The organism is Pseudomonas sp. zfem005 (assembly GCF_032621735.1).
GTDB classification, from domain to species: Bacteria; Pseudomonadota; Gammaproteobacteria; order Pseudomonadales; family Pseudomonadaceae; genus Metapseudomonas; species Metapseudomonas solani.
On the sequence record NZ_JAVYJE010000006.1, the window covers coordinates 1 to 115,343 of the forward strand.

The following is a 115,343-nucleotide window of genomic DNA, read 5'->3' on the forward strand; positions in this document are numbered from 1 at the left end:
ATCGGCATTGAAGTAGTTGGTGACGGTGATGCGATCAGTGCTGCCAACCAGGCTGAGGATCAGGTTGGTGCCGGAGCGGGTAGCCCGTCAGTGTGTCGTTGCCGGCGGTATTGAGCAGGGCCAGTTCCTTGACCTGGGCGACGTCCCACACGCTGCCATCGATGAAGCGGATTTCCTCCAGCTTATAGCTGCTGGTGCCATCGGCATTGAAGTAGTTGGTGACGGTGATGCGATCAGTGCTGCCAACCAGGCTGAGGATCAGGTTGGTGCCGGAGCGGGTAGCGACGATGTCACTGGCCGTGATGCCGGCGCCGAACTCGATGGCATCGACCTTGCCGGTGCTGGCGTCGTTGTTGTTGAGGCTGTCCTGGCCCCAGCCACGCGCGAAACGGTAGGTATCGCTACCGCCTTCGCCGCTCAGGAGGTCGTTGCCAGTGCCGCCGTCGAGAACATCATTGCCGTCGCCACCATAGAGCGAGTCATTGCCTGCTCCCGCCAGCAGCAGGTCATTTCCGCTGTTGCCGTACAGGCGATCATTGCCGTCGCCGCCATCCAGGAAATCGGCACCGTCGTTACCGGTCAGGGTGTCGTTGCCGGCTTCGCCAAACAGGAAGTCGGAGCCGGAGCCTCCTACCAGGTTGCTATTGGCGATGGTGTCGAAGACCACATTGCTGGCCGCGCCCAGTTGCGCTTTCAGCGCCTCGACCTGGGCTGCATCCAACTGGCGGACCCAGTCGCCGGCAATGGCGATTTCATTGGCCGCCCAGCCCGCAGTACCTGCAATGGCCGAGCCGAACTCGAGCACGTCGACAATCGCCTTCACCGGGGAGTGGGCGTGGGTCTGGGCGAACTTGTCGAGGGCTGCAGTGAAGTCCAGGGTCAGCGTGTCCTGGGTCAGTACCAGGGATACGGCGTCCAGATAGGGCTTCAGACGGGTCTGCAGCAGCAGGCCGTTGTAGACCGAATCCAGCAGGGCCTGGTAGGCCGCACGGATGTGTTTCTCCTGGTTCGGGCCGAAGGAGAAGTCCTCCTCCGTAAGGTAGAAGGTCGAACCAAACGCCAGCGAGCCCCCGGCACTGCCGGATCGCGATTGCACCCCCGCGACGTACGAGAGGTTGATCTTTCCATCCTTGTCGTCATCGGTAACAGGCTTGAAGTCGAAGAAGTACTGGCCGTTGAACACCTCCAACACACGCACCATCTCCAGCAGCTCTTTCTTGCGGAGCTGGTCGGCGGTGGGCGAGGTGTCCTGGCCGGTACCTACGGGAATGCCGTTGGTCCCGCCGCTGACGTTCGAGCCACCGCCGCTGGAACCTGCCGCAAAGCCTTTCTTCTTCACTTCCCAGGAGTAGTCGAACTCGATCTTGTAGGTCTTGCCTTCGGCCAGGTCCGAGATGCGTTCATCGAAGGTGCGGAAGCTGGCGCTATCGGCCCAGGCCCGGACCAGTTGATCCAGCAGCACCTGCTGGCCCACCCGGGTATCGGCCTGGGAGTAGGTGGCAAGCGCGTTGCTCAGGGAGTTGCTGCTGGCCGCAGCCTCACGCAGATCGCGTACGGCACCTGCGCCGCGCATATCGGCCACCCCTGCCAGGTTGGCCGGAATCTCGATCGAGTCGGCGAACTCGCGATAGAAGGGGTTGTTCTCGAAATAGACATCACCCGACACGCCGTTGCCACCGCCATGGGCAGCATCCCATTTGAAGGTGCCGAAACCGTCGATATGGTTGTCGTTGCCCAGGGCCTGCTTCTTGCCATCCGAGCCGGTGGCGATGCTTTCGATGCCCAAGTCCTGCAAGGTGAACAGCTCGCCAGACTGGCTGATACCGTCACCGTTCAAGTCGCGCCAGACGCGCAGATCACCCCATACCGCGTCGTTGGCATCCAGCTTGCCGTCCGCATTGCCGTCCACGGCCTGCATCGCGGCGAAGCCATCCTTGGCCTTGGTGCCATCGGCCAGCAGGGTGTTCTCGCCGAACAGCTCATGGCCATTGTCGATGGAGCCGTTGTGGTTGCGATCCAGCACGAGCAAGCCGTCGTCCGGCTTTACCCAGCCGGAGCCGTGCTTGTTGCCATCGCCATCATGGTCGAACAGCGTCTGGCCCTCGGCGCCATAGGTTTCGATACCGTCGCCGTCCAGGTCCAGAATCATGGGGGAGGCGGTTTTCAGGGCTGAGTCAAAGTTGGTGTTGACCTCCTTGTCCATCTGCTCGATTTCAAACGCGCTCCTGTTCTTCCACCACCAGACGGGCCCGACGGCATCCTGCGGGATGTCATCGGCCACACCGGCCTTGTTGAAGAATTTCAGCAGCAGCTTGGCGGGTTTGGAGGCTGCCCCGCCACCTGCGGCTTCCAGCCCTTCGTCCAGGGCCTCCAGCGCATCGTGCGCCTCACCGGTACTCATGCCGACGGTATTGCCGTTGACCACCTCATCCTTGGTGTTGATCTCGATGCGACGGCCCTGGTCGTTCTCGACCACAACGACGTCACCATCCCTTCCTACGTATCGCCACATTGCCTCGTCTCCTTGACTAGAAATATCCAACCCACCAGTGGCTCGAATGAGCCGCTGGTCATTTCCAAAACACTCATCCTGATGGGGGCGAGGCGACAGTCATCCGCACAGCTCGGCAAGCCGCGTGATCCATGGAACGTTGAAGTTTCTACCGAGCGGAACAGAACACCCCTGGTACCCCGGGGCTCCACACAGCGGACAGGAGCGCCAATGGGCGCTCCTGTCGTTATCGCTGATGCAGGTCAGGCCCAGTTCGCGGCGATCACTACCTCCAGCTGCGCCTTCTGCTCTGGCGTCAGGTGGGAGCTGCCGCCCGCAGGCGGTGCGAAGGCCGCCATGGCGTTGACCAGGTTCTGGACCTGGCTGTCGAGCAGGGTCTTGCCGTCACCGGACTTGATGGTCTCGATGTGGTTCGAAGTGCTCGAGTACCAGTTATTGATGGTGACCTTGTCGGTGGAATCGCGCAGTGTCAGCTCCAGGTTGCTGCCGTTGCGTTGGAGCCAGATGTCGTTGGCGGAAATGTCCTGGCCGAAGAGAAGGGTGTCGTTGCCATCTGCATCGGCTACCAGGTCCTGGCCATCGCCTTTGGCAAACAAGTAGGTGTCATTACCGTAGCCGCCATTGAGGCTGTCGTTGCCTTCTCCTCCATCGAGAATGTCGTCACCGGCAGCGCCGTTCAGTACGTCGTTGCCTGCCAKGCCYTTGAAGTGCRCGGCATCGTTGCCATAGGGCGCGAAGCCATCGTTACCGGCTGTGCCCGCAACCCCGAGTTCCATTTCCAGGCTGCTGATGGTGCGGCTGCTGCCATCGGCGAACTCGACCTTTTCAACCCGGAGGTACGGATTGCTGTACCAGCCGGCGAGCGTGATGCTGTCGGTGGCGCTGTAGTGCAGGATGAGGTTTCTGCCTTCGCGGCTCATGCGCATGCCGGCGACATCGATACCTTCGCCGAAGCGAATGATGTCGGTGTAGAGATAGTTGTCGGCGGTGTTTACATAGGTCTCGGCCAGKGTGTCCTGGCCATCACCGAGGCTGAAGACRTAGGTGTCACCGCCGTCATGACCGTCGAGGGTGTCGTTGCCCTTGCCGCCGATGAGTACGTCATCGCCGTAGCCGCCGAAGATGGAGTCGTTGCCCGCGCCACCGAGCAGGGTGTCATTACCGGCGCCCCCATTGATGCTGTCGTTGTCGTCACCGCCATCGAGGATGTCGTCACCGGCRGCRCCGTTCAGTRYGTCGTTGCCTGCCATGCCYTTGAAGTGCATGGGATCGTTGCCATAGATCCCGAAGCCGTCGTCACCGGGTGTGCCAGTGACCCCAAGCTCCATTTCCAGGCTGTTGATGGTGCGGCTGCTGCCATCGGCGAACTCGACCTTCTCGATCCGCAYATACGGATTGGTGTACCAGTTRGTRAGCGTGATGCTGTCGGAGGCGCTGTAGTGCAGGGTGAGGTCCCTGCCTTCGCGGCTCATGCGCATGCCGGCGACATCGATACCTTCGTTGAAGCGAATGACGTCGGTGTAGAGATAGTTGTCGCTGCCGTTTGCAAAGGTCTCGGCCAGGGTGTCGTGACCATCACCGAGGCTGAAGGCATAGGTATCACTGCCGTCAAAGCCGTTGAGGGTGTCATTACCCTTGCCGCCGATGATGGTGTCATCGCCGTAGCCGCCGAGGATGGAATCGTTGCCACCCAGCCCAAGTATGTAGTCGTTGCTTAGCGTACCGATCAGCGCGTCATTGGAAACACTACCCAGCTGAGTGTGCTGAGCGTTGACGTGGGATAGTTGATTACGAAGTCTATTGAGTTCTTCAGCGGACAACTGCTCTGCTAATGCAGGAATGAAAGACGCTTTAAGTAAGTCTGTCGATTTCTTGTCTGTCCAGATTCGGGAGAAATCCAATGCATCGCTAATGGCTATGAATGGACTGTCATTCGCCGTAGCTGCGAACAGTGCGTGCATCCGATCGTAGTCAAGCTCGAACCCAGTGGTCGTGAGTTTGAGGTCAATCGTATCTACATATGGTTTCAAACGAGTCTGCAGGACCAGGCCGTCATAGATGGACTGCTTGAGGCTCTCATAGGCCTGGTTAAGCAAGCTGGCCTGGCCAGCGTTGAAGCCTAGGTGGTTCTCATCAATTACAACACTGGGTTGGGCCGTGCTGTAGGTGCTATTACTGCTGGCGGTACCTACACCAAGCGACAGCGTCAGACTATCGGTGCCTGAGCCAACCTTGCCAAACTTGAGGATGTTCTGCGCATTGAACACTTCGAGCGCTTTCACACGCTCAAGAAGCTTCTGGGTGCTCTGCTGTGCTTTGGTCGGTTGAGCACCGTTGGCCTCCCAGGAGTACTGGAAACGCACATCGGTGGTGCCGTCATCCAGCGCGTCGATGCGTTCATCGAAGGTCTTGTAGTCGGCGCTCTTGGCCCATTCGGCGATCAGTTGATCCAGCAGGCCCATCTGTTCTTCGCGGGTCTGCGCCTGGGAATAGGTAGCCAGCAGAGTCTTGAGTTCGGCATTGAGCATCGAGGCTTCGCGCAGGTCACGGACCGCACCGGAACCTTTCATGTCCGGCAGGGCCTTGGCCGTGTCGTCCAGCGCAATGTGGTCGGTGAATTCGCGATAGAAGGGGTTGCTGACCAGGTCCAGGTTGGCGGCCAGGCTCTGGTTGGCGTTGACGGTGCCTTCACTGCCATCGCCACGAACGAAGCTGCCGACGGCGCTGATCAGGTTGCCGTTGGAGTTGTGGTTGCTCGCCGTCGAATCCAGGTTGATGGCGACGATGTTGTGTTCGACCAGGGTCTTGAGCTCGCCTGCCTGGGCGATGCCGTCCTGGTTGGCGTCCTGCCAGATCTTCACATTGGCGAATTGGGCATCCTGGGCATCGAAGACGCCATCGCCGTTGCTGTCGAAGTCCTTGAGCGCATCGAAGCCATTGCTGGCTTTCTGGCCGTTGGCCTTGACGGTGTCGACGCCGAACAGCTCGCCGCCATTGTCGATCTTGCCATTGCCATTGCGGTCCAGCACGAGGAAGCCATCATCACCCTTGACCCAGCCGGTACCGGTCTTCAGGCCATCGCCATCGAAGTCGAAGGTGATGCCTGCATTGGCGCCGACGGTTTCGATGCCGTCGCCGTCTAGGTCGAGACTGAGGGGATCACGGCGTTCGACGAAGGCGTTGGCTTCATTGAAGTGTTGGTTGGTGGCCACACTAATTTGTGAGCCTGCATCGGTGCCATTGATGGCTGCATCAATTTGAGCCTGCCTATTCTTCAGGGCAGAGAAAGCGTTTCCTGCTAGACCACTTGAGACAAAACCATCTTCTTCAGGATCGAACATGTCAGCTGGATCCCAGTAGAAATCTTCCAGCTCGCCCTTAAATTCGATGAGACCGCCAAGGAAGCTGATAGATGCTTCGCCGGAGAATTTGAAGGCGCGATTGCCATCTTCATCAATACCTGTGCTCACGGTTAACTCACTGGAATACTCAGTTCCCCCAATGACTTTTCCAGATAGGCCAATAAACATGGAGTCGTAAACGATATTATTGTTTGCGTCTATCGTTCCCTTGTTTCCGAAATGAAGCGTTGCCAGTCCGCCACGAATCGGAACGTTAACCTGTTCGGTGTATTTGCCTGTCGCGGGATCGTAGCTGATGCCGAATATGCCAATATCGCCGCTGATCTTTGCTATTCCATTAGCGTCAACTTCAATTGTTGCGCTGTGATTATTGCCTTCGGCTGTTACGGATAGCGTGCCGTCGCCATTGTTTTCGATATTCAAATTACCTGACATTTTGAATTCCTTTTAATGCTCTGATAGTTCTGCAGCTTGTTATGGCGCGCGATTGTTTTGTGAGGGGGCGTAATGATCACCGCTCCCCCAAACTCTCATTCTGGTATTCCTTCAACGGACTCAGGAAATAATCGATCACCTTTCTCTTGTCCGTCTTCACCTCCGCCCGCACGGCCATGCCGGGGGAGAGTTCGATGCGGTTGTCGCCGACCTGGATGCTGTTTTCCTTGAGCAGGATGCGGGTGCTGTAGACCAGGCCGCGTTTTTCGTCGTCGATGGCGTCGTTGGAGATGCTTTGCACGGTGCCGTGCACCACGCCGTATTTGGTGAAGGTGAAGGTCTCGACCTTGATCTCCACTTCCTGGCCGGGGTGGACGAAGCCGATGTCCTTGTTTTCCAGCATCGCTTCCACTTCCACTGGCTGGTCGCTAGGGACGATGACCATCAGTGGCTGGGCTTCGGTGACCACGCCGCCGTTGGTGTGGATGGCCAGTTGCTGCACGGTGCCGTCCACCGGGGCGGTGAGGCGCATCAGGCGGTCGCGCTGTTCGGCCTTCTTCAGCTCCTGGGCGAGGGAGGCGGCGCGTTGTTCGGATTCGTGCTGCAGGTCGAGCATGGCGCGGCGGGTCTGGGCCAGTACGGTGTTGCGCTGGCGTTCGGCGGCGCTGCGGGCGGCGGTGAGTTCGATGACGCGGGCCTGCTGGATGGCCAGTTCACGCTCCTGGTCGAGGCGTGCCTGCTCCTTCTCCAGGTAGGCGTGCTTGGCCACGTAGGCCTTGTCCAGCAGGCGCTTGTAGTCGGCGGAGAGCTGGCGGGTGATGGGCAGGGATTCCTCCAGCTTGGCCACCCAGGCCTTGGCCGCCTGGATTTCGGCGACGCGCTGGTCGATCTCCGAGTCGGCCTGGTCGAGGGTGCTGCGCAGTTCCAGGTATTGGCCCTGCAACCAGCGTTGGGCGGCCAGTTGTTGCTCGGGGCTGGCCTCGGGGATCAGCGCGGCGAGGGAGGTGGGTTCGCCGCCGTCCTGGATGGCGTCGAGCAGGGCGCGGGCGCGGGCGCTGTCCACCTGGGCGGCGAGCAGGTCGCTCTTCAGGCGGTCGACGTCGGCGCCGGTGATCTGCGCGTCGAGGTCCACCAGCAGGTCGCCGGCCTTGACCTTCTGCCCGTCGTAGACGTGGATCGCCTTGACCACCGCCACCTCGCTGGGCTGGATGATCTTGGTCTTGCCGCTGGGCACGATCTTGCCGGTGGCGGTGGCCACCACGTCGATCTCGCCGACGCAGGCCCAGATCAGCGCGAGCACGGCGAAGGCCATGATCGCCCCCTGGATATAGCGCGGCGCCGGGTGCGGCGGCTGCTCCTGCAGGGCCAGGGCGGCGGGGAGGAATTGCACCTCATGGCTCAGGCGCTGCGGGGCGTCCATGGCCTTGCGGTGGCGCCAGGCGTGACGCCAGGCACTGCGGTAGCGGTTGATCAGTTCGCGTTTTGCGCTCATGGCCTGGGCATCCGTGCGTGGGGGGCGAGGCTCGCCCCGGCCCTCTCCCGGCGGGGGAGGGCGTGGTTCGGTTCGGTCCGGGTTGGCATGCGTCTCAGCCCTGTTGCAGGCGGTGCAGACGCGAGTAGTGGCCGGCTTGGTGGGTCAGCAGTTCGGCATGGGTGCCTTGCTCGACGATCTGCCCGCGGTCCATCACCACGATGCGGTTGGCATCGCGTACGGCGGAGAGGCGGTGGGCGATGATGATCACCGTGCGGCCTCGGCAGATGTCCTTCATGTTCTGCTGGATGATGCGTTCGGACTCGTAGTCCAGCGCGCTGGTGGCCTCGTCGAAGATGAGGATGCGCGGGTTGCCGATCAGCGCCCGGGCGATGGCCACGCGCTGGCGTTGGCCGCCGGAGAGCGAGGCGCCGTGCTCGCCTACCACCGTGTCGTAGCCCTCGGGCAGTTCGAGGATGAACTCGTGGGCGCCGGCCAGCTTGGCCGCCTGCATCACCACCTCGATGGGTGCGCCCGGGTCGGTGAGGGCGATGTTCTCGCGGATGCTGCGGGCGAACAGCATGTTGTCCTGCAGCACCACGCCTATCTGCCGGCGCAGCGAGGACACATCCGCCAGCGCCAGGTCCATGCCGTCCACCAGCACCCGGCCGCGCTCGGGCGTGTAGAGGCGTTGCAGCAGGCGGGTGAGGGTGCTCTTACCGGAGCCGGAGCGCCCGACCACGCCGATCACCTCGCCGGCCTGGATGCTCAGGCTCACCCCGCGCAGCACCTCGGAGCCGTCCGGGCGGTAGCGGAAGTGCACCTGGTCGAACTCGACGTTGCCGCGGATCGGCGGCAGGGCGCTGCGTGCTGCCTGGGACAGCTCGGTGCGGGTGTTGAGGATGTCCCCCAGGCGCTGCACCGAGACGCCGGTCTGCTGGAAGTTGGTCCACAGCTGGGCCAGGCGCATGATCGGCTGCGACACGCGCCCGGCGAGCATGTTGAAGGCGATCAGCTGGCCGACGCTGAGGTCGCCGTCGATCACCAGCCGCGCGCCCAGCCACAGGGTCGCCACGGTCACCAGCTTGCCCACCAGCCCCACGCCCTCGTTGGCGATGGTCGACAGGGTCTGGGTCTTGAAGCTCGCCGCCACGTAGCCGGCCAGCTGGTTGTCCCACTTGCGGTTGATCTGCGGTTCCACCGCCATCGCCTTGAGGGTGTCGATGCCATTGACGGTTTCCACCAGGAAGGCCTGGTTCTCCGCGCCCCGGGCGAAGCTCTCGTTGATGCGGGCGCGCAGCACCGGGGTGATGATCAGCGAAATGAAGAAGTACAGCGGCAGCGACAGCAGCACCACCAGCGTCAGCCAGCCGCTGTAGAAGAACATCACGGCGATGAACACCACCGAGAACAGCACGTCCAGCACCAGGGTGATGGCGTTGCCGGTGAGGAAGCTGCGGATGTTCTCCAGCTCGCGCACCCGTGCCACCGAGTCGCCCACCCGGCGCGCCTGGAAGTAGGCCAGCGGCAGGGTCACCAGGTGACGGAACAGCCGGGAGCCCAGCTCCACGTCTATGCGGCTGGCGGTGTGGGCGAACACGTAGCTGCGCAGGCCCGACAGAGCCGTCTCGAACAGCATGATGCCGAGCAAGCCGATGGCGATCACATCCAGGGTCGACAGGCCGCGGTGCACCAGCACCTTGTCCATCACCACCTGGAAGAACAGCGGCGTCAGCAGCGCGAAGATCTGCAGCACGAAGGACACCAGCAGCACTTCGCCCAGCAGCTTGCGGTATTTGACGATGGCGGGGATGAACCAGGTGAAGTCGAACTTCGCCAGCTCGCCGGCCAGGGAGGCCTCGGAGCGGATCAGGATCAGCTCGCCGCCCCAGCGCTCGGCCAGGGCCTCGAACTCCAGCACTTCCGGGCGCTGGGCGCGCGGGTCGTGGATCAGCGCCTTGCCGTCGTCCAGCCGCGCGATGATGAAGAAGCCACCCTCGCGGTCACAGGCGATCGCCGGCAGCGGCGTGCGTTCCAGGCGGGCGATGGTGCTGCGGGCGGGGCGTGCCTTGAGGCCGAGCTTCTTGGCGGCGAGCAGCAGCTCGGCCTTGCCGAATGGGCGGCCGTCTTCGGCGAATTCGTGGGCGAGTTGTTCGGGGGAAGCGGCGACGTTATGGAAACGCGCGAGCATGACCAGGCACGCGAGGCCCGCGTCGAGCCCTTGCCCTGGCTCGTTAGGGGTGCTGTCCTGCATCAGGATTCCGTCCTTGGTGGTGGCATAGCGCCATTCAATGCGCGCGTCATTCTGCCAATACCCGCTCAGGCCGCAAAGCCGGCAGTTGATGAGCGGTTCTCATTCCTGATGGCGAAAGTGCGCAAGGCCCGGTTTTGACCGGTCGGATGGGTTCGCCGGGCGATCTTCCCGGGCGAAACGGGCACAACTAGCTACATTTTCCTCAAGCAGCCGCAGCGCTGCGCATTACGGGTCAGCGGTCGCCAGGGAATCGACGACGCGTTGGCCGCCCGTTTCCGGGTCTCGCGCATTCAATTCAGGGAAGGCCGATGAACGCCACCGCCAGCATCGACGAACGCAGTTTCCGCCGTATCCTCGCCCGCAACGTGGCCCTGCCGATTGGTGTCGGCGTGCTCGGCGCCACGCTATTCATCGCCCTGATCGGCTACCTGCTCTACGTGCTCAGCTGGGTCGAGCACACCGATGTCGTCATGGGCAAGGCCAACGAGGGCTTCCGTTACACGCTGGACCGCGAGTCCAGCCTGCGCGGCTTCCTGATCGCCGGGGAGGACGTGTTCCTCGACCCCTTCGAGGACGCCGGGCCGCGCCTGGATTCGCGCATGGCGGAGCTGACCGAGCTGGTCAAGGACAACCCCATCCAGGTGGAGAAGATCCGTCGCATCGAGTCGATGCAGGAACAATGGGCCCGCTTCGCCAACCAGATGATCGAGCAGCGCCGTGCCGGCCAGGACATCACCGCCGCCGTCCGCGAGAAGCGTGGCAAGCAACTGGTGGATGGCATCCGCCAGACCTTTGCCGAGTTCATAGCCGCCGAGCAGCAACTGCGTCATGACCGCAACGAGCGGGCCAGCAACACGGCGATCTTCACCATCGCGGCCTACCTGCTGTTCAGCCTGTCTTTCAGCGGCTTGCTGGCGTACTTCGGGCGGCGCGAGCTGCTGGGCCTTTCCAGTACCTACGGCGCGACGCTGGAACGGCAGATCGCCGATAACCAGAAGCTGCAGCAGCAGGCCTGGCTGCGCGAAGGGCAGTCGCGCCTGGCGGAGTGCATCATCGGCCAGCAATCGTCCACCAGCATCGGTCGCGCGGTGCTGGATTTCCTCGCTCAGTACCTCGGCATGGTGGTGGGGGCGCTCTATGTGCGCCAGGAGGATGGCGAGCTGCGCCGCGTGGCGGATTACGGCTTTTCCCCCGAGGAACAGGCCCGCGACCAGGCCTTCGCCGATGGCGCGGGGATGGTCGGGCAGGTGGCGGTCGAGCGCCGTACCCGGGTGCTGGAGGGACTCGCGCCGAGCTACCTCAAGGTCAACTCCGGGTTGGGCAGTGACGAGCCGGTTTCAGTGCTGCTCGCGCCCACCGCCACCGAGGGCAGCGTCAACGGCATCGTCGAGCTGGGCTTCCTGCGGGCGCTGGATGAGCGTGACCAGGCCTTCCTCGATGCCATAGGCGGCAGCCTAGGCGCCTCCCTCGAGGCGGCGCGCTACCGCCAGCGCCTGCACGACATCCTCACCGAGACCCAGCAGCTCAACGAAGAGCTGCAGGTGCAGCAGGAGGAGCTGCGCACCGCCAACGAAGAGCTGGAAGACCAGTCGCGGGTGATCCGCGAATCCCAGGCCAGCCTGGAGACCCAGCAGGCGGAGCTGGAACAGACCAATGAGCAGCTCAACGAGAAGACCCTGCGCCTGCAGGAGCAGCGCGACACCCTGGACGAGCGCAACCACGCCCTCGACCAGGCGCGCAAGGAGCTGCAGCGGCGTGCCGACGAGCTGGAGCGGGCCAGCCGCTACAAGTCCGAATTCCTCGCCAACATGTCCCACGAGCTGCGCACGCCGCTGAACAGTTCGTTGATCCTCTCCAAGCTGCTGTCGGAGAACCGCAAGGGCAACCTCGACGAGCAGCAGGTGAAATACGCCCAGCTGATCTACTCCTCCGGCAATGACCTGCTGCGCCTGATCAACGACATCCTCGACATCGCCAAGGTCGAGGCCGGGCGCCTGGAAATCCGTCCCGAGCAGACCGAGCTGGCGCGCCTGGTGGAGGGCCTGGAGAACCTCTTCCGGCCGCAGGCGGCGGAGAAGTCGCTGGTCTTCGAGGTGCAGGTGGAAGCCGCCGCGCCCAGGCAGTTCTTCAGCGACAGCCAGCGGGTGGAGCAGATCCTCAAGAACCTGCTCTCCAACGCCTTCAAGTTCACCCAGGAGGGCAGCGTGCGCCTGCGTGTGCGGCCCGCCGACAATGGCATCGCCTTCGATGTCGCCGACACCGGCATCGGCATCAGCGAGGAACAGCGCGGCTTCATCTTCGAGGCCTTCCGCCAGGCCGACGGCACCACCAACCGGCGCTTCGGCGGCACCGGCCTGGGCCTGTCCATCTCGCGCAACCTGGCAGAGATGCTCGGCGGCACCATCGAAGTCAGCAGCGAGCCGGGGCAGGGCAGCCTGTTCACCCTCTGGCTGCCGGAAAACTACCTGGCCAAGGAAACCGCGCCAGTTCCCGCCCAGCCCGAACCCCTGCCCGAGCCGCCGCGCCTGGGCGACGAGAAGCCGGAGGCGCCGAGCTTCCCCGACGACCGCGAGCTGCCCCACCGGGGCGGGCGCTGCGTGCTGGTGATCGAGGACGAACCCAAGTTCGCGCAGATCCTCTACGACCTGGCCCACGAGCTCGGCTACCGCTGCCTGGTGGCCCACAGCGCCAGCGAGGGCCTGCGCCTGGCCGGCGAGCACGGGCCGGATGCGGTGCTCCTCGACATGCGCCTGCCGGACGACTCCGGCCTCTCGGTGCTGCAACGGCTCAAGGAGAGCTCGCGCACCCGGCACATCCCGGTGCACATCGTCTCCACCGACGACCGCACCGAGCCGGCGCTGCACCTGGGCGCCATCGGCTACGCGCAGAAGCCCACCACCCGCGAGCTGCTGGTGGACGTCTTCTCGCGCCTGGAGGCCAAGCTCACGCAGAAGGTCAAGCGCGTGCTGGTGGTCGAAGGGGATGCTTCCCAGCGCGACAGCATCGCCCGCCTGGTGGGTGACGAGGACATCCAGGTGGTCACCGCCGAGCGCGGCCAGGAAGCCCTGGAGCAACTGCGCGAGACCCAGTTCGATTGCATGATCATCGACCTCAAGCTGCCCGACATGCACGGCAACGAGCTGCTCAAGCGCATGGCCACCGAAGACCTCGGCGCCTTCCCGCCGGTGATCGTCTACACCTCGCGCAACCTCACCCGCGACGAGGAGGAGGACCTGCTCAAGCACTCGCGCTCGATCATCATCAAGGGCGCGCGCTCGCCCGAACGGCTGCTGGACGAGGTCACGCTGTTCCTGCACAAGGTCGAGTCGTCCCTCTCCAGCGACCGCCAGCGCATGCTGCAGACCGCGCGCAACCGCGACAAGGTGTTCGAGAAGCGCAAGGTGCTGGTGGTGGACGACGACGTGCGCAACATCTTCGCCCTGATCAGCGCGCTGGACGAGAAGGGCGCCCAGGTGGTGACCGCGCGCAACGGCCAGGAGGCCATCGAGAAGCTGGACGAAAACCCCGACATCGACCTGGTGCTGATGGACGTGATGATGCCGGTGATGGACGGCTTCGAAGCCACCCGGCGCATCCGCGAGGAGCCGCGCTGGGCCAAGTTGCCGATCATCGCCGTCACCGCCAAGGCGATGAAGGACGACCAGGAGCAATGCATGCGCGCCGGCGCCAGCGACTACCTGGCCAAGCCCATCGACCTGGAGCGCCTGTTCTCGCTGATTCGCGTGTGGCTGCCGAAGCTAGAGCGTTTCTGAAGCAGGGCGCGGCGAGGGTCGCCGCGCCGCTATTCAGTTGCGCAGTTCACGGAGCTCGCTTGTCAGGGTGTCCAGGCGCAGCAGGCGCCCGGTGCAGTCGAACAGCCGCCAGTCGTGCTCCAGGGAGCGGCTCTGCAGGGGCGTATCGGACGGCCAGTCCAGCTCCGCGCAGGTCTTCAGGGTGCGCGGGTTGACCAGCCGCCAGTGCGTCATCTCCGTATCCGTCGCTGTGCCGAGGAGCAGCCAGCCGTCGGCCAGCGTGATGAGCGTCTTGTCGACCTGGTCCGCGCTGACGTCCGGCAGGGCGATCTCGCGGCTGCCGCCGTGGGTGTGTATCAGCAGGCTCTGCTCGCCCGCCTCGTTGCCGCGGAACCAGATTTCCAGCAACCCGCCGTCCGGGTTGGGGACGTAGAACCCTCCTTCATGGCGGGACGGCAGCACCTCGTAGCGATGGGTCAGGCGCCGCGTCGGCAGCGCGTAGCGCCAGAGCTCGGTGCCGCCGCGGCCATCCTCCACCAGCCATTGCTCGAAGCCGGCGCAACCCTGGAAGGCGAGCAATTGCCCCGGCAGGTCGCTGACGTGCCAGACCACGGCGAAGGCCCGGTCGACATCCACCACGCGCACGCTGCGGCTGTTGCCGATGGTCCAGGAGGTGCCGTCGAATTCATGGGCGTGGAAGTCCATCGCCAGCACGCCGAGGTCGGTGGCCTTGCGGCTGACCAGGTCGAGCTTGGTGATGCGCCAGACCTGGTCGCGCCGGGCCAGCGCCAGGGCCGCGCGGCGGTTGCGGGCGAGGACGATGCGGTGGCCGGGCTCGGCGAAGCGGAACAGCGTTCGGCCCAGGTCGTCGAGCACCGCCAGACCGGCTTCACCCAGGGCCACCAGGGTGCGTCCCTCGGCCAGGGGCGCGGCGTCGAGGATGGCCCGTTGGCCGGCCGGCGGGGCCTGCCACTGCAGCGGCGGGTTCTGCTGCAGTAATGGCGAGGCGTCCTGTTCCGGCAGTCCCTTGGGCGGCAGATCGGCTTGCAGCAGCTTGTCCTGGCTGAGGGTGAGCAGGCTCTGCAGGTCGCGCCGCGACAGGTTGACCCGGCTCCGGGCGTGGTCTTCCAACAGGGGCGGCAGTACCAGCCGCGTCAGTCGTTGCAGCTGTTCGTTGCTGCGGGCGCGGGGCACGGTGCCGACCCGGTTCAGCGCCTGGGCCAGGGCCAGGCGCTCGCCGGCCAGCGTCGGGTCGTCACGCAGCGACTTCAGCCGTGCCGCGTAGGCATCCAGGGTGTCGGGCAGCAGCACGGCGCGCTTCACCAGCGCCTCGGCACTGAGGCCGCCGCCGGCTTCCTCGGCACACAGCAGCCACTGGGCGGCCAGCGCCTGCTTGTCCGGCAGCGGCCAGATGACGTCCACGGCTTCCAGCCAGTCGCCCCGGGCCACCAGCATCTCGGCCCAGTCCTGGCGCAGGCGCTGCGCGGCCTGGGGCCACTTCTTCTCCAGCATCTCCACGGCATTGGCGAAGGCGTTGTCGCGGCGCGCCACCTGCAGCGCGGTGCGCCAGTCGCCGGCCAGGCAGTGCAGGCGCACGATGCTGTCGGCCGGCATGTCCCAGGCCAGCGCCAGGTCGGCGGCCTGGCGGAAGCGCAGGTGGCGCTCCAGGTAGTCCAGGGCTTCCTGGCGAGCCTTGAGCAGCTCGGCGAGGATGAACACCGCCTCGTCGATGCGCCCCTCGCGGTCGAGCTTCTCGAAGTGCTGGCGATAGAGCGTGCGCAGGTGCGCTTCGAGGTCCTCGCCCAGGGAGATGGCGGTGCCCGGGCCCGTGCGCTTGCCGAGGTCGAGATCGTCACGCCGCGTCGGCGTGCCGAAGGCCTGGCCCAGGTTGCCCTGCTCGCCGCCCAGGGGCAGCGCGTGGCGCAGGGCTTCGGCGATGTCGCCTTCCTCGAACATCTTCAGCATGCGCCGCATGTAGGCACTCTGGCGGCGGTTGAGCAGCTCGCTGAACTTCGAGGTGATGGCCAGGGAGGTGACGAAGCGCCGCCAGGCGCTCGGCCCGCGTGGAGCCTGGGTGGCGCGGGACTTGATGGGCGGGGCGGCAGGGGCCTTGGCCGGTACCTGCGCCGCCGCTTGAGCAGGCGCCGAGGGCTGGGCGGTCCAGCCTTGCGGGTCGCCCTTGAAGAAGCGTCGCAGCGCGGCGAAGAACAGCATCGCGATAAGCACCGCAAGGGTGACCAGGATGACGATCAGGATGGTGTCCGAACCGTCGCTTGGTGCTTCCACCACCGGTGCCGCGTTGAGGGTGGGCGGCGGGAGGTTCGTTGGTTGCCTCATCGCATCGCGGATGAAGTTGCCCACCATCATGATGGCGAACAACGACAGCCAGAAGGCCCAGCTGGCGCTGATCCCCGACTTGCCGGAGGCGGCGCGTGAGGGGGCCTTGCGCGGGGTAGGTCGGCTGGCGGTGCCTTGGCCGGCGGCGGCCTGTTGCTGCAGCAGCGACTTGAGGAAGGCGTCGCGCTCCGGGCTTGGCGGCTTGACCTTGCCATCGAGGATGGCGTGGATGTCCTTGATTGGCGGCAGCACCTCCAGCATCGGCGGCGGCAGGATGGCACGGCAATCGTAGGTGTCCAGCAGCGGGTAGCCGTCGAGGGCGATATGCTCTTCCAGGGCCAGGCGCCGGGCATCGACCAGGCGCAGCGCCTGCACCCGGCCGCCACGCACCAGCCAGAGATCGGCTGCCGGCAGCGTTGCGCGCTCTTCGGCGGTCAGTTCCGCAGAGCACAGGCCTCCATTCTTCAGCGCCAGCAGCGGCCAGCCGACCAGGCCGTCGCAGTCCATGGGGCGGGCGCTGGCGAAACGCAGCAGGTCGCCGTCGGCGAAGCGCCAGGCGCTGGCGTCGGCGTGCCAGTGGTGCAGCAGCAACGCCGTGCGTTCCTCGGCGCCCAGCCAGTCGGCCGGCAGCCAGAGCCCGGCCACCTTGTGGCGGCCCTTGAGCAGCGGCTGGCGAACCTGCGCATCCGGCGCGTTCATGGCTGGGCTCCTTGCTCATCGGCCAGGGTGCATTGGGCGCGCAGGCGCACCACTCGGTGCTGGCTGCAATACACCACCAGCTCGCGGGCGTGGGTAAGGATTGCTACCAGGCCGCTGGCGGGGCATACGCTGAGGCGGGCGATGGGATCGGGGGAATCGAAGAACCTGCAATGGGTGCTGCCGTCGTACAGGCTCAGGCCCTTGCGGTCGCTGCTCATCAGCAACAGCGACAGGGCCTGGGTTTCGCGATCGGCTACCAGGCCTTGGGCGCTCCAGCCGCCGGGCACATCGAGTGTCCAGTCCTCCGCGCCTTCGCCCTGAAGCCCCTTGGGGCGGCAGAGCCGCCATTGTTCATGGGGAGTGGCATCCATCAGCAGGGCACAGGCGGGCAGGGAGTACGAATTGGCGACGCGGGCGATGAAGGCCTTGCAGGTGCCGCCGGCCTCACCGATGCGCAGGCGAACATTGGTCCGGTGGCTCGACAGCATTTCCTGCAGGACGACGCTCTGGTCGCGCTTGTACAGGTAGTAGAGCCGGCCGTCCTCGAAGCTGGCCATGGCCAGCACATCGGAGTCCAGCCGATGCAGGGGCGGCGGTTCGTGGCTCGCGGCCTGCTTGTCGCGGTTCCAGTACAGCAGGTGCCCGGCGGCATCCAGCAGGTACAGGCGCTGGCCGTTGTGATTGCTGTTCACCAGGGCCAGCGGCAGCAGGTTGGCGGTGCCCGGTGGGGCTTTGAGCTCTTCCAGAGGCGGACGCTTGATGGCGCCGAAGCCCTGCAACTGCCAGAAACGCAAGTAGGCGCCGGTGTCCACGATGGCGCCGAGGCTCTTGCCCTGGAAGGCCATGGCCAGCGGCTGGTTGCCGGCGGGCCAGTTCTGCCGGCGCACCTTGGTGACGATGTTCTTTTTGCCGTGGGGCGGTGGCAGCTTGAACACCAGCGCGCCCTTTTGGTCGAGTAGCGTCAGCGCCACCATCTGCCCGGAACGGGCGATCACCGGCGGCAGGGTCAGGGCCACTCGCGGGGCGTGCAGCACCCCAGGTTGGGCGAGTGCCTGTGGCCCGGGCAGGGTCATCAGGCCGAACTGCCCGCTCAGCAGGCGCTTGCCGATGGCCGGGGGGGGCAGCGGCAGGTCGAGGCTGCGACGGCTGCGGGCCTGTTGCAGGGTGACCTCCAGCGCCTTGCCATCGAGGTGGGTGGTGATCTGCAGCCCGTGGCTGATGCCCGCGTCTTCGGCCGTACCGCCGATCAGCCAGCGCTCGTCCGGCTCCGTCGGCAGCGCGTCGACCATGGCCTGCCAGGTTTGCCAGTGGGCGGGTTCGGCAGCCGTCCAGCTGCGTGCCTCGAGCACCCGGTTGAGGTCGGCGGGGCCTTGCAGGCCCTCATGCCAGGCCGGGCGTTGGAGGATGCCCCAGCGCAGCTCGCCGTCGGCTTCCCGCGCGCGGCGGGCGAGGAGGATCAGCATCGCCAGGTGGGCCAGGCGCGGTGAGCCCAGTTGCCGGGGGCCGGCGTCGAACAGGGCGACGATCAGCCGACTGCTGTGCCGTGCGCGCTGCTGGGGAGCGAGGAACAGGTGCTCGCCGCCGGCCGCGCGGCGGAGGAACTCATCGGGGATCTCGTCGGCCAGCAGCCACTCGCTAGAGAGCAGCCGCTCATAGGGGCCGCGTCGTTGCAGGTCACCCAGACCATCGGGTTCGGGCGGGCCGTTGGGTGTGCGCTCGCGGAAGGGGCCAACCAGGGCTTGCAGGCGGCCGAGCATCGCGGCGAGTTGTTCGGCGAGTTCCGGGGCCACGCCTTCCAGCAGGGGGTGCCAGGGCTTCAGGGCGTCGGGCAATTGCATGGTCAGCGTTCCTGCCAGTGGTCGAGGATGCGCGCCAGGTGGCCCTCGGAGAGCGGCAGCTGGCGGTCCAGCGGCACCGCCCTGGCCGGCGTGGGCCAGAGCAGCAGGGGAGCGCGGCCGTGGCGCCGGGTGAGGGCGCGGGCGAGTAGGTCCAGCGGCGCATCGGGGCTCAGCCGGGTCGGCAACCAGAGTTCGGGGGCCAGCTCGCACGGGGCGGCGTAGTCGATGCCGTCCACCCAGGGCAGGGCCGCGGGCTCGCCGATCACCACCAGCAGGTCATCGCTGGCGGTGGCGTGCAGGCTCGCCAGCTGTTCGTCGGGCAGGGCTGACAGGCGCGCATGCAGGCGCCTGGCGGCTTCGCCCCAGGCCACGGCGGCACGGGGTTCCAGGGCCTGGGCGCGGGGTTGCCAGCGCCAGGCCTGCTTCAGGGGGCTCATGCGGGTGTGGCGAGGCGGGCGACCAGGCGCTCACGCAGCTCGGCCAGCATCGGCGGCAGGGCGTCGGCGAGGAAGTTGGCGTCGATCTCCCGCAGCACCGCTTCCACGCTCGCGCCCTGGGCGTCGTCCAGGCAGGCGCGGGCTTCTTCGGCCAGGCGGCTGACCCGCGACAGCGGTTGCAGGGTGGCTTCTTCCACGGCGTTGAACAGGTTGTCGTTGCTGGCATGGGCGAACAGCTCGCGCAGCACCTCGCGGCCGTGCTGTTGCGTCTCCTGGGTCGGCAGCACATAGAGCAGCGGCCAGAGGTCGGCCTCGGTGGCGTGCAGGCGCCCGCCGAGCAGCGCGGCGGCGGCGATCAGGCGCTGGGACTTGACGATGCGCCGGTCCGAGAGCTGCACGCCGGCCTGGCGCAGGCGGCGGATGGCATCGGCCAGGGCCGGGCGCGCGGCGTCCAGGTTCACCGTTTTCATGGCGCGACCGAGGGTGTCGAGGTAGCCCAGGTTGTGCTGCCCGACGATGGGCGTCTGCTCGGCCTGCCAGCCGCCGGCGAGCATGGCTTCGAGCTGGTGGTCCGGCACCGCTTCGACGAACAGGTGCAGCAGGAAGCGGTCGCCGAAGGCGGCCAGGGCCTCGTCCTCGGGCAGGCCGTTGGCGGCGCCGACGCAGACCCGCAGCGGGCAGTCGAGCTGGGTGTGGCCACGGCGGAAGCGGCGCTCGTTGAGCACGCCGAGCAGGGTGTTGAGGATGGCGGTGGAGCCGAGGAACACCTCGTCGAGGAAGGCGATGTCGGCTTCCGGCAGCATGCCGCTGACGTCGGTTTCCACGGTGCCTTCGCGCAGCTTGCGCAGGTCCACCGGGCCGAACAGTTCCGACGGTTCGGTGAAGCGCCCCAGCAGGTATTCGAAATAGCGCCCGCCCATGGCCTGGGCGACGCGGCGCACCACGGCGCTCTTGGCGGTGCCGGGGGGGCCGACCACCAGCAGGTGCTCCTGGGCCACGGCGGCAAGGACGATGAGTTCGGCGAGCTGGTTGCGGCCGATAAGGCCGGTGGTGGCGGTGCGGATGGCGTCCCTGATGTGCCGGGCGGCCTCGTGGATATCGTTCAAGACTGCTTCTTCCCTGTGAGCGAGGTGCGGATTTTCCGGGAAAAGCAGGCGCTGTCAAAGCGCTATTACGGCAGTTCGTCGGCTGGCGCACATCCCGGCCCGGCTCCGTGTGGAGCCGGGCCGGGCGGCTCAGTCGATGGTGGGAGAGGCCAGGCGCACGCCGCGCGGCGGCTTGGCCAGGTAGCTCCACAGGGCATTGGCGATGGCGTTGTGGTTGAGGCCGTCGCCGAACAGCTGCTGGCCGATGCACAGGCCGAGCTGGCGGTAGCTCTCGAACTGGGCCTCGTCGAAGAACTGGTCGGCGGTGCTCTGGTTGGGGAACACCGGGTTGGCGCGGGCGTAGTTGAACACGTCCACCGGCAGCGACTCGATCAGCCGCGGCTTGAGCAGGAGGATGCGGCTGGTGAGGGTGCGCGGTGCCTCGGCATCGTCGCGCTCGCCGCTGCTGAAGACGTTGAGCAGCATGGCGCAACGACGATCGCCGGCGGCCGGTGGCTGGCGGAAGCCATCGAGGCTGGAGAACACCTGGGACAGCAGCGGGTGGTCGAGCACGTCGCTGTCTTCCTCGATCTCCAGGGCGTGGTCGATGCGCGACAGGCGGATGAGGTTGGCCAGGTCGTCGAAGCGGTAGTCCGGGTCGCAGCCGCAGTCGCACATGACGATCAGCTCGATGTCCCGCTGCGGGCGCACCAGCTCGTAGGTGGCGGTGTTCTCGAAGTGCCCGCCGTCGGTGAGGTAGAGCTTGTCGCGACGATGGCCGTGGAAGTGCGCGGTGAGTTCGTAGAACAGGTAGGTCTGCGCCGGCAGCCAGCGCGACAGGCGCTCGGAGTTTTTCGACGGGCCGGCCTGGCGTGGCGGGAAGTTGCTCTGCCACCAGGTGCCCAGGCGCACGTTGGCCAGGCCCAGGGCCAGGGAAGTGCCGAGGCTGGTGGCTCGGCCCAGGCCGGTGCTGAAGGCGGCGCCGGAGGTGGCCACCCACTGGCCGAGGGACAGCGGCTGGTTGATCTCGCCCTTGCCGCTGGGCGGGATGCGCACCTTGCGTTCGCCATCGAGGATGAAGCTCACCGCTTCGGCGTCCGGGTTGCCCGGGGCGTACCAGTAGGGCGCCACGCACAGCGGCTTGCCCTTGCGGTCGCGCTGCACCAGTTGCTCGGAGGGGTCCACGGTGAGGTTCATGGTGACGTTGATCAGGTGCAGCGGGCCGGCGGTGCGGGTGCGGTAGTAGGCGTCCAGGGCGATGTCGTCGCGGGACAGGGTCTGCGCCACGCTCATGCGCTTGCGGCTCTGCCGGCTGGGCACGTCGAAGCGCTGGCCGTTGGAGGCGCCGAGGTAGGCACGGGTCAGGCGCGCGGCGTAGAAGGCCTGCAGGGTGGAGAGGTTGATGAAGCCGATGAACCGTCCGGAGACCCAGGCCAGCAGGGCGGCGACCACCGCCAGGCCGATGAGGCGCTGCAGGGCGAAGGGCGGCATGGCGTCCGGGCCGGGCACCTGGCCGTTCCAGGCCACCCACTGCACCAGCAGGCCCCAGACCAGGGCGATGCACACCAGCATGACGGTGCCGGCGACCAGCGCGATGACATCCAGCGGCAGCTTGCTCAGCCAGCTGGGCAGCGGCTTGTCGTCGGAGGAGCGGGCCAGGTGGCGGGCGATCCAGGCCAGCGCCGGCAGCAGCGCGGCGGGGGCGGAGGCTTGCCAGTAGCCCTGGGCGAGCACCAGGTAGAGCTCCTGGGCCAGCTGGTGGAGCAGCGCCAGGGCCAGCAGGGCGGCGGTGAAGGTGATGGACTGACTCAGGGCGCGGGTCACCCGCAGGCGGTAGTTGCGCACGTTGTCGGCGTCGAGGCCGGCGTCATCGGGGGTCTGCTTGTGGTCCTGGGTGAACACCAGCGCGGCGCACCAGAGCAGCCCCAGCACGGTGACGATGATCACCAGCCACAGCAGGATCTCCACCGGGTTGGTGGTGTCGGGCGTCTCCCTCTGCAGGTAGATGGCCAGGCCGCCCATGACGATGATGATCACCACGGCGCACAGGGTTGCCCAGTTGGCCAGGGCTGGGGGTTCGTCCTGGCTCTTGCGCGAGTAGATCAGCCAGTAGGCGAGCATCAGCGGCGCCACGCTGAGCAGCGTCACCACGCCGGGCACCAGCAGCAGGCTGCCGCAGAAGGGGCTGCCTGGCCAGAAGTGGCAGACGGCGCCCTGGGTGAGGGCGATCAGGGCCAGCACCAGCAGCATCGGCATGCCGATCACGTACTGCACCGAAAGCCAGTTGCGCCAGGTCATCGCCAGGGCGTAGATCAGGTCGCCGGCGCCGGTGGGGGTCAGGTAGCGGCCGTTCTCCCGCAGCCAGGCGGTGGGGCCGTCACCCACCGGGGCGGCCTGGTAGTTATCGGAGGAATGGATGCGCCCCGGCGGCTGGTAGCGCATCACCCGGTAGGCGTCGAGGGCGGCCTGGCGGGCCTTTTCCTGCTCGTCGCCATTGACCGGGCGCAGGCGCTCGGGCTGGAACAGGCTGGAGAAGAACGAGCCCATGTAGCCGCCGCCGCTGACGGTAGAGAGGTAGTCGAAGCGGGGCAGCAGGCGGGCGCGGGGATCGTCTTCGCTGTTCTTCGGCTGGCGGTTGGCGCCGGGGTCGACGGGCGCGCGGGCCAGGGCCTGGAGCACGCCGAAGCAGAAGGTGGCGCTGCGGATGCCGCCGCCGGAGAGGGCGACGGCCCAAGGGCGGCGCGGCGACTCGTTGTCGGTGTCGAGGCCGAGGGCCTTGCGGCGCCAGGTGATCCGGTCCTGTTCCGCCTTGTACTGGTCTTCCATCCGCCGCTCCCTGGTCGCTGTTGGTCTTCGCTGAAGTCCGCCTAGTAAAGCAGGAGTCGGGCCGATTGCCATTACGGCAAGCGGGCGGCAGGGGCCTGCCGCCTCCGGCAAGCCCTGGCCTCGCCGGAGGCGCGTAGTCGGCTGCAAGCCGCGCCCGGCGTGGGTTTTCAAGCGGTTGAAGGCAAAGGTTTTTGTCGCCGGGTGCCGGTGTGGCGGGGCAGGGCTGGCACGGCCATTGCTCCCCAGGCCCTGTGCTTGAAATTCCGTATGGCAGCACACGCCGGCTTGGTGCAGTTGCAAGCCCCAGCCCTCCAACCCCGGCAGCGGTCCGCCGGGCAAGGCCAAAAGGAAACCCCATGAAGATCAACGCAGGAGTGAACGACTGGTATTCCTACATCAGGCAGTCCAACGCTATGAAAGACCCCTCGATCTCCGCCCTCGACAAGTCCGTCCAGGTCCAGGAGGAGAACGCTTCCCGCTACCAGGACAGGGTGTCCATTTCCGAGGAGGCCAAGAGCCTCCTCAACCAGGTCGATGGAGGTGACCCTAGCCTCGCCGACGATCCGTTGAACGGGGTGGCGCCTGGGGCGACCTACAGCCCCGCCAGCCTGCAATCGCCTGCCACCGCCAGCGAGCTGGGAGCCCAGGCTGCCGCTCGCGATGGGGTGGCCGCCGACTCATCGGGCCCGCCCTGGCGCGTCCTCTCCACCGGGCAGTCCCTGACCGCCACCAGTCCGGCCGAGGCTGAGGCGCGTATCGACGAGGTCACCCGCCAACGCGTCGCCCTCTATCAGAAGGCCATGGAGGCCGGTGCCAGTGACGAGGAGATCGGGCGGCAGATGGCGGCCTTCAACGCGGCGTTGCCGGATGACTACAAGGCCCTTGCCGGCAAGACCGAAGACCCCGCCGCTGCGCTGCGGGTGATGACCGAAGGCGCGGGGCTGGCGGTCAGCCAGGACCCCGACGCGCGGCTGAGGTCGCTGGGCATGCAGGTGGGCTGATGTTCAGTGGGTTCCCGCGCTCGCGGGGGCCCACTGAAAAGCCCCGCAGGTTTACTTCCCCTACGGCTTGCTTGTGCACGCCGCGCCCTGTGGCTGGCGCGACAGGTGCAGGGCGATCAGCAGCGCCAGGCTGAGCATCAGGCCGACGAACAGGCCGATGCCGTTCCAGCCGGCGCGGTTCCAGAACAACCCGCCGACCGTGCCGGCGATCCCCGAGCCCGCGTAGTAGAAGGTCTGGTACAGCGAAGCCGCCTGCCCCTTGGCCTGCACGGCGCGGCGCCCGACCCAGCTGCTGGCCACCGAGTGGGCGCCGAAGAAGCCGAAGGTGAACAGCAGCATGCCCAGCAGGATCAGCGGCAGCGGCGTGAGCAGGGTCAGGCCGAAGCCGGCGAGCATCAGCAGGATCACCGCCCAGAGCACCTTCTGCCGGCCGACGCGGTCCGCCAGGGAGCCGACCATCGCCGAGCTGTAGGTGCCCGAGAGGTAGACGATGGAGAGCATGCCCACCGCCGCCTGGCTGAGGTGGTAGGGCGCATCCAGCAGGTGGAAGCCGATGTAGTTGAAGACGGTCACCAGGCTGCCCATGAGCAGGAAGGCTTCGAGGAACAGCAGCGGCAGGCGTGCATCGCGAAAATGCAGGGCGAAGCCGCCGAAGAGGTTTTTCGCGGTGATGGGCCGCGCCTGGAAGTGCCGCGACTCAGGCAGCACGCGCCAGAACACCAGCCCGGCGATCAGGGCCAGGGCGCCGATGCAGGCGAGGGTCCAGTGCCAGGACACGTAGTCGACCATCACCCCGGCCACCAGCCGCCCGCTCATGCCGCCGATGGCGTTGCCACCGATGTACAGGCCGACAGCGAGGCCGGTGTGGCGCGGGTCGATCTCCTCGCTCAGGTAGGTCATGGCCACGGCGGTCAGCCCGCTCAGCGACAGGCCCACCAGCACGCGCATGAGCAGCACCATTTCCCAGCTCTGCATGGCCGCGCTGGCCAGGGTGAAGAGCCCGGCGCAGAGCAGCGAGACCCCCATCACCCGCTTGCGCCCGAGGGCGTCGGAGAGCGAGCCGGTCACCAGCAGGCCGCAGGCCAGGGCCAGGGTGGAAACGGAGAGGATCATGCTGCTCTGCGCCGCGCTGATGGCGAAGGCCTGGGCCAGCACCGGCATCATCGGCTGCACGCAGTAGAGCAGGGCGAAGGTGGCGAAGCCGCCGCAGAACAGGGCGAGGCTGGTGCGCAGGAAGGCGGGGGTGCCTTTTTCGATATGGCTGGGCAGGGCGCTGTCCTGGGCGGACGGATTCATCATGGACCTCGGCAAGGCTTCATCAGGGCCCCGGCGCCTGTCGTGCAGGCGTGCGCCGTCGCACCCGCTGATCGGGGGTGGAGTGGCTGCTTCGTTCGGGATATGGGCAAAGCCTATCGGCGGGGAGTGATACTTTCCAATATATTGTTCGGCATCTTTGATAGGCAGGACATATCATTCCCGCCATGGAACTCCGTCATCTCCGTTACTTCATCGCCGTTGCCGAAGAGCTGCATTTCGGCCGCGCCGCCGAGCTGCTGGGCATCTCCCAGCCACCCTTGAGCCAGCAGATCCAGGCGCTGGAGGAGGAGCTGGGTGCGCGCCTGTTCGAACGCACCAACCGCCGCGTGGCGCTGACCGAGGCGGGGCGGCTGTTTCTCGTCGAGGCGCGCCAGGTGCTGGCCCAGGTGGGGCAGGCGACCGAGGTGGCGCGCCGGGCCCAGCGCGGCGAGCTGGGTGAGCTGAAGGTCGGCTTCACGTCGTCGGCGCCTTTCACCTCGGTCATACCCGAAGCCATCTTCCGCTTCCGTCGCGCCTACCCGGACGTGCAGCTGGAGGTGCACGAGATGGTCAGCCGCGACGTGGCCGAGGCGCTGCTCAACGGGCGCATCCAGGTGGGGCTGATCCGCCCGCTGCCGCTGCCCGAGTCCCTGGTGGCGGTGGAGCTGTTCCGCGAGCCGCTGGTGGCGGTGCTGCACGCCGACCATCCCCTGGCGACGGACCCGGCTCTGGACGCCGGGCTGTACCTGCAGGCCCTGGCCGCCGAGCCTTTCGTGTACTTCCCGCGCACTGCCGGTACCGGGCTCTACGACCAACTGATCGCCCTGACCCACGAGATGGGCTTCAGCCCGCGCATCACCCAGGAATCCCACAGCGCGCTGACCATCATCGGCCTGGTGGCGGCGGGGCTCGGCGTCTCGGTGCTGCCGGCGTCCTTCACGCGCATGCAGTTCGACGGCGTGGTCTACCGCCGCCTGCTCGAGCCCGTGGCGACCACGGCGGTCTGGCTGGTGCGCCGCAGCGACGAGCGTTCGCCGTTGTCACGTTCCTTCATCCAGATGCTGACGCAATGAGATTGGCTCTGTGTGCGTTAGCTGTTGTGGTTTTAATACAGGCGCTCAAGCACGGTGCTTTCAGGGCACCAAAGGATTTCTGCCACCGCCACCGCATGGGTTTCGCTTCGCTCTACGCCATCCTACGAAAGCCGCCGTTACGTGCACGTTGGGTTGGTGCGCACATCAATGTGTGGATTTGAGCGAAGAAAGTTGGAGCAGCCGCCAACCAGGCCATGGATGGCCCATCGCGCCGGCCCCCAGAGCGGCGATGGAGTGAGGGAACCCTGGCGAAGCCGGGGCCGGATGATGGGGCAAGCGTTTTTGGTTCCTTTTTTGGCGACTGAAAAAAGGGACTCGCCCGGGTGGGCGAAACCAGAAGCACCAACAAAACTCGGCAATCAGCTGGGCTCAAATCTTCTAGCAACACTTAAAGAGCGGTGGGCTGAAGCCCACCCTACGCCCACCCTACGCCCACCCGACCCTGCAAGGTGCTCGCCGGTGAGGATTACATGAGACGAAGCTCCGCCCGCTGGATGAAAAAAGCGTCATCCACCCTACCCAGCTACCACCATCGTTCTGGCGTGAGCGGTTTTCGCCGGGCATGAAAAAGGCCGCTTCACGGAGCGGCCTCTTGTAATCGCCTGTCGGGTCAGTCGACCAGGGCCAGGGTGCCCTTCATCATCGAGACGTGGCCGGGGAACGAGCAGAAGAACTCGTAGCTCTCGCCAGCGGCCAGCTTGGCAACGTCGATGGTGGTGGTCGCGGTCTCGCCGCCACCGATCAGCTTGGTGTGAGCGATGATGCGGGCGTCGTCGGCCTTGAGGTAGTCCTTGTCGACACCGGCGGTCATGCCTTCGGTGGCGATGGCCTGGGCATCAGCGGTCTTGCTCAGGACCCAGTTGTGGCCCATCACGTTCTTCGGCAGCTTGCCGACGTGCTTGAGGTTCACGGTGAAGGTCTTGCAGCTTTTGCTGACCTTGATTTCCTTCGTGTTGAAGGTCATCTGATCAGTGCCTTCCACGTCCACCGAACATTCAGCAGCCAGCAGAGGTGCACTGGCCAGGGCCAGCACGGATGCAACGACGAGCTTGCGAATCATTGGAGTCTCCTTGGCAGGTAGGGCCGGATCAGCCCAGATGGGAGACTGCCTGAGTCGGCGCCGAGTTCCCATAACCTGCGTCAACAAACCGCAGGAATTCCATGCCCGGCGCAAGGTCTATCACGGCCATCGAGACAATCTAAGAGCGCCGGTTCCAGGCGGCGCGGAAAATGGCCGCACCCCAACCGAGGAGCGTCACCATGAACTTCCTGCAAAGCCTGCTCGCCGCCTACGCCGCCGGTGCCAGCGGCAACTGCGACGACTGATCGCCCCACCGCGCCCACTACCGTTCGGAAGCTGCGTCCACGCGCCGCTTCCGGGACGCCGCCCGAGCCGCTAATCTTGCCGACTTTTTTCGGGAGTCGACCATGACCTTGCGCTCCGTGTGCGTATTCTGCGGTGCCAGCCCCGGCGCCAACCCCATCTACCAACGTGCCGCCAGCGACCTCGGTCGTACCCTGGCCGAGCGCGGCCTGACCCTGGTCTATGGCGGCGGTGCCGTCGGCCTGATGGGCACCGTGGCCGATGCCGCCCTGGCAGCCGGTGGCGAGGTGATCGGCATCATTCCGCAGAGCCTCAAGGAAGCCGAGATCGGCCACACGGGCCTGACCCGCCTGGAAGTGGTGGACGGCATGCACGCGCGCAAGGCCCGCATGGCCGAGCTGGCCGACGCCTTCATCGCCCTGCCCGGCGGCCTGGGCACCCTGGAAGAACTCTTCGAGATCTGGACCTGGGGCCAGCTCGGCTACCACAGCAAGCCCCTGGGCCTGCTGGAAGTGAACAGCTTCTACGGCAAGCTCACCGAGTTCCTCGACCACCTGGTGGAAGAGCGCTTCGTGCGCGACCAGCACCGCGGCATGCTGCAGGTCGGCGGCACCCCGGAAAGCCTGCTGGAACGCCTGGAAGCCTGGCGCCCCACCGTGGCGCCGAAGTGGGTCGACCGCAAAACCCACTGACCCCTCTGGACAGCCCGGACGGCCTTGCCCCAGCATGCCGCCTGGGCTGACCCGGCCCGCCGAACGGACGTGGCCCGCCCCATGAAGAAGCTCTTCATCACCCTGCTTGTGGGCCTTGCGCTCTATGGCGTGCAACAGCGCCATCCCGGCCTGCTCCAGGGCCTCACCGGCGCCCCCGCCGCCACGGCATCCAGCACCAGCGCCCAGCTGCGCCAGGCCTATGAGGATCGCCGCAGCGACCTGCAGGTCGAAGGCCGCGCCGTGGTCACCCGCGTGCTGCGCGACGACCTCAAGGGCAGCCGCCACCAACGCTTCCTGATGCGCACCGACGACGGCCTGAGCCTGCTGGTGGCGCACAACATCGACCTGGCGCCACGGGTCGAGGGCCTGCGCGAGGGCGACACGATCGAGTTCGCCGGCGAATACGAATGGAACGACAAGGGCGGGGTGATCCACTGGACCCACCACGACCCGCGCGGCCGCCACCCGGGCGGCTGGCTGAAGCACAACGGCAGGACCTACCAATAGGGAGCGGGTGATGAGCGAGGAAGAGGCACGCATCAAGGTCTACTACAACAGCGCCTGCCCCGTGTGCCGGGCGGGCATCGAGGGGCAGAAGGACAAGTCCACCGCCTGTGAGATCGAGTGGGCCGACGTGCATGCCGACAACCAGGCAGTGGAGGAAATCGGCGAGACGCTGGAGTACGTCCGCGAGCGCCTGCACCTGGTGGACGAGCAGGGCGTGAAACGCATGGGCGTGGACGCCTTCATCGTGCTCTGGCGCCACTCCCCCAGGGAGCGCTGGAAGGCCCGCCTGCTGTCCCTGCCGCTGATCCACGGGCTGGCGCAACTGGGCTACAAGGCCTTCGCCCGCCTGCTCTATCTCTGGAACCGCTCGAAGCGGCATTGGTGAACATGAAGCACCTCGAACACCTCGAACAGATCGACGACCACGACCGCCAGCGCCTGGTGGAGGTCTGGGAGGCCGCCGTGCGCGCCACCCACCACTTTCTCGTCGAGGACGACATCCAGTTCTTCAAACCCCTGGTGCGCGACGCCTACCTGGACTCGGTGAAGCTGGCCTGCAGCCGCGACGCCGACGGGCGCATCCAGGGCTTCATCGGCACCGCCGGTGGCACGGTGGAGATGCTCTTCGTCGACCCGGCGCAGCACGGCAAGGGCATCGGCCGCACCCTGCTGCTCCACGCCATCGACCACGAAGGTGCGACGAAGGTGGACGTGAACGAGCAGAACCCGCAGGCGGTGGGTTTCTACCTGCGCATGGGCTTCGAAGTGGCCAGCCGCTCGGAGCTGGATGGCTCGGGCAAGCCGTTTCCCATCCTGCATCTGCGCTTGAAAGGATCGTAGGTTGGCGCCGAGCGCAGCGAGGCCCAACGGTGCGGTGTTCAGGTCCGCCAGGCGCTCCCGGGCTGAAGCCCGGGCTACGCTGCTGCGTTCGTCGCGAACGGAGCCCGGCGGGCGCACCGCTGGTGGATGAAAAGAGCGTCATCCACCCTACAAAAGCGAGACTCCGCGCCGATCACTTCACTCGCCCGGCCTAGCCCTGCTGCACGATCACCGTCTGCGCCGGCATGGGCGCGGGGAAGTCGGCGCCGAGGGCGTCCTTGATGGTGCGGTTGGTGTCGAAGTACACCTGCCAGTAGTGGTCGTTGTGGCAGTAAGGCCGCACCGCCAGCACCGGGCCCACCAGGTTGAATTCGAGGATTTCCACCTCCACCGGCGGCTCGGCCAGCACGTTGGGGATGGCCGCCACCCGCGCCTTGAGCAGGGCCACGGCCGCCGCGTGGTCCGCCGCGCCGGAGAGCTGCGCCTTGAGGTCGACGCGGCGGTAGGCGTTGTGGGTGAAGTTCTGGATGTTGTCGGTGAAGATCTTGTTGTTGCCCACCAGGGTCATCACGTTGTCCGGGGTGTTGATGGCGGTGGCGAACAGGCCGATCTCCTTCACCGTGCCGGTGACACCACCGGCGCTGATGAAGTCGCCCACCTTGAACGGCCGCAGCACGATGATGAAACCGCCCGCCGCCAGGTTGGCCAGCAGCCCCGACCAGGCCATGCCGATGGCCAGGCCGACCGCCGCGATCAGTGCCGCCAGGCTGGTGGTCTGCACGCCGAAGTAGCCGAGGATGCCCACCACCAGAAGGATGTTGAGGGTCACGGTGATGAAGGAGCCGACGTAGCGCAGCACCGTGGGGTCGACCCGCTGGCGCTCCAGGGACTTCTGCACCAGGCCCACCGCGAAGCCGATCAGCCAGCGCCCCAATACCCAGAAGAGGATGGCGACGATGATCTTCACGCCGAAGCTGGTGGCGTATTGCATGACGGTGCTCATGAAGGCGCTGACCTTCTCGGTCCCGACCGTCACTATCGTTGTTTCGTCCATGGCGAGCGCTCCGTGGCAGGTGGCTCGTTTGACGCTAGCAACGCCCGGCCCAAGCGCAACGGCAGACACGCAAAATACCCCGCCCCCGATGCCGCCAGCGGGCCGGGTGTTTCAGCGTTGAGACAGGCACGGGTGCCGGAGCGCCCCTAGGGTTTGTAAAAAAGTCGTCGAGCGCAGGCACTTTTCTTGCAGAGCCTAGATGGCCATTTCCCACAGCGGCATCACCGTCACCCGGACTTCGGGGTCATGGCTGCCGCCGCCGAGGATCACCCCGCGCAAGGGCGATACATCGGAGAAGTCGCGGCCCCAGCCCAGGGTGATGTGCTCGAGGTCGGGAAGAATGTTGTTGGTGGGGTCGAAATCCACCCAGCCGTTGCGCGGGCAGTACACCGACACCCAGGCGTGGGAGGCGTCGGCGCCGATCAGCCGGGGCTGGCCGGGGGGCGGCTGGGTCAGCAGGTAGCCGCTGACGTAGCGGGCGGCCAGGCCCTTGGAGCGCAGGCAGGCGAGCATCAGGTGGGCGAAGTCCTGGCACACGCCGCGGCGGCGCTCCAGCACCTCGGTCAACGGGGTCGCCACCTGGGTGGCCTCGGCGTCGAAGTCGAAGCCGGTGAAGATCTTTTCCATCAGCGCGGCGGCGCAGAGCAGCAGCGGCCGGCCCAGGGGGAAGCAGTCCTCGGCGAAGTCGGCGAACTGGCGCTTGATGCGCACATAGGGCGACTCCACCCGGTAGCGGCAGGCCTCCAGCACCTCGGCACCCAGGGGGCGCCCGGTGAAGGCCTGGCCGGCCAGGGCCAGTTCCCAGGGGGGCGAGCTGTCCAGGGTGTGGGGGCCACGGGGCAGCACTTCCACCAGCAACCGCGCGTTGACCTGCAGTTCGTCATGGGGCCGTTCGAAGGCCAGGCGGCACAGGGGGTTGCCGAACACGTCCAGCCCATCGCTGCGGGAAGACGGCGCCGGGTTGATCTCCAGATCCTGCCCGCTGCACAGCTGCCAGGGGCACTCGCGGGGCCACAGGTGCACCAGTTGCTGGGCCAGCGACACCGGCGCGGCATAGCGGTAGTGGGTGTCGTGGAACACCTGGTAGCGCGCGCCCTGGGGGGCGAGGGAGGCGGCTCGGGATTGCATCACGCGGACACCGTTTGCTGGCTGACGTCGTCGACATGGGCAAAATAGCGCAAAGCGAGACGATCCGAGACCTGGCCGACCATCTGGCCGATGTCGCCCAGCAGTTGCGCCAGCCCTTCCAGCACCTCGTTGAGGCTGTCGCTGCCGAACAAGGGGTTTTCCAGGGTGCCCAGGTCGAAGGCCAGCAGGCGCCCGATCAGGCCGCTGAGCATCAGTTCCTGGGGTGCACCGAATTCCTCGTGCAGGCGGCCCAGGGAGCGCTCCAGGGCCTGCAGCTGGAAGCGCAGGGCGTGGGGGTTCTGCTCGTGCAGCAGAAGCAGGTCGAGCACCGGGATCAGCTGCGGCGAGGCCAGGTAGCGCGAACGGTAGGTGATGGTGCTGTTGCCCAGCTCCAGCAGCCACTCCAGGGCGCCCGGGTCCCAGGCGGCGCCGCCGCGCAGGAAGCCGGCGATGCTGTCGGCGAAGAAGCGCACGCGCTCGATGCGCCGGCCGATCATCAGGAAGCGCCAGCCGTCGTCACGGGTCATGTCGTCGAGGGCGAAGCCGGAGAGCGCGGCCAGGGACATGAGCAGGCGGCTGAGGAAGTCCAGCGCGTCGCCCAGGTCCATGCGCGCCGGGTCGAGGCCCTGCACCTCCTGCTGCAGCTCCAGCACCGCGTGCCAGTTCTCCCGCGACAGGCGCCCGCGCACCTGGGCCGCGGCCCAGTGCAGGCGGCGCAGGTTGCTGCGCAGGCTGAAGGGCCAGTCGTCATCGAGCAGGGCGTTGAGCAGGCGCCGGTCCAGGGGCTCGTCACCGGCCGGCAGCTGGCCCAGGACCTCGGCCAGCTCCAGGGCGGCCTGCCGGGCCTGCTCGTCGCCGTCGGCATCGACATAGCGCGACAGCACCACGCGCAACAGCCGCGCGGCATCGTCGCAGCGCTCGGTGTAGCGGCCGAACCAGAACAGGTTTTCCACCACCCGCGACGGCAGGTAGGGGTCCTGGCGGATCAGGTCGCGCACGCCGAGGGTGCGCGGCCGCAGGGGTTCACCGGTCACCGGGCGATCGGCCAGCACCCAGGTGTCCTTGCTGGCACCGCCACGCTGCATGGAGACCACTTCGGCATTGGCCTCGGAGGCGACCCGGGTCAGCCCGCCAGGCATCACCCAGTAGCAGCCATCGGCGGTGGCCACGGCGAACACGCGCATGCCGATGGCCCGCGAATGCAGGGCACCGCGCTCGCCCTCGGCCTGCCACACCGGCGCCTGGGAAAGCTGCGCCTGGCGCTGGGCGACGTAGGCGTGGGGGCGCGCCTGCAGGCGTTTGCGCAGGGCGTCCCGGGCGTGGGGCGGCAGGTTGTGGCCGAACACCGGTTCGAAGCTCTGCGAGGGGAAGGCCGGCTTGATCACCAGGTTTTCCAGGCCGTCGAGGGTTTCCTGCAGCACACCGGGGGTGCCGCACCAGCGGGTGCCGACGGTGGGCAACAGCAGCTCTTCGCCGAACAGGCGACGATTGACGGCAGGGAGGAAGCCCAGCAGGCCGGGGGACTCCAGCACGCCACTGCCCAGGGCATTGGCCACCAGCACGCGGCCACGGCGCACGGCATCCAGCAGGCCGGGCACGCCGAGTGTGGAGTCGGTGCGCAACTCCAGGGGGTCGCAGAAGTCGTCGTCCAGGCGGCGCAGCACGGCGTGCACGCGCTTCAGGCCGCCCAGGGTCTTGAGGTAGAGGGTGGCGTCGCGCACCGTCAGGTCGTGGCCCTCCACCAGCGGGAAGCCGAGCTGGCGCGCCAGGTAGAGGTGCTCGAAGTAGGTCTCGTTGAAGCGCCCGGGGGTGAGCAGAACCACCAGGGGCGTTTCGCCGTCGCTGGGGGCCTGGCGGATCAGCGTTTCCTGCAGGGCACGGAAATAGCCGGCCAGGTATTGCACGCGCAGGTCGCGGTAGAGCTCCGGGAAGGCACGGGAAACGATCTGCCGGTTCTCCAGCACATAGCCGGCACCGGAGGGTGCCTGGGTGCGGTCGGCCAGCACGTGCCAATGGCCGTCGGCGTCACGGGCCAGGTCCACCGCGTAGCTGTGCAGGTAGGTGCCGTTTATGGCCTGGATGCCCTGGCAGGGCCAGAGGAAGCTGGTGTGGCCGAACACCAGCTCACTGGGCAGCAGGCCTTCGGCGATGAGCTTCTGTTCGCCATAGACATCCGCCAGCACGGCGTTGAGCAGGCGCGCGCGCTGGGCCACGCCGTGGGCGATGGGCTGCCATTCCTCGGCGGAGAGCAGGTTGGGCAGCAGGTCCAGCTCCCAGGGGCGGTCGGTGCCCTTGGGGTCGGCGTAGACGTTGTAGGTGACGCCGTTTTCCTGGATCTGCCGCGCCAGCAGCTCCTGGCGCTGGCGCAGCTGGGCGGCGCTGCTGCGCTGAAGTTGGCGGTACAGGCGCTGCCAGTGCGGGCGCACGTCGCCGTTGGCATCGAGCAGCTCGTGGTAGGCCGTGGCGGTCAGGGGGTAATGGGCAAGCAGGTCGGACATCTGGTACTCGCGAATGGATGCGCCCGTTCTCAACTGTGGACCAAGGTACCGCCGACAGCTGGCCGGATGCCAGCTGCGGCGGTGCCCAGCTTAATGGCGACGCAGGTCCAGGGTCATTGGCAGCTCGTCGTCCCTTTGCGGCGGCTCCACCTGGAGCTTGCCGGGGCTGTGGCCGAGGCGGAAGAAGCGCGCCAGGCGACGGCTTTCCGCTTCATAGGCGTTGACCGGGAAGCTGTCGTAGTTGCGCCCGCCGGGGTGGGCGACGTGGTACTGGCAGCCGCCGAGGGAGCGTTGCATCCAGGTGTCCACCAGGTCGAACACCAGGGGCGCGTGCACGCCGATGGTGGGTTGCAGGCAGGAGGCCGGCTGCCAGGCGCGGTAGCGCACGCCGCCGATGAACTCGCCGACCCGACCGGTGGGCTGCAGGGGCACCGCCTCGCCGTTGCAGGTGAGCACGTAGCGGTCCGGCGCCAGGCCGGAGAGCTTGAGCTGCACCCGCTCCAGGGACGAATCCACATAGCGCACGGTGCCGCCGGCGGCGCCCTCCTCGCCCAGCACGTGCCAGGGTTCCAGGGCCTGGCGCAGCTCCAGGTCGATGCCCTTGACCATGAAGTCGCCGTACTTGGGGAAACGGAATTCGAAGTGCGGCGCGAACCACTCGCCACGCACCGGGTAGCCGGCCTGGTTGAGCTCGTGCACCACGTCGTCGAAGTCCTGCTGGACGAAGTGCGGGAGGAGGAAGCGGTCGTGCAGTTCGGTGCCCCAGCGCGCCAGTTTCGGCGGTGCGTAGGGCTCCTCCCAGAAGCGCGCCACCAGGCCCCGCAGCAGCAGTTGCTGGGCCAGGCTCATGCGCGCGTGGGGCGGCATCTCGAAGGCGCGCAGTTCCAGCAGGCCGAGGCGGCCGGAGGTGCTGTCGGGCGAGTAGAGCTTGTCGATGCAGAACTCGGCGCGGTGGGTGTTGCCGCTGACGTCCACCAGCAGGTTGCGCAGCAGGCGGTCCACCAGCCAGGGCGGGCAGTCGGCGCCCGGCTCGGGCATCTGCGCGAAGGCCACTTCCAGTTCGTAGAGAGCGTCGTTGCGCGCCTCGTCCACCCGCGGTGCCTGGGAGGTGGGGCCGATGAACAGGCCGGAGAACAGGTAGGACAGCGAGGGGTGGTTGTGCCAGTAGCTGATCAGGCTGCGCAGCAGGTCGGGGCGGCGCAGGAAGGGCGAGTCGCCCGGGGTGGCGCCACCGAGGACGAAGTGGTTGCCGCCGCCGGTGCCGACGTGGCGACCATCCACCATGAATTTCTCGCTGGCCAGGCGCGTCTGCCGCGCGGCCTCGTAGAGGAATTCGGTACGCTCCACCAGTTCGTCCCAGTTGCCGGACGGGTGGATGTTCACCTCGATCACACCCGGGTCGGGGGTGACGCGGAAGGTGTTCAGGCGCGGGTCGCCGGGGGGCTCGTAGCCTTCCAGCAGTACCGGGCAGTCCAGCGCGCGCGCAGTGGCCTCGATGGCGGCCACCAGCTCCAGCCAGCTGTCGAGCTCCGCCAGGGGCGGCATGAACAGGTACAGACGGCCGTCGCGGGGCTCGGCGCACAGGGCGGTACGGACCACACCCGCGGCCGACTGGTGGAGGCCGGGCGCGGCCTCGGCCTGGCCCTTGCCGGGCGCGCCCTGACGCAGCTGAGTGCGGATCTCGGCGGCACGGCGCAGCGGCGGGAAGGCCTGGCCGGGGTCGGCGGCGTGGATATAGGGGTAGTCGGCCTCACTGACCCAGGGTTGCGAGTCCAGCGGCAGGCGGTAGCCCATGGCCGAGTCGCCGGGGAGCAGGCGGCAGTGTTCGTCGCGCAGGAACCAGGACCCGGTCTGCCAGCCGTCGCCTTCGCTGTTGCGGCCCAGGGGCAGCACCTGGCCAACGATTTCGCCGAGGCCCTGCTCGAAGACCTTGCGCAGGCGCTCGCGCTCCAGCGGGTCGGCCAGGCGCGGGTCTTCCGGGGTGACGTTGGCCGGCAGCCGGCGCTCGCGCCAGAGGTAGTAGTACCAGTCTTCGTAGGCCGGGAAGATGCCGTCGTCGGCCAGCCCCAGGCGCTCGGCCAGTTGGGCGAGGAAGCGCCCGGCCAGCTCGGCGCTGGCGTCGTAGCTGCGGGTTTCGTCGGCGAACAGCGCCGGGTCGTTCCAGATCGGCTCGCCGTCACGGCGCCAGAAGCAGTTCAGCGACCAGCGCGGCAGTTGCTCGCCCGGGTACCACTTGCCCTGGCCGAAATGCACCAGGCCGTTGGGGGCGTATTGCCCGCGCAGGCGGTGGAACAGCTCGGCGGCCAGGCGCCGCTTGTTGGGGCCGAGGGCGGCGGTGTTCCACTCCGGGTCATCGGGGTGGTCGATGGCGACGAAGGTGGGTTCGCCGCCCATGGTCAGGCGCACGTCGCGGGCCAGCAGGTCGCGGTCGATGCGCCGGCCCAGGTCGAGGATCGCCGCCCACTGTTCGTCGCTGTAGGGCCGGGTGACCCGGGGCGCCTCCCAGATGCGCTCGACGCGCATCTCGTGGCTGAACTCGCACTCGCACTCATCCACCGCACCGCTGATGGGCGCCGCCGATGAGGGCTCGGGGCTGCAGGCCAGCGGCACGTGACCTTCGCCGGCGAACAGGCCGGACGTGGGGTCGAGACCGATCCAGCCGGCACCGGGCAGGTAGACCTCGCACCAGGCGTGCAGGTCGGTGAAGTCCACTTCGGTGCCGCTGGGGCCATCGAGGGATTTCTGGTCGGCGGTGAGTTGGATCAGGTAGCCGGAAACGAAGCGTGCCGCCAGGCCGATGTGGCGCAGCAGTTGCACCAGCAGCCAGGCGGAATCACGGCAGGAGCCGGAGCCCAGCTCCAGGCTCTGCTCGGGCGTCTGCACGCCGGGCTCCATGCGGATGAGGTAGCGGATATCCCGCGAGACACGCTGGTTGAGCGCCACCAGGAAGTCGACGCTGGCGCGCGGTGTGAGGTCGACAGCGGCGAGGTATTTGGCGAACAGCGGCGTGGCCGGCTGGCGGCTGAGGTAAGGCGCCAGCTCGCGTTGCTCGTCGGCGGTGTAGGCGAAGGGCGCCTGCTCGGCATAGGGCTCGAGGAAGAAGTCGAAGGGGTTGAACACCGCCATTTCGACCACCAGGTCCACCTCGACCTTGAGTTCGCGGGTCTTTTCGGGGAACACCAGGCGCGCCAGGTAGTTGCCTTGCGGGTCCTGCTGCCAGTTGATGAAGTGCTTGCCCGGTTCGACCTTCAGCGAGTAGCCGAGGACGCGCGTGCGGCTGTGGGGCGCCGGGCGCAGGCGGACGATCTGCGGACCGAGGGCGACCTCGCGGTCGTAGCGGTAGTGGGTGATGTGGTGCAGTGCGACGTGGATCGACACGGCGTGCCTCCTGCGAGCCTGAGCGATGGCCTTGCTGCGCAAGTCTCATGCCAGCGCGCAAGGTGCTGTTTTGTCGATGGGTGCGCCCCGCGCCGGCACTGGAACGGGGCTCGGGCCGCACTGCTTCGAACGGCGTGCACGAAAATGGTTCGTGTCGCGTGCCGACGGCTTTCGGATCAGCGCCTGAGCATAGACGGGGAAGATGACGGGGAGGGTGCCCTGTGGGAGCGAATTTATTGGCTCTGTCTGCGTTAGCTGCTGTGGTTTTAATGCAGGCGCTCAAGCACGGCCCTTTCGGGGTGCCCGAGGGTTCGTGCCACCTCCACCGCATGGGTTTCGCTTCGCTCTACGCCATCCTACGAAAGCCTGTGCGCACCACGTGGCGATGCGCTGGACGAAGAAAGTTGGAGCAGCCGCCAACGCCCCTCCAGGAGGCCGAACGCAGTCGTTGCGCCGGGGGACGAGCGGCATGGATGCCGCGAGAGGCGCGCCAGGCCATGGATGGCCCATCGCGCCGGCCCCCAGAGCGGCGATGGAGTGAGGGAACCCGACGCAGTCGGGCCGGATGATGGGGCAAGTTTTTTGGTTCCTTTTCACCGGGCTGGCGTTCCAGCGATTGGAAAAGGGACTCGCCCGGGTGGGCGAAACCAGAAATATCACCAGAGCTCGGCAATCAGCTGGGCTCAAATCCTCTAGCAACACTTAACGCAGACAGAGCCAATTCATTCGCGATCAGCGCCGTGCACGCCCATCGCGGTTGAAACCGCTCCCACAGAAGCCCCGGCGCCCCCAAACTGCCTGCCGTTAGCTGCGGCAGGCACCGGGCAGGCCGGCGATCCAGCGCTCCAGCAGGTCGAGGCCTTCGCGGTGGACGGCGGAGCGACCGAGCTCGGGCATCATCACGCTGGGGTCGGTGCTTTCGACGCGGTAGGTGAGGACCGACTCCTCGGGCTTGCCCGGGTGGATATCCACCAGGCGGTCGCCGGAACCCTTGCCGGCGGCCACGGGCTGCTTGCACAGGCCGTAGTTGATGCCCATCGGCGCGGCGGCGTCGAGGAACAGGCCGGAGGTGCGGGCCGGGCCCTTGGGGTTGTGGCAGTGGCCGCAGTTGGCGTCGAGGTAGCTGCGTGCCTGCAGCTCAAGGCTTTCACCGTCACGGGGCTGGCCGAACAGGGCGTTGCGCGGGATGCCGGCCGCCTCGGGCAGGCCCGTGAGGAAGCCACGCTTCTGCCAATGGGCGAGCTGGTTGTCGAGGCCATCGGCGTAGGCCAGCTCCTTGTTCAGGTGCCGCGCCTTGGGGCCGAGGGGGCGCACGCCTTCGCCATGGCGCTCTTCATGGCAGCCGGCGCACTGGTTGGCGTCGGGCACCTGGTAGTCGACGGCGAGGCGCTGGCCCTTCTCGTCCAGCAGTTCCAGGTCGAAGCTGGCACCGGCCCATTCCAGGGTGGCTTCCTTCTGCGCCTCGTCCCAGACGTAGGGCAGCGCCATCCAGCCGTCCTTCTGCCGCAGCAGGATGCGCGTTTCCACCAGGCGCACGCGGTCCAGGGCCAGGCCTTCACGGGGGTCGCGGTCGTCCTGGCCGTTCTTCAGCAGACGGCCCTGTTCGTCGCGGGGGTAGTAGAAGGTCTTGGTCAACACGGTGCCGACGGGGTAGTCGAAGTGGTCTTCGCCGTATTGCGCCGCCTGCCCTTCGGGCATCCACAGGGTGCGCATCTTGTGCGCGTAGTCGGTGAACAGCGGGGTGTTGAGGTCATAGGGCAGCACGGCGGCCACCGGCTGCAGATGGCCGTCGGCCAGGCGCAGCATGCCCCATTCGCTGAGCTTCTCGGGGTAGGCGTCACCTTCGGGCATGAACCGCGGCTCCGGCTGCCGGCCGCAGGCGGCCAGCAGCAGGAGGGCGATCAACAGCAGGCCTCGCTTCATGCGCCGGGGGCCTCCTTGGCCGAGCCGAGGACGATTTCCGGCAGCGCCGGCAGCGTGCAGCGGTGGTCGGTCATGTCGGTGGTGATGTTCTTGTAGCCGTTGGGGCCGTCGACGTTGATCAGCGTGGCTTCGCCGTTGTCGACGCAGATGCCCTGGTCCGCCGGGAGCTTGCCGTCGACCAGCTTGGCCGGGTTGACATAGCCGTCCCAGAGGATGTCGGGCAGGCGCCCGCTGAGGCCGAACTTGGCGACCTTGAGGGCCTTGAGCTCGAGGTTGTCCGGGCTGTCGCCGCCGGGGCCGAAGCGGTTGCCGTGGATGGCGATGCGCTCGGGGTAGGGGTCGAAGTTCTCCGAGGTGGAGAGGTTGGTGTAGCCGGTGCTGAAGTAGCTGCTGACGATGATGTTGGCGGTGCGGTGGCCGCTGATGTCGTTGTCGAAGATTTCCACATCGTCGTTGGAGTTGATCACCACGCCCGAGCCGGCCGGCACGCTGGCCACCGGGGTGCCCTTGTGGCCGAAGTTGTCGTGGCCGTTGTCCTTGACCTGGTTGCGGTAGACGCGGGTGCCGTGCCCCGGTTGCTGCAGGTTGGGCATGTTGAACACGAGGATGCCACCGGTGTTGCCGGTGGCGAGGTTGTCGTAGACGTCGGCGCCGATGGTGTTCTCGATCTCGATGCCGGCGACGTTGCGTTCGGCGCGGCTGTTGCGCACCACGACGTTGCGCGACTGGCCGACGTAGATGCCGGCGTCGGAGGCGCCGATGGCCACGGCGCCTTCGATCAGGGTGTTTTCGGTCTGCACCGGGTAGATGCCGTAGGCGCCGTTCTCGGTGGCCGGGCCGTTGGTCCATTCGGTGCGCACGTTGCGGATGACGATGTTCTTGCCACCCACCACCTTGAGCGCGTCGCCCTTGGTGTCTTCCAGGGCGAGGTCTTCGATGGTGAAGTCGGAGGCGTCCACCAGCAGCCCTTCGGCGCCGGCCTTCTGGCCCTTGAAGTTGAGGATGGTCTTGTCCATCCCCGCGCCCTTGATGGTGACGCCGCTGGCCTTGAGGCTGAGGCTGCGGTCGAGCTGGTAGGTGCCGGCGGGTATTTCGATGACGGTGCCCGGCTTGGCCTTGATCAGCTTGGCCTGCAGTTCTTTCTGGAAATCCACGTGGGTGGTGGGCGTCTTGTCCTGCTCGCCGCAGCCGGCCAGCAGCACCGAGAGCGCGAGAAGGGAAAGGGAGGCGATACGCATGGCGGGCTCCGTCGTTGTTTTTATGAGATTGGAACTATAGTGCCAAAAGCATTTTGTAACTAGTCCCTTCAGCGAAGCCTATTTCGCATAGAACAGCGGGCGGCTGAAGTCGTTCCCACAGGCCTTGGACAGTGGCCAGAAATGAAAACGCCAGCTCGGGGCTGGCGTTTTCGCAGGGCAGGTCGATCAGCGCGGTACAGCGGGGCGCTTGCCGGGCTTCTTGCCGCCCTTGCCGGCGCCGCCCTTCTCCGCCTGGCGACGGGCCTGGGCTGCGGCCTTGGCTTCCTCGCGCTTGTCCCAGGGCTTGCTGCCATCGCTGGCGCGGGGCGGCAGGCCGGTGTGCTGGGTGAGCATGGCCTTGCCGACCTTCTTGCTGCCGGCCGGGGTGGAGTTCTTGCGGCGGGCGCTCTGGTAGCTGTCGGTTTCCGGCTGGTAGGACGGGATCAACTGGTGCTTGCCGTTGCCGATCAGGTCGGCGCGGCCCATGCGCTCCAGCGCGGCACGCAGCATCGGCCAGCCCTTGGGATCGTGGTAGCGCAGGAAGGCCTTGTGCAGGCGGCGCTGCTCCTCGCTCTTGACGATGGTCACGCCGTCGCTCTTGTAGGTGACCTTGCGCAGGGGGTTCTTGCCCGAGTGGTACATGGCGGTGGCGCTGGCCATGGGCGAGGGGTAGAAGGCCTGCACCTGGTCGGCGCGGAAGCCATTGCCCTTGAGCCACAAGGCGAGGTTCATCATGTCTTCGTCGGTGGTGCCCGGGTGCGCGGCGATGAAGTAGGGGATCAGGTACTGCTCTTTCCCGGCCTCCTTGGAGTACTTCTCGAACATGCGCTTGAAGCGGTCATAGCTGCCGATGCCCGGCTTCATCATCTGGTTGAGCGGGCCTTCCTCGGTGTGTTCCGGGGCGATCTTCAGGTAGCCACCGACGTGGTGGGTGACCAGCTCCTTGACGTATTCCGGCGACTCGACGGCGAGGTCGTAGCGCAGGCCCGAGGCGATGAGGATCTTCTTCACCCCCGGCAGCGCACGGGCGCTGCGGTACAGCTGGATCAGGGAGGAGTGATCGGTGTTCAGGTTCGGGCAGATGCCGGGGAACACGCAGGACGGCTTGCGGCACGCGGATTCGATTTCCGGGCTCTTGCAGGCGATGCGGTACATGTTGGCGGTGGGGCCACCGAGGTCGGAAATGACGCCGGTGAAGCCGGGCACCTTGTCACGGATCTCTTCGATCTCGCGGATGATCGACTCTTCCGAGCGGTTCTGGATGATGCGGCCTTCGTGCTCGGTGATGGAGCAGAAGGTGCAGCCGCCGAAGCAGCCACGCATGATGTTCACCGAGAAACGGATCATCTCGTAGGCGGGGATCTTTTCCTTGCCATAGGCCGGGTGCGGCACCCGCGCATAGGGCATGCCGAACACGTAGTCCATTTCCTCGGTGGTCATGGGGATGGGCGGCGGGTTGAACCACACGTCCGTCTCACCATGGCGCTGCACCAGCGCGCGGGCGTTGCCCGGGTTGGTTTCCAGGTGCAGCACGCGGTTGGCATGGGCGTAGAGCACCGGGTCGTTGCGCACCTTCTCGAAGGACGGCAGGCGGATCACGGTCTTGTCGCGGGTCATGCGCGGGCTGGCCAGCAGCTGCACGACCTTGGGTTCGTTCGGGTCTTCGACCTGGGCCTTTTCCTGCTCGATGGCGCAGGCTTCGGTGTCCTGGGTGTTGACGTAGGGGTTGATGATCTTGTCGACCTTGCCGGGGCGGTCGATGCGCGTGGAGTCGACCTCGTACCAGCCCTCGGGCGTATCGCGGCGGATGAACGCGGTGCCGCGGATGTCGGTGATCGAATCGATCTTCTCGCCGTAGGCCATGCGCTGGGCGATTTCCACCACGGCGCGCTCGGCGTTGCCGTAGAGCAGGATGTCGGCGCAGGCGTCGATCAGGATCGAGTGGCGGACCTTGTCCTGCCAGTAGTCGTAGTGCGCGATGCGGCGCAGCGAGGCCTCGATGCCACCGAGCACGATGGGCACGTGGGTGTAGGCCTCCTTGCAGCGCTGGCTGTACACCAGGCTGGCGCGGTCCGGGCGCTTGCCCGCCAGGCCGCCGGGGGTGTAGGCGTCGTCGGAGCGGATCTTCTTGTCGGCGGTGTAGCGGTTGATCATCGAGTCCATGTTGCCGGCGGCGACGCCGAAGAACAGGTTGGGCTCGCCGAGCTTCATGAAGTCGTCTTTCGAGCGCCAGTCGGGCTGGGCGATGATGCCGACGCGGAAGCCCTGGGCCTCCAGCAGGCGGCCGATGATCGCCATGCCGAACGAAGGATGATCGACGTAGGCGTCACCGGTGACGATGATGATGTCGCAGGAATCCCAGCCAAGTTGGTCCATCTCCGCCCGGCTCATTGGCAGGAAAGGTGCAGGACCGAAACACTCGGCCCAGTACTTCTGATAGTCGAACAGCGGCTTGGCGGCTTGCATGGCAGGGACCGTCGGATCTCAGGTGAAAAAGCGGGCGCGAAATATAGCACAAAAAATGAACAAGCCCGACTTCCCTGCTGGGTTTTACACAGCCTTTCGCGGCAGGCGACATATAGCTGTCATCACTCTGATACCTAATGGCTATACTCCTGCCGATAACAATACCGCCCGCCCCTCCAGAGGTTACGGGCACAAGGAGCGTGCGGTGCTTCGCTTAATCCATCTGACAGTGTTTCTGCTGGGCATCCTTGGCCTCTGCGGCCAGACCCGTGCGGCCCCTTTCCTGTTGCAGGCCGATAGCAGCGGCACGCCCCTGAATACCCATATAGAGCTGCTGGAAGACCCCAGCGGCAGCTTGGGTATCGCCGACATGGCCGATCCGGCGGTGCAATCGCGCTTCGTTCCGGCGGACGGGCGCGCCTCCGTGGGGCAGAGCCGCAGCGCCTGGTGGGTGAAGGTGCAACTGGCCCGCGCCGCCGATGCGCCCGCCCAGTGGTGGCTGGAGAACTCCGGCATCACCGTGTTCCGCGTGCGCCTGTACCTGCCCGACGGCCAGGGCGGCTGGACCGAGCGCGAGACCAGCGAGAGCGTGCCCTTCGCCGAGGGCCGCGATTTCGACTACCGGCGCATGGTGTTCCGCCTGCCGGACCTCGGCACAGAACCCCTGACCTTCTACTTCCGCAGCTACGACCCGGCCGGCAACTCCTTTCCGCTCAAGGCCTGGCAGCTGGATGACCTGCAGGACCTGCGCGCCACCGAGGACATGGGCTTCGGCCTGATCTACGGGGTGATCCTGGCGCTGTTCCTCTACAACCTGTTCATCCTCGTGGCCCTGCGCGACAAGGCCTACCTCTGGTACGTGCTGGCCACCGGCTGCGCCCTAGTGTTCATCCTCAGCATGACCGGCCACGGCTTCCAGTATTTCTGGGGCGGCTCGCCGGTGCCCTTCTGGCTCGACCGCATCAGCCTGCCCTCGCTCTGGGGCATCTTCGTCATGCGCTTCACCCAGGAGCTGCTGTACACCCGGCGCGGCCTGGTCTGGGCCGACCGCGCCTTCAACGTCAGCTGCGTGCTCTACGCCATCGCCATCCTCATCAACGCCTTCGGCTACCGCGCCGAGGGCGCCCTGCTGATCGCCATCACGCCCATCGTCACCGTACCCACCGCACTGGTGAGCGCCGGTGTGCGCTGGTACCAGGGCTTCATCCCGGCGCGCTTCTACCTGGTCGGCTACGGCACCGTGCTGGTCAGCACGGCGGTGCTGGTGATGCGCGCGGCGGGGATCATCCAGCCCACCAACTTCACCGCCTACATGTTCCCCATCGCCGTGGCGGCGGAGTCGATCCTGTTCTCCTTCGCCCTCGCCTACCGCATCCAGATGCTCAAGCAGGAGAAAGCCGCCGCACTGGAGCAGGTGGACCGCGAGAAGACCGCGCGCCTGGCGCAGATGCAGGCCAGCGCCGACGAGCTGCAGGCCGCCGTGGCCAACCGCACCGCCGAGCTGGCGGCCGCCAACCTGCGCCTCTGCGAGCGCGAGCAGGAGCTGGAGCACGCGGCCTTCCATGACGCCCTGACCGACCTGCCCAACCGCCGCTACCTGATCGAACGCGCCGAGACCGCCCTGGCCAACGCCGGCCGCCGCGGCGAGACGGTGGCGCTGATGCTGATCGACCTGGACCACTTCAAGCCGATCAACGACAAGTACGGGCACGACGCCGGCGACGCGATGCTGCGCACCATCGCCCAGCGCCTGCGCGAGCATGTGCGCGGTGGCGACAGCGTGGCGCGCCTGGGCGGCGACGAGTTCGCGGTGCTGATCTGCGGGCCGGATTCCGAGCCCCATGCCCGGGAGATCGCCGAGCGGCTACTGGCCGAGCTGGCGGAGCCGGTGCTCTACGGCACCCAGCGCCTGACGGTGACCATCAGCATTGGCGTCGCGCTCTACCCGCAACACGCACGGCAGTTCGCCGGCCTCTACAAGACCGCCGACCAGGCGATGTACAAGGTCAAGGAGAAGGGCCGCTCGGGCTTCGCGATCTTCGGCGCCGATGGCGAGCTGTCCAGCGAGGCACGCCTGGAGCTGGACGTGCTCAAGGTGCCGAGCGGGCTGGTCTGAGCCTTAGCTCAGGTAGCGCCGCGGCACCCGCGCAGTGACCTGGGTGAGCAGCTCGTAGCCGATGGTGCCGCAGGCTGCCGCCAGCTCGTCCACCGGCAATTGCTTGCCCCACAGCTCCACGGCATCGCCTTCGGCGGCTTCCGGCAGGTCGCTGAGATCCACCGCGAGCATGTCCATCGACACCCTCCCCGCCAGGGGCACGCGCTGCCCGCGAATCACCACCGGCGTGCCGCTGGGCGCATTGCGCGGGTAGCCGTCAGCATAACCGCAGCTGACGATGCCGATGCGCGAAGGGCGCTCGGCGACCCAGATGGCGCCATAGCCCACACTCTCCCCCACCGCGACATCACGCACGGCGATCAGCTCGGCGGTCAGGCTCATGGCCGGCTTGAGCCCCAGCTCGCGCGCGGTGAGGTCGGCGAACGGCGTGGCGCCGTAGAGCATGATGCCGGGGCGCACCCAGTCCATGTGCGCGGCGGGAATGGTGAGGATGGCGGCGGAGTTGGCCAGGCTGCGCTGGTCGAAGTCCAGGTCCAGCAGGCCGAGGAAGCACTCCACCTGCTGCTCGGTGAGTGCGTGGCCGCGCTCGTCGGCGCAGGCGAAGTGGCTGATCAGGTTGAGTTCGGCGACCTTGCCGGCGCCACGTAGGAGCCCGTGCCACTCGCGCAGGGCCTCGGCGTCGAAACCAAGGCGGTGCATGCCGGAATCCAGCTTCAGCCAGACATTCAGCGGGCGGCTGGTTTGGGCGGCGAGCAAGGCCTCGGCCTGGCGCTCGCCCTGCACCACCACATCCAGCCCCAGCTGGGCGGCGATCAGGTACTCGCGGGGCTCGAAGCAGCCCTCCAACAGCAGGATGCGCGCGCGGTCGTCCATGGCGCGGGCTTCCGCCGCCTCTTCCAGGCAGGCCACCGCGTAGCCATCGGCGACGTCGTGCAGCACGCTGACCACCTCACGCACGCCGTGCCCATAGGCATTGGCCTTGACCACCGCAAACACCTGGCGCTCCGGCGCACAGCGCTTGGCGACGGCATGGTTGTGGCGGATGGCGGAAAGGTCGACAGCAGCGATCAGCGGGCGCATGGGCATGGCTCAGGAACGAAAACGGGTGCCCATGATAACTGCACGGCGCCCATCTTCATTGATCCATGGCGGGATTGGAGCTGGAAGCTGGAAGCTGGAAGCTGGAAGCTGGAAGCTGGAAGCTGGAAGCTGGAAGCTGGAAGCTGGAAGCTGGAAGAGCCTGGGGGATCGACGGAGACCGTCAACCCCTGGGCTCATCTGTTTTCGGAGCCTGGACGTAGGGTGGACCACGCTTCACCGGTCCACCGCAACGGAGCCCCGATCGGCACCGCTGGTGGATGCAAAGAGCGGCATCCACCCTACGCGCAAAACCCGCTTCAGGCTTCAGGCTTCAGGCTTCAGGCTTCAGGCTCAAGCCTTATTCATCTTCGAAGTTGTAGCTGCCCGGCGCGAGGTTTTCGAAGCGCGAGTATTTGCCGAGGAAGGCCAGGCGCGCGGTGCCGAGGGGGCCGTTACGCTGCTTGCCGATGATGATCTCGGCCACGCCCTTGTACTCGGTCTCGGGGTGGTAGACCTCGTCACGGTAGACGAAGAGGATGATGTCGGCGTCCTGCTCGATGGCCCCGGATTCGCGAAGGTCGGAGTTGATCGGGCGTTTGTTCGGGCGCTGTTCCAGGCCCCGGTTGAGCTGGGACAGGGCGATGACCGGGCAGTTGAATTCCTTGGCCAGGCCCTTGAGCGAGCGGGAGATCTCGGAGATCTCGTTCACCCGGCTGTCGCCACTTGAGCCCGGGATCTGCATCAGCTGCAGGTAGTCGACCATGATCAGGCCGATCTCGCCGTGTTCGCGGGCCAGGCGGCGGGTGCGCGCGCGCATCTCCGACGGCGAGATGCCGGCGGTGTCGTCGATGAACAGCTTGCGGTCGTTGAGCAGGTTGACCGCGGAGGTGAGGCGCGGCCAGTCGTCGTCATCCAGGCGGCCGGCGCGGACCTTGGTCTGGTCAATGCGCCCGAGGGACGCGAGCATACGGATGACGATGGATTCGGAGGGCATTTCCAGCGAGTAGACGAGGATCGACTTGTCGCTGCGCATCAGCGCGTTCTCCACCAGGTTCATGGCGAAGGTGGTCTTACCCATGGAGGGACGGCCGGCGACGATGATCATGTCGGCCGGCTGCAGGCCGCTGGTGAGGCTGTCCAGCTCGTCGAAGCCGGTGGACAGGCCGGTGATGGCATCGCCGTTGTTGAACAGCTCGTCGATGCGGTCGATGGCCTTGACCAGGATGTCGTTGATGCCCACCGGGCCGCCGGTCTTCGGCCGCGCCTCGGCGATCTGGAAGATCAATCGCTCGGCTTCGTCGAGAATCTCTTCGCCCGTGCGCCCCTGCGGTGCGTAGGCGCTGTCGGCGATCTCGGTGCTGATGCCGATCAGCTGGCGCAGGGTGGCGCGCTCGCGAATGATCTGCGCATAGGCCTTGATGTTGGCCACCGAGGGGGTGTTCTTCGCCAGTTCGCCCAGGTAGGCGAGGCCACCGACCTGGGACAGCTGCCCTTCCTTGTCCAGCTGTTCGGACAGGGTCACCACGTCGAAGGGCGCGTTGCGCTCGGCGAGCTTGAAGATGGCGCGGAAGATCAGGCGGTGGTCGTGGCGATAGAAGTCACTATCGGAGACCTGGTCGAGTACCCGCTCCCATGCGTTGTTGTCGAGCATCAGGCCCCCCAGCACTGCCTGCTCGGCCTCGATGGAGTGCGGCGGCACCTTGAGGGCGGAGGTTTCCAGGTCGAACTGTTCGGGAAGGCTGATTTCGTTCATGGGCTCGGGAATGCATGCGGTAGAAAGACAACGGGCACGTCACCGCTCTCGCAATGACGTGCCCGATTGTTAGCGTGCTCGCACCTGAGTGCAAGCATGCTCCGCCTGGACGGCGCGAACGCCGACCAGGCGCGCTGACTTAGGCAGCGATGACGATCAGCTTGACGGTCGCTTCAACGTCGGTGTGCAGGTGCACAGCTACGTCGTACTCGCCAACCTGACGGATGGTGCCGTTCGGCAGACGAACTTCGGCTTTGGCAACCTCAACGCCGGAGGCGGTCAGGGCGTCAGCGATGTCGTGGGTACCGATGGAACCGAACAGCTTGCCTTCGTCACCGGCGGTGGCAGTGATGGTCACTTCCAGCTCAGCCAGTTGGGCAGCGCGAGTTTCAGCCGAAGCTTTCTTCTCGGCAGCCAGTTTTTCCAGCTCAGCGCGGCGAGCTTCGAACGCAGCAACGTTCTCGGCGGTAGCGCGGGTGGCCTTGCCTTGCGGCAGCAGGTAGTTACGACCGTAACCAGCCTTGACGTTCACCTTGTCGCCCAGGTTGCCCAGGTTGGCGATTTTTTCGAGCAGAATGATTTCCATTTGGGAATCCTCTTAACTATTAACCTTCACCGTTCGCGGGACCGGCGCCGTTCTTACGTGCCAGGCGTCCGCGAAAATCAAACAGGCTGTCGATCACAGCCAAAAGACAGATCAAGTTCCCGATCAGCAGCACGGCCAGGTACAGCACTATCAGCCAGCCACCCGACAGGCGCTTCAGGGCGATGAGCCCGTGCCCGAGGGCAGCACCTGCGAACAACAGCGGCACGCTGCACAGCGGCCCAAGCAACGCGGCTCGTGCATCCAGCGCCGGGATCAGAATGCATCCCAGCAGCAGGGCCACGGCAACCGCGGGCCTCAGGCGCAGACTCCGGAATTCGCGACCGAAGCCGCCCGGGTTGTACAACGCCGCTTGCCAATAGCGCGCCAGCACCAGGCAGAGGAGGCAGGTGGCCTGCAGCGAAGACGCCATGACCCCGGTAAGGGTCGGCACCATCGCAGCCTGCAACCTGTCGAGTTCCTCACCCGACAGCTGGGCATCGCCGCGAACCTGGGCCAGCACCTTGGTGACCTCGGTCGCCAGCACCCCGATCATCTCGGAGTAGGCGTTGCCGAGCACCAGTGCGAACACCAGGCCCAATGCCACGCTGCCAATCAGCACATGGCTCCAGGACTCGCTGACACGCAGAATCTGCGCCAGCACCAGGGTCCCGAGCAGGGCCAGAAGGATGCTCGGATCACCCAGGTACCACCAGCACGCAGCCGGCAGTACCGCCCAGGCCAGGATGCCGAAGGCATCACTGAAGCCCCGCCGCAGCAGCACCAGGCTACCTGCGGAGGCACTCAGCCAGAACAACAACGGAACCAGTGCAGCGCCAGCCACGGCCAGCGTTGCCTGCATACGGCCTCGCATGGTGAATTCAGCCAGTGCGCGCATGCGATCTATCCTTTGAAGCGTCGACTACCCGGTCTCAACGGCCGTGGCTGTCGGTGTAGGGCAGCAGGGCCAGGTAGCGGGCGCGCTTGATAGCGGTAGCCAGCTGACGCTGATACTTGGCTTTGGTACCGGTGATACGGCTAGGAACGATCTTGCCGGTTTCGGAGATGTACGCCTTCAGGGTGTTGAGATCCTTGAAGTCGATCTCTTTCACGCCTTCAGCGGTGAAACGGCAGAACTTACGACGACGGAAGAAACGTGCCATGAACTTGGCTCCTCAATAGATCCGTGGATTACTCGTCAGCGTTGTCGCTGTCGTTGTCGCTGTCATCGCCATCGGTGGCGGAGTCAGTTTCAACGCGCTCACGGCGCTCGCGGCGCTCGTTGCGGTTTTCCTCGGCCTTGAGCATCTCGGACTGGCCGGTAACGGCTTCGTCGCGACGGATGACCAGGTTACGCAGGACGGCATCGTTGTAGCGGAAGTTGTCTTCCAGCTCGGCCAGGGCCTTGCCGCTGCACTCGACGTTCAGCATCACGTAGTGAGCCTTGTGAACGTTGTTGATTGCATAGGCCAGTTGACGACGGCCCCAATCTTCCAGGCGATGAATCTTGCCACCGTCTTCTTCGATCAGCTTGGTATAGCGCTCGACCATGCCGCCAACCTGCTCGCTCTGGTCCGGGTGAACCAGGAAGATGATTTCGTAATGACGCATAAATGCTCCTTACGGGTTGTAGCCTGCCAACAAAATGTGGTCAGGCAAGGAGTGAATGTTTCGTTTTGGCTTGCCGGCGAGGAAGGCGCGCAAACGCCCGCCGGTGCGGCAAGGGGCGCCATTCTAGAGAAGCGCCCGGGGGCGCGCAAGAAAAACTGGTGAATATTTGAACAGCGCTGGAAGCTGGAAGCTGGAAGCTGGAAGCTGGAAGCTGGAAGCTGGAAGCTGGAAGCTGGAAGAGCCTGGGGGATCGACGGAGACGGTCAACCCCTGGGCTCATCTGTTTTCGGAGCCTGGACGTAGGGTGGACCACGCTTCACCGGTCCACCGCAACGGAGCCCCGATCGGCACCGCTGGTGGATGCAAAGAGCGGCATCCACCCTACGCGCAAAACCCGCTTCAGGCTTCAGCCCGGGAAAGCCTCACACCAGCGCCAGGGTCACACACAACGGAGACATGGCGGCATCCGACCACTCACTTCCAGCTTCAGGCTTCAGGCTTCAGGCTTCAGGCTTCAGGCTTGCTTTCATCTTACGCTGGCGCACCGCCTCGAACAGACAGACGCCAGTGGCGACCGAGACGTTGAGGCTGCTGACGCTGCCGGACATCGGCAGCTTCACCAGGTAGTCGCAGTGCTCGCGGGTGAGGCGGCGCATGCCCTTGCCTTCCGCGCCCATGATGAGCACGGTCGGGCCGGTCAGGTCCTGCTGGTAGAGTTCCTGTTCGGCTTCGCCGGCGGTGCCGACGGTCCACAGGCCTTTCTTCTGCAGCTTCTCCAGGGTGCGCGCGAGGTTGGTCACGGCGACCAGGGGGATCACCTCGGCGGCACCGCAGGCCACCTTGCGCACGGTGGCGTTGAGGGTGGCGGACTTGTCCTTGGGCACGATCACCGCCAGCGCACCAGCGGCATCGGCGGTGCGCAGGCAGGCGCCGAGGTTGTGCGGGTCGGTCACGCCGTCGAGCACCAGCAGCAGGGGCGGGCCTTCAGCCCCCTCCAGCAGCTCGTCGAGCATGTTCTCGCCCCAGACCTGGCTGGGGCTGACCTCGGCGACCACACCCTGGTGGACGCCTTCGGCCCATTCATCCAGCTCGCGCCGGTCCTTCTGCCCAACGGGCACACGGAATTGACCAGCCAGCTCGACCAGCGCCTGGACGCGTGGATCATGCCGGCTTTCCGCCAGCCACAGCTGCTTGACCCGCTTGGGGTGGTGACGCAACAGCGCTTCCACGGCGTGGACGCCGTAGACCTTTTCCAAATCACTCATGGTTTGACCTTGTCACTGCCGCCAGCGGCTTTCGTCTTGGGCGGTCCTTTGCGGTGCTTGGTCGGCTTGCCGGGCTTGCTCGCCGGCTTGGCCTTCTTCGGCTTGCCGCCGCTTGGTTTGCTGCCTGGCTTGTTGCCTGGTTTGGCGTCGCGATCCTTGGCGGCCGGATCCTGGCCACCCGCGCCGAAAGGCGCCCCCTTAGCGGGACGGGACTGGGCCTTGCCGCCTTGAGGCTTGCCGCCTCGAGGCTTTTCACCCCCATGACGCGCTTCGCTGAGCAACGCCTGTTTCAACGCACGGCTGCGGTTGACGTCGGTGTTGCCGAGCATTTCGTCGGCCTGGGCGAGGATTTCCGGCGATACGGCCGGCAGTGCCTGGACCTTGCCCGCCTTGCTGCGGCGCGGCGCCACGGCGACGCCAGGGGCCAGTTGCTCGGGCTGCGGGTCGCGTGCGGCGGCCTTCTTCGCCAGGGCCGCAGGCTTGCTGCCGCGGCTCCGGGTCTTGGAACCTTTGGCCGGCTTGACCTCGGGAGCGGGCGCGGACTTCTCGGCACCGCGCTTCTTGCGGCCGCCCGGTGCATTAAGGGGATTCTCGGCCAGCTCGAAGTCGATCTTGCGCTCGTCCAGGTCGACGCGCGCGATCAGCACTTCGATCGTGTCGCCCAGGCGGAAGCTGCGACCGCTGCGCTCACCCGCCAGGCGGTGGTGGATCGGGTCGAAGTGGTAGTAGTCACCCGGCAATGCGGTGACGTGCACCAGGCCTTCTACATAGATGTCGGTCAGTTCGACGAACAGGCCGAAGCCGGTCACCGCCGAGATCACCCCGGGGAAGGTCTCGCCCACGCGCTCGCGCATGTACTCGCACTTCAGCCAGTTGGTGACGTCACGGGTGGCTTCGTCGGCGCGGCGCTCAGTCATCGAGCACTGCTCGCCGAGTTTCTCCAGGGCGGCCTCGTCGTACGGGTAGATGCGCGCCTTAACCATGGCCGTGGCACCCGCGCGCTTGACGTGCGCCGTCTCGCGCTTGGAGCGGACCACGCTACGGATGGCACGGTGCACCAGCAGGTCCGGATAACGACGGATCGGCGAGGTGAAGTGGGTGTAGGCGTCGTAGTTGAGGCCGAAGTGGCCCTGGTTGTCGGCGCTGTACACCGCCTGGCTCAGGGAGCGCAGCATCACGGTCTGGATCAGGTGATAGTCCGGGCGTCCGCGAATGGTTTCCAGCAGGGCCTGGTAATCGCTCGGTGTGGGTTCGCCCTTGCCGCGATTGAGGGTCAGGCCCAGCTCACCAAGGAACAGGCGCAGCTTGTCCAGGCGCTCGGCCGGCGGGCCGTCGTGCACACGGTAGAGCGAGGGGATGTCGTGGTCCTGCATGAAACGGGCGGTGGCCACGTTCGCGCAGAGCATGCATTCCTCGATCAGCTTGTGGGCGTCGTTGCGCTGGGTCGGGCGGATCTCGGCGATCTTGCGATCGGCACCGAAGACGATGCGTGTCTCCTGGGTTTCGAAATCGATGGCGCCGCGCACCTGGCGCGCTGCCAGCAGCACCTTGTAGAGCTTGTAGAGCTGCTGCAGGTGCGGAACGACCTGGGGCATCTGCTCGGCAAGCTGCTTGCCTTCGATGGAGTCCGGGGTTTCCAGCAGTTGGCTGACCTTGTTGTAGGTCAGCCGCGCGTGGGAGTGGATCACCGCTTCGTAGAATTCGTAGCCGGTCATCTTGCCCGCGCGGGACAGGGTCATCTCGCAGACCATGGCCAGGCGATCGACCAGCGGGTTCAGCGAGCAGAGGCCGTTGGACAGCGCCTCCGGCAGCATCGGGATGACCTTCTCGGGGAAGTACACCGAGTTGCCGCGCTTGGCAGCCTCTTCGTCCAGCGCCGAGCCCACCTTTACATAGTGGGAAACGTCGGCGATGGCCACGAACAGGCGCCAGCCGCCACCCTTGCGGGCTTCGGCATAGACGGCGTCGTCGAAGTCACGGGCGTCTTCGCCATCGATGGTCACCAAAGGCAGGCCGCGCAGGTCGATGCGCTTTTCCTTGTCCTTCTCGGCCACTTCCGGTTTCAGCTTGGCGGCTTCCTTGACCACGGCCTCGGGCCATTCGTGGGGGATGTCGTAGCTGCGCAGGGCGACTTCGATCTCCATGCCCGGCGCCATGTAGTCGCCCAGCACCTCGACCACTTCGCCCTGGGCGACGCGGAAGTTGCTCGGCCACTGCTCGATCTTCACCTGCACGAACTGGCCGTGCTTGGCGCTGCCCTGCTTGCCCTGGGGCACCAGCACTTCCTGCTGGATCTTCGGGTTGTCGGCCACCACGCGGGCGATGCCGCTTTCTTCGAAGAAGCGGCCGACCAGGGTTTCATGGGCACGCTCGATCACTTCCACCAGCGCGCCTTCGCGGCGGCCACGGCGGTCGAGGCCGGATACGCGCGCCAGGGCGCGGTCGCCGTCGAACACCAGGCGCATCTGCGCGGGGCTGAGGAAGAGGTCGTCACTGCCGTCATCGGGAATAAGGAAGCCGAAACCGTCGCGGTGGCCGCTGATGCGGCCGCAGATCAGGTCGAGCTTATCCACCGGTGCATAGGTACCGCGGCGCGTATAGATAACCTGGCCGTCACGCTCCATGGCGCGCAAGCGCCGGCGCAGGGCCTCCAGCTGGTCTTCGGTGGTCAGACCGAACTCTTCGACCAACTGCTCGCGGTTGGCCGGGGCGCCACGTTCATCGAGACGCTGCAGGATGAGCTCGCGGCTGGGGATGGGGTTTTCATACTTTTCCGCCTCGCGGGCGGCCTCGGGATCGAGGTTTTGCCAATCGGCCATCAGAGGGGATTCACCTTTTCATTCATAGTTATGTTTGCCATCTGTCTATTGAAGCGCGAAATCCGTTCAGCGGTCAGCTTTCATCCAAGAATAATTTTTTTGCCGTCAGGGGTTTACAAGCAAAAAGTCGAACCGTATAGTTCGCGCCCACAGCGTTGCTGAGACGTTGTGAGTGCCCAGGTGGCGGAATTGGTAGACGCACTAGGTTCAGGTCCTAGCGGTGGCAACACCGTGGAAGTTCGAGTCTTCTCCTGGGCACCATTATTCAAACGACTGAGCCTTTGGCTTGGTTTGCAGTACAAAGGGTAGCAGCACACCCTGTCGACCTGGTCGATCAAGTGCAGCAATAAAGTCGATGAGTGATCATCGCAATGTGCCCAGGTGGCGGAATTGGTAGACGCACTAGGTTCAGGTCCTAGCGGTGGCAACACCGTGGAAGTTCGAGTCTTCTCCTGGGCACCACTCTTCAACACAAAGCCGAGCTCTGCTCGGCTTTGTGCTTTCTGGCATCCAGCCATCAGGCCTTGAACTGGCCGAGGCTGGATTTCAGTTGCGCCGCCAGCCCATCGAGCACGCGCCCGCTGCTGACGGTTGCCGCCATGGCGTCCGCCGCCAGGCGCGCCTCGGAATGGATGACATCGACCCGCCCACGCACAGCATGCGCCCCTTCGGCCTGGTGCTCGGCCGCTCGCGCCGCCGCCCTAACCGCCTCGTGCACTTCTTCCACTGCCTGCTGCACGCCCTGCTGCAGGCGCTCGCTGTCCCGCAGCGCATCGATCCCTTCGGTTGCGCGGGCGCGCGCCTGGGCAATGGCCGCGACCGCCTCCTTGGCGCCCTTCTGCAATGCACCGATGTGCGCCTGGATATCACCGGTGGATTGCTGGGTCTTGCTGGCCAGCGCACGCACCTCGTCGGCCACCACCGCGAAGCCGCGACCACTCTCCCCCGCCCGCGCCGCTTCGATCGCCGCGTTCAACGCCAGGAGGTTGGTCTGCTCGGCGATGCCGTGGATGACCGAGAGCACCACTTCGATCTGCTCGCTTTGCCGCGCCAGGCGCTCGATCACCTCAGCGCCGTTTTGCACACGCTCTTCCAGGGTCTCGATCAGGCCACCCACCTTGCGGGCGATGGCGGCATTGTCCTGGGTCGCCTGGCGAATCTCACCAACCTGCTGCAAGGCCGTTTGCATGGCCTGGCTTTCGCCCTGGGCCTCGGCCGTCATCTGCGCCAGCGCATCGAGACTGCCGGCAACTTCATTGCGCTGGCGCTCGGCAGCCGCCGCGGCCGCCAGGCTGCGCTCGGACAGGGAGCGGATTTCACTGCCCGTGCGCACCGCCACATCCCCGGCCTCGCGGACGATGGGCTGCAGCTTGTCGATGAAGCGGTTCACCGCCGTAGCCATCTCGCCCAGTTCATCACTGCTGTCCAGACGCACGCGACGGGTCAGATCACCCTCACCAGCGGCCAGGTCGTTCAATGCGGCGATCAGCAGGCGCAGGCGATTGACCACACGATGGCCGAGCACCACCGCCAGCACCAGCAATACACCGAGCCCCACCAGTACCAGGGCCAAGCCGATGCGCCAGCGCAACTCATTGGCGGCACCTTCCACCGTCTTCTGGGTGCCGGTGCTCATGCCATTGGCCGCCTCCTGGGCGGACTTGAGCCGCGCCGTCAGCACCGCCGTGCTGTCGGTCGCCGCACCGGAAAGACTCTGCCCCACCAGCTCACCACCGCTGGCGATCAGCGCACTGAAGCGTGAGTCCAGCGCCTTCAACTGGTCTTCGATGGTGGCCGTGGAGACCCCTAGGCGCACCTTGCCGATCTCCACGCCATTGGGGCTGATGGAGGCTTCGACCATGTAGACGGACGGGTCGCTGGCGGCGGCGTTGAGCACCTTATCCAACGCACGCTCGCCCTGCCCCTTGGCCAGCAGGGCCTTGATCGCGGCGTTTTCGCGGTTGAGGTAACGCGTCAGGTGCTGACCCTGGGCATCGTCATACACCACGAAGAGCACGTTGGGATTGCGCTGGGCGCGGCGGGCGAATTCGGAGAGCGTGGGTATGTCGTTGTCCCACATGGCGCGTGGCGCGACCGCGGCGAGCAACTGGGCGAGATCAGTGGCGGATGCCTTGAGGTTCTCTTCCAGCGTGGAACGCAATTGCCCCTGCTCCGCCTTGAGTCGCTCGGACAGGGAGGCACTGAGGCGCTCACGGGTCTTGCTGGAAAGACTGGAAAGGCTGCCGGAAACCTCCTGACCAGCCTGCTCCAGTTCGCCCGACAAGCGGCGGGTGTCGTCACCCAGGCGCTGACCGAGATCCTCGACCAACGAGTCGACCGTGCCCCGAGTCAGGGCAACGGCTACCACCACCTGCACCAGCAGGGAGACGCCGAGAGCGATGAAAACAGGCCGCAGCAAGCGGCTTCTGAGCAGGGAAAGGATGGCGGACACGACGATGCTCCTCTACGACCGTTCTTCTTTAACGGCGACTTCAGGGATTTATAGAGCGCCAGCAAGGGCCGTGCCGCAATATTTTCTTTCGCCCATGAAAAAGGGCCGCACGAGGCGGCCCTTTTTCGAGTCGGTCGACTCAGGCGTACGGGTGGCGCAGGACGATGGTTTCGTTGCGATCCGGGCCGGTGGAGATGATGTCGATGGGCGCACCGACCAGCTCCTCGATGCGCTTGATGTAGGCACGGGCAGTGGCCGGCAGCTCATCGAGCGACTTCACGCCAACGGTGGATTCGCTCCAGCCCGGCATGTCTTCGTAAACCGGCTGCAGGCCGATGTAGCTGTCGGCGTCGGTCGGCGCATCGACCAGCACGTCGCCGTTCTGGTCCTTGTAGCCGACGCAGATACGGATGGTTTCAAGACCGTCCAGTACGTCCAGCTTGGTCAGGCACAGGCCGGAGATGCTGTTGATCTCGATGGCGCGACGCAGGATGACGGCATCGAACCAGCCGCAACGACGGGCGCGACCGGTGGTGGAGCCGAACTCATGGCCACGCTTGGCCAGGAAGGCGCCGGTCTCGTCGAACAGCTCGGTGGGGAACGGACCCGAACCCACGCGAGTGGTGTAGGCCTTGGTGATACCGAGGATGTAGTCCAGGTACAGCGGGCCGAAACCGGAACCGGTGGCGGTACCGCCAGCGGTGGTGTTGGAGCTGGTGACGAAGGGGTAGGTGCCGTGGTCGATGTCCAGCAGCGAGCCTTGCGCGCCTTCGAACATGATGTAGGCGCCCTGCTTGCGCAGTTCGTGCAGGCGGGCGGCGACGTCGGTGATCATCGGCTCCAGTACTTCGGCGTAGCCCAGGGCTTCATCGAGGGTCTTCTGGAAGTCGACGGCCGGCTCTTTGTAATAGTTCTGCAGGACGAAGTTGTGGTAGTCCAGCAGCTCGCCGAGCTTGGCGGCGAAACGCTCGCGGTGGAACAGGTCACCGATGCGCAGGCCACGACGGGCGACCTTGTCTTCGTACGCCGGACCGATACCACGGCCGGTGGTGCCGATCTTGGCATCGCCGCGGGCCTTCTCACGCGCCTGGTCGAGGGCGACGTGGTACGGCAGGATCAGGGTGCAGGAAGGGCTGATGAGCAGGCGCTCGCGAACCGGCACGCCCTTCTCTTCCAGCTTGGTGATCTCGCGCATCAGCGCGTCCGGCGCGACGACCACGCCGTTGCCGATCATGCACTGCACGTTCTCGCGCAGGATGCCGGACGGGATCAGGTGGAGCACGGTCTTCTCGCCGTCGATCACCAGCGTGTGACCGGCATTGTGGCCGCCCTGGTAGCGCACGACAGCGGCTGCCTGGTCGGTCAACAGGTCGACGATCTTGCCTTTGCCCTCATCACCCCACTGGGTGCCCAGGACCACGACATTCTTACCCATAACACTTGTCCTCTTCGGAAGCTCGATGCCGGCAACGGCCGGCGGGAAAACCTTAGGAAACCAGGGGCGCAACCTGCCAGCGCCCGTCACGCAGGGTCAGCTGACGATCACAGCCCACCTCCTGCGCACTGTCTACATCCTGCCCCGGCAATGCCTGGACCACGCGCTGACCTTCGCTGCGCAGCCGCTTCACGGCCTGCCAAAGGTAGACGTCATGGACGTCGGGCGCCCAGATACCGGTCGGGATTTCGTCAAGATCCATCCGCCCCAGGGTGACCAGGGTCTTCAGGTCGGTGGAGAAGCCGGTAGCCGGACGGGCACGACCGAAGTCGGCACCGATATCGTCATAGCGACCGCCCTGAGCGATGGATTGCCCCTCACCCGGTACGAAGGCGGCGAACACCACACCCGTGTGGTAGTGATAGCCGCGCAATTCACCCAGGTCGAAATACAGAGGCAGTTCGGGATAGCGGAGTTCCAGCTCGTCGGCGATGGCGATCAGCTCATCGAGGGCGACATGCACCTCGTCCGGCGCATCCATCAGCACGCCCTGGGCCAGCTCCAGTACCTGGCGGTCGCCGCACAGCTCGGCGAGCGCACGCAGCATGGAGGCCAGTTCGCTGGGCAGGGATTCGGTCAGCTCGGCCACTTCGTCCACGGCCTTGCGCTGCAGGGCGTCGAACAGTTGCTGCTCCACCTCGCCCGACAGCTCGGCGGCACGGGCCAGGCCGCGGTAGATACCGACGTGACCGAGGTCCATGTGCACATCCGGCACGGCCGCCAGCTCGAGCATCTCCAGCATCAGGCTGATGACCTCGACGTCACTGGCCGGGCTGGCGTCGCCATAGAGCTCGGCACCCAGCTGGATTGGGCTGCGGGAAGTGGAAAGTGCACGCGGCTTGGCGTGCAGCACGCTGCCGGCATAGCACAGGCGATTGGGGCCTTCACGACGCAGGGTGTGGGCGTCGATACGCGCCACCTGCGGGGTGATGTCGGCGCGGAAGCCCATGAGGCGACCGGATTGCGGGTCGGTCACCTTGAAGGTGCGCAGGTCCAGATCCTGGCCGGCACTGGTCAACAGTGACTCGAGATATTCGATGTGCGGGGTGACCACGAAGTCGTAGCCCCAGCGCTGGAACAGGTCCAGTACCTGGCGGCGGGCTGCTTCGATGCGCGCCGCTTCGGGCGGCAGTACTTCTTCGATTCCATCTGGCAGCAGCCAGCGATCTACCGTTGCCATTACGCCATTCCCCTCTCAGCCGGGCGGCAAGCCTTCAGTGAAGCAGATACAGGAGGCCGGTCCCCAGCAACATGCTGGCGAGGCCCATGAGGCGGAGCTGGCGGTCTTTCAACCCTGCCAACCCGTGCACCGCGGCGCGCCAACGGCGCGGATAGAGGAAGGGCAGGATGCCTTCCAGCACCAGCACGAAACAAAACGCTATGCCGATTTCCTGCCACATGATTCCCGCGGACGCAAAAAAGCCGGGATTTCCCGGCTGACGCATGATACCACGTTTTCCCGGCGGGTCACCCCGGCGGACAGGACCGTCCGCCGGGGAAGACCATCACTTGGCCTTGTTGAGGAACTGGAAGAACTCGCTGCTCGGGTCCAGAACCATCACGTCGCCCTTGCTCGAGAAGCTCTCGCGGTAGGCCTTGAGGCTGCGATAGAAGCTGTAGAACTCCTGGTCCTGGCTGTACGCCTTGGAGTAGATGGCAGCCGCCTGGGCGTCACCATCACCACGAGCCTCTTCCGATTCGCGATAAGCCTCGGCCAGCAGCACGCGGCGCTGACGATCGGCATCCGCGCGGATACCCTCGGCCAGCTCGCTGCCCTTGGCGCGGTGCTCACGGGCTTCACGCTCACGCTCGGTGCTCATGCGCTCGAACACGCTGCGGTTCACTTCCTTGGGCAGGTCGATGGCCTTGACGCGAACGTCCACCACCTCGATGCCCAGCTCCTTGCTGGCCATGGTGTTCAGCGAGCGGGTGATGTCGGCCATCAGGCCGTCACGCTCACCGGAGACCACTTCGTGCAGGGTGCGCTTGCCGAACTGGTCACGCAGACCCGCTTCCAGGCGACGCGACAGACGCTCGTCGGCGATCTGCTTGAGGCCGGAAGTCGCGGTGTAGAAACGCTCGGCATCCGCCACGCGCCATTTGGCGTAGGCATCCACCATGACCGCTTTCTTTTCCTGGGTCAGGAAGCGCTGGGTCGGGGAATCCAGGGTCAGCAGGCGGGCGTCGAACTTGCGCACCTGGTTGACGTACGGAATCTTCACATGCAGACCCGGCTTGACGTCGGCTTCGACGATACGACCGAACTGCAGGAGCACCGCGCGCTCGGTCTGCGCCACTATGTAGAAGCTGCTCCAGGCCACCAGGGCGAGGACAACGGCTCCGATCAGGGCGATCAGCGATTTGTTACCCATCAGCGACTCTCCCTAGAACGCAGATCGCGCTGCTGCAGATCGGTGGTGACGCGCGCCCCGAGATCGGCGGCGCCACTGGCAGCTGCGCCGGGAACGGCACTGCCGCTACCACCACGGTTGTCGATCATCTTGTCCAGCGGCAGATAGAGCAGGTTGTTCTGCCCCTTGTCACCGGTCAGCAGCACCTTGCTGGTGTTGCTGAAGACTTCCTGCATGGTGTCGAGGTACAGGCGCTGACGCGTGACCTCCGGCGCCTTGCGGTACTCGGCCACCAGCTTGGTGAAGCGATCCGCCTCACCCTTGGCACGGGAGATGACTTCATCGCGGTAGCCGTTGGCGTCCTCGATGATGCGCTGCGCCTGGCCACGGGCCTCGGGGATCACGCCGTTGGCGTAGGCTTCGGCCTGGTTCTTGGCACGCTGCTCGTCTTCACGGGCGCGGATCACGTCGTCGAACGCTTCCTGCACCTCACGCGGGGCGGCTGCGCTCTGCACGTTCACCTGGGTGACGGTGATGCCGGTGCCGTAAGTGTCGAGGAACCGCTGCAGGCGCTCCTTGATCTCGCTGGCCATCAGCTCGCGCCCCTCGGTCAGGACCTGATCCATCTCGGTAGAGCCGACCACGTGGCGCAGCGCGCTTTCGGTGGCGTGCTGCAGGCTGACTTCAGGCTGGTCGACGTTCAGTACGAACTTCTGCAGGTCAGTGATCTTGTACTGGACGGTGAGCGGCACCTCGACGATGTTCTCGTCCTCGGTGAGCATCTGACCCTGCTTGCTATAGGCACGCTCGCGGGTGACGTTTTCCTGGTACTTACGATCGATGGGCGGGAAATAGATGTTCAGGCCCGGGCCGACGGTGTCGTAGTACTTGCCGAAGCGCAGCACCACGGCCTGCTCCTGCTCATCGACCACGTACACGGCGCTGTAGAGCCAGACCATGGCGAGAAGGAACAGGGCAATGCCGATCAGGCCGAAGCCGCCGCCCTTGCCACCGCTTTCGCCACCACCACGTTTCTTGCCGCCGAACAACCCATTGAGACTGTCCTGCAGTTTGCGGAAGGCTTCGTCCAGATCCGGCGGCCCCTTGCGATCGCCACCACGGCGTCCACCCCAGGGATCCTGATTGTTCGAGTTGCCACCCGGCTCATTCCAAGCCATAGCGCTCTCCATACTGATAAAGCAAAGACGCACCCACGGCACGCCCGCCAATGCTACCGAAAGCCCGCCACCCGCGGCAAAAAGCGCACCCGCGGGCTTTATTGCAAAGTGTGTTGCTCCAGGAACTCCTGCGGCTTCCAGCCTTCACGGCTGACCAGGCGATTGAGCTCCACACGCGGTACACGCAGCGCCAGGAGGAAGTCACCCGCCTCATCGTGCTGCTCGCTCTGCACCGCGCCAAGGGAAAAGAACTGAGCCCTGAGCCTGCCCAGCTTCTGCGGCAGCCTCAGGGTACCTACGAACAGATCATCCCCCAGCAACTCGGCAATCGCCTGCTTGAGCAGATCGAGCCCGAGACCATCACGTGCCGACAGCCAGACCCGTTCAGGCTTGCCATCTGCGTCCCGCTGGATCTGCGGCTCCATGCCATCGAGCAGGTCGATCTTGTTGTACACCTCGAGCATCGGCAAGCCATCGGCACCGATTTCATGCAGCACCGCCATGACCTGCTCGATCTGCGCCATGCGCTCAGGCTCATGGGCATCGATCACGTGCAGCAGCAGGTCGGAGTTGCTGGACTCCTCAAGGGTAGCCCGGAAGGCCTCGACTAGCTTGTGCGGCAGGTGACGGATGAAGCCCACGGTATCGGCCAGCACGATGGGGCCGAAATCGTTCAGATCCAGGCGACGCAACGTCGGGTCGAGCGTGGCGAACAACTGGTCCGCAGCATAGACCTCGGACGAGGTCACGGCATTGAACAGCGTGGACTTGCCGGCGTTGGTGTAGCCAACTAGGGAAACGGAAGGGATATCGGCACGCTTGCGCCCGCGGCGAGCCTGCTCGCGCTGGCTGCGCACCTTGTCGAGACGCTGCTTGATCTGGCGTATGCGCACACGCAGCAGACGGCGGTCGGTTTCGAGCTGGGTTTCACCCGGCCCACGCAGGCCGATACCACCCTTTTGCCGCTCAAGGTGGGTCCAGCCGCGGATCAGCCGCGTGCTCATGTGTTCGAGCTGGGCGAGCTCCACCTGCAGCTTGCCCTCATGGGTGCGGGCGCGCTGGGCGAAGATATCGAGGATCAGGCCGGTGCGATCGAGAACGCGGCATTCGAGCGCTCGCTCGAGGTTGCGTTCCTGACTGGGCGAAAGGGTGTGGTTGAAGATGACCAGTTCGACCTGCTCGGCCTTGACCAGGTCATGCAGCTCTTCGACCTTGCCAGTGCCGATCAGATACTTTGCCGTCGGCTGGTGGCGCGACACGGAAATGAATGCTGCCGTGTCGGCGCCAGCCGACCGAGCCAGCTCCTGGAATTCCTGCGGGTCTTCTCGCGCCTCGGGATTTTGGCCGTCCAGATGAACCAGGATGGCCCGTTCACCACCACCAGGGCGTTCGAAAAACAATGCAGACTCCTATCAGGCGTTACCAGGCTCGGGGTTTTCTTGCTCGGTGGCACTCGGCAGACGCACGGGACGGCTCGGTACCACGGTGGAGATTGCGTGCTTGTAGACCATCTGGCTGACAGTGTTCTTCAGCAAAATCACGAACTGGTCGAAGGATTCGATCTGGCCTTGCAGCTTGATGCCGTTAACCAGATAGATGGAAACCGGTACGCGTTCCTTACGCAAGGTATTCAGGTAAGGGTCTTGTAGCGAATGCCCTTTTGACATATGCCGCACTCCTGTAGGGATATAAATCGATTTAGTTGTCAAATGACGAGAAAGTTAGGCCGCCCTACCCCCAAGGATAGACGGTAACTGGTGAGGTCTCAGCCCAATATGGAGACCGACGCCAGGTATTTCAAGGTGCGCGGCAGATTGTCGCAAGCCAGGCTGTCCAGCCAATGTATATCAGCCCAACTACGTAACCAGGTGAACTGCCGCTTGGCCAATTGGCGCGTTGCAATGATGCCTCGCTCTTCCATTTCGGCCCGGGTCAGGTCGCCGTCCAGGTATTCCCATACCTGGCGATAACCGACAGCTCTTATAGACGGCAGTCCGGCGTGCAAGTCACGTCTTTCGCGCAGAGCTTCGACCTCTTCGACAAAGCCCTGTTCCAGCATCAGACGAAATCGTTGCGCGATTCGCGCGTGCAACACCTGGCGCTGCGTCGGAGCGATCGCCAAGTGGGCGACAGTATAAGGCAATTGCCCCCGGCCAGAGGGGCCCGAGTCGGGATTTTGCAACGCCTGTCGCTGACGATGTGCGGTCATCGTCATCCCGCTCACCCGGTACACCTCCAAGGCGCGGGTGAGCCGCTGGGGGTCGTTCGGGTGGATGCGCGCAGCGGACTCCGGGTCCACCTCCGCCAGCTCGCGATGCAACGCTTCCCAACCCTCACGCTCGGCGCGCGCCTCCAGCCCCGCGCGCACGGCCGGGTCGGCACTGGGCATATCCGCCAGGCCTTCCAGCAGCGCCTTGTAATAGAGCATGGTGCCGCCGACCAGCAGGGGGATACGCCCCTTCGCGGTGATCTCGGCCATGGCGGCCAGCGCATCGCTGCGGAACTCGGCGGCAGAGTAGCTCTGCGCCGGGTCGCGGATATCGATCAAACGATGGGGAAATGCCTCAAGAATGGCCTTCTCGGGCTTGGCCGTACCGATGTCCATGCCGCGATAGACCAGCGCCGAGTCGACGCTGATCAGATCGCAAGGCAGGTGGCGCGCCAGGTCCAGGGCAAGGTCGGTCTTGCCGGCGGCAGTGGGGCCCATCAGGAAGATGGCCGGTGGCAGGGGCTGCCCCATCTCAGCGGCCACGCAGGAAGAGCTTGTCCAGGTCATCCATGCCCAGCTGCGTCCAGGTGGGGCGGCCATGGTTGCACTGGCCGCTGCGCTCGGTGTGTTCCATGTCGCGCAGCAGGCCGTTCATTTCGGGCTGGGTAAGGCGGCGATTGGCCCGCACGGCGCCGTGACAAGCCATGGTGCCCAGCAGCTCGTTCAGGTGAGCCTGGATGCGGTCACTGGTGCCGTACTCCAGCAGGTCGGAGAGCACGTCGCGCACCAGTTGGGTCGCTTCGGCCTGCTTGAGCAATGCGGGCGTCTGGCGGATGGCCAGGGTTTCAGGCCCAAGACGCTGCAGCTCGAAGCCCAGGCGCTGGAACCAGCTGCCATGCTCCTCGGCGCAGTCGGCCTCACGCTGACTCACGGCCAGCGACTCGGGCACCAGCAGCGGCTGCCCCTTGAGCCCTTCGCTGGCCATCGCGACCTTCAGACGCTCGTAGGTGATGCGCTCATGGGCCGCGTGCATATCCACCAGCACCAGCCCCTGGGCGTTCTCGGCGAGGATGTAGATGCCCTTGAGCTGCGCCAGGGCATAGCCCAGCGGCGGGATATCGCCCTGGCTATCCGGCAATACGCCGGCGGACTGGCCCGTCATGGGCGCGAAATATTCACGGTAGGCGCCCTGCGCCTCGGCGGTGCCCAGCACCGGTGAGGGTCGTGGTGCCTGGTAGCCGGCCCCTGCGCCACCGAACGATGGCGTCCAGGCCGGCTGGCTGACCGGCTGTTCCAGAACGGTCGCGGCCAGGCTCATTTCACCTTGAGGGCCGAATTCACCCGCCTCGGCCCCGGTGGCCCGGACCATCCCACCCACGGCCGCGGGGGCAGCCAGGTGATCTTCAGGCCGTACCTCGCCCAGCGCACGGTGCAACGTGCCGTAGAGGAAGTCATGGACCATGCGGCTTTCACGGAAGCGCACTTCGTGCTTGGTCGGGTGCACGTTGACGTCCACCACGGCCGGGTCCACCTCCAGGAACAGAACGAAGGTCGGGTGCCGGCCGTTGTAGAGCACATCGCGGTAGGCCTGGCGCACCGCGTGCACCACCAGCTTGTCGCGCACCATGCGGCCATTCACGTAGAAGTACTGCAGGTCCGCCTGGCTGCGGGAGAAGGTCGGCAGGCCGACCCAGCCCCACAGGTGCAAGCCGTTGCGCTCCACCTCGATCGGCAACGCCTGTTCGAGGAAGGCCGGGCCGCACACGCTGGCCACGCGCCGCGCGCGGGTGATCTCGTCCTTCGCCTCGTGCAGGGCGAAGACCGTCTTGTTGTTGTGTCGCAGGTGGAAGGCGACATCGAAGCGAGCCAGGGCCAGCCGCCGGATCACTTCCTGCAGATGGTCGAACTCGGTCTTCTCGGCACGCAGGAACTTGCGCCGCGCCGGGGTATTGAAGAACAGGTCGCGCACTTCCACCGAGGTGCCCACCGGGTGCGCGGCAGGCTGCACACGGGCCTCCATGTCACGCCCTTCGGTCTCCACCTGCCAGGCCTGCTCGGCATCGGCGGTACGCGAGGTCATGGTCAACCGCGCGACGGAACTGATGGACGCCAGCGCTTCGCCACGGAAGCCCAGGCTCATCACCCGCTCAAGGTCTTCGAGGTCACGGATCTTGCTGGTGGCATGGCGTGCCAGGGCCAGCGGCAGGTCGTCGGCCGGAATGCCACCGCCGTCGTCGCGCACCCGCAGCAGCTTAATGCCGCCCTGCTCGACCTCGACGTCGATGCGCCGGGCGCCCGCGTCGAGGCTGTTCTCCAGCAGTTCCTTGATTACCGAGGCCGGGCGCTCGACCACCTCGCCGGCGGCGATCTGGTTCGCCAGGCGTGGGCTCAACAGCTGGATGCGACGCAGCTCGCTCATGGCTGGGCAGCCAGTGCGGTGGCGGGAATGTCCAGGGTCTGGCCGACCTTGATGTTGTCGCTTTTCAGGCCGTTGGCACTGCGCAGGGCCGCGAGGCTCACCTGGTAGCGCTGGGCGATGAGCGCGAGGCTTTCACCGGAGGTGACCAAATGCTCACGCGGGCCGGCGGCGATCTTGCCCTGGTCACGCTGGGAAGCGATGTAGGTGCCGGGCGGCGGGTTCTGTTGGAAGAACTGCTTGATGCCGCCCTGGATGGAGCGCGCCAGGGCCTGCTGGTGACCGGCACTGGCCAGCTTCTGCGATTCGTTGTGGTTGGAGATGAAGCCGGTTTCCACCAGGATCGACGGGATGTCAGGGGACTTCAGCACCATGAAGCCGGCCTGCTCGACGCGGCGCTTGTGCAGCGGCGTGACGCGGCTGATGTTGGTCAGCACCTTCTGCCCGACGTTGAGGCTGGAGGACAGCGACGCGGTCATCGACAGGTCCAGCAGCACCCCTGCGAGCATGCGGTCCTTGTCATCCAGGCTGACGCTGCCGACACCGCCGATCAGGTCGGAACGGTTTTCGTTGTCGGCCAGCCAGCGGGCGGTCTCCGAGGTGGCGCCACGGTCCGACAGGGCGAACACCGAGGCACCGAAGGCGCTGCGGCTGGGCGCGGCGTCGGCGTGAATGGAGACGAACAGGTCCGCGCCCTTCTTGCGGGCGATCTCGGTGCGCTTGCGCAGCGGGATGAAGTAGTCGCCGGTACGCACCAGCTCGGCACGGAAGCCCTTCTCCTGGTTGATCTGGCGCTGCAACTCCTTGGCGATGGCCAGGGTCACGTCCTTCTCATGCTGCCCCTTGGGCCCGAGGGCGCCCGGGTCTTCGCCGCCGTGGCCGGCGTCGATGGCGATGATGATGTCGCGGTTGCCACCGGGTACCGGCGGCAGCTTGCTGGTGGCTGGCTGGGTCGGAGATACCGGCGGCTGCGGCGTGCTCGGCGCCACGGCGACCTGGGGCGTGGAAGCCTCATTGGCAGCGGCTTCCTGGTCGAACAGGTCCACTACCAGGCGGTTGCCGTACTGCTGGTTCGGCGCCAGGGAGAAGCTCTTGGGCACGACGGCGGCGGATACGTCTATCACCACACGCAGCTCGGTGGGGCTGCGCTGGGCGGAGCGCACACTGGTGATGGGTGTATTGCTCAGCGACAGTTGCTCCAACTTGGTGGCCAGCTGGGCGCCGCTGATGTCGATGACGATGCGATTAGGTGCTGCCAGCGTGAACACGCTGTGCTGCACGGGGCCAGACAGGTCGAACACCAGCCGGGTATTGTCAGGGGCGCGCCAAAGCCTAACGCCACGAACCTCCGCAGCGGCCAGGACATCAGCGGCAAACACCGCAAGCAGAACCCCAATCCCGGCAAACAGCGCGCGCGAGCGCATACCCCACCCCATTCTCTTGTTCATACTCCCGTGGCCAAGGCGGCGCACCAGGACTCGCCGCGCTCGGTATGCGGCGACAGATGCAGCGTACGGCCGCCTGCATGGGGGCTAATGGTAATGTCCATGTCGGCCTTTGGCAAAATGCCGGTGCCCCTCTGGGGCCACTCGATCAGGCACAGCGCATCGCCCTCGAAATAGTCACGGATACCCAGGAATTCAAGCTCTTCCGGGTCGGCCAGGCGATACAGGTCGAAGTGGAACGCGCGCAACTCGCCGATCTCGTAGGGCTCCACCAGGGTGAAGGTGGGGCTCTTCACCGAACCGCCATGGCCCAGGCCACGCAGGATGCCGCGCGACAGCGTGGTCTTGCCGGCCCCAAGGTCACCGTGCAGGTAGATGATGCCGCGGCCTCCGGTCGCCTGCGCCAGGCGCGCGCCCAGCGCCAGCATGGCGTCTTCGCCGTCGGCAAAAAGATTCAACTCAGGCACGGCGAGCACTCCTCGAGCAGCTGACGAATGGTAGGAATCAAGTCACTGGCTGCCAGCCCACGCCCCTGGGCGCCCAGCAGTTGGCCAGCGCTGGCATGCAGCCAGACGCCCAGACAAGCGGCCTCGAACGGGGCCATGCCCTGGGCCAGCAGGGCACCGATGACGCCGGCGAGCACATCCCCCAGCCCGGCCCCGGCCATGGCGGGATGGCCGCGATCACAGAGCGCCAGGCGGCCATCCACGCCCGCGATCAGGCTGCCGGCGCCCTTCAACACCACGGTGGTGCGATAGCGACGGGCAAGCGCGAGGGCGGCGGCGGGGCGATCCCTCTGGACTTCGGCGATGCTGGTACCCAACAGCCGCGCGGCCTCCCCCGGGTGCGGCGTGATCACGCAACCCTCGGGCAGAACGACCCCACCCGCGGCCAGCAGGTTGAGGGCATCGGCATCCCAGACCTGGGGCACCTCGTGCGCAATCACGGCGCTCAGCAGGCTGCGCCCCCAGGCACCCTGGCCGAGCCCGGGGCCAACCACCAATACGTTGGACGCAGCTGCCAGGCCACGCAGCTGGTTGGCGGACGCCACCCCCACGCTCATCACCTCGGGCATGCGCGACAGCGCAGCACCAACGTGCTCGCCTCGGGTGGCCAGCGACACCATGCCAGCCCCGCTGCGCAGCGCGCTTTCGGCGCTGAGCAGGGCTGCACCACCGGTGCCCAGGTCGCCGCCCACCACCAGCAGGCGGCCGTAGCGTCCCTTGTGAGCAGTCGCCGGGCGCGAAGCCAGGAGGTCGAGCCCATCGACGGCCAGGCGCCGGGCGACGAACAGCTGGCTGGCAACGATCGCTTCGTCCGCCTGCAGGCCGTCGAAAACCAGTTCGCCGACCCGGTCAGGTGCCGCGCCGGTAAACAAGCCCAGCTTGAGGCCGATGAAGGTCACGGTGAGGTCGGCGCGCACCGCAACGCCAAGCACACGACCGGTATCGGCGCAGAGGCCGGAAGGGACATCCACCGCGAGCACCGGCAGATGGCTGGCATTGATGCAATGGATGGCCTCGGCATAAGGCTCGCGAACCTCACCGGCGAGCCCGGTCCCCAGCAACGCATCGACCACGATGCCCTGCAGGTCTGCCGTCTCGTTCCACGGCAGGATGGACACACCGGCGCTCAGCGCCTCATCCCGTGCCAGCGCGGCGTCGCCTTCAAGTGCAGCAGCATCACCCACGGCCAGCACCTGGGCACGCCAACCCGCGCGCAGGGCCAGCGCAGCGATCAGGTAGCCATCCCCGGCGTTGTTGCCACGGCCGGCCAGCACCGTCAGCTCACCCACATTCGGCCAACGGCGACGCAGGGCGCGCCAGGTGGCATGGGCGGCACGCTGCATCAGCTCGAACCCCGGCGTACCGGCGGCGATCAGGCGTGCATCCAGCTCGCGCACCTGGGCAGATGAATAGAGGGCGAGCGGCAGGTCATCGATTGGGTCGGGCATGCGATTCGGCGTTCAGGGCTAGGTCTGGCAGAATTATACGCACCTCGATTGCGGTTTCCCTCCAGCATGCCCCTATCCCCCGAACAACTCGCCGACCTCGCGCAGTCCATCAAGGACTGGGGACGCGAGCTCGGCTTCCAGCAAGTGGGCATCACCGGGGTGGAGCTGGGCGAGCACGAGGCGCACCTGCAGCGCTGGCTGGACGCGGGCTACCAGGGCGAGATGGATTACATGGCCGCCCACGGCAGCAAGCGCTCCCACCCGGACGAGCTGGTCCCCGGCACACTGCGGGTGGTCTCTCTGCGCATGGACTATTTGCCCGGCGACACGCGCATGGCGCAGGTACTGGGGCAGCCGGAGAAGGCCTACGTCTCGCGCTACGCACTGGGCCGCGACTACCACAAGCTGATCCGCAAGCGCCTGCAGCAACTGGCCGAGCGGGTCCAGCAGGCCATCGGCCCCTTCGGCTATCGCGCCTTCGTCGACAGCGCACCGGTACTGGAGAAGGCCATCGCCGAACAGGCGGGCCTCGGCTGGATCGGCAAGAACACCCTGGTGCTCAACCGCAAGGCCGGCAGCTACTTCTTCCTCGGCGAACTCTTCGTCGACATGCCGCTGCCGGTGGATGCCCCCCACGGCAGTGAACACTGCGGGCGCTGCTCAGCGTGCATGGACATCTGCCCCACCGCTGCCTTCGTCGCGCCCTATCAGCTGGACGCGCGGCGCTGCATCTCCTACCTGACCATCGAGCTCAAGGGCTCGATCCCGGAAGAGCTGCGCCCGCTGATCGGTAATCGCGTGTTCGGCTGCGACGATTGCCAGATGGTCTGCCCCTGGAACCGCTTCGCCCGCCCCACCGACCAGGGCGACTTCCAGCCCCGCCACGGCCTGGACAATGCGGCCCTGGCGGAGCTGTTCACCTGGAACGAGGAGGAGTTCCTCGCCCGCACCGAAGGCTCGCCGCTACGCCGCGCCGGCTACGAACGCTGGCTGCGCAACCTGGCGGTCGGCCTGGGCAACGCCCCCTCGACCATCCCGGTGCTGGAGGCCCTGCGTGCCCGGCGCGAGCACCCCTCGGAACTGGTGCGCGAACACGTGGAGTGGGCCCTCGCCCGGCACCAGGCCGCCTGAAACGGCTCAGACCTTGATGAAGTGCTCGCGGTAGTGACGCAGTTCGGCGATGGAGTCGCGGATGTCGTCCAGGGCCAGGTGGGTGCTGCTTTTCTTGAAGCCGTCACGCACATGGGGCGCCCAGCGCGCGGCCAGTTCCTTGAGGGTGGAGACGTCCAGGTTGCGGTAGTGGAAGTAGCCTTCCAGCTTGGGCATATGGCGATAGAGGAAGCGGCGGTCCTGGCAGATGCTGTTGCCGCAAATCGGCGACTTGCCCTTGGGCACCCACTGCTCCAGGAAGGCCAGGGTCTGCGCCTCGGCCTCGGCGGCGCTGATGCGGCTCTCGCGCACGCGCTGGGTCAGGCCGCTCTGGCCATGCTGGCGGGTGTTCCACTCGTCCATGCCGGCAAGAATCTCGTCGCTCTGGTGCACGGCGATGGTCGGGCCTTCGGCGAGCACGTTGAGATCACTGTCGGTGACGATGGTGGCCATTTCGATGATGACGTCGTTATCGGGATCGAGACCGGTCATTTCCAGGTCGATCCAGATCAGGTTCTGTGCGTTCTGCATGTTCGCTCTCCAAGGCAAGGCGCGCATTCTAGCTTAGAGCCCGGTGCGCCGGGCTGCCCGTGCTAAACTCGCCGCCGTTTTCAATCAGTGGAAGTTCCATGGCCAAACGCCACCTCAGCCGCCGGCAAAGCTGGCGCATCGAGAAGATCCAGGAAGAGCGCGCCGCCCGTGCGGCCAAGCGCGAATCACGCGCGCTCGACGAGCTGGAAGGCGGCGATCTCGGCCCCGAACAGACCGGCCTGGTAATCGCCCACTTCGGCGTGCAGGTCGAGGTCGAGGCGCTGGAAGGCGAGATCGCCGGCCAGGTCTTCCGCTGCCACCTGCGCGCCAACCTGCCAGCGCTGGTTACCGGCGATCGCGTGGTCTGGCGCTCGGGCAACCAGAGCAGCGGCGTGATCGTCGCGCAATTGCCGCGCACCAGCGAGCTGTGCCGGCCGGACATGCGCGGCCTGCTCAAGCCGGTGGCGGCCAACGTCGACCTGATCGTCATCGTCTTCGCTCCCCTGCCCCACCCGCACGCCAACCTCATCGACCGCTACCTGGTGGCCGCCGAGCATGCCGGCATCCAGCCGCTGCTGCTGCTGAACAAGGCCGACCTGGTGGACGATGAAAACAGCGCGATGCTCGACTCGCTGCTGGGCGTCTATCGGCAGCTCGACTATCCGCTGCTGGAAGTCTCGGCACACGGCGGCGGTGGCATGCAGGACCTGCAGACACGCCTCGACGGCCACGTCAGCGTGTTCGTCGGCCAGTCCGGCGTCGGTAAATCCTCCCTGGTCAACAGCCTGTTGCCCGGTGTCGACACCCGCGTCGGCCCGCTCTCGGAGCTGACCGGCAAGGGCACCCACACCACCACCACCGCGCGGCTGTTCCACTTCCCCGGCGGCGGCGAGCTGATCGACTCCCCCGGCATCCGCGAATTCGGTCTAGGCCACGTCAGCCGCCACGACGTGGAAGCCGGCTTCATCGAGTTCCGCGACCTGCTCGGCACCTGCCGCTTCCGCGACTGCAAGCACGACCGCGAGCCCGGCTGCGCCCTGCTCAAGGCGCTGGAGGACGGCCGCGTGCAGCCCCAGCGCATGTCGAGCTACCGGCACATCCTCGAAAGCCTGCCGGAACCCGAGTACTGACAGGCGCCGTAAACGAAAAGGCCACGCAATCGCGTGGCCTTTTTCATTCAGGGCGGCTGCCGGTCAGGGCTGCTTGTTCTCGTCCATCTTCAGCACGCCGTCCTCGAAGATGTTCAGCTTCTGCTGCAGTTCCTGGGGTTGCAGCGGCGCGGCGACGCCCGGCGGCGTGGCCTGGGTTCCCGAAGCCGCACCCGGGATGGCGGGCTGAGTGCCGCTGGCAGGCGTAGCCGGCGGCGTACCCTCTTCAGCGGGTGCGTTTTGGTCGCCATGGGAGCCTTCGATATCGCGCTGGGCCTTCTTGGTCAGCACGATGATATCGATGCGCCGGTTGACCGGGTTGAAGGGGTCCTCGCGATCAAACAACGCCGAGGAGGCATAGCCCACCACCCGGGCGACCTGATCATCGGGGTAACCGCCTGCCACCAAGGTCCGACGAGCAGCGTTGGCGCGGCCGGCGGAAAGTTCCCAGTTGCCGAACTCGCCAGCCCCGGCGAAGGGCTTGGCATCGGTGTGGCCACTGATGCTGATCTTGTTCGGCACGGCCTTGATGGTCTCGGCCATGATCAGCAGGATGTCTTCGAAATAGGGCTGCAGGCGTGCGCTGCCGAGGTCGAACATGGGCCTGTTGGCGGCGTCCATGATCTGGATGCGCAAGCCATCCTGGGTGATCTCGAACAGGATCTGGTCCTTGAACTTGCGCAGCTCGGGGTTCTCGTCGACCTTGTTCTGCAACTCCTGCAGCAGCATCTCGAGGCGTTCCTTCTCGATCTGGTCGGCCAGGGTTTCCACCTGCTTGGCGTCGACCTGCTTGTTGGTCGAGTCGATCGCCGCCTCCTGGGCGTCAGGGGCGTCCTTCAGTTCTGGGTTGAGCGTGCGGTCCGGCGCCGGCGTCGGCGTACCGCCGAGGTCGATCACATAGGGGCTGGCGCTTTCGGTGAAGCCGATGGGGTCCTGGAAGTAGCCGGAAATGGCCTTCTTCTGCTCGGGTGTGGCCGAGGACATCAGCCAGAGCACCAGGAAGAACGCCATCATCGCCGTGGCGAAGTCGGCGAAGGCGATCTTCCAGGCACCGCCGTGGTGCCCAGCGGCGATCTTCTTGACCCGCTTGACAATGATCGGCTGGTTGTTATCCATGGTTCAGCCCCGGTCAGCTACCGCGAACGGCCTGCTCGAGCTCGCTGAAGCTCGGGCGATGTGCGGGGTATAGAACCTTGCGCCCGAACTCCACCGCCAGCGACGGAGGCATCCCGGACGCCGAGGCAACCAGGCAAGCCTTGATGGCTTCGTAGACGTTGAGCTCTTCCTTCGCGTCGTGCTCCAGGCAGACGGCCAAGGGGCCGAAGAAACCGTAGGCCGCGAGAATACCGAGGAAGGTACCCACCAGGGCCGCCCCCACGTGCTGGCCCAGCGCAGACTGCTCGACCTGGCCGAGCAGCGCCATAGTCACCACGATACCCAGTACCGCCGCAACGATACCGAAGCCCGGCAGGCCATCGGCGATGCGGGTAACGGCGTGGGAGGGGTGTTCGAGGTCTTCCTTCAGGCTGTTCAGTTCCATGTCGAACAAGCCTTCGAGTTCGTGGGGCGCCATGTTGCCGGAAGACATGATGCGCAAATAGTCGCTGATGTACGCGACCATCCCGGCATCCTTGAGGATGCCCGGGTACTTACTGAAGATCGGGCTGGCAGCCGGGTCTTCGATATCGGCCTCGATGGCCATCATCCCTTCGCGGCGGCTCTTGTTGAGAATCTCGTAGAGCAGGCGCAGCACTTCCAGATAGAAGGCATGGGTGAAGCGCGAGCCGAACATCTTCAGCGACTTTTTCAGCACATGCATGAAGGTGCTGCCCGGGTTGGCCTGGAGGAAGGCCCCGAGCGCCGCGCCACCGATGATCAACACCTCGAAAGGCTGTATCAGGGCACCGATCTTACCGTGGGAAAGGACATATCCGCCGAGAACGGTGGCGAATACGACGATGATGCCGATTATTTTTGCCATAAAGTGAGACTTGAAGGGTCAGTAATAGGGTTATGAAAACAACCCTTCTAATTATCGGAACTTATGCGCCAGACTATAGCCAGTTAAGGCGAAAAGCCAGTTTGGCTCAAACCTCATGAAGACGCAGATGCCCCCACCCAGCAGCCTCGACGCCTGGATCAAACAACTCGACGGTGTCCGCCTCCCGATTCCGGCGGAAAGCCATGAACGGGTGCGCCGCGCCCTGGGCGACAGCCGCCGTTCGATGCGCGAGATCGCTGACCTGATTCAGGATAGTCCCGGCCTGGCACTGAGCATCATGCGTGAGGCCAACCGCGCCGGTTCCTCCCTCGACAGCCCGGCGGAAAGCCTGGAAGTGGCACTGACCCGCCTTGGCCTGAAGCGCTCGGAAGAACTGCTCAACCGCCTGCCAGCCGTCAACGAAGCCGATATCCCTCTGGCACTGCGCCAACTGCAACTGATCAGCCAGCACGCGTCGCAACAGGCCAGCGGTCTGTTCGCCGCCCGCCTGGCGCGCCTGTGGCAGGAAATCCACTGGAACAGCCTGCTGTTCCTGTCCCCGCTCTGGCCGTTGCTGGCCCTGCATCCGCAGCTCTTCGCCGCCTGGGAAACCCGCGTCATCGTCCGTGGCGAGCCGGCACGCAAGGTGGAGCTCGAACTGCTCGGCGTGCCACTGCTGCGCCTGTGCCAGGCCCTGGCCGAACACTGGAAGCTGCCGGACTGGATCACCTACGGCTACCGCCTGCTCAACGCCGACCGGCGCATGCTGGTGAAGGCCCTGCACATCGCCCGTGACAACGAGCACCCCCTGCACCAGCAGCAGATGCTCGATGCCGACCCGGCCCTGCGCCGCTGGCTCACCCAACCGGGCAACACGGTATTGCTGGCCAACGGGCTGGCGGTCTCCGCCCACGACTCCTGGGCCTGCGACCACAGCCTGCGCTGGCAGCGCCTCACCGGCCTTTACATGCAACTGCCGCTGACCGAGCTGCAGCAGCTCATCCACCAGCACGCTGCCGACAGCGCCCGCAAGCACGCGCGCAGTGACCTCTGGCACCCGGCCCAGGCGTTGATCTGGCCCTGGGATTGCAGCCGCTGGCCGACCGAGGAAGTGAAGCCGACCCCGCCCCCCGCCGCCGCACTCAGCGAATGGCGCCAGCATTGTGGTCAGTTGCTGAAGGAGCCCAGCCCCTTCGCCAACATCGTCCAGCTCACCGGCTGTGCCCGCGACGCCCTCACAGCCTGTGGCATGCGCCGCTGCCTGATCCTGCTCACCGACCGCACCCAGAGCCGGCTGGCGGTGCAGCAAAGTGCCGGGCTGCCCAGGGAAGCCGCCGGCCTGCAGCTGGACCCGACCCAGAGCCAGGTGCTGCGCCGCCTGCTCGCGCAACCCGGCCAACTGCGCCTGACGCCGGAGAACGCCGCACAGTACTCCGCGCTGATACCCGGCAACCTCAAGGCACTGTTCCCGGCCGACCACGTGCTGCTGCGCTCCATCCCTGCCAATGGCCGCGTCGCCCTGCTGCTGATCGCCGACCAGGGCGGCCAGCCCTTCGCCGACGTCAGCCTCCAGGCCTTCGGAAAGACCGTGCAATGCATCGAGCGCGCCCTGGCCAGCTTTGCTACGCGCGGGCGCTGACCTTTCCGCTACAATCCGCCTCTTTCATTCTCTTCCGGAGTGTTCAATGTCCGCCTTTTCCGGCCTGCCACTGGTGATCGAACCGGCCGACCTGGCAGCTCGACTCGATGCGCCCGACCTGATCCTGGTGGACCTGACCAGCGCCGCGCGCTACGCCGAAGGCCACATTCCCGGCGCCCGCTTCGTCGCCCCCAAGCGCACCCAGCTCGGCCAGGCCCCGGCCCCCGGCCTGCTGCCCGCCAAGGCGGACCTCGAAACCCTGTTCGGCGAACTGGGCCAGAGCAGCGACGCCACCTATGTGGTCTATGACGACGAAGGCGGTGGCTGGGCCGGGCGCTTCATCTGGCTGCTGGATGTGATCGGCCATGGTCGCTACCACTACCTGAACGGTGGTCTACACGCCTGGCTGGCCGATGGCCGCGCCACCGCGACCGAGACTCCAGCCCCGGCTGGCGGCCCGCTGCCGCTGGTGATCCACGACGAGCCCACCGCCACCCGCGAGTACCTGCAGAGCCGCCTCGGCGCCGCCGACCTGGCCATCTGGGACGCGCGCGGCCCCGGCGAATACGCCGGCACCAAGGTGCTGGCGGCCAAAGGTGGGCACGTCCCCGGCGCGGTGAACTTCGAATGGACCGCCGGCATGGACCCGCAGCGCGCTTTGCGCATCCGCGAAGACATCGCCGAGATCCTGCAATCGCTCGGTATCACCCCGGACAAGGAAATCGTCACCCACTGCCAGACCCACCACCGCTCCGGCTTCACCTACCTGGTGGCCAAGGCGCTGGGCTACCCCCGCGTCAAGGGCTACGCCGGCTCTTGGTCGGAGTGGGGCAACCACCCGGATACCCCTGTCGAGGCCTGAGCCTCCGGTAAACAAGGAACACCCATGAAAGAACGCCTGTTCATCATCAGCCAATACCTGCTGCCCCATCACCTGCTCTCGCGCCTGGCCGGCTGCGTGGCAGAGTGCCGCGTGCGCTGGTTCAAGAACGCCTTCACCGCCTGGTTCGCCCGCCGCTACCAGGTGAACATGAGCGAAGCCCTGGTCGAAGACCTCACCGCCTACGAACACTTCAACGCCTTCTTCACCCGGGCGCTGAAAGAGGGCGCGCGCCCGCTCGACCCGACGCCCGGCGCCATCCTCTGCCCGGCCGACGGTGCGGTCAGCCAGCTCGGCCCAATCGAGCACGGCCGTATCTTCCAGGCCAAGGGCCACAGCTTCAGCGTGCTGGAGTTGTTGGGCGGTGACGCCGAGCGCGCCGCGCCCTTCATGGGCGGTGACTTCGCCACCATCTACCTGTCGCCTCGCGACTACCACCGTGTGCACGCCCCCCTGGGCGGCACCCTGCGCGAAATGGTCTACGTGCCCGGCCGCCTGTTCTCGGTGAACCAGAGCACCGCCGAGAACGTGCCCGAACTCTTCGCCCGCAACGAACGCGTGGTCTGCCTGTTCGACACCGAGCGCGGCCCGATGGCCGTGGTGCTGGTGGGTGCGATGATCGTCGCCTCCATCGAGACCGTCTGGGCTGGCCTGGTAACGCCCCCCAAGCGCGAGCTGAAGACCTTCCGCTACGACGAAGCCGCACGTGCGCCGATCAGCCTGGAGAAGGGTGCCGAGCTGGGCCGCTTCAAGCTGGGCTCCACCGCCATCGTGCTCTTCGGCCCGCAGCAGATCCGCTGGGCCGAAGGCCTCGCCGCCGGCAGCGCGGTGAGCATGGGCGAACTGCTGGCACAGCCCGCGCAGGCCTGATAAACCGGGCGGGCCGGGTTGAACGCAAGGCTGCGACCGAATGTCCAACCTTGCAGTGCAGCCGCCCGGCTCGCCGTCCAGTCCGTAGCAGCACTTTGCCATACCAACCCCGCGACGGGCTGCGGGCCGCAAGGGATGCTGCTAGAGTGCGAGTGAAATTTCCGCACGTCTTGCCCGCTGCAGTTGGAGTATTCGAGCTACATGGACAAACAGAGTCCCCACCTGTTATTGCGTGTTCCTACTCCGAACAAGCAGAGCCTGTCCTTCTGCGATGCCTCCCCGCGTGATCTGAAACGCTGGATTTCCGGACTGCCCAAGGCCAACCTCGGCGAGACCGCGCGCCAGCTCTACCAGGCCCTCGTGGAGCTCAACCAGCTCGTCACCGCCAGTGAAAACCGCCTGCAGTTGCTCGAACTGCTGCGCCCCGAGGTCTACTACGTCTGCCAGCACCTGGAGCGTCACTTCCTCAACCAGGCCATCGTCCTCGACGAGCGACCGCGCAAGGTCGCCAACCTCTGCCAGGCCCTGCAGAACCACCTGGCCATCGGCTACAAGCAGATCGTTGCCCAGGAATCGTCGCGCCAGTCCAAGGAAGGCGCGCAACTGCTGACCATCGCCCTGCAGCGGGCCATGCACAGCCTCAACGGTGCACTGATCCGCGCCAGCCAGCTCTACTGCCCCGTGCCCGAAGGCCTGTGGCTGGAGCTGCATCAGCTCTACCAGATTGCCGTCTCCCGCCAAGTCCAGCGCGCCATCATCCGCGACAACCTGGCCCGTCACACCGAAGGCCTGAGCGTCGAGCAGACCTACCTCGTGGCCCTGCTGCTGGGCTGCTCGCGCTGCAACCAGATGCGCCAGAACAACATCGCCCGCCTTGCCGAAGTACTGGAGCCCTGGAGTGGCCTGGTAAGGCTTCAGCGCGGCAACGAACCGACCACGCTGTTCGCCGTCGCCACCCAGGTGGATGGCCCGCCGCGCTACAAGTCGCTGTTCCAGGACAGCGAGCTGCCCAACCTGCTGGGCATCGACCCGCTGCCGCTGGTGGACGCGATCAAGGAATACCTGCTGCTGCCCAACGAAAGCCGTGACAAGGCGCGCCTGCAGGTTCCCGAAGGCATCACCCTGGACCTGCTGCAGCACCTCAGCTCCGCGTGGGGCGACATTTCCGAGCGCACCTTCCAGCGCAACCCGGGCCGCGGCACCCTGACCCTGTGCATCGGCATGAGCGCCCTGCACTTCTTCATCTCCGGCAGCAAGCCGTTCAGCGAAATCCTCAAGCTCCCGGTCGAAGTCGGCCAGGCCGTGTTCAAGCCGATCAACAAGGACGAGGGCGATATCTGGGGCAACGCCTTCGACGCCCAACCCAACCAGAACTGGGAAGCCGGCCTGCCCTACGAAGAGATCCAGTACAGCAAGCCCGTGGTCAGCGGCGACACCTCGCCGCAGCACGCCGCAGCAGCCCCCAGCGCAGAGAGCTACCCGACCTTCGCCCTGACCATCGTCAACCACAGCCCGGGCGGTTACTGCCTGAGCTGGCCCAAGGAAGTCCCCAGCCAGTTGCAGGCCGGCGAGCTCCTGGGTGTGCAGGACGCCCCCGGCCAGGGCTGGAGCGTTGCCGTGGTGCGCTGGATCCGCCAGGTCCGCGGTGGCGGCACGCAGATGGGCATCGAACTGATCGCCCCCCACGCCCAGGCCTGTGGCCTGCAGCTGCTGCGCAAGGCCGACCAGCACAGCCATTACCTGCGCGCCCTGCTGCTGCCGGAAATCAGCGCCATCTCGCGCCCGGCTACCCTGATCACCCCGCGCCTGCCCTTCCAGGAAGGCAACAAGGTGCAGATCAATATCCACGGCAAGGAACGTCGCGCCGTGCTCACCAGCCGCCAGACCACCACCGGCAGTTTCAACCAGTTCGAATACCGCGCGTTCGAGCAGGAAAGCGAGAATCCCGGGAAGCCCGTCACAGCTTCCAGCGAGCAAAGCACTGCCGGGGAGGAAGATTTTGACTCCCTCTGGAAGTCGCTGTAGATTCCCGTGCCATCACCATTTGTCGCCTATTAGCGCCCGTTCGGCGCGGTCTAAGCACACGCCATGGCAATCGAAAAGAAAACCATCCGTCTGCTGATCCTGGAAGACTCGCAGAACGAAGCCGAGCGCCTGGTCAGCCTGTTTCGCAACTCGGGTCGTGCGACCCGCGTGCATCGCCTCGTCTCCAGCGATGACCTCGCCGAGGTCCTCCAGCAGAGCTGGGACCTGCTCATCGCCGCCCCCGAGAGTGACAACCTCTCCCCTGGCGAAGCCCTCAATGCCATTCGTCGTCAGGCCAAGGACATTCCCTTCATCCAGCTGGTGACGGAGAACGACTCGGACCTGATCACCGAAGCCTTGGCCCTCGGCGCCCAGGATGCCCTGCCCCAGGGCGAGGACGAGCGCCTGGTACTGGTCGCCAACCGCGAACTGGCCAACCTCGAAGAACGCCGCTCCCGCCGCGCCGCCGAAGTGAGCCTGCGTGAAGCGGAGAAGCGCTGCCAGCTGTTGCTGGACAGCTCGGTGGACGCCATCACCTACGTCCACGACGGCATGCACATCTACGCCAACCGCGCCTATGTCGAGATGTTCGGCTACGAGGATGCGGAAGAGCTGGAAGGCATGCCGATGATCGACCTGATCGCCAGCTGCGACCAGGTGGTGTTCAAGGACTTCCTCAAGAACTACCGCAGTGGCGACGGCAGCGCCGAGCTGACCTGCTCGGGCGCCAAGGTCGACGGCCAGAGCTTCCAGGCGCGCATGAGCTTCTCCCCCGCCACCTATGACGGCGAGCCCTGCATCCAGGTGGTGATCCGCGCGGAAACGGCCAGCGCCGAGCTGGAAGAGAAGCTGCGCGAGATCAGCAGCCAGGACCTGGTCACCGGCCTCTACAACCGCAACCACTTCAGCGAGCTGATGGACGCCGCCGCCGACCGCGCGGTGAATGCCGGCCAGCCCGCCTCCCTCGCCTACATCCGCGTCGACCGCTACTCCGGCCTGCAGGCGGATGTCGGCATCGCCGGCAGCGACCTGCTGCTCACCGACCTGGCCAACCTGCTGCGCGCCCACTTCCCGGCCGACGCCCAACTGGCGCGCTTCGGTGACGACGTGTTCAGCGTGCTGCAACCGGGCATCACCCCGGAGCAGGCCCGCGAAGGCCTGGGTACGCTGCTGAAGAAGGTCGAAGGCCACCTGTTCGACGTCAGCGGCCGCACCGTGCAGTTCAGCCTGTCCATCGGTGTCGCCGGCCTCAACGAAACCACGCCCAAGGCCCAGGAAGTGATCGATCGCGCCCATCGCTGCGCGGACGAGATCACCGACGGCAACGAAGTGCGCCTGTACAACCCGGCCAGCGAACTGGCCGCCGCCGCCAACCGCGGCAGCCTGGTGGCCATGGTCCAGCAGGCCCTGGAGAACAACAGCTTCCGCCTGCTGTTCCAGCCGATCATCAGCCTGCGCGGCGACAACTTCGAACACTACGAAGTCCTCCTGCGCCTGCTCAGCCCCCAGGGCGACGAAGTACCGCCAGCCGACTTCCTCGGCGCGGCGCGGGAAGCCGGGTTGGCCGAGAAGATCGACCGCTGGGTGATCCTCAACTCCATCAAGCTGCTGTCCGAGCACCGCTCCAAGGGCCACAGCACACGCCTGTTCGTGCACCTGTCCGGCGTCAGCCTGCAGGACCAGACCCTGCTACCGTGGCTCAGCGTCGCCCTCAAGGCCGCACGCCTGCCGTCCGATGCGCTGATCTTCCAGTTCAGCGAGCCGGACGCCATCGCCTACCTGAAGCAGGCCAAGGCACTGACCCAGGGCCTCGCCGAGCTGCATTGCCAGGTCGCCCTGAGCCAGTTCGGTTGCGCGCTCAACCCGTTCAACACGCTCAAGCACCTGAACATCGACTTCGTGAAAGTGGATGGCTCCTTCACCCAGGACCTGAGCAAGTCGGAAAGCCAGGAAGCGCTGAAGACCCTGCTCGCCAGCCTGCACTCCCAGGCCAAGCTGACCATCGTGCCCTATGTCGAGAGCGCCAGTGTCCTGGCCACCCTCTGGCAGGCCGGGGTCAACTACATCCAGGGCTACTACCTGCAGGGCCCGAGCCAGTCGATGGACTACGACTTCTCGTCCGGCGACGAATAAGCCGCCTTTCCAACCGCCCAAAGAAAAAGCCGCCCTCGGGCGGCTTTCTCGTTCAAGCAGCACTCACTCCAGGCCGTCGCGGTCGCGGAAGCCCAGCAGGTAGAGGATGCCATCCAGCCCCAGGGTGGAGATGGCCTGCTTGGCCGACTGCTTGACCAGCGGCTTGGCACGGAAGGCCACGCCCAGGCCCGCCAGGGCCAGCATCGGCAGGTCGTTGGCGCCATCGCCCACGGCGATGGTCTGCTCCAGGCGCAGCCCTTCCTTCTCCGCCAGCTCACGCAGCAGGTCGGCCTTGCGCTGGGCATCGACGATCGGCTCGACGGCCACGCCAGTGAGCTTGCCGTCCTCGATCTGCAGCTCGTTGGCGAACACGTAGTCGATACCCAGCTTGGCCTGCAGCTGCTTGGCGAAGTAGCTGAAGCCACCAGAGAGAATCGCGGTCTTGTAGCCGAGGCGCTTGAGCTCGGCGAACAGGGTCTCGGCGCCTTCGGTCAAGCGCAGCGAGGCGCCGATCTCTTCCAGCACGTCCTCGGAGAGGCCCTTGAGCAGCGCCAGGCGTTCCTTGAAGCTGGCACGGAAATCCAGCTCGCCGCGCATGGCGCGCTCGGTGATTTCTGCCACCTGCTCGCCGACGCCGGCGGCCTTGGCCAGCTCGTCGATCACCTCGGCCTCGATCAGCGTGGAATCCATGTCGAACACCGCCAGGCGGCGGTTGCGGCGGAACACCGAGTCGCGCTGGAAGGCGATGTCGACGTTCAGCTCCTGGGCCACGCTGAGGAATTCGGCACGCAGCGCCACCGGGTCGGCCGGCTCGCCGCGCACGGAAAACTCGATGCAGCCCTTGCCCTGGCTCGCCGGCATGTCCAGCGGCATGCGCCCGGACAGGCGATCGATATGGTCGATGTTCAGGCCGTACTTGGCGGTGATGGCGCTGACGCGCTGCAGTTGCTCGGCGGTGACCTTGCGGGTCAGCAGGGTCACCATGTGCCGGGGCTTGCCCTGGCCACCGACCCACACCTGGTAATCCTCCTCGGAAACCGGGGTGAAACGCACCTGCTGGTCCAGCTTGTAGGCCGTGAAAAGCACGTCCTTGAGCACGGAGGAAGCCTGCTCGGTATCGGGGATCTCCACCAGGATGCCGAACGACAGGGTGTCGTGGATGACCGCCTGGCCGATGTCGAGGATGTTCACCCCGCCCTGTGCGAGTACACCGGTAATCGCGGCGGTGAGGCCGGGACGGTCTTCCCCGGTGATGTTGATCAGGACTATTTCGCGCAAGGCGCACCTCCCGCAGTGGAAAAGGCGCACATTCTACCCACTTTCACGGTCTGACGAGCATGCCGGGCGCTTTGCCCTGCTAGGGGGCGCCGTTATACTGCGCCACAATTCCGTCCGAGAAGAGCCGAGCTCTGTGAACCGGCCTACGCCCGTCAAACCCGACAACTTCTTCCTGCTGATCTTCCACGCCCTGCGCCAGCGCCGTGTGCCGATCGCCTTGCGCATCGCCAGCCACAGCCTCCTGCTGGTAGCCCTGGCCCTGGTGATCTACGCCTGGGTGATGGGCATGCAGTTCAAGCAGGCGATGCAGCAGCAGGCCGACGCCCTGGGCCAGAGCCTGACCGCGCAGACCGCCGCTTCCGCCACCGAGCTGCTGGTGTCCAACGACATCCTCAGCCTCAACGTGCTGCTCAATAATCTGGTGAAGAACCCCCTGGTGGCCCATGCGGCCATCTACAGCGTGGACAACCGCATCCTCGCCGAAGCCGGCTCGCGCCCGAAGCAGGGCCTGCTGGGTGAGGTCGAAGGGTTGTATTCCACGCCCATCACCTTCCAGGAAGTGATAGCCGGGCACCTGCGCCTGAGCCTGGACATGCAGCAGTTCCAGCAGCCCATGACCATCAGCCTGCAGAGCATGGGCCTGCTCAGCCTCATCCTCCTGGCCCTGGCGCTGTCCCTCAGCCTGCGCCTCGGCCGGCACATCTCCACGCCGCTGCTGCAACTACGGGTGTGGCTGCGCGACCCGGACGACCCCGCACCCGGCGCTGGCCGCCAGGACGAAATCGGCGACCTTGCCCGCCAGCTGCAGGCACGCCTGGTGCCGGAGAAGCCCGAGCCCGAGCCGGAACCCGAGATCGAAGAACAGTACCTGGACGAGGAAGAAGACTTCCCCGAAGAGCAGGACGACGAGCCGGCCTTCGAGATCCGCGACCTGCGCGATGACAGCTACGACAGCGACGCCGTCGAGGAAGAGCGCCCCAGCCGCCTGTTCACCCCGGACGAGGACGACCCCTTCGCCGACCTGCGTCCGCGCGAGGAAGCGCGGCCCGTCGTGGCGACCCCGGAGCCGGAAGCCGAGCCCGAAGCGCGCGACGAGCTGCATCGCAGCGCCGTGCTGGCGGTCCAGCTGGGCGCCCAGGACCAACTGCGCCGCCTGCCCCGCACCCGCCTGCTGGACCTGCTGCAACGCTACCGTGACTGCCTCGACCAGGCCGCCCAGCTCTACCAGAGCGAACTGCACACCCTCAACGATGGCAGCAGCCTGATGCTGTTCCACAGTGCCGACAGCGGTGAGGACCACCTGACCCACGCGCTCTGCTGCGGCGAGCTGCTGCGTGCCCTCGGCCACGCCCTGCAGATCGAAGTGGCCGACAGTGGCATCACCTTGCAGCTGCAGCTCGGCCTGACCCTCGGCGACAGCCTCGCCGGCCTAGGCCAGGGCGACCTGCTGCTGGATGACACCACCCAGAACGCCCTGGCGCTGAGCCAGCACAGCCGCAACCTGCTGCTGGTGGAACGCGCCATCGCCGACGACGGCCTGGTGCGCCAGCGTGCCCGTGTACGCCCCATCGCCAGCCCGGAAGGCGCCTGCTGCGTCGAACGCCTGCTGGATCCCTACCCCTCGCTGCTGGAACGCCAGCTGGCCCGCATGCACGACGCCGGGCGCCGCTGAGCCCCCGGCGCCAAGGAAGGCGCCATGACCACCCTGATCACCCATCCCCTGCCCGTCCTCGCGGTGGGCATCGCCCTCGGCAGCCGCGTGATCCCGCCGCGCCTGCTCCTGGCCGGGCTGTTCTTCGCCTGCCTGCCGGACGCCGACGTCGCCGCCTTCAAGCTGGGCATCGCCTACGCCGACGCCTTCGGCCACCGGGGCTTCAGCCATTCGCTGCTGTTCGCCGGCTGCTGCGCCCTGTTCGGCGCCCTGATCGCCCCGCTGCTGCGCTGCGGCCCGCTGAAAGCCGGCCTGTTCGTCGGGCTCTCGACCCTCAGCCACAGCCTGCTGGACGCCCTGACCGACGGCGGCCTGGGCGTGGCCTGGTTCTGGCCCTGGGACCTGCAGCGCTACTTCCTGCCCTGGCGTCCCATCGAGGTGTCGCCCTTCATCGGTGGTTTCTTCACCCAGCGCGGCCTGGACGTGCTGCTCTCCGAAGCACGCTGGGTGGGCCTGCCCTGCCTGGTCCTGGCTCTCGGCGGCTTCGGCCTGCGACGCCTGTTCGGCAAGCGCCGCGCCGAGTGAACGCCCGGCTGATCAGCACAATTCGCAGCCCATGAAAAAGCCCGCATCAAGCGGGCTTTTTCGTGCATCTGCGGCGATCAGAAGCGGAACACTTCCACATCGGTGCGCACCGGGGCCGCCATGGGGATCTTCGGCGGAGCGGGCTCACGGGCACGTGCCGGGGCGGCAGTGGCCTTGCGCGGCTCTTCGGCGGCAGCGGCGGGCTGGCCGGCGAGGGGCTTGACCGCACCGGCCAGTTGCTCGGCCAGTTGTTGCAGCAGTTGGCTCTGGGCGCGCACCTGGTCGGCGGCGGTACCGCTGTGGGGCTGTTCCAGGCGCACCAGGCGGCTGTCACGCAGCTGGCCGGCCTTGTCCAGCACGCGCCACTGGGCTTCCAGCACCGCAGGGCGCTGGGGACCGGAATCGAGGCGGCTGATGCTCAGCAGCACCTGGATCTCGGGCGTGAAGCCGGGGTTGGCGGGGGCCAGGACCAGGCGCTGGCTGTCCAGGCGCCAGGACAGCTGGCGCAGCAGGAGCTGGTCGATGTCACCGGCCAGGCTGCCGGCCCAGCGACCATCGGTGGAGGCGGTTAGGCTGCCGTCGGGCTGGCGTTGCAGGAGGGTTTCGCGCTGCAGGTAGTCGGCAACCGAAACCGGCCCGAGCAGCACGGCCATGCCGGCGGACTGGTCCGGCAGTTCGGCGGTGCCGCTGTCGAGCTGGTACATGGGTACCGGCGCGTTGTGAACGCAACCGCCCAGGCCCAGAAGGCTGGTCAGCAGCGCCAACAAGGGAAGACGTTTCATCTTTCTCACCCAGGGCCGCCGCACGGCGACCCGCAATCGGATTCATTGACGTTCGGGGCGCCCGCCACAACCGCGTTCGGCCCGAGGGGACATATCATCCGCCAATGTGACGGATGACTCCAGCCTCGTGCGTCGAATGGCAGCCGACGAGCGGCAGGTGCAGGCTCAGCCCTGCACCTCGACCTGCAGCGCATCGACGCGCTGGAAGCCACGCGGCAGCTTGTTGCCACGGCGACCACGCTCGCCCTTGTAGTGCTCCAGGTCGTCGGCCTTGAGCGAAAGGGTGCGCTTGCCGGCCTGGAGCACCAGCGTAGCGCCGGCCGGCAAAACCGCCAGGTCGGTCAGGTATTCCTCGCGGCTGGCCACGCGATCGCCGGGGATGCCGATGATCTTGTTGCCCTTGCCCTTGGCCAGCTGTGGCAGGTCGGCGACCTTGAACAGCAGCAGGCGGCCTTCGGTGGTCACCGCCGCCAGCCAGTCTTCTTCGAGGCTGGTGAGCGGGCGCGGCGCAACCACCCGGGCGCCGGCGGGCAGGCTGACCAGGGCCTTGCCAGCCTTGTTCTTGGCCTGCAGGTCCTCGCCCTTGACCACGAAGCCGTAGCCGGCGTCCGAGGCGATCACGTAGAGCGCATCGTCCTCGGGCAACAGCACGCACTCGAAGGTCGCACCCGGCGGCGGGGTCAGGCGGCCGGTCAGCGGCTCGCCCTGGCCACGGGCGGACGGCAGGGTATGGGCCGCCAGCGAATAGCTGCGGCCGGTGGAGTCGATGAACACCGCGTACTGGTTGGAGCGCCCCGGGGCGGCGGCCTTGAATTCGTCGCCGGCCTTGTAGGACAGGCTGGTGGCGTCGATCTCGTGGCCCTTGGCCGAACGCACCCAGCCCTTCTCGGAGAGCACCACGGTGACCTTCTCGTTCGGCAGCAGGTCGTGCTCGGTGAGGGCCTTGGCCTCGGCGCGGGCGACGATGGGCGAACGGCGGTCGTCGCCGTACTTCTCGGCGTCCTCGAGGATTTCCTTGCGCACCAGCTTCTTCAGCTTGGTCTCGCTGCCCAGCAGGGCCAGGAGCTTGTCGCGCTCCTTGGCGAGTTCTTCCTGCTCGCCGCGGATCTGCATCTCCTCCAGGCGGGCCAGTTGGCGCAGGCGGGTCTCGAGGATGTACTCGGCCTGGACTTCGGTGAGCCCGAAGCGCTCCATCAGCACCGGCTTGGGCTGGTCCTCGGTGCGGATGATGCGGATCACTTCGTCGAGGTTGAGGAAGGCGATCAGGCGACCTTCCAGCAGGTGCAGGCGATGCTCCACCTTGTCCAGGCGGAACTGCAGGCGCCGGCGCACGGTGCCGACGCGGAAGGTCAGCCACTCGGTGAGCAGGGTGCGCAGGTCCTTGACCTGGGGTTTGCCGTCCAGGCCGATGATGTTGATGTTCACCCGGTAGGTGGACTCGAGATCGGTGCTGGCGAACAGGTGCTGCATCAGCGCTTCGTGATCCACCCGGCTGCTGGTGGGGATGATCACGATGCGGCAGGGGTTCTCGTGGTCGGACTCGTCACGCAGGTCGGCGATCTGCGGCGCCTTGGAGGGCTTGGCCTGCATCATCGCGGCGATCTGCTCCAGCACCTTGGCGCCGGAGACCTGGTGCGGCAGCGCGGTGACGACGATGTCGCCATCCTCGATCTGGTACACCGCGCGCATGCGCACCGAGCCACGACCGGTCTCGTAGATCTTCAGCAGGTCGGCACGCGGCGTGATGATTTCCGCCTCGGTCGGGTAGTCCGGCCCGGGGATGTGCTCGCACAGCTGCTCGACGGTGGCCTTCGGCTCGTCCAGCAGGCGCACGCAGGCAGCGGCGACTTCACGCAGGTTGTGCGGCGGCACGTCGGTGGCCATGCCCACGGCGATGCCGGTGGTGCCGTTGAGCAGGATGTTCGGCAGGCGTGCCGGCAGTACCAGCGGCTCGTTCAGGGTGCCGTCGAAGTTCGGGCCCCAGTCCACGGTGCCCTGGCCCAGCTCGGTGAGCAGCACTTCGGAGTAGCGCGACAGGCGCGCCTCGGTATAACGCATGGCGGCGAAGGATTTGGGGTCGTCCGGCGCACCCCAGTTGCCCTGGCCATCCACCAGCGTGTAGCGGTAGCTGAAGGGCTGGGCCATCAGCACCATGGCCTCGTAGCAGGCCGAATCGCCATGGGGGTGGAACTTGCCGAGCACGTCGCCGACGGTACGCGCCGACTTCTTGTGCTTGGAGTCGGCGTCCAGGCCCAGCTCGCCCATGGCATAGACGATGCGCCGCTGCACGGGCTTGAGGCCGTCGCCGATGTGCGGCAGGGCGCGGTCCATGATCACGTACATGGAATAGTTGAGATAGGCCTGTTCGGTGAACTCGGCGAGGGAGCGGCGCTCCACGCCTTCCAGGCTCAGATCGAGGGGTTCGCTCATGCGTGCCTCACGGTGACATGTGTTGGCGCAGCACCAGGGTGCCGTCGCGCTGGGTGAATTCGAGTTGTTTGAGGGCGCTCATGCCGAGCAGCACCTCGTCGCCGTCCATGCCCGGGGCGATGATCGCGGGCACGTCGGCGAGGACGATCTCCCCCAGCTGCAGCTCGCGCAGCCGGGTGCGATGGCCGCTGCTGCGGCCGTTCGCGGTACTCAGGGTGATGGGTTCGCCGGGCTCCAGGCCCAGTTCGCCGGCCAGGGCTTCGGGCACCGCCACGGCGGTGGCACCGGTATCCAGCAGGAAGGTCACCTGCTGGCCGTCGATGCGCCCATTCATCAGGTAATGGCCCTGGCGGCTGCTGGCCAGGCGCACTTCCACATAGCCGTCGCCGCGTACGGACTCGGGCACCTGGTTGGGGTTGCGCTGGCCATCTTCCCAGCGACCGAAGAAGTGCGTGGCCAGGAGCATGGCGATGCCCCAGGCGAGGATCAGCATGACCCTCCCCGCGCGCTTGCCCGGCGCTTGCTCACTCATGGCGCTTCCCAGCCTCCAGTGGGTTTGGCGAAGCGCCAGACGATGGGCCGCTGCTCACCATCGGCGCGGGCCTTGCCGCCGTTGTCGAGGACGATCCAGGCGCCGTCGGCGTCCACCCACAACCCTTCCGCCAGGCCCCAATCGACCTCATAACGGCGAGGCGGCGTGAGCGCCTCGGCAGCGAAGGACCAGCACCGCTCGACGCTGCCCTTGGCCGGGTCGCGGCGGCAGATGCGGTGGGCGTGGCGCTCCAGGGTGAACAGCTTGCCCTTGTGCAGCGCCAGGTCGGAGAAGTCCTTGGACATGGGCACGGCCCGGCCCAGGTCGGGCGGAGGGATGTCCTCGCCGGCCTCGCTGAACAGCACGCAACCACCGGCGCACGCCCAGGTGGACGGCTTCTTGTGCAGCACCATCAGGCCGCGGCGCTCACGCTCGGCCGCCAGCCACAGGCGCTCGCCAGCCGGGTCGATGGCGATGCCTTCCAGCAACGCATTGAAGTGCAGCAGCATGCCGCTGGCGCGCGCCTGGCGAACCAGGCTTGCGGAGAGGCGCAGCCACTCGGCGTTGCCCACGGCGTTCACCTGCAGCACGGCAGCATGGGCTTCGCTGACCAGGTAGCGATTGCCGGCGGCGTCACAGGTGATGCCTTCGAAATCCAGCTCGTTGCCACGCACCAGGTTCATCGCCCAGGTGCGCGCACGCACGCCCCAGGGCAAACCGCTCTCGGGCGGCGGCGGCGCGGCGAAGAGTTCGGCCTCCGCACGCATCACGCCGTCGACCGCCGTCAGGTGGAACAGACGGTCGTCGATCCGGTCGGACACCACCAGCAGCTCCTTGCCGCAAAGCGCGATGCCGGAAAGGTTGCCTTCGGCGACACCCTCCACCGGGTACTCGGCACTGAGCTTGAGCTCCTCGATAGGCGACGCGGCCCAGAGAGGCGAGGCGACCAGCAGCAGGGCGAGAAGGAAGCTCGCCTTCACGCCAGGACCTCGGCCAGGTTGCCCTTGGATTCCAGCCAGGACTTGCGGTCGCTGGCGCGCTTCTTCGCCAGCAGCATGTCCATCATCTCGTGGGTACCCTCGCCGTCTTCCAGGGTCAGTTGCACCAGGCGGCGGGTGTTCGGGTCCATGGTGGTTTCGCGCAGCTGCAACGGGTTCATCTCGCCCAGGCCCTTGAATCGGGTGACCTGGGGCTTGCCGCGCTTCTTCTCGGCCGCCAGGCGGTCGAGGATGCCGTCACGCTCGGCGTCGTCCAGGGCGTAGTAGATTTCCTTGCCCAGGTCGATGCGGTACAGCGGCGGCATGGCCACGTAGACGTGCCCGGCTTCCACCAGCGGGCGGAAGTGGCGGACGAACAGCGCGCACAGCAGGGTGGCGATGTGCAGGCCGTCGGAGTCGGCGTCGGCGAGGATGCAGATCTTGCCGTAGCGCAGCTGGGCGACGTCCGGGGTGCCCGGGTCGACGCCGATGGCCACGGCGATGTCGTGCACTTCCTGGCTGGCGAGCACTTCGCCGCCATCCACTTCCCAGGTGTTCAGGATCTTGCCGCGCAGCGGCATGATCGCCTGGAACTCCTTGTCGCGGGCCTGTTTGGCCGAGCCGCCGGCGGAGTCACCCTCCACCAGGAACAGCTCGGAACGCATCGGGTCCTGGCCGGCACAGTCGGCCAGCTTGCCCGGCAATGCGGGGCCCTGGGTGATCTTCTTGCGCTCGACCTTCTTGCCCGCCTTGAGGCGACGCCCGGCGTTGCTGATGGCCAGCTCCGCCAGTTGCAGCCCCAGCTCCGGGTGAGCGTTGAGCCAGAGGCTGAAGGCATCCTTGACCACGCCACCGACGAAGGCGGCGGCCTCGCGGGAGGACAGGCGCTCCTTGGTCTGGCCGGAGAATTGCGGGTCCTGCATCTTCATCGAGAGGACGAAGGCGATGCGCTCCCAGACGTCTTCCGGGGCCAGCTTGACGCCACGGGGCAGCAGGTTGCGGAATTCGCAGAACTCGCGCATGGCATCCAGCAGGCCCTGGCGCAGGCCGTTCACATGGGTGCCGCCCTGGGCGGTGGGAATCAGGTTGACGTAGCTTTCCTGCAGGGATTCGCCGCCCTCGGGCAACCACAGCAGGGCCCAGTCCACAGCCTCCTTGTCACCGGCCAGGTTGCCGATGAAGGGCTCGTCCGGCAGGCGCTGGAACTCGCTGACGGCATCGACCAGGTAGGAGCGCAGGCCGTCTTCGTAGTGCCACTCGATGCGCTCGCCGCTGGCCTTGTCCTCGAAGGTCACCGAGAGGCCCGGGCAGAGCACGGCCTTGGCCTTGAGCACGTGCTTGAGGCGGCTGACGGAGAACTTGTGCGAATCGAAATACTTGGCGTCGGGCCAGAAATGCACGCTGGTGCCGGTGTTGCGCTTGCCGACGCTGCCGATCACTTCCAGGTCGCTGGACTTGAAGCCGTCGGCGAAGGTCATGCGGTATTCGCTGCCATCGCGCTTGACCCGTACCTCGACCTGGGTCGAGAGGGCGTTCACCACCGAGATGCCCACGCCGTGCAGGCCGCCGGAGAACTGGTAGTTCTTGTTGGAGAACTTGCCGCCCGCGTGGAGCTTGGTGAGGATCAGCTCGACACCGGGCACGCCCTCTTCGGGGTGGATGTCCACCGGCATGCCGCGGCCGTCGTCGATCACTTCCAGCGAGTTGTCCTCATGGAGGATCACCTGCACGCTCTTGGCGTGCCCGGCCAGGGCCTCGTCGACGCTGTTGTCGATGACTTCCTGGGCCAGGTGGTTGGGCCGGCTGGTGTCGGTGTACATGCCCGGGCGCTTGCGCACCGGGTCGAGGCCGGAAAGGACTTCGATGGCGTCTGCGTTATAAGCGTTCTGCTGGGCCATGGGGTCTCTTCGTCAAAGGGTGGAAAAGTCGATATCACGCCATAACTGGGCGGGAAAACCGGCGTACGCCAGCAAGGCCGGCAGGTGGGCAGGGAATTGCTGGAAACCATGGTCGCCACCGGCCTCGATGCGCAGGGCGCAGGCGCGGTAGTAGCGCTCGGCATGGCGGTAATCCAGGGTTTCGTCGGCCGTCTGCAACCACACCTGGTAGCGGGCCGGGTCCTGCGGGGGCGGTACCTCGAGCTCGGCCAGGGCATCCACATGCGCCTGCGTCAGCTCCCAGGTCTCGCCGCTGTAATAGTTCTTCTGCGGTCCCAGTTGGCCATCGAACAACCGGTGCGGGGCCACCGCCGGGTTGATCAGGACGGCCCTGAGCCCGTGCCGCTCGGCCAGGTGGGTCGCATAGTAGCCGCCCAGGGAGCTGCCTACCAGCGTCGGCCGACCCAGCGCGGCCAGGGCCTCCTCGAGTTGCGCGATGGCCTCGCGCGGCTGGTGGTGCAGGGCCGGCACACGCAGCCGCTCGACCAGGCCCAGGCGCTGCATGAGCGCGCTGAGCTGGCGCGCCTTCTGCGACTCGGGCGAGCTATTGAAGCCGTGGATATAGAGAAGGGAGGGTTGTTCGGTCGACACGCGGCATCCTGCAAGTCTGGCGGGCAAGCTGTACTTCTTGCCGTGCCGCAGCGCGAAGGTCAATAACCTTTGACGCTGTAATCCACTTCGAAGTCGATACCGGTCACCCGCGACACGCCGGTTTCCAGCACGCCGTCGTCCCGCAGGCGCAGCCAGCGGTAGCCCGGCGCCTCGGTGTCGACCTGGAACTCCTCGCTGCCCGGCGCGAACTGCACGCAGGTGGAAGGCGACGCCAGCAGGCGCACGCCCTTGCGCATCTGGTCGAACTCCTGATGCACATGGCCCCAGAGCACGGCGCGCACCTGGGGGAAGCGGTCCAGCACGGTGAACAGGGCATCCGGGTTGCGTACGCCGATCGGGTCCATCCAGCGGCAGCCGATGGGCACCGGGTGATGGTGGAAGCTGATCAGCACATGCTTGTCCGGCGCCTCGCTCACGGCGCGCTCCAGCAGCTCCAGCTGTTCCGGCGGCATGTGCCCGGGCACGGCACCGCTGATGGTGGAATCCAGCAACACCACGCGCCACGCCGGGAAGTCGATGATCGGTTCGAGCAGGTCGGTGCCGGCACAGACCTGCTCCATCACCTGGACTTCATCATGGTTGCCGGGGAACCAGCGGCTGTTGGCGGGGATTACCGAGCACAGATCGCGAAAGCGCTCGTAGGACTCGATGCTGCCATCCTGGGACAGGTCGCCGGTGGCCAGCACCAGGTCGATGCGTGGCTGTTCTTCCAGTACCCGCTCGATCACCCGCTGCAGGCTGTCGGAGGTATTCATGCCCAGGAGTCGTCCGTCCTCTTCGGCAAATAGATGACTATCGGAAAGCTGCACCAGCAGCACCGATGAATCAATGGCGAGAGTGGACGCGCTCGACAAGGCGGTCTCCTTGGGCGAAATCATGTGAATTATGGTGGTTCAGGCGTGAAACGGTAAACCCGAGAACCGGGACTGGATCACATTAGCGAGCGCCAGGAAATCGGCAGGGGGCGGATTTTCTAAAGCACGGGTTCCAGTTCGTGGCCACAGGCCAGGCAATGGCTGAGCCATTCACCGAGGAAAAGGTTGAGCTGGCTCTTCTCGTCGGGCTGGTGCATATCGGCGTTCGGGTAGGGGTAGAAGCTGCGCAGGCGCCGGGCATTCTCGGCGCTGACCACCTCGGCCATGCGCGCATCGTGGTAGACGCGCACCTCCAGCTGCGGGGACGGCAGCCAGGGCAGGCTGAGCTCCTGGCGCACCTTGAGCGTGGTGGTGTAGGGGCAGGCTTCGACCACATCCAGCGCCAGCACCCCCACCAGGCGTTCGCCCTGGCTGAGGGCCACGCGGCGCGAAGACTGGGCTTCGCGCATGTGCGGCAGCAATCGCATCAGCCGGGCATAGTTCGCCTCGCAGGCCGCTTGCAGCCCGACGAGGTCCACCCGGTAGCGATCGCGCAACAGATTCACGTCCACATCCCCCGAACTTCATCCCGGTTCAGTGCCAGCCATTGCAGGGCGATGATGGCGGCGGCGTTGATGATCCGGCCGTCGCGCAGCGCGGCCAGGGCATCGGCGAAGGACAGCACGTGGACGCGGATGTCCTCGCCCTCTTCCGCCAGACCGTGCACGCCACCGGCAGCGCCGCTGTCGCAGCGCCCGACGTAGAGATGCACGAATTCGTCCGATCCCCCTGGAGAAGGATAATAGGCGGTGATCGGCCACAACGACGTCAGCGTCAGGTCGGCCTCCTCGACGGCCTCACGGCGGGCCACCTCATCCGGCTCCTCGTCCTTGTCGATCAGCCCGGCCACCAGCTCCAGCATCCAGGGGTTGGCACTTTTCTGCATGGCGCCGACGCGGAACTGCTCGATCAGCACCACCTGGTCGCGTTGCGGGTCGTAGGGCAGCACGCACACGGCATCGTGGCGCACGAAGAGCTCGCGGCTGAGGGTCGGCCCCATCTCCCCGGAGAACTGGCGATGACGCAGGTGCAGGCGATCCAGGCGATAGAAGCCACGGAAGCATTCTTCGCGCTTGATGATCTCGACCGCGTCCGGTCCGGGTTTGAAGGTATCTATCATCTGCGTCTCACTCGATCTGATGGTCCCGCTTTTCGCGCATCCTACTCTGGCGACTCGCCTTGCGCAGCCTCTTTGCAGATGGATTCGCGGCTGGGATCATGGCCCCCCGCGAGCGAACTCGAACCGCACCAGGCAGTCGAAGCTCGCAATCCATAACGACTCCCCACCCGATGACGAATTCAATCCCGATGCACAAGAAACTGCTCCTTCTCGGCTTCGCCCTCCTCCTCGGCGCCTGCCAGGCCCTGACGCCCGGCGACAGCGGCCTGGCCGTCAAGCGCGATGCCTGGGAGCACCTCAAGCCCGGTTGCCAGGGCGACAGCTGCCCGCTGGTGAACATCGACGTCATCAGCTTTCCCGATCACCCGCAGCTCAGCGAACTGGTGACCCAGCGCCTGCTGCGCATGACCGCCGACGCACCGGATGCACCGCTGCCGGCCTCCCTGCAGTCCTACGAAAAGGACTTCCTGCAACGCGCCGAACCGGGCTGGGCCAGCTACCTGCAAGCCAAGGTGCGTGAACAACGTGACCAATTGACCATCATCGAACTGTCCAGCTACCTGGCCACCGGCGGCGCCCACGGCATGCCCGGGCGCGGCCTGATCAACTACGACCGCACGCTGGACAAGGTGCTGACCCTGCGCGACATGCTCATCCCCGGCCAGGAAGCCGAGTTCTGGAAGCTCGCCGAGCAGGCCCACCAGCGTTGGCTGGTCGCCAACAAGCTGGACCAGGATCCGGAATACGCGAGCACCTGGCCCTTCCAGCGCACCGAGCACATCGCCCTCGGCCGTGGCGCGCTGCTGCTCAAGTACGACGTCTACAGCATCGCGCCCTACGCCGGCGGGCACCCGGAGCTGACCATCCCCTACCCGCAACTCAACGGGATACTGAAGCCGCAATACTTCCCCGGCCGCGGCTGAGGGAGCCCAGCACGAACTGCAGCCCGCCGGCCAGTAGCAGCGCCGGCAGGGTGGCGCCCACCTCGGGCATGAAGTTCGCCAGCAGGTGGTAGACGGTCACACCGCAGGCCCAGGCGGTCAGCGTGTCCCAACGCAGGGCCCGGCGCGGTGCCAGCTCCTCGCGACGGCGACGCAGCACGAAGTGATCCACCAGCACCACGCCAAACAGCGGCGCGAACACCGAGCCGATCAGCAGCAGGAAGTTCTGGTACTCGGCCAGCGGCGCGAACCAGGCGATCAAGGTGCACAGCGCGCCGATGGCCAGGGCCAGGTGCTCCACCTTCACCGGCACCAGGATGCCGCTGGAAACCGCCGCCGAATGGATGTCGGCGAAGGCGTTCTCCGACTCGTCCAGCAGGATCAGCAGCAGCGGGATGCCCAGGCCGGCACCGGCCAGTGCCAGCAACAGTGCGTTGACCTCGCCGCTCGGGGCGAAGGCCAGGGTGTAGGCGACGCCCAGGCTCATCAGCCAGAAGTTGCCGAGGAAGAAGCCCAGGGCGGTGCCGCCGAACACATTGCGTGCGCGCTTGCCGAAACGCGAGTAGTCGGCGATCAGCGGCAGCCAGGACAGCGGCATGGCGATGGCGATGTCGAAGCCCAGTGCGAAGGGCAGCGAGCCGTCGCCGCTACGCGCCCAGATGGCGCCCAGGTCGGCCTTGTCGAACAGGTTCCAGGTCAGCCAGATGCAGGCGCCCAGCAGCAGCCAGATGCCCCACTTGCGCAGCACGCGGCGCACGAAGGTGAGCGGGCCGGTTACCGCCAGCAGGGTGGCCAGGGCGCCGAAGAACAGGGTCCAGAGCGCCGGCGAGGCCAAGGCGCTGCCCTCGCCCCAGGCACGGCCGGCCAGCAGGCTGGCGGCATCGCGCATGACGATGATTTCGAATGCGCCCCACCCCACCAGCTGCAGGAGGTTGAGCAGCGCCGGCAGCACTGCGCCGCGCTTGCCCAGGGCAAGGCCGAGGGTGCCCATGGCGGAGAGGCCGGTGTCGCTGCCGATCACCGCAGCAGCGCCCAGCAACAACACGCCAACGGCGGTGCCGCAGGCGATGGCCGCCAGTGAGCCGGCCAGGCCGAGCCCCGGCGCCAGCAGCGCGCCGAGCTGCAGCACCATCAGGCCGACGCCGAGGGAGAACCAGAGGGAGAACAGATCACGCGCGCCGAATACGCGCTGGCCGGCGGGAACCGGCAGGGTCGGCGAGTAGCTGGGAGTGGTCACGATGACGAAGGCCCTGAAGGTTGAACGCAGAAGGCCCGGCACATTGCGCCGGGCCCGTTGGCTGTAGCCGCGAGGTCGGTCAGACCTGCTTGTAGATCACCGAGCCTTCGTCCTTGAAGCGCGCCGCCTGCTCCTGGAAGCCCGCCTCGATGGCGCGGCTTTCCTCGGAGAGGCCATTCTCCTTGGCGTAGTCGCGCACCTCCTGGGTGATCTTCATGGAGCAGAACTTCGGCCCGCACATGGAGCAGAAGTGCGCCACCTTGGCCGAGTCCTTCGGCAGGGTTTCGTCGTGGAAGGCGCGCGCGGTGTCCGGGTCGAGGCCGAGGTTGAACTGGTCTTCCCAGCGGAACTCGAAGCGCGCCTTGCTCAGGGCGTTGTCGCGGATCTGCGCGCCCGGGTGGCCCTTGGCGAGGTCGGCGGCGTGGGCGGCGATCTTGTAGGTGATGATCCCGGTCTTCACGTCATCCTTATTCGGCAGGCCCAGGTGCTCCTTGGGCGTGACGTAGCAGAGCATGGCGCAACCGAACCAGCCGATCATGGCGGCGCCGATGCCGCTGGTGATGTGGTCGTAGCCGGGTGCGATGTCGGTGGTCAGCGGGCCGAGGGTGTAGAACGGCGCCTCGTCGCAGCACTCCAGCTGCTTGTCCATGTTCTCCTTGATCAGCTGCATGGGCACATGGCCGGGGCCTTCGATCATGCACTGCACGTCGTGCTTCCAGGCGATCTTGGTCAGCTCGCCGAGGGTCTCCAGCTCACCGAACTGCGCGGCATCGTTGGCGTCGGCGATGGAGCCCGGACGCAGGCCATCGCCCAGCGAGAAGCTGACGTCGTAGGCCTTCATGATTTCGCAGATTTCCTCGAAGTGGGTATAGAGGAAGTTCTCCTGGTGATGCGCCAGGCACCACTTGGCCATGATCGAGCCGCCACGGGACACGATGCCGGTGACGCGCTTGGCGGTCAGCGGCACGTAGCGCAGCAGCACGCCGGCATGGATGGTGAAGTAGTCGACGCCCTGCTCGGCCTGCTCGATCAGCGTGTCGCGGAACAGCTCCCAGGTCAGGTTCTCGGCGATGCCGCCGACCTTCTCCAGCGCCTGGTAGATCGGCACGGTGCCGATGGGCACCGGCGAGTTGCGGATGATCCACTCGCGGGTCTCGTGGATGTGCTTGCCGGTGGACAGGTCCATCACCGTGTCCGAGCCCCAGCGGATGCCCCAGGTCAGCTTGGCCACTTCTTCCTCGATGGAGGAGCCCAGGGCCGAGTTGCCGATGTTGCCGTTGATCTTCACCAGGAAGTTGCGGCCGATGATCATCGGCTCCAGCTCGGTGTGGTTGATGTTGGCGGGAATGATGGCGCGGCCGCGGGCGATTTCGTCACGCACGAACTCGGGGGTGATCACCGCAGGGATGCTGGCGCCGAAGCTGTGCCCGGCGTGCTGCTCCTTGAGCAGGCCGGCGGCGCGCGCCTCGGCCAGCTTCATGTTCTCGCGGATGGCGACGAACTCCATCTCCGGGGTGATGATCCCCTGGCGGGCATAGTGCATCTGGCTGACGTTGCGCCCGGCCTTGGCCCGGCGCGGGTTGCGCACGTGGGCGAAGCGCATGGCGGTCAGCTCGGGGCTGGCCAGGCGCTCCTGGCCGAAGCTGGAGGACAGGCCGGCGAGCAGCTCGGTGTCGCCACGGTCATCGATCCATTTCGAGCGGACGTCGGCCAGGCCCTTGCGCACGTCGATGGTCACGCTCGGGTCGGTGTAGGGGCCGGAGGTGTCGTAGACCATCACCGGGGCGTTGATCTCGCCGCCGAAGGCAGTGGGGGTCACGTCCAGGCTGATCTCGCGCATCGGCACGCGGATGTCCGGGCGCGAACCCTGCACGTAGATCTTCTGGGAACGGGGGAAAGGCTGGATGGATTGCTGGTCGACCTGGGCGCTCTCGCTCAGGTTCGCTTGTTGTTTTGCAGTCATCGGCTAGCTCCTGGGTGATGTCGGAGCGAACCTGAAAGGCAGAGTGCACCGGGACCGGTGCCGAGAGGAACCTCCCAAGAATGCTGCAAGGCGGGGGAGGCGCATCTTGTTCCCTACGCAGGCCTTAACCTGATCAGGTTCAACGGGATCCGGAACTTTCCGATCTCAGCCTCCGATTCGAGGCACCCCGACAAGAACGCGGCCAGTCTAAACAAGCCCCCCGAACAAAACCAACCCCAAGGTCAGAAATAAATGACCAGTCCGTCCGAAACCGACGCCCGGACCGCGTCGCGCATTCATTGTTCCCGGCAAGCAACATAACGTGTTGCAAACTACACTGACCCCGCCATGGGGCCGTCTTGACCGCGTACCATGGCAGCCGTAGCCTTGCCCGACTTCACTGAATCTAGGATTGATCATGCTGCGCAGACTCTCACTGGCTGTTGCCGTGGCCTCCGCTTTCGCGGGTAGCGCCTGGGCAGCAGAGGCCCCGCTGTCAGCCAAGACGGACCTCGTGACCGTCTACAAGGACGCCGTAGACAACAACGCCGATCTCGCCGCCGCGCGCGCCAACTTCGAAGCCGTGCGCGAAGCCGTGCCCCAGGCCCGTTCCGGCCTGCTGCCGCAGATCAATGGTGGCGCCACCGCCAACGACACCCGCACCAAGCTCGATGAGCCGTCGGCCACCAGCTCCCGCAGCGGCATCGCCTACCAGGCCAGCCTGAGCCAGCCGATCTTCCGCGCCGACCGCTGGTTCCAGCTGCAGGCCGCCGAGGCCAGCACCGAGCAGGCCTCCCTGGAATTCTCCGCGACCCAGCAGAACCTGATCCTGCAGACCGCCGAAGGCTACTTCGCCGTGCTCCGCGCCCAGGACAACCTGGCGTCCACCAAGGCTGAAGAAGCGGCGTTCAAGCGCCAGCTCGACCAGGCCAACGAGCGCTTCGATGTCGGCCTCTCCGACAAGACCGACGTGCTGGAAGCCCAGGCCGGCTTCGACACCGCCCGCGCCAACCGCATCATCGCCGAGCGCAACGTGGATGACGCCTTCCAGGCCCTGGTCACCCTGACCAACCGCGAATACGCCTCCATCGAAGGCATCCAGCACACCCTGCCGGTGGTGGTGCCCGCGCCGAACGATGCCAAGGCCTGGGTCGACACCGCCGCCCAGCAGAACCTCAATCTGCAGGCCAGCAACTACGCCGTCGACGCCGCCGAAGAAACCCTGCGCCAGCGCAAGGCCGGCCACGCACCGACCCTGGACGCCGTCGCCCAGTACCAGAAAGGCGACAACGACAGCCTCGGCTTCAGCAACACCGGTTCCAGCCCGGTGCGCTACGGCAGCGACGTCGAGCAGCGCACCATCGGCCTGCAGCTGAACATCCCGATCTACAGCGGCGGCCTGACCAGCTCCCAGGTGCGCGAGTCCTACCAGCGCCTGAGCCAGACCGAGCAGCAGCGCGAAAGCCTGCGTCGCCAGGTGGTGCAGAACACCCGCAACTACCACCGCGCGGTGAACACCGACGTGGAGCAGGTGAAGGCCCGCAAGCAGTCGATCATCTCCAACCAGAGCGCCCTGGAAGCCACCGAGATCGGCTACCAGGTCGGTACCCGCAACATCGTCGACGTGCTCGATGCACAGCGCCAGCTGTACAGCTCGGTGCGCGACTACAACAACGCACGCTACGACTACATCCTCGACAACCTGCGCCTGAAGCAGGCCGCCGGCACCCTGGCCCCCTCGGACCTGGAAGCCCTCGCCAGCTTCCTCAAATCCGACTACGACCCGGACAAGGACTTCCTGCCCCCGGACCTGGCCAAGGCCGCAGAAGCCAGCCTGAAGAACAAGGCCGACTACTGAGTCGTCCCGCCCCATGAAAAAGCCCAGCTCGTGCCGGGCTTTTTCATGGGCGCCTTTCCAGACACATGTAGGGCGGGTGAAACCCGCCGATGACCATGCACAGGGGCAAGTCGGGTTGCACCCGACCTACGGCTTAGCCCGTAGTATGCACCCTCAGTCCCGATAATCCGGCGCCACCCGCTCCAGCAGCCTCAACAGCGCCTGCCAGGCCAGGTCCATCGCATCCGGGTCGGTCAGCTCGCCCTCCCCGGCCGGTTGCGCGGGCTCGTTGAACTGGCGCTGGGTGTGCTCGCAGACTTCATGGGGCGGCAGCAGCAATTCGCCGCCGGCCTGGGCCGCCACCTGGATGTCGCAGGCCTTCTCCAGGTAGTACATGCGCAGGAAGGCCTGGGCCGGCGTCTCGCCGACGGTGAGCAGGCCGTGGTTGCGCAGGATCATCACCGGCTTGTCACCCAGGTCCGCCACCAGGCGCTTCTGCTCATCGAGGTTGAGCGCCACGCCTTCGTAGTCGTGGTAGGCGACGCGGCCGTAGAACTCCATGGAAATCTGGTTCACCGGAAGCAGCCCGGCCGGCTGAGCGGCCACGGCGCAGCCCGCGCGGGTGTGGGTGTGCAACACGCACTGGGCATCTTCGCGGGCGGCATGGATGGCGCTGTGGATGACGAAGCCCGCCGGGTTGACCTTGTAGCGGGTGGGTTCCACCGCCTTGCCCTGCAGGTCGATCTTCACCAGGTCGCTGGCACGGATCTCGTCGAACATCAGCCCGTAGGGGTTGATCAGGAAGTGATGCTCCGGCCCGGGTAGCCGCACCGAGATGTGGGTGAAGATCAGGTCGGTCATGCGGAAGTGGGCGATCAGCCGGTAGCAGGCGGCCAGTTGCTGGCGCAGGGCGCGCTCCTCGGGGGAGCAGGACGATGGGGGCAGCGGGGCGTGCAGCGGCGTCATGGAAGGCTCCAGGGTCGATCGAAAAGGAAGCGGCCCACCGCCGAGGTGGGCCGGGCAAGGGGCACCCTATCAGCGTACCGCCCAGGCGTTGAAGCGCTCCTCCAACTCCTCGCCATGATCGACCCAGAACTCCACATCCATCGGCAGGCTCGCCGCCAGCGCATCGGGCGTCACCGGGATCCAGCGGGCCTGTTCAGAGTCCAGCGCGGCGGCAGCATCGCGGTTGGTCGGCCCGTAGGGGATACGGCGGATGTACTCCAGCTGCGGCGCCTTGCGGTTGGCGAAGGCGATCAGTCGCTCGGCCTGCTGCGCATGCCGGGAGCCCTTGATGATCGCCCAGTAATCCATGCCGTAAAGGCTGCCCGGCAGCACCAGGTCGAGGTTGCGCCCGGCCTGGTGGGCCGCCGCCACGCGCCCGGAATAGGACGAGGTCATCACCACGTCCCCAGCGGCGAGCCATTGGGTCGGTTGTGCGCCCGCCTCCCACCACTGGATCTGCGGCTTGATCTGGTCGAGCTTGGCGAAAGCACGGTCCACGCCGCCCGGGCTGGCGAGCACCTTGTACACGTCGGCCACCGGCACGCCATCGGCCAGCAGGGCGAACTCGAGGTTGTACACCGCACGCTTGCGCAACCCGCGCTTGCCGGGGAATTTCTCCAGGTCCCAGAAATCGGCCCAGGACGTGGGCGCAGCCTTCAGCCGGTCGGCGTCATAGGCCAGGGCGACACCCCACACCAGCGCGGCCGAGCCGCACTCCTGGACGGCATCCTCGATCAGCCGCTCACTGCCGCCCATACGTTGCCAGTCCAGCCGCTCGAACATCCCGCTTTCGCAGCCCCGAACCAGGTCCGGCCCTTCGATCTGCACCAGGTCCCAATCGACGTGGCCGGTATCGGCCATCACCCGGATGCGCGCCATCTCGCCGTTGTATTCGCTCTGAATCAGCGGCTTGCCGTCCTCGGCCACAAAGGGTTTGAAGAAGGCCTCGTCTTGGGCCTTCTGGCCGTCACCGCCGTAGCCGACCACCACCATGTCGGGTGCGCCCTGGGCCGCCACGGCGGGCATCAGCGCGGCCAGCAGGGTAATGAGAGGCAGGTTCGGGAAGCCGCGCGAAGGGCGCGAAGAGTCGTGTCGCATGAGGTTCTCCCATTGTTCTTGTTGTGCAGGGATGGCCCGTCAGGGGGCACGCATCACGCTAGTTGTCGCTCAGTTAAAAAACAAGTTGATTTTTTACTATGGGTAAATCAGTAATGGATTAATAAGAATTCCAGCAGCCCCGACGAGGATTGCCATGCACGCCTTCCCGCACCTGTTCGAACCCCTGCACATCCGTGGCAAGCGCCTGAAGAACCGCATCATGTCCAGCGGCCACGACACCAGCCTGCCCACCGACAACCGGGTCAACGACGCGCTGATCGCCTACCAACGCACCCGAGCCGAGGGCGGCGTGGGCCTGATCGTGCTGCAGGTGGCCGGGGTGCACGACAGCGCCCGCTACACGTCGCATGTGCTGATGGCCACCGACGACACCTGCATCGAGGGCTACCGCCAGCTGGCCGAAGCCTGCCAGGCCCACGGCACCCTGGTGCTGTCGCAACTGTTCCACCCCGGGCGGGAGATCATGGAGACCGCCAGTGGCCTGCTGGCGGTGGCCTATGCGCCCTCGGTCAGCCCCAACGAGCGCTTCCGGGTAATGCCCCGGGCGCTCGACCAGCGGATGATCGACGAGATAGTCGCCGGCTACGGCGCCGCCACCCGCCGTCTGCGCCAGGCCGGCCTCGATGGCGTGGAAGTGGTGGCCAGCCACGGCTACCTGCCCGCCCAGTTCCTCAACCCCCGGGTCAACCACCGCGAGGATGGCTACAACGGCGACCTCGACGCGCGCCTGCGCTTTCTCCGCGAGGTGCTGGCGGCCGTTCGCCAGGCCGGCGGCGAGGACTTCATCGTCGGCCTGCGCATCTCCGCCGACGAGCGCGATCCGCAGGGGCTCAGCGAGGATGAATCGCTGCAGGCCGTACTCGCCCTGGAAAGCGAGCTGGACTACGTGCACTTGGTAGCCGGCACCTCCGCCTCCCTCGGCGGCGCCGTGCACATCGCGCCGCCCATGGCCATCGCGGCGGCCTACCTCGCGCCGACCGCGGCCTGGTTCAAGGCACGACTGCACATCCCCCTGTTCGTCACCGGGCGCATCAACCAGCCCCAGGAAGCGGAGCAGATAATCGCCAACGGCCAGGCCGATGTCTGCGGCATGACCCGCGCCCTGATCTGCGACCCGTTGATGCCGGAGAAAACCGTCGGCGGCCGCGTCGAGGACGTGCGCGCCTGCATCGCCTGCAACCAGGCCTGCATCGGCCACTTCCACAAGGGCTACCCGATCTCCTGCATCCAGCACCCGGAAACCGGCCGCGAGCTGCGCTATGGCCAGCCGGCCAGAGCCACTCGGGCACAGCGCATCATGGTGGTCGGCGGCGGCCCAGCCGGCATGAAGGCCGCCGCCGTGGCGGCGCAGCGTGGCCATGAGGTGACCCTGTTCGAAGCGGCTGCGCAGCTCGGCGGCCAGGTGCTGCTGGCGCAACTGCTGCCCCGGCGCAGTGAGTTCGGCGGTGCCGCCACCAACCTGCAGCGGGAAATGGAACTGGCCGGCGTGAAGGTGGTGCGCAGTACCCGCGTCGACCGTGCCCTGGTGGAGCGCGAGCGCCCGGACCAGGTGATCATCGCCACGGGCGCCACGCCTTACTGGCCGGATTTCGAGCGCGGCGGTGCTCTGCAGGTGGTCGATGCCTGGCAGGTGCTCAGGGGCGAGGTGCAGCTCGGCCCTTCGGTGATGGTCGCCGACTGGCGTTGCGACTGGATCGGCCCCGGCATCGCCGAGCACCTGGCGCGCAACGGTCACCGGGTGCATCTGGCGGTGAATGGCACCCACTGCGGCGAAAGCCTGCCCCTCTATGTGCGCGACCAGATGGTGGGCGAACTGCACCGCCTCGGCATCCCCATCACGCCCTATGCACGGCTCTATGGCTGCGATGACGACACCGTCTACATGATGCACACCGCCAGCGGCGAGCCCATGCTGTTCGAGGCCGTGGATACCCTGGTGCTGTGCCAGGGCCACCAGCCGCTGGATGAGCTGGGGGCGACCCTGGAAGGCCTGGTGCCCTTCCAGCGCATCGGTGATTGCCTGGCCGCACGCACGGCGGAGGAAGCCATATTCGAGGGGTTGCAGGCGGCCTGGGAAATCTAGGGCGCGACGGGCCCGCGCCTGCTTTACAATGCCGCGTTCGCGCGGGGCCAGCCCTCCGCCCAGCCCCAAGGACCGGAGGGATCATGAGCCCCAGCCTGCCGTCGCCCGGCACCGCCAATGCGCCCGAGAGCCAGTTCCTCGGTACGCGCATCCGCGCCCTGCGCAAGCGCCGCGACATGACCCTCGCCGAGCTGGCCGAACAGAGTTCGCTGACCGCCGGCTACATCAGCCAGCTGGAACGCAACCTGGCCTATCCCTCGATCCCCACGCTGTTCAACATCGCCCGCAGCCTGGGCGTGACCATCCAATGGTTCTTCGCCAGCGAAGCCCCCACCGCCGACGCGGACAAAGGCTATGTGGTGCGCAAGAACAGCCGCATGAGCCTGCACTACGACGACGGCATCACCGACGAGCTGCTCAGCCCACAACCGAGCCGCTCGCTGGAAATCCTCCACTCGCGATTCCCCCCGGGCACCTACAGCGAAGAGAGCTACAGCCACGAGGGCGAAGAAGCGGGCTATGTGCTCAGCGGTGAATTCGAGCTCTGGGTCGGCGAACGCCACTTCCTGCTGGGTGAAGGCGACAGCTTCGCCTTCTCCAGCCAGGAGCCCCACCGCTACGGCAACCCCGGCGACAAGGACACGCTGATCCTCTGGATCATCACCCCGCCGACCTTCTGAGACGGGCCTGGCCCGGGCTCACCCCAGCAGGCGGGCGAGCCCCGCGAGCAACCGCTCCAGCGCCCCCTGGTTGGCCCTGAGCACCGCCAGCCCGGCATCGTGCATGCGGGTCGCGGCAGCGCTGTCGCGCCAGAGGCTGGCGACAGCGCTCTGCAGCGCTTCGGCGTCGGCCACTTCGATCAGGGCGCCGTTGTCGCGCAACTGCGCGGCGATGTCGAGGAAGTTGAACAGGTGCGGCCCACTGAGCACGGGCTTGCCCAGCGCCGCGGGTTCCAGCAGGTTGTGCCCGCCATTGGGCACCAAGCTGCCACCGACGAAGGCAATGTCGGCCAGGGCGAAGAGGAACAGCAGCTCGCCCATGGTGTCGCCCACCAGCACCGACGTCGCGGCGGTCAGCGGCTCGCCGGTGGAGCGACGCACGGCGGCGAAACCTTCGCGGCGGCACAGTTCGAATACCGGGTTGAAGCGCTCCGGGTGACGGGGTACCAGCAGCAGCAGCGCATCGGCGCGCTCGGCCAGCAGTTGGCGATGGGCGGCGAGGATGATCTCGTCCTCCCCCGCATGGGTGCTGGCGGCGATCCAGACCGGGCGTTGCTCGGCGCTCCACTGCCGGCGCAGGTCGGCGGCGCGGACGGGCAGCTCGGGGTCGATGCGCAGGTCGAACTTGATCGAGCCGGTCACCGTCACCGCTTCGGGACGGGCTCCGAGGGTGCGGAAGCGCTCGGCCTCGGCTTCGGTCTGCACCGCGAGCCAGCTCAGCTCGGCGAGCATGGGCGCCGTCAGCTTGTGGAAGCGTGCGTAGCCACGGGCGGAACGCTCGGACAACCGCGCATTGGCCAGCACCACCGGCACGCCGCGCGTGTGGCACTGGTGGATATGGTTGGGCCACAGCTCGGTTTCCATGATCACCGCCAGCTTCGGCTTGAGCAGGCGCTGGAAGCGCGCCGCCGCCCAGGGCAGGTCATAGGGCAGGTAGCAGTGCTGCACCTGGTCGCCGAACATCGCGCGGATGCGTTCGGAGCCGGTGGGGGTCATGCAGGTGACGGTGATCGGCAGTTGCGGGTGGCGTTCGCGCAGGGCGCGGATCATCGGCGCCGCGGCGATGCTCTCGCCCACGGATACCGCATGGACCCAGATGCCGCCCGGTTGCAGGGGCGGCAGGCCGAAGGCGAAGCGCTCGGCGATGCGCCGGGCATAGGCCGGCGCGCGCCAGGCCCGCCAGGCCAGGCGCAGGGCGATGAGGGGCAGGCCGAGGTGGAACAGCAGGGTATAGAGGGTGCGATTCATGGGCGCGGAGCTTATCAGAGCACGGGCCCGGGATCAGCCGACGGCCTTGAGGTGCTCGGCGAAGCAGTCGGCCAGCCACAGCGCCGCCGGGCCCAGCGCCTCGTCGCGGCGGCACACCAGCTCCACCACCAGCGGCGGCGGCGTCCAGTCGCTGCTCAGCTCCACCAGCTGGTTCTGGTAGGTCGGGTACTGCACCACGTGGCGTGGCAGCCAGGCCCAACCGAGGTTGCGCATCAGCAGCTCGGCCATGGTGTAGAAGCTGTCAGTACGCCAGATCGACGGGCTGAGCTGCTCGCCGCCGGGGTAGCGGCTGTCCTGGGGCGCCATCAGCAACTGGCGATGCCGGGCCAGCTCGCGGCGGTCGACATGGCCGACGCCCGCCAGGGGATGGCCGACGCCACAGACGGTGACCATTTCGATGGTGCCCAGGCGCTGGCGCTCCAGTGCCTCGGGCATCTGCTCGTGGTGGAACAGCAGGCCCAGGTCGGCGCGGCGCTCCAATAGCTTGCGCGCCACATCGCCCTGGGCACCGCTGGCCAGCTGCACCTCCAGCAGGGGGAAGGCCTGGGCCAGCGCCTCCAGGCTGTCGAGCACCGGCTGGTAGGGCATGGCTTCATCCTGGGCCAGGCGCAGGCGCACCTCCTCGCCCCGCACCAGCCCCAGCGCGCGGCCCTCCAGGCGCTCGCACTGGCGCAACACTTCTCGCGCCTCCTCCAGCAGGGTGCTGCCCGCGGCCGTCAGGCGTGGCTGGCGCCCGCTGCTGCGCTCGAACAGGGTGACGCCGAGATCCGCCTCCAGCAGGGCGATGGCGCTGCTGACCGCCGACTGCACGCGGTTGAGCCGGCGTGCCGCCGAGGAGAACGAGTGGCCCTCGGCGACGCTGACGAACAGGCGGATCTGCTCCAGGTTCCACTGCATGACCTATCTCCTATTCAGATAGGTAATCACTTTATCCCATCATCCAGATGACTAGAATCGGCAGCCTGATTTCAAAGGAGGCCATCATGACCGGCTATCTGTACCTCGCCATCGCCATCACCGCCGAAGTGATCGCCACCACCTCGATGAAGGCCCTCGACGGCTTCAGCAAACCCGTTCCGCTGCTGCTGGTGGTGATCGGCTACAGCATCTCCTTCTGGATGCTCAGCCTGGTGGTGAAAAGCATCCCCGTGGGCATCGCCTATGCGATCTGGGCGGGGCTGGGCATCGTCCTGGTGAGCATCGCCGCGGTCTTCCTCTACCAGCAGAAGCTGGATCTCCCGGCCATGCTCGGCATGGGCCTGATCGTCTCCGGCGTGGTGGTGATCCAGCTGTTCTCCAACAGCACCGGCCACTGATCCACGTCGGCCCCGCCTCACGGCGCGCGTTATACTGCGCGCCGGTTTTCTTCGAGGCAGCTTCCATGTCCCAGGTTCTCAGCACCGACGTCCTCATCGTCGGCGGCGGCGTCGCCGGTCTCTGGCTCGCCGCACGCCTGCGCGGCCAGGGTTACTCCACCCTGCTGGTGGAGAACGCCAGCCTCGGCGGCGGCCAGAGCGTGAAGTCCCAGGGCATCATCCACGGCGGCGCCAAGTACGCCCTGCATGGCGCGCTGACCGGCGCCTCGGAAGCCATCGCCGACATGCCCCGCCGCTGGCGCGAAGCCCTGGCCGGCAACGGCGAGCTGGACCTGCGCCCGGTGCGCCTGCTGTCCGACGCCCATTACCTGTGGTCGCCCGGCTCGCTGGCCGGCAACATCACCAGCTTCTTCGCCAGCAAGGCGGTACGCGGCCGCGTCGACCAGGTCAAGGGCGACGCCCTGCCCCCGGCGCTGCAACACCCGAAATTCAAGGGCAAGGTCTACCGCCTCGCCGAACTGGTGCTCGACGTGCCGAGCCTGATCCAGCGCCTGGCGGACCTCGCCGGCGACGGCCTGCTGGCGGGCCACAACATCGAACCGCTGCGCGAGGGTGACGAACTCGTCGGGCTGGTGGTCGATGGCCGCGCCATCCGCGCCCAGCGCATCGTGCTCAGTGCCGGCGCCGGCAACGAGGCGCTGCTGCAGGCCCTGGGCATCCAGCAGCCCGGCATGCAGCGCCGCCCGCTGCACATGGTGATGGTCAAGGCGCCCAGCCTGAAGCCGCTCTACGCCCACTGCCTCGGTGGCGGCCCCAAACCGCGCGTCACCGTCACCACCCACCCTGCCGCCGATGGCCAGTGGGTCTGGTACCTGGGCGGCGACATCGCCGAAGCCGATGGCGTCGCACGCAACGAAGCCGAGCAGATCGCCGCCGCCGAGAAGGAACTGCACGACCTGCTGCCCTGGATCGACCTCTCCGCGGCCCAGTGGGCGACCCTGCGGGTGGACCGCGCCGAACCGAGCCAATCCGGCCTGGTGCGCCCGGACAACGCCTTCCTCGCCGACCAGGGCCGCCTGCTGGTGGGCTGGCCGACCAAGCTGGCGCTGGCCCCGGACTTCGCCGACCGGGTGATCGCTGCCCTGGAGCGCGACGGGGTGCAACCGACACAGCAGCCGCCCCTGCCCGAACTGCCGCGCCCGAGCCTGGCGCAACCGGTATGGGAGGAACTGCTGTGAGCCAGAGCAGCCTGCATCACCTGCACCGCCCCCTGGGCGACACCGGCTTGGTGGTTTCGCCGCTGGGCCTGGGCACCGTCAAGCTGGGCCGTGACCAGGGCGTCAAATACCCTTCCGGCTTCACCATCCCCGATGACGACGAAGCCGGCCGCCTGATCGGCCTGGCCCGCGAGCTGGGCATCAACCTGATCGACACCGCACCGGCCTATGGCCGCAGCGAGGAACGCCTCGGCCCGCTGCTGCGCGGCCAGCGCCAGGACTGGGTGATCGTCAGCAAGAGCGGCGAGGAGTTCGAGGCGGGCCAGTCCAGCCACGACTTCAGCCCGGCGCACACGCGGCGCTCGGTGGAGCGCAGCCTCAAGCGCCTCGAGACCGATTACATCGACCTGCTGCTGCTGCATTCCGACGGCGACGACCTGCGTATCCTGCAGGACAGCGGCGCCTACGAGACGCTCGCCGAGCTCAAGCGCGAGGGCAAGATCCGCGCCTTCGGCCTCTCCGGCAAGACCGTGGAAGGCGGCCTGCTGGCGCTGGAGCGCGGCGACTGCGCCATGGTCACCTACAACCTCGCCGAGCAGGGCGAGAAGCCGGTGCTGGACTATGCTGCCAGTCACGCCAAGGGCATCCTGATCAAGAAGGGCCTGGCCAGCGGCCACGCCTGCGTGGGAGCCGGCGTCGACCCGGTGAAGGCGAGCTTCGAGCTGATCTTCGGCCACCCGGGCGTCGGCAGTGCCATCATCGGAACCATCAATCCGCTGCACCTGTCCCACAATGTCACGACGGCCGCCGAGGTGCTGAAAGGCCGTCCCTAGAGCGCCGCAACTGCGGCCGACCCCGACGCAAGAAGGAGCCGACATGCCGCGAATACTCGCCCGTAAAGACCCGGGGGCGTTCAAGACCCTGCCCCTCCATGTCGAGGCCACGGCCGATGGCCTGGCCTACCAGGCCCTGGGGCTGCCGCTGAACTTCACCCAGATGCTCGAACGCCGCCGGCGCCCGGTGGAGATCGCCGACAGCCAGCGTTTCGCTGTCGAGCTGGCCAACCTGGGCGTCTCCGTGCGCCTGACCCTGGAGCTGCAGGGCCGCGAATACTGGGTGCTGGTGCGCCAGCGCCGGTTGGACCGCGGCGACACCGTGCTCAAGCTGATCTCTGGCTACGTGCCGGCCCACGAGCTCAACCTGCCGCTGCTCACCGCCATCCAGGAAGTGGCCGAGGAATGCCTGATCGAGACGCCCGAAGGCTGGCTCGGCGGGCGCTTCGCCGATACCTGGCTGCCCACGCCCTACCAGCGCCAACTGCACTATCGCGAGGCCAGCCACTTCCGCCTGAGCCCGCTGTCCGGCGCCGCACGCCCGGTGCAAAGCGGCAGCCTGACCTTGCTGGAACGCCCTCGGGCCTATGTGCACCTGCCCACCGCCTCGTTGCAGCTGGTCTACGACATGAGCCTGGAGCTGCCCCGCGACGCCCGCCAGCTGAGCTTCTTCCACGTCGATGAGAGCCTTCGCGACGGCGAGCTGGTGGCCGCGCTGGAGCGTCGCCGCCCGGACATCTACCTGCTGGCCCGCGACCACGGCAAACCCACCGGTGAACTGCTGACCCTGCGCAATGGCGAACTCAAGCCCGCCAGCACCCGGGGCATCTGGCTGTCGGAAAGCTTCGCTGAGCAGGACGGCTGGCTGGTGCGCGATGAGCGCATCCGCTGGAAGGACTGGCTAGCCCGCGTCGGCACCGCCGAGCAGGCCAAGCGCCTGGCGTGCTGAAGCCCCTGGCGGGCACGGCGCCCCAAAAAAGAACCCCGCCGAAGCGGGGTCAATCGGGCACTACAACAGAATCACTTGAGTTCGCTTGAGCTCTTGCCCAGCAGGCGACGGGCGATGATCAGCAGCTGGATCTGCTGGGTCCCCTCGAAGATGTCGAGGATCTTCGAATCCCGCGCCCACTTCTCCAGCAACTCGTCCTCGCCGTAGCCGAGGGCGCCAACCAGCTCCACGCACTTGAGCGTCACCTCGTTGGCCACACGCCCGGCCTTGGCCTTGGCGATGGAGGCCTCCTTGGAGTTGGGCAGCTTGTTGTCCGCCATCCACGCGGCCTTGAGGGTCAGCAGGCGCGCAGCCTCCCATTCGGCTTCCAGGCGGTAGAGGGTCGCCTCCACATGGCTGACGCTGAGCAGCGGCTTGCGGTAGTCGAACTTGCAGCCGGCCTTCTTCAGCAGCTCACGGGTGCGGTCCAGCGAGGCCTTGGCCACGCCTATGGCCATGCCGGCCACCAGCGGGCGGGTGTTGTCGAAGGTCTCCATGACCCCGGCGAAGCCCTTCTGCACATCGATCTCGGCATTGCCCAACAGGTTGGCCGCCGGCACCCGGCAATCGCTGAAGCTGATGGACGCGGTGTCCGAGGCCTTGATGCCGAGCTTCTTCTCCAGGCGGGTGACGCTCATGCCGGGCGTGCCCTTCTCCACCACGAAGGACTTGATCGCTGCGCGGCCCAGGCTCTTGTCCAGGGTCGCCCAGACCACCACCGCGTCGGCGCGCTCGCCGGAGGTGACGAAGATCTTCTCGCCATTGAGCACGTAGTGGTCGCCATCCTTCACCGCCGTGGTGCGGATGGCTGCGGAGTCGGAGCCACAACCCGGCTCGGTGATGGCCATGGCCGCCCAGGTGCTGCCGAAGCGCTTGAGCTGTTCCTCGTTGGCCACCGCCGCGATGGCGGCGTTGCCCAGCCCCTGGCGCGGCATGCCCAGCAACAGGCCAACATCGCCCCAGCAGAGTTCGATCACGCCCAGCAGCGCCGAGAGGTTGCCGCCGTTGCGCACGCCCTCCTCCACCTGCCCGCTGCCGCGCTTGCTGGCGGAGGTGGCACCAACGGCGTCGGGGGAGCCGGCGTTCATGCCGTCCAGCAGCGCCGCCAGCAGATCCAGCTCCTTGGGATAGGCATGCTCGGCCTTGTCGTACTTGCGCGAGATGGGGCGGAAATAGTTGGCCGCCACCTGGTGCGCCTGGTTGGCCAGGCCACGGAATTTCTTCGGGGTTTCAAGGTTCATCGTCATCCCCTTAAAGGTGCAAGCCGCCGGCCATGATGGCCACGGCACGCAGGTCTCGGTACCAGCGCTCGGCCGGGTGTTCCTTGGTGAAACCATGGCCGCCGAGCAGCTGCACCGCGTCGGTGCCGATCTTCATCGCCTTCTCGGCACACAGCAGCCGCGCCAGGTAGGCCTCGCGCTGGAACGGCTCGCCGCGCTCGGCCCGGGCACAGGCACGCCAGACCATCATGCGCATGGCGTCGAGCTCGATGGCGATGTCCGAGACCATGAAGGCGACGCCCTGCCGATGGCTGATGGGCTCGCCGAAGGCGACACGCTCGTTGCAGTAGGTGACCACGTAATCCAGCGCCGCCTGCCCCGTGCCCAGGGCCAGTGCGCACCAGCCCAGGGTGGTGAGATCGAGGAAGCGTTGGTAATCGAAATCGGCCGCGGCCAGGCGGTTCTCCAGCGGCACCTTGACGCCCTTGAGCTGCACCCGCGCAGTGGAGCAGGCCTTCAGGCCCATGCCGGGCTCAGCCTGGCGTTCCAGCCCCTTGGCACCGCCCTCCACGAGGAACAGCGCCGGGCCGTCTTCGGCCTCGGCCGCGACGATCAGCTGGCTGGCGTTGAGCCCCTCGAGCACCAGGCTCTTCTCACCGGACAGCTGGTAGTGCTTGCCCTTGCGGCGCGCCTTAGTGGCCAGGCGATGGGGATCGGCCAGCAAACCCGGCTCGCTGACGGCGATGGCCACCAGCGGCGGGCGCTCTTCGCCCACGAAGGCCGGCAGCCAGCGGGCCTGCTGTTCGGGCGAGGCGGAACGACGGATGCAGTTGGCGGCGGAGAGCGGCACCAGCAGAGAGGCGGCCAGGGACAGGTCGCCCCGCCCCAGGGCCTCGGCGATCAGCGCGTTGCTGATGACGGTGCGCTCGCCGGCCATGCCGCCGTGCACCTCACCCACGCCATAGTGGGCAAGGCCCAGCTCCAGCGCCTGATTGAGCAGCTCGGCGGGGATGGCACCACGGGCGTCGGCATCATGGGCAGCCGGGCGCAGCACCTCCAGGGCGAAACCCTGGAGCATCTCGCGGATCATCTGCTGCTCGTCGGACAGGGACAGGTCGAACAGCGCATCCGGATCGGCCGCACGCGGCTTCTTGGCGGCCTTGCCGGAACGCTCGGCGACCATCTGGAAGCCGGCACGGCTGCCGGTGAAGAGAAGTTTCTCGAAGGGTTTGCGCAGCTTGAACCGGTCCGGCCAGTCGGCCTGGGCAACGCGGTTCAGCACGGACAGGGCGCGTCCCTGTGCATCGGTACTCATGGGCATCTCGCTCCACGCGGGGTGAGGATGCCTCGATGATGCGCGCCGCGAATGGGCGCGCCTATGACCGACGGGACGCAGGCGAGTGGCACGACGGCCACCCACCCGGGGGAGGATCAGCGGCTGCGGATCTTCTCGACGATGGCGGTGGTGGAGCTGTTCTCCACCAGGCCGAGCACGCGCACTTCGCCGCCGTAGGCCTTGACGATGTCGGCACCCACCACCTGCTCGATGCCGTAGTCGCCGCCCTTGACCAGGATGTCCGGCTTGACCTGGCCCAGCAGGCGCTCGGGGGTGTCTTCGCTGAAGCTCACCACCCAGTCGACGGCACCGAGGCCGGCGAGCACGGCCATGCGCCGGTCCACCGAGTTGATCGGCCGGCCGGGGCCCTTGAGGCGGCTGACCGAGGCGTCGTCGTTGACCGCCAGCACCAGGCGATCACCCTGGGCACGGGCCTGCTCGAGGTAGGTCACGTGGCCGGCATGGAGGATGTCGAAGCAGCCGTTGGTGAAGACGATCTTCTCGCCGTGGGCGCGGGCGTCCTCGATGGCCAGCAGCAATTGGTCCAGGCTAAGCACACCGCGCTCGGAGCCCTGCTCGCGCTGCACGGCACGGCGCAGCTCGGGTGCGCTGATGGCGGCGGTCCCCAGCTTGCCGACCACGATGCCGGCGGCCAGGTTGGCGAGGGCGACGGCCTGGGGCAGGTCCTCGCCGGCAGCCAGGCTGGCGGCCAGGGTGGAGATCACGGTGTCGCCAGCGCCGGTGACGTCGAACACCTCACGGGCGCGGGCCGGCAGGTGCAGGGCAGGCTGGTCCGGGCGCAGCAGGGTCATGCCGTGTTCGCCACGGGTCACCAGCAGCGCGCCGAGGTCCAGCTCACGCATCAGCTGCGCGCCCTTGGCGACGAGGTCGGCCTCGTCGGTGCAACGCCCG

General features: G+C 66.5%; 87 protein-coding genes, 2 tRNA genes, 1 pseudogene and 1 riboswitch (1 of these 91 running past the window's edge). Of the genes and pseudogenes, 27 read left to right on the plus strand and 63 right to left on the minus strand.

What is annotated here, in order from left to right:
* The 5 genes from RTW82_RS32180 to RTW82_RS14565 all read right to left on the minus strand — a co-directional run.
* On the minus strand, positions 1-63 hold a 63-nt coding region (locus RTW82_RS32180; protein WP_410478803.1), incomplete at its 3' end, for a calcium-binding protein.
* Entirely contained in the window at positions 35-2,512 is a 2,478-nt protein-coding gene (locus RTW82_RS14550) for a calcium-binding protein (protein WP_316925507.1), read from the minus strand. The genes RTW82_RS14550 and RTW82_RS32180, both read right to left, overlap by 29 nt.
* Positions 2,513-2,754: 242 nt before the next feature.
* Positions 2,755-6,309 carry a calcium-binding protein gene (locus RTW82_RS14555; RefSeq protein WP_316925508.1) on the minus strand — a complete coding sequence of 1,185 codons (3,555 nt, stop codon included), beginning with the start codon at positions 6,307-6,309 and terminating at the stop codon, positions 2,755-2,757.
* A gap of 76 nt (positions 6,310-6,385) precedes the next feature.
* Complete coding sequence (locus RTW82_RS14560) at positions 6,386-7,801, minus strand: HlyD family type I secretion periplasmic adaptor subunit (protein WP_316925509.1); 1,416 nt, start codon at positions 7,799-7,801, stop codon at positions 6,386-6,388.
* A gap of 94 nt (positions 7,802-7,895) precedes the next feature.
* Positions 7,896-10,034, minus strand: a complete 2,139-nt coding sequence (locus tag RTW82_RS14565) for a type I secretion system permease/ATPase (protein ID WP_316925510.1) — start codon at positions 10,032-10,034, stop codon at positions 7,896-7,898.
* A 308-nt stretch (positions 10,035-10,342) separates the two neighbouring features.
* Here RTW82_RS14565 and RTW82_RS14570 point away from each other — a divergent pair, with 308 nt between their 5' ends.
* Positions 10,343-13,807, plus strand: a complete 3,465-nt coding sequence (locus tag RTW82_RS14570; protein WP_316925511.1) for a response regulator — start codon at positions 10,343-10,345, stop codon at positions 13,805-13,807.
* A gap of 33 nt (positions 13,808-13,840) precedes the next feature.
* Here the strand turns inward: RTW82_RS14570 and RTW82_RS14575 are convergent, their stop codons facing one another.
* The 5 genes from RTW82_RS14575 to RTW82_RS14595 form a co-directional block, all read right to left on the minus strand.
* Positions 13,841-16,822, minus strand: a complete 2,982-nt coding sequence (locus RTW82_RS14575) for a bpX6 domain-containing protein (protein WP_316925512.1) — start codon at positions 16,820-16,822, stop codon at positions 13,841-13,843.
* Positions 16,819-18,660: a hypothetical protein gene (locus tag RTW82_RS14580; protein ID WP_316925513.1), complete on the minus strand. Its 1,842-nt coding sequence runs from the start codon at positions 18,658-18,660 to the stop codon at positions 16,819-16,821. The genes RTW82_RS14575 and RTW82_RS14580 overlap by 4 nt, the downstream gene beginning before the upstream one ends.
* A 2-nt stretch (positions 18,661-18,662) precedes the next feature.
* Positions 18,663-19,097: a hypothetical protein gene (locus RTW82_RS14585; protein WP_043242908.1), complete on the minus strand. Its 435-nt coding sequence runs from the start codon at positions 19,095-19,097 to the stop codon at positions 18,663-18,665.
* On the minus strand, positions 19,094-20,203 hold the full coding sequence (locus RTW82_RS14590; RefSeq protein WP_316925514.1) for an AAA family ATPase: 1,110 nt from the start codon (positions 20,201-20,203) through the stop codon (positions 19,094-19,096). The genes RTW82_RS14585 and RTW82_RS14590 overlap by 4 nt, the downstream gene beginning before the upstream one ends.
* Before the next feature lie 129 nt (positions 20,204-20,332).
* Positions 20,333-23,008: a hypothetical protein gene (locus RTW82_RS14595; RefSeq protein ID WP_316925515.1), complete on the minus strand. Its 2,676-nt coding sequence runs from the start codon at positions 23,006-23,008 to the stop codon at positions 20,333-20,335.
* A gap of 356 nt (positions 23,009-23,364) precedes the next feature.
* Between RTW82_RS14595 and RTW82_RS14600 the strand changes: the two genes are divergently transcribed.
* Entirely contained in the window at positions 23,365-24,009 is a 645-nt protein-coding gene (locus tag RTW82_RS14600; RefSeq protein WP_316925516.1) for a hypothetical protein, read from the plus strand.
* Between the two features lie 60 nt (positions 24,010-24,069).
* On the opposite strand, the gene RTW82_RS14605 is transcribed toward RTW82_RS14600, so the two are convergent.
* A complete protein-coding gene (locus tag RTW82_RS14605) occupies positions 24,070-25,308 on the minus strand; it encodes an MFS transporter (protein WP_021222119.1) in 1,239 nt (412 codons plus the stop codon).
* A gap of 182 nt (positions 25,309-25,490) precedes the next feature.
* Between RTW82_RS14605 and RTW82_RS14610 the strand changes: the two genes are divergently transcribed.
* Positions 25,491-26,378, plus strand: a complete 888-nt coding sequence (locus RTW82_RS14610) for a LysR family transcriptional regulator (RefSeq protein WP_316925517.1) — start codon at positions 25,491-25,493, stop codon at positions 26,376-26,378.
* A 631-nt stretch (positions 26,379-27,009) separates the two neighbouring features.
* Here the strand turns inward: RTW82_RS14610 and azu are convergent.
* Positions 27,010-27,459: an azurin gene (gene azu / locus RTW82_RS14615; protein ID WP_316925518.1), complete on the minus strand. Its 450-nt coding sequence runs from the start codon at positions 27,457-27,459 to the stop codon at positions 27,010-27,012.
* Between the two features lie 368 nt (positions 27,460-27,827).
* Here azu and RTW82_RS14620 point away from each other — a divergent pair, with 368 nt between their 5' ends.
* The 4 genes from RTW82_RS14620 (at position 27,828) to RTW82_RS14635 (ending at position 29,783) form a co-directional block, all read left to right on the plus strand.
* Positions 27,828-28,415, plus strand: coding sequence for a TIGR00730 family Rossman fold protein (locus RTW82_RS14620; RefSeq protein WP_021221633.1), 588 nt, complete (start codon positions 27,828-27,830; stop codon positions 28,413-28,415).
* Between the two features lie 81 nt (positions 28,416-28,496).
* Positions 28,497-28,943: a DUF3465 domain-containing protein gene (locus tag RTW82_RS14625; RefSeq protein WP_316925519.1), complete on the plus strand. Its 447-nt coding sequence runs from the start codon at positions 28,497-28,499 to the stop codon at positions 28,941-28,943.
* Between the two features lie 10 nt (positions 28,944-28,953).
* Entirely contained in the window at positions 28,954-29,328 is a 375-nt protein-coding gene (locus RTW82_RS14630; protein ID WP_316925520.1) for a DUF393 domain-containing protein, read from the plus strand.
* A 2-nt stretch (positions 29,329-29,330) separates the two neighbouring features.
* On the plus strand, positions 29,331-29,783 hold the full coding sequence (locus tag RTW82_RS14635; RefSeq protein ID WP_316925521.1) for a GNAT family N-acetyltransferase: 453 nt from the start codon (positions 29,331-29,333) through the stop codon (positions 29,781-29,783).
* A 190-nt stretch (positions 29,784-29,973) separates the two neighbouring features.
* Here the strand turns inward: RTW82_RS14635 and RTW82_RS14640 are convergent, their stop codons facing one another.
* The 7 genes from RTW82_RS14640 to RTW82_RS14670 form a co-directional block, all read right to left on the minus strand.
* Positions 29,974-30,816, minus strand: a complete 843-nt coding sequence (locus RTW82_RS14640) for a mechanosensitive ion channel family protein (RefSeq protein WP_316925522.1) — start codon at positions 30,814-30,816, stop codon at positions 29,974-29,976.
* Between the two features lie 195 nt (positions 30,817-31,011).
* Complete coding sequence (locus RTW82_RS14645) at positions 31,012-31,944, minus strand: transglutaminase family protein (RefSeq protein WP_316925523.1); 933 nt, start codon at positions 31,942-31,944, stop codon at positions 31,012-31,014.
* Entirely contained in the window at positions 31,944-34,442 is a 2,499-nt protein-coding gene (locus RTW82_RS14650) for a circularly permuted type 2 ATP-grasp protein (RefSeq protein WP_316925524.1), read from the minus strand. The genes RTW82_RS14645 and RTW82_RS14650 overlap by 1 nt, the downstream gene beginning before the upstream one ends.
* A gap of 90 nt (positions 34,443-34,532) precedes the next feature.
* Positions 34,533-37,820 carry a transglutaminase family protein gene (locus RTW82_RS14655; protein ID WP_316925525.1) on the minus strand — a complete coding sequence of 1,096 codons (3,288 nt, stop codon included), beginning with the start codon at positions 37,818-37,820 and terminating at the stop codon, positions 34,533-34,535.
* Positions 37,821-38,624: 804 nt separating this feature from the next.
* Entirely contained in the window at positions 38,625-39,743 is a 1,119-nt protein-coding gene (locus tag RTW82_RS14660) for an SO2930 family diheme c-type cytochrome (RefSeq protein WP_316925526.1), read from the minus strand.
* Positions 39,740-40,981, minus strand: coding sequence for a parallel beta-helix domain-containing protein (locus RTW82_RS14665; RefSeq protein WP_316925527.1), 1,242 nt, complete (start codon positions 40,979-40,981; stop codon positions 39,740-39,742). Before RTW82_RS14665 ends, RTW82_RS14660 begins: the two co-directional genes overlap by 4 nt.
* A 186-nt stretch (positions 40,982-41,167) precedes the next feature.
* The gene (locus RTW82_RS14670) at positions 41,168-43,447 is read right to left on the minus strand and encodes a YgiQ family radical SAM protein (RefSeq protein WP_316925528.1); all 2,280 of its coding nucleotides are present in this window, start codon (positions 43,445-43,447) and stop codon (positions 41,168-41,170) included.
* A 217-nt stretch (positions 43,448-43,664) separates the two neighbouring features.
* On the opposite strand from RTW82_RS14670, the gene RTW82_RS14675 reads away from it, so the two are divergent.
* Positions 43,665-45,563, plus strand: coding sequence for a diguanylate cyclase domain-containing protein (locus tag RTW82_RS14675; RefSeq protein WP_410478804.1), 1,899 nt, complete (start codon positions 43,665-43,667; stop codon positions 45,561-45,563).
* Between the two features lie 3 nt (positions 45,564-45,566).
* On the opposite strand, the gene alr is transcribed toward RTW82_RS14675, so the two are convergent.
* The 8 genes from alr to rnr form a co-directional block, all read right to left on the minus strand.
* Positions 45,567-46,643, minus strand: a complete 1,077-nt coding sequence (gene alr / locus RTW82_RS14680; RefSeq protein ID WP_316925529.1) for an alanine racemase — start codon at positions 46,641-46,643, stop codon at positions 45,567-45,569.
* A gap of 358 nt (positions 46,644-47,001) precedes the next feature.
* Positions 47,002-48,396: a replicative DNA helicase gene (gene dnaB, locus RTW82_RS14685; protein WP_021217374.1), complete on the minus strand. Its 1,395-nt coding sequence runs from the start codon at positions 48,394-48,396 to the stop codon at positions 47,002-47,004.
* 139 nt (positions 48,397-48,535) lie between these two features.
* Positions 48,536-48,982, minus strand: coding sequence for a 50S ribosomal protein L9 (gene rplI / locus RTW82_RS14690; RefSeq protein ID WP_021217373.1), 447 nt, complete (start codon positions 48,980-48,982; stop codon positions 48,536-48,538).
* A gap of 19 nt (positions 48,983-49,001) precedes the next feature.
* Positions 49,002-49,877 (minus strand): hypothetical protein, encoded by an 876-nt coding sequence (locus tag RTW82_RS14695; RefSeq protein ID WP_043242453.1) that lies wholly within the window; start codon positions 49,875-49,877, stop codon positions 49,002-49,004.
* A gap of 34 nt (positions 49,878-49,911) precedes the next feature.
* Complete coding sequence (rpsR, locus tag RTW82_RS14700; RefSeq protein WP_003452992.1) at positions 49,912-50,142, minus strand: 30S ribosomal protein S18; 231 nt, start codon at positions 50,140-50,142, stop codon at positions 49,912-49,914.
* 28 nt (positions 50,143-50,170) lie between these two features.
* Positions 50,171-50,590, minus strand: coding sequence for a 30S ribosomal protein S6 (gene rpsF, locus RTW82_RS14705; protein ID WP_021217371.1), 420 nt, complete (start codon positions 50,588-50,590; stop codon positions 50,171-50,173).
* 500 nt (positions 50,591-51,090) lie between these two features.
* A complete protein-coding gene (gene rlmB / locus RTW82_RS14710; RefSeq protein WP_316925530.1) occupies positions 51,091-51,855 on the minus strand; it encodes a 23S rRNA (guanosine(2251)-2'-O)-methyltransferase RlmB in 765 nt (254 codons plus the stop codon).
* On the minus strand, positions 51,852-54,674 hold the full coding sequence (rnr, locus tag RTW82_RS14715; protein ID WP_316925531.1) for a ribonuclease R: 2,823 nt from the start codon (positions 54,672-54,674) through the stop codon (positions 51,852-51,854). Before rnr ends, rlmB begins: the two co-directional genes overlap by 4 nt.
* 174 nt (positions 54,675-54,848) lie before the next feature.
* Between rnr and RTW82_RS14720 the strand changes: the two genes are divergently transcribed.
* Together RTW82_RS14720 and RTW82_RS14725 are read left to right on the plus strand one after the other, a co-directional pair.
* Positions 54,849-54,935, plus strand: a tRNA-Leu gene (locus RTW82_RS14720).
* Positions 54,936-55,049: 114 nt separating this feature from the next.
* Positions 55,050-55,136, plus strand: a tRNA-Leu gene (locus RTW82_RS14725).
* Positions 55,137-55,191: 55 nt separating this feature from the next.
* Here RTW82_RS14725 and RTW82_RS32185 read toward each other — a convergent pair.
* The 14 genes and pseudogenes from RTW82_RS32185 to RTW82_RS14790 all read right to left on the minus strand — a co-directional run bounded on the left by RTW82_RS32185 (position 55,192) and on the right by RTW82_RS14790 (position 70,174).
* Complete coding sequence (locus RTW82_RS32185; protein ID WP_410478805.1) at positions 55,192-56,076, minus strand: methyl-accepting chemotaxis protein; 885 nt, start codon at positions 56,074-56,076, stop codon at positions 55,192-55,194.
* Positions 56,050-56,754: pseudogene (locus RTW82_RS32190) on the minus strand (HAMP domain-containing protein); the annotation flags it as partial. The gene RTW82_RS32185 and the pseudogene RTW82_RS32190, both read right to left, overlap by 27 nt.
* A 511-nt stretch (positions 56,755-57,265) precedes the next feature.
* A complete protein-coding gene (locus RTW82_RS14735) occupies positions 57,266-58,561 on the minus strand; it encodes an adenylosuccinate synthase (RefSeq protein ID WP_021219736.1) in 1,296 nt (431 codons plus the stop codon).
* Between the two features lie 52 nt (positions 58,562-58,613).
* Entirely contained in the window at positions 58,614-59,801 is a 1,188-nt protein-coding gene (locus RTW82_RS14740; RefSeq protein ID WP_316925533.1) for an ATP phosphoribosyltransferase regulatory subunit, read from the minus strand.
* Positions 59,802-59,835: 34 nt separating this feature from the next.
* Positions 59,836-60,021, minus strand: coding sequence for a DUF2065 domain-containing protein (locus tag RTW82_RS14745; protein ID WP_111259892.1), 186 nt, complete (start codon positions 60,019-60,021; stop codon positions 59,836-59,838).
* A gap of 105 nt (positions 60,022-60,126) precedes the next feature.
* A complete protein-coding gene (gene hflC, locus RTW82_RS14750) occupies positions 60,127-60,993 on the minus strand; it encodes a protease modulator HflC (protein WP_263403766.1) in 867 nt (288 codons plus the stop codon).
* Positions 60,993-62,150, minus strand: coding sequence for an FtsH protease activity modulator HflK (hflK, locus tag RTW82_RS14755; protein ID WP_316925534.1), 1,158 nt, complete (start codon positions 62,148-62,150; stop codon positions 60,993-60,995). Before hflK ends, hflC begins: the two co-directional genes overlap by 1 nt.
* Positions 62,151-62,248: 98 nt before the next feature.
* Positions 62,249-63,550, minus strand: coding sequence for a ribosome rescue GTPase HflX (gene hflX / locus RTW82_RS14760; protein WP_316925535.1), 1,302 nt, complete (start codon positions 63,548-63,550; stop codon positions 62,249-62,251).
* A 12-nt stretch (positions 63,551-63,562) separates the two neighbouring features.
* On the minus strand, positions 63,563-63,817 hold the full coding sequence (hfq, locus tag RTW82_RS14765; protein ID WP_031287790.1) for an RNA chaperone Hfq: 255 nt from the start codon (positions 63,815-63,817) through the stop codon (positions 63,563-63,565).
* 98 nt (positions 63,818-63,915) lie between these two features.
* Positions 63,916-64,890 carry a tRNA (adenosine(37)-N6)-dimethylallyltransferase MiaA gene (gene miaA, locus RTW82_RS14770; protein WP_316925694.1) on the minus strand — a complete coding sequence of 325 codons (975 nt, stop codon included), beginning with the start codon at positions 64,888-64,890 and terminating at the stop codon, positions 63,916-63,918.
* Position 64,891: 1 nt separating this feature from the next.
* On the minus strand, positions 64,892-66,778 hold the full coding sequence (gene mutL / locus RTW82_RS14775; RefSeq protein WP_316925536.1) for a DNA mismatch repair endonuclease MutL: 1,887 nt from the start codon (positions 66,776-66,778) through the stop codon (positions 64,892-64,894).
* On the minus strand, positions 66,775-68,211 hold the full coding sequence (locus RTW82_RS14780; RefSeq protein WP_263403834.1) for an N-acetylmuramoyl-L-alanine amidase: 1,437 nt from the start codon (positions 68,209-68,211) through the stop codon (positions 66,775-66,777). Before RTW82_RS14780 ends, mutL begins: the two co-directional genes overlap by 4 nt.
* Before the next feature lie 8 nt (positions 68,212-68,219).
* Entirely contained in the window at positions 68,220-68,648 is a 429-nt protein-coding gene (gene tsaE / locus RTW82_RS14785; protein WP_021219746.1) for a tRNA (adenosine(37)-N6)-threonylcarbamoyltransferase complex ATPase subunit type 1 TsaE, read from the minus strand.
* Positions 68,649-68,674: 26 nt separating this feature from the next.
* Positions 68,675-70,174, minus strand: coding sequence for an NAD(P)H-hydrate dehydratase (locus RTW82_RS14790; protein ID WP_316925537.1), 1,500 nt, complete (start codon positions 70,172-70,174; stop codon positions 68,675-68,677).
* A gap of 66 nt (positions 70,175-70,240) precedes the next feature.
* Between RTW82_RS14790 and queG the strand changes: the two genes are divergently transcribed.
* The gene (queG, locus tag RTW82_RS14795; protein WP_316925538.1) at positions 70,241-71,305 is read left to right on the plus strand and encodes a tRNA epoxyqueuosine(34) reductase QueG; all 1,065 of its coding nucleotides are present in this window, start codon (positions 70,241-70,243) and stop codon (positions 71,303-71,305) included.
* Between the two features lie 6 nt (positions 71,306-71,311).
* Here the strand turns inward: queG and orn are convergent, their stop codons facing one another.
* A complete protein-coding gene (orn, locus tag RTW82_RS14800; RefSeq protein WP_021219749.1) occupies positions 71,312-71,854 on the minus strand; it encodes an oligoribonuclease in 543 nt (180 codons plus the stop codon).
* A gap of 98 nt (positions 71,855-71,952) precedes the next feature.
* On the opposite strand from orn, the gene rsgA reads away from it, so the two are divergent.
* Positions 71,953-72,984: a small ribosomal subunit biogenesis GTPase RsgA gene (gene rsgA / locus RTW82_RS14805; RefSeq protein WP_316925539.1), complete on the plus strand. Its 1,032-nt coding sequence runs from the start codon at positions 71,953-71,955 to the stop codon at positions 72,982-72,984.
* Positions 72,985-73,047: 63 nt separating this feature from the next.
* Here rsgA and motB read toward each other — a convergent pair whose 3' ends face one another.
* Positions 73,048-74,118, minus strand: coding sequence for a flagellar motor protein MotB (gene motB, locus RTW82_RS14810; protein WP_316925540.1), 1,071 nt, complete (start codon positions 74,116-74,118; stop codon positions 73,048-73,050).
* Between the two features lie 13 nt (positions 74,119-74,131).
* Positions 74,132-74,983, minus strand: a complete 852-nt coding sequence (gene motA / locus RTW82_RS14815; RefSeq protein ID WP_021219752.1) for a flagellar motor stator protein MotA — start codon at positions 74,981-74,983, stop codon at positions 74,132-74,134.
* 127 nt (positions 74,984-75,110) lie between these two features.
* On the opposite strand from motA, the gene RTW82_RS14820 reads away from it, so the two are divergent.
* From RTW82_RS14820 to RTW82_RS14840, 5 genes are all read left to right on the plus strand, one after another.
* Positions 75,111-76,622, plus strand: coding sequence for an HDOD domain-containing protein (locus RTW82_RS14820; RefSeq protein WP_316925541.1), 1,512 nt, complete (start codon positions 75,111-75,113; stop codon positions 76,620-76,622).
* A 46-nt stretch (positions 76,623-76,668) separates the two neighbouring features.
* Positions 76,669-77,484 carry a thiosulfate sulfurtransferase gene (rhdA, locus tag RTW82_RS14825; RefSeq protein WP_316925542.1) on the plus strand — a complete coding sequence of 272 codons (816 nt, stop codon included), beginning with the start codon at positions 76,669-76,671 and terminating at the stop codon, positions 77,482-77,484.
* A gap of 24 nt (positions 77,485-77,508) precedes the next feature.
* Positions 77,509-78,372 (plus strand): archaetidylserine decarboxylase, encoded by an 864-nt coding sequence (gene asd / locus RTW82_RS14830; RefSeq protein ID WP_021219755.1) that lies wholly within the window; start codon positions 77,509-77,511, stop codon positions 78,370-78,372.
* 201 nt (positions 78,373-78,573) lie between these two features.
* Positions 78,574-80,397 (plus strand): molecular chaperone, encoded by a 1,824-nt coding sequence (locus RTW82_RS14835; protein ID WP_316925543.1) that lies wholly within the window; start codon positions 78,574-78,576, stop codon positions 80,395-80,397.
* 63 nt (positions 80,398-80,460) lie between these two features.
* Positions 80,461-82,530 carry an EAL domain-containing protein gene (locus tag RTW82_RS14840; protein ID WP_316925544.1) on the plus strand — a complete coding sequence of 690 codons (2,070 nt, stop codon included), beginning with the start codon at positions 80,461-80,463 and terminating at the stop codon, positions 82,528-82,530.
* A 63-nt stretch (positions 82,531-82,593) separates the two neighbouring features.
* Here the strand turns inward: RTW82_RS14840 and serB are convergent, their stop codons facing one another.
* Positions 82,594-83,808, minus strand: a complete 1,215-nt coding sequence (serB, locus tag RTW82_RS14845) for a phosphoserine phosphatase SerB (protein ID WP_043242384.1) — start codon at positions 83,806-83,808, stop codon at positions 82,594-82,596.
* Positions 83,809-83,941: 133 nt separating this feature from the next.
* Between serB and RTW82_RS14850 the strand changes: the two genes are divergently transcribed.
* On the plus strand, positions 83,942-85,480 hold the full coding sequence (locus tag RTW82_RS14850) for an AhpA/YtjB family protein (RefSeq protein WP_316925545.1): 1,539 nt from the start codon (positions 83,942-83,944) through the stop codon (positions 85,478-85,480).
* 24 nt (positions 85,481-85,504) lie between these two features.
* Positions 85,505-86,044 (plus strand): metal-dependent hydrolase, encoded by a 540-nt coding sequence (locus RTW82_RS14855; protein WP_263403782.1) that lies wholly within the window; start codon positions 85,505-85,507, stop codon positions 86,042-86,044.
* A 77-nt stretch (positions 86,045-86,121) separates the two neighbouring features.
* On the opposite strand, the gene RTW82_RS14860 is transcribed toward RTW82_RS14855, so the two are convergent.
* From RTW82_RS14860 to RTW82_RS14900, 9 genes are all read right to left on the minus strand, one after another.
* Positions 86,122-86,826, minus strand: a complete 705-nt coding sequence (locus tag RTW82_RS14860) for a PqiC family protein (protein ID WP_316925546.1) — start codon at positions 86,824-86,826, stop codon at positions 86,122-86,124.
* A 165-nt stretch (positions 86,827-86,991) separates the two neighbouring features.
* Positions 86,992-89,256: a DNA topoisomerase IV subunit A gene (parC, locus tag RTW82_RS14865; RefSeq protein WP_316925547.1), complete on the minus strand. Its 2,265-nt coding sequence runs from the start codon at positions 89,254-89,256 to the stop codon at positions 86,992-86,994.
* 7 nt (positions 89,257-89,263) lie between these two features.
* Entirely contained in the window at positions 89,264-89,788 is a 525-nt protein-coding gene (locus RTW82_RS14870) for a TIGR02281 family clan AA aspartic protease (RefSeq protein ID WP_316925548.1), read from the minus strand.
* On the minus strand, positions 89,785-90,768 hold the full coding sequence (locus RTW82_RS14875; RefSeq protein ID WP_316925549.1) for an esterase-like activity of phytase family protein: 984 nt from the start codon (positions 90,766-90,768) through the stop codon (positions 89,785-89,787). Before RTW82_RS14875 ends, RTW82_RS14870 begins: the two co-directional genes overlap by 4 nt.
* Positions 90,765-92,663 (minus strand): DNA topoisomerase IV subunit B, encoded by a 1,899-nt coding sequence (gene parE / locus RTW82_RS14880; RefSeq protein ID WP_316925550.1) that lies wholly within the window; start codon positions 92,661-92,663, stop codon positions 90,765-90,767. The genes RTW82_RS14875 and parE overlap by 4 nt, the downstream gene beginning before the upstream one ends.
* 12 nt (positions 92,664-92,675) lie before the next feature.
* The gene (locus tag RTW82_RS14885) at positions 92,676-93,293 is read right to left on the minus strand and encodes a YqiA/YcfP family alpha/beta fold hydrolase (RefSeq protein ID WP_316925551.1); all 618 of its coding nucleotides are present in this window, start codon (positions 93,291-93,293) and stop codon (positions 92,676-92,678) included.
* A gap of 59 nt (positions 93,294-93,352) precedes the next feature.
* Complete coding sequence (gene cpdA / locus RTW82_RS14890) at positions 93,353-94,192, minus strand: 3',5'-cyclic-AMP phosphodiesterase (RefSeq protein ID WP_184490550.1); 840 nt, start codon at positions 94,190-94,192, stop codon at positions 93,353-93,355.
* A 95-nt stretch (positions 94,193-94,287) separates the two neighbouring features.
* Positions 94,288-94,740 carry a DUF1249 domain-containing protein gene (locus RTW82_RS14895; protein WP_021219768.1) on the minus strand — a complete coding sequence of 151 codons (453 nt, stop codon included), beginning with the start codon at positions 94,738-94,740 and terminating at the stop codon, positions 94,288-94,290.
* A complete protein-coding gene (locus RTW82_RS14900) occupies positions 94,731-95,348 on the minus strand; it encodes an NUDIX domain-containing protein (RefSeq protein WP_184490551.1) in 618 nt (205 codons plus the stop codon). The genes RTW82_RS14895 and RTW82_RS14900 overlap by 10 nt, the downstream gene beginning before the upstream one ends.
* Positions 95,349-95,548: 200 nt before the next feature.
* Here RTW82_RS14900 and RTW82_RS14905 point away from each other — a divergent pair, with 200 nt between their 5' ends.
* Positions 95,549-96,271: an RsiV family protein gene (locus tag RTW82_RS14905; RefSeq protein WP_410478806.1), complete on the plus strand. Its 723-nt coding sequence runs from the start codon at positions 95,549-95,551 to the stop codon at positions 96,269-96,271.
* Here the strand turns inward: RTW82_RS14905 and cytX are convergent.
* Both cytX and thiC read right to left on the minus strand, forming a co-directional pair.
* Positions 96,228-97,526 carry a putative hydroxymethylpyrimidine transporter CytX gene (cytX, locus tag RTW82_RS14910; RefSeq protein WP_316925553.1) on the minus strand — a complete coding sequence of 433 codons (1,299 nt, stop codon included), beginning with the start codon at positions 97,524-97,526 and terminating at the stop codon, positions 96,228-96,230. The genes RTW82_RS14905 and cytX overlap by 44 nt on opposite strands.
* Before the next feature lie 79 nt (positions 97,527-97,605).
* On the minus strand, positions 97,606-99,489 hold the full coding sequence (gene thiC, locus RTW82_RS14915) for a phosphomethylpyrimidine synthase ThiC (protein WP_263403791.1): 1,884 nt from the start codon (positions 99,487-99,489) through the stop codon (positions 97,606-97,608).
* A 93-nt stretch (positions 99,490-99,582) separates the two neighbouring features.
* Positions 99,583-99,689: riboswitch (TPP riboswitch) on the minus strand.
* 218 nt (positions 99,690-99,907) lie between these two features.
* Between thiC and RTW82_RS14920 the strand changes: the two genes are divergently transcribed.
* Positions 99,908-101,347: a TolC family outer membrane protein gene (locus RTW82_RS14920; protein ID WP_316925554.1), complete on the plus strand. Its 1,440-nt coding sequence runs from the start codon at positions 99,908-99,910 to the stop codon at positions 101,345-101,347.
* A gap of 153 nt (positions 101,348-101,500) precedes the next feature.
* Here the strand turns inward: RTW82_RS14920 and RTW82_RS14925 are convergent, their stop codons facing one another.
* Positions 101,501-102,292, minus strand: coding sequence for a class II aldolase/adducin family protein (locus RTW82_RS14925; RefSeq protein ID WP_316925555.1), 792 nt, complete (start codon positions 102,290-102,292; stop codon positions 101,501-101,503).
* A gap of 69 nt (positions 102,293-102,361) precedes the next feature.
* Positions 102,362-103,429: an ABC transporter substrate-binding protein gene (locus tag RTW82_RS14930; RefSeq protein ID WP_410478801.1), complete on the minus strand. Its 1,068-nt coding sequence runs from the start codon at positions 103,427-103,429 to the stop codon at positions 102,362-102,364.
* Positions 103,430-103,583: 154 nt separating this feature from the next.
* Here RTW82_RS14930 and RTW82_RS14935 point away from each other — a divergent pair, with 154 nt between their 5' ends.
* Together RTW82_RS14935 and RTW82_RS14940 are read left to right on the plus strand one after the other, a co-directional pair.
* Positions 103,584-105,533, plus strand: coding sequence for an FAD-dependent oxidoreductase (locus tag RTW82_RS14935; RefSeq protein ID WP_316925556.1), 1,950 nt, complete (start codon positions 103,584-103,586; stop codon positions 105,531-105,533).
* A gap of 80 nt (positions 105,534-105,613) precedes the next feature.
* Positions 105,614-106,213, plus strand: coding sequence for a cupin domain-containing protein (locus tag RTW82_RS14940; protein WP_410478807.1), 600 nt, complete (start codon positions 105,614-105,616; stop codon positions 106,211-106,213).
* A gap of 18 nt (positions 106,214-106,231) precedes the next feature.
* On the opposite strand, the gene waaA is transcribed toward RTW82_RS14940, so the two are convergent.
* Both waaA and RTW82_RS14950 read right to left on the minus strand, forming a co-directional pair.
* Entirely contained in the window at positions 106,232-107,500 is a 1,269-nt protein-coding gene (gene waaA / locus RTW82_RS14945) for a lipid IV(A) 3-deoxy-D-manno-octulosonic acid transferase (protein ID WP_316925558.1), read from the minus strand.
* A gap of 33 nt (positions 107,501-107,533) precedes the next feature.
* Complete coding sequence (locus RTW82_RS14950; protein WP_184490568.1) at positions 107,534-108,418, minus strand: LysR family transcriptional regulator; 885 nt, start codon at positions 108,416-108,418, stop codon at positions 107,534-107,536.
* 86 nt (positions 108,419-108,504) lie between these two features.
* Here RTW82_RS14950 and RTW82_RS14955 point away from each other — a divergent pair, with 86 nt between their 5' ends.
* The 4 genes from RTW82_RS14955 (at position 108,505) to RTW82_RS14970 (ending at position 111,836) form a co-directional block, all read left to right on the plus strand.
* Positions 108,505-108,837, plus strand: a complete 333-nt coding sequence (locus tag RTW82_RS14955; RefSeq protein WP_021219791.1) for a DMT family transporter — start codon at positions 108,505-108,507, stop codon at positions 108,835-108,837.
* Between the two features lie 65 nt (positions 108,838-108,902).
* The gene (locus RTW82_RS14960; RefSeq protein WP_316925559.1) at positions 108,903-110,075 is read left to right on the plus strand and encodes an NAD(P)/FAD-dependent oxidoreductase; all 1,173 of its coding nucleotides are present in this window, start codon (positions 108,903-108,905) and stop codon (positions 110,073-110,075) included.
* On the plus strand, positions 110,057-110,887 hold the full coding sequence (locus RTW82_RS14965) for an aldo/keto reductase (RefSeq protein WP_410478802.1): 831 nt from the start codon (positions 110,057-110,059) through the stop codon (positions 110,885-110,887). Before RTW82_RS14960 ends, RTW82_RS14965 begins: the two co-directional genes overlap by 19 nt.
* A gap of 43 nt (positions 110,888-110,930) precedes the next feature.
* On the plus strand, positions 110,931-111,836 hold the full coding sequence (locus RTW82_RS14970; protein WP_316925561.1) for a metal ABC transporter ATPase: 906 nt from the start codon (positions 110,931-110,933) through the stop codon (positions 111,834-111,836).
* Positions 111,837-111,907: 71 nt separating this feature from the next.
* Here RTW82_RS14970 and RTW82_RS14975 read toward each other — a convergent pair whose 3' ends face one another.
* From RTW82_RS14975 to hldE, 3 genes are all read right to left on the minus strand, one after another.
* Entirely contained in the window at positions 111,908-113,116 is a 1,209-nt protein-coding gene (locus tag RTW82_RS14975) for an acyl-CoA dehydrogenase family protein (protein WP_316925562.1), read from the minus strand.
* A 10-nt stretch (positions 113,117-113,126) separates the two neighbouring features.
* Positions 113,127-114,416, minus strand: coding sequence for an acyl-CoA dehydrogenase family protein (locus RTW82_RS14980; RefSeq protein ID WP_316925563.1), 1,290 nt, complete (start codon positions 114,414-114,416; stop codon positions 113,127-113,129).
* 110 nt (positions 114,417-114,526) lie between these two features.
* A protein-coding gene (hldE, locus tag RTW82_RS14985) for a bifunctional D-glycero-beta-D-manno-heptose-7-phosphate kinase/D-glycero-beta-D-manno-heptose 1-phosphate adenylyltransferase HldE (protein ID WP_316925564.1) crosses the window boundary here: on the minus strand, positions 114,527-115,343 show its 3' portion. It continues 605 nt past the right edge of the window; only the last 817 of its 1,422 coding nucleotides appear in the window; its start codon lies beyond the right edge, outside the window; the stop codon is at positions 114,527-114,529.

Excerpts from the sequence above, each read along its gene's own strand:
- RTW82_RS14550 (WP_316925507.1), bottom strand. The coding sequence starts at position 2,512 with ATGTGGCGATACGTAGGAAGGGATGGTGACGTCGTTGTGGTCGAGAAC.
- RTW82_RS14560 (WP_316925509.1), bottom strand. The coding sequence starts at position 7,801 with ATGAGCGCAAAACGCGAACTGATCAACCGCTACCGCAGTGCCTGGCGT.
- RTW82_RS14565 (WP_316925510.1), bottom strand. The coding sequence starts at position 10,034 with ATGCAGGACAGCACCCCTAACGAGCCAGGGCAAGGGCTCGACGCGGGC.
- RTW82_RS14570 (WP_316925511.1), top strand. The coding sequence starts at position 10,343 with ATGAACGCCACCGCCAGCATCGACGAACGCAGTTTCCGCCGTATCCTC.
- RTW82_RS14575 (WP_316925512.1), bottom strand. The coding sequence starts at position 16,822 with ATGAACGCGCCGGATGCGCAGGTTCGCCAGCCGCTGCTCAAGGGCCGC.
- RTW82_RS14580 (WP_316925513.1), bottom strand. The coding sequence starts at position 18,660 with ATGCAATTGCCCGACGCCCTGAAGCCCTGGCACCCCCTGCTGGAAGGC.
- RTW82_RS14585 (WP_043242908.1), bottom strand. The coding sequence starts at position 19,097 with ATGAGCCCCCTGAAGCAGGCCTGGCGCTGGCAACCCCGCGCCCAGGCC.
- RTW82_RS14595 (WP_316925515.1), bottom strand. The coding sequence starts at position 23,008 with ATGGAAGACCAGTACAAGGCGGAACAGGACCGGATCACCTGGCGCCGC.
- RTW82_RS14600 (WP_316925516.1), top strand. The coding sequence starts at position 23,365 with ATGAAGATCAACGCAGGAGTGAACGACTGGTATTCCTACATCAGGCAG.
- RTW82_RS14605 (WP_021222119.1), bottom strand. The coding sequence starts at position 25,308 with ATGATGAATCCGTCCGCCCAGGACAGCGCCCTGCCCAGCCATATCGAA.
- RTW82_RS14610 (WP_316925517.1), top strand. The coding sequence starts at position 25,491 with ATGGAACTCCGTCATCTCCGTTACTTCATCGCCGTTGCCGAAGAGCTG.
- azu (WP_316925518.1), bottom strand. The coding sequence starts at position 27,459 with ATGATTCGCAAGCTCGTCGTTGCATCCGTGCTGGCCCTGGCCAGTGCA.
- RTW82_RS14620 (WP_021221633.1), top strand. The coding sequence starts at position 27,828 with ATGACCTTGCGCTCCGTGTGCGTATTCTGCGGTGCCAGCCCCGGCGCC.
- RTW82_RS14625 (WP_316925519.1), top strand. The coding sequence starts at position 28,497 with ATGAAGAAGCTCTTCATCACCCTGCTTGTGGGCCTTGCGCTCTATGGC.
- RTW82_RS14630 (WP_316925520.1), top strand. The coding sequence starts at position 28,954 with ATGAGCGAGGAAGAGGCACGCATCAAGGTCTACTACAACAGCGCCTGC.
- RTW82_RS14635 (WP_316925521.1), top strand. The coding sequence starts at position 29,331 with ATGAAGCACCTCGAACACCTCGAACAGATCGACGACCACGACCGCCAG.
- RTW82_RS14640 (WP_316925522.1), bottom strand. The coding sequence starts at position 30,816 with ATGGACGAAACAACGATAGTGACGGTCGGGACCGAGAAGGTCAGCGCC.
- RTW82_RS14645 (WP_316925523.1), bottom strand. The coding sequence starts at position 31,944 with ATGCAATCCCGAGCCGCCTCCCTCGCCCCCCAGGGCGCGCGCTACCAG.
- RTW82_RS14650 (WP_316925524.1), bottom strand. The coding sequence starts at position 34,442 with ATGTCCGACCTGCTTGCCCATTACCCCCTGACCGCCACGGCCTACCAC.
- RTW82_RS14660 (WP_316925526.1), bottom strand. The coding sequence starts at position 39,743 with ATGAAGCGAGGCCTGCTGTTGATCGCCCTCCTGCTGCTGGCCGCCTGC.
- RTW82_RS14665 (WP_316925527.1), bottom strand. The coding sequence starts at position 40,981 with ATGCGTATCGCCTCCCTTTCCCTTCTCGCGCTCTCGGTGCTGCTGGCC.
- RTW82_RS14670 (WP_316925528.1), bottom strand. The coding sequence starts at position 43,447 with ATGCAAGCCGCCAAGCCGCTGTTCGACTATCAGAAGTACTGGGCCGAG.
- alr (WP_316925529.1), bottom strand. The coding sequence starts at position 46,643 with ATGCGCCCGCTGATCGCTGCTGTCGACCTTTCCGCCATCCGCCACAAC.
- dnaB (WP_021217374.1), bottom strand. The coding sequence starts at position 48,396 with ATGAACGAAATCAGCCTTCCCGAACAGTTCGACCTGGAAACCTCCGCC.
- rplI (WP_021217373.1), bottom strand. The coding sequence starts at position 48,982 with ATGGAAATCATTCTGCTCGAAAAAATCGCCAACCTGGGCAACCTGGGC.
- RTW82_RS14695 (WP_043242453.1), bottom strand. The coding sequence starts at position 49,877 with ATGCGCGCACTGGCTGAATTCACCATGCGAGGCCGTATGCAGGCAACG.
- rpsR (WP_003452992.1), bottom strand. The coding sequence starts at position 50,142 with ATGGCACGTTTCTTCCGTCGTCGTAAGTTCTGCCGTTTCACCGCTGAA.
- rpsF (WP_021217371.1), bottom strand. The coding sequence starts at position 50,590 with ATGCGTCATTACGAAATCATCTTCCTGGTTCACCCGGACCAGAGCGAG.
- rlmB (WP_316925530.1), bottom strand. The coding sequence starts at position 51,855 with ATGAGTGATTTGGAAAAGGTCTACGGCGTCCACGCCGTGGAAGCGCTG.
- rnr (WP_316925531.1), bottom strand. The coding sequence starts at position 54,674 with ATGGCCGATTGGCAAAACCTCGATCCCGAGGCCGCCCGCGAGGCGGAA.
- RTW82_RS32185 (WP_410478805.1), bottom strand. The coding sequence starts at position 56,076 with ATGGCTACGGCGGTGAACCGCTTCATCGACAAGCTGCAGCCCATCGTC.
- RTW82_RS14735 (WP_021219736.1), bottom strand. The coding sequence starts at position 58,561 with ATGGGTAAGAATGTCGTGGTCCTGGGCACCCAGTGGGGTGATGAGGGC.
- RTW82_RS14740 (WP_316925533.1), bottom strand. The coding sequence starts at position 59,801 with ATGGCAACGGTAGATCGCTGGCTGCTGCCAGATGGAATCGAAGAAGTA.
- RTW82_RS14745 (WP_111259892.1), bottom strand. The coding sequence starts at position 60,021 with ATGTGGCAGGAAATCGGCATAGCGTTTTGTTTCGTGCTGGTGCTGGAA.
- hflC (WP_263403766.1), bottom strand. The coding sequence starts at position 60,993 with ATGGGTAACAAATCGCTGATCGCCCTGATCGGAGCCGTTGTCCTCGCC.
- hflK (WP_316925534.1), bottom strand. The coding sequence starts at position 62,150 with ATGGCTTGGAATGAGCCGGGTGGCAACTCGAACAATCAGGATCCCTGG.
- hfq (WP_031287790.1), bottom strand. The coding sequence starts at position 63,817 with ATGTCAAAAGGGCATTCGCTACAAGACCCTTACCTGAATACCTTGCGT.
- miaA (WP_316925694.1), bottom strand. The coding sequence starts at position 64,890 with ATGGGGCAGCCCCTGCCACCGGCCATCTTCCTGATGGGCCCCACTGCC.
- mutL (WP_316925536.1), bottom strand. The coding sequence starts at position 66,778 with ATGAGCGAGCTGCGTCGCATCCAGCTGTTGAGCCCACGCCTGGCGAAC.
- RTW82_RS14780 (WP_263403834.1), bottom strand. The coding sequence starts at position 68,211 with ATGGGGTGGGGTATGCGCTCGCGCGCGCTGTTTGCCGGGATTGGGGTT.
- tsaE (WP_021219746.1), bottom strand. The coding sequence starts at position 68,648 with ATGCTGGCGCTGGGCGCGCGCCTGGCGCAGGCGACCGGAGGCCGCGGC.
- RTW82_RS14790 (WP_316925537.1), bottom strand. The coding sequence starts at position 70,174 with ATGCCCGACCCAATCGATGACCTGCCGCTCGCCCTCTATTCATCTGCC.
- queG (WP_316925538.1), top strand. The coding sequence starts at position 70,241 with ATGCCCCTATCCCCCGAACAACTCGCCGACCTCGCGCAGTCCATCAAG.
- orn (WP_021219749.1), bottom strand. The coding sequence starts at position 71,854 with ATGCAGAACGCACAGAACCTGATCTGGATCGACCTGGAAATGACCGGT.
- rsgA (WP_316925539.1), top strand. The coding sequence starts at position 71,953 with ATGGCCAAACGCCACCTCAGCCGCCGGCAAAGCTGGCGCATCGAGAAG.
- motB (WP_316925540.1), bottom strand. The coding sequence starts at position 74,118 with ATGGATAACAACCAGCCGATCATTGTCAAGCGGGTCAAGAAGATCGCC.
- motA (WP_021219752.1), bottom strand. The coding sequence starts at position 74,983 with ATGGCAAAAATAATCGGCATCATCGTCGTATTCGCCACCGTTCTCGGC.
- RTW82_RS14820 (WP_316925541.1), top strand. The coding sequence starts at position 75,111 with ATGCCCCCACCCAGCAGCCTCGACGCCTGGATCAAACAACTCGACGGT.
- rhdA (WP_316925542.1), top strand. The coding sequence starts at position 76,669 with ATGTCCGCCTTTTCCGGCCTGCCACTGGTGATCGAACCGGCCGACCTG.
- asd (WP_021219755.1), top strand. The coding sequence starts at position 77,509 with ATGAAAGAACGCCTGTTCATCATCAGCCAATACCTGCTGCCCCATCAC.
- RTW82_RS14835 (WP_316925543.1), top strand. The coding sequence starts at position 78,574 with ATGGACAAACAGAGTCCCCACCTGTTATTGCGTGTTCCTACTCCGAAC.
- RTW82_RS14840 (WP_316925544.1), top strand. The coding sequence starts at position 80,461 with ATGGCAATCGAAAAGAAAACCATCCGTCTGCTGATCCTGGAAGACTCG.
- RTW82_RS14855 (WP_263403782.1), top strand. The coding sequence starts at position 85,505 with ATGACCACCCTGATCACCCATCCCCTGCCCGTCCTCGCGGTGGGCATC.
- RTW82_RS14860 (WP_316925546.1), bottom strand. The coding sequence starts at position 86,826 with ATGAAACGTCTTCCCTTGTTGGCGCTGCTGACCAGCCTTCTGGGCCTG.
- parC (WP_316925547.1), bottom strand. The coding sequence starts at position 89,256 with ATGAGCGAACCCCTCGATCTGAGCCTGGAAGGCGTGGAGCGCCGCTCC.
- RTW82_RS14870 (WP_316925548.1), bottom strand. The coding sequence starts at position 89,788 with ATGAGTGAGCAAGCGCCGGGCAAGCGCGCGGGGAGGGTCATGCTGATC.
- parE (WP_316925550.1), bottom strand. The coding sequence starts at position 92,663 with ATGGCCCAGCAGAACGCTTATAACGCAGACGCCATCGAAGTCCTTTCC.
- cpdA (WP_184490550.1), bottom strand. The coding sequence starts at position 94,192 with ATGATTTCGCCCAAGGAGACCGCCTTGTCGAGCGCGTCCACTCTCGCC.
- RTW82_RS14900 (WP_184490551.1), bottom strand. The coding sequence starts at position 95,348 with ATGATAGATACCTTCAAACCCGGACCGGACGCGGTCGAGATCATCAAG.
- thiC (WP_263403791.1), bottom strand. The coding sequence starts at position 99,489 with ATGACTGCAAAACAACAAGCGAACCTGAGCGAGAGCGCCCAGGTCGAC.
- RTW82_RS14920 (WP_316925554.1), top strand. The coding sequence starts at position 99,908 with ATGCTGCGCAGACTCTCACTGGCTGTTGCCGTGGCCTCCGCTTTCGCG.
- RTW82_RS14925 (WP_316925555.1), bottom strand. The coding sequence starts at position 102,292 with ATGACGCCGCTGCACGCCCCGCTGCCCCCATCGTCCTGCTCCCCCGAG.
- RTW82_RS14930 (WP_410478801.1), bottom strand. The coding sequence starts at position 103,429 with ATGCGACACGACTCTTCGCGCCCTTCGCGCGGCTTCCCGAACCTGCCT.
- RTW82_RS14935 (WP_316925556.1), top strand. The coding sequence starts at position 103,584 with ATGCACGCCTTCCCGCACCTGTTCGAACCCCTGCACATCCGTGGCAAG.
- waaA (WP_316925558.1), bottom strand. The coding sequence starts at position 107,500 with ATGAATCGCACCCTCTATACCCTGCTGTTCCACCTCGGCCTGCCCCTC.
- RTW82_RS14950 (WP_184490568.1), bottom strand. The coding sequence starts at position 108,418 with ATGCAGTGGAACCTGGAGCAGATCCGCCTGTTCGTCAGCGTCGCCGAG.
- RTW82_RS14955 (WP_021219791.1), top strand. The coding sequence starts at position 108,505 with ATGACCGGCTATCTGTACCTCGCCATCGCCATCACCGCCGAAGTGATC.
- RTW82_RS14960 (WP_316925559.1), top strand. The coding sequence starts at position 108,903 with ATGTCCCAGGTTCTCAGCACCGACGTCCTCATCGTCGGCGGCGGCGTC.
- RTW82_RS14965 (WP_410478802.1), top strand. The coding sequence starts at position 110,057 with ATGGGAGGAACTGCTGTGAGCCAGAGCAGCCTGCATCACCTGCACCGC.
- RTW82_RS14970 (WP_316925561.1), top strand. The coding sequence starts at position 110,931 with ATGCCGCGAATACTCGCCCGTAAAGACCCGGGGGCGTTCAAGACCCTG.
- RTW82_RS14975 (WP_316925562.1), bottom strand. The coding sequence starts at position 113,116 with ATGAACCTTGAAACCCCGAAGAAATTCCGTGGCCTGGCCAACCAGGCG.
- RTW82_RS14980 (WP_316925563.1), bottom strand. The coding sequence starts at position 114,416 with ATGCCCATGAGTACCGATGCACAGGGACGCGCCCTGTCCGTGCTGAAC.